This window comes from Nitrosovibrio sp. Nv17 (genome assembly GCF_900119085.1).
Taxonomy (GTDB): Bacteria; Pseudomonadota; Gammaproteobacteria; order Burkholderiales; family Nitrosomonadaceae; genus Nitrosospira.
This window is the reverse complement of sequence record NZ_FPIQ01000005.1, coordinates 1-90,519: the sequence shown is the minus strand read 5'-3', so window position 1 is coordinate 90,519 and position 90,519 is coordinate 1. Positions and strand designations below refer to the sequence as shown.

Below are 90,519 nucleotides of genomic sequence, written 5' to 3'. Positions count from 1 at the left end.
CTGCGGGCTTCTTCTCGGCTGCGGCCTTGGTCGCGGCAGGTTTCTTGGTGGCGGTGATGGATTTTTTCTCGGCCGGCTTCTTGGCCGCTACTTCTTTCTTGACGGATGCTACCTTTTTGGCAGACGCATTTTTCGTGGCTGCCTCCTTCTTTTCGGTCGATTTCTTTGCTGCGGTTTTTTTGGTAGTTGCCATTTCAACCTCCAGATGAAAGTTACAGGGGATTACCACTCACTACGCTTACTACACCTGCTGCTTACTGCACAGTGACGGATCAACGGATAAATGAGCCGCAATTGCCTGATCAGGCGGAAGTTCATCGTGTGCAGCATGGCTTTTGGCACTGCTTGCATGATGATCCGGAATGTGCCGGATCCAGGCCGATACAGCCTATCCCGAAGCGCTGGCGTTGATCCGACCTATGGCAACGGTAAGCGCAGTCTTGCTGAAGGAATCTCATCGATGGATGAAAAAGCACGAGGTGCAAGAATATCCGCTCTAGTCCCAGCTCAGCGTGCCGCCGGTCTGGTACTCGGTCACGCGAGTTTCGAAGAAATTCTTTTCCTTTTTCAGGTCCATCATCTCCGACATCCATGGAAAGGGATTGCTGGCCCCCGGAAAAAGTGCATCCAGACCGATCTGCTGGCAGCGGCGATTCGCGATGTAGCGCAGATATTCCTTGAACATCGGCGCATTCATGCCCAGCACCCCGCGTGGCATGGTGTCCTCGGCATAGCGGTACTCCAGTTCCACGGCTTTCTGCATCAGTGCGGAGATCTCGTTGCGGAACTCCCGGGTCCACAGATGCGGATTCTCCATCTTGATCTGGTTGATGACGTCGATGCCGAAGTTGCAGTGCATGGACTCGTCCCGCAGGATGTACTGGTATTGTTCCGCAGCACCCGTCATCTTGTTCTGCCTTCCCAGCGCCAGGATCTGCGTGAACCCCACATAGAAGAACAACCCCTCCATGATGCAGGCAAATACGATCAGGCTCTTCAGCAATTGTTGATCCGTTTCTGGCATTCCGGTCCGGAATTCCGGATTGGTCAGCGTATCGATGAACGGGATCAGGAATTCATCCTTTTCGCGTATGGATGCCACCTCATGGTAGGCGTTGAAGATCTCTCCTTCGTCGAGTCCGAGGGATTCGACGATATACTGGTAGGCATGCGTGTGGATCGCTTCCTCGAAGGCCTGGCGCAGCAGGTACTGGCGGCATTCCGGATTGGTGATGTGGCGATAGGTACCCAGCACGATGTTGTTGGCCGCCAGGGAATCGGCGGTGACGAAAAAACCGAGATTGCGCTTGACCAGGCGGCGCTCGTCCTCGGTCAGTCCATCCGGATCCTTCCACAGGGCGATGTCCCGGCTCATGTTGATTTCCTGCGGCATCCAGTGGTTGGCGCAGGCGGCAAGGTATTTTTCCCACGCCCATTTGTACTTGAACGGCACCAGCTGGTTGACGTCGGCCTTGCAATTGATGATGCGCTTGTCCTCGACCGACAGGCGGCGATTGGCGTTGTCATCGGCAGGACGTGTTGCCTCGATGGAGGGATGGATAGGTCTGACGTTTTCCAGGGGGGCGGAGACATGCCCTCCCGGCCTGGATGCACCATCGGCCACTCCATTCATCTGTGGCAACCCCGACCGCATCGTTTCATCCTCAAATGTCAGCATCCTCGTCTCCTTTGGTTTCCGTGGTCTTGCAAACTCCCCGCTATTGGCATGATTCGCACCCGGGATCGTCGATGGCGCAGCTCGCCGTGGCCATACCGCCTTCCGTGGGCACCGCATTCAGGGTGCCGGCTTCGACCGTCGATTTCTCTGCCGAGGTCGCGCCCAGCGAACGCAGGTAATAAGTGGTTTTCAGGCCGCGCAGCCAGGCCAGCTTGTAGGTCTCGTCCAGTTTCTTGCCCGAGACGCCCGCCATGTAGAGATTGAGCGATTGCGCCTGGTCTATCCATTTCTGCCGTCTCGATGCCGCCTCGATCAGCCATTTCGGGTCGACCTCGAAGGCGGTGGCGTAGAGCCGGCGAATGTCGGCCGGCACCCGGTCTATCCTGCTCAAGGCGCCGTCGAAGTACTTGAGATCGGAGATCATGACCTCGTCCCAGAGTCCCAGCTTCTTCAGGTCGTTCACCAGATGTTCGCCGGCCATGGTGAACTCGCCCGACAGATTCGACTTGACGTAGAGATTCTGGAAGGTCGGCTCGATGCTCGCGGATACGCCGATGATGTTGGAAATGGTGGCGGTGGGAGCGATCGCGAGGCAGTTGGAATTGCGCATCCCGTATTTCTTGATGCGCTTGCGCAGCGCATCCCATTCCAGCGTGGTGCTGGTATCCACCTCGACGTATCCTCCGCGCTCTTCGTGCAGCAGCGAGAGCGTATCCTGCGGCAGGATGCCGCGATCCCACAGGCTACCCCGATAGGACGCGTAGCGGCCACGCTCCTCGGCCAGTTCGGTGGATGCCCAGTAGGCGTGGTAGGCGACCGCTTCCATGGCGCGGTCGGCGAACTCCACCGCTTCCTGCGAGGCGTAGGGGATGCGCAACGTATGCAGGCAATCCTGGAAGCCCATGATTCCCAATCCTACCGGACGATGCCTGAGGTTGGCGTTGCGCGCCTTGGCAACGGCATAGAAATTTATGTCGATGACATTGTCCAGCATGCGCATGGCGGTGCTGATGGTGCGCTTGAGCTTCTCGCTGTCGAGTCTGCCTTCGCTGATGTGGGCCGTAAGGTTGACCGAGCCCAGGTTGCATACGGCGATCTCCTGATCACTGGTGTTCAGGGTGATCTCCGTGCACAGATTGGAACTGTGCACGATACCGGCATGATTCTGCGGCGAGCGGATGTTGCAGGGATCCTTGAAGGTGATCCACGGATGACCGGTCTCGAACAGCATGCTGAGCATCTTGCGCCATAGCTGCTGCGCGGGGATCTTCTTGTGCAGGCTCAACTCGCCGCGTGCCACCTTTTCTTCGTAGCCCAGGTAGGCCTGCTCGAACTGGCTGCCGAATTTCTCGTGCAGGTCGGGCGTGTCGGCAGGCGAGAAAAGCGTCCACTTGCCTTCCTCCATGACGCGCTTCATGAACAGATCCGGTACCCAGACGGCGGTATTCATGTCGTGGGTGCGGCGGCGGTCGTCGCCGGTATTCTTGCGCAGCTCCAGGAATTCCTCGATGTCCAGGTGCCAGGACTCCAGGTAGGAGCATACCGCTCCCTTGCGCTTGCCGCCCTGATTCACCGCCACGGCGGTATCCGACACCACCTTGAGGAACGGCACCACGCCCTGCGACTTGCCGTTGGTACCCTTGATCCGCGATCCCATCGCCCGTACCGGCGTCCAGTCGTTGCCGAGCCCACCGGCATACTTGGCAAGCAGGGCGTTCTCCTTGATCGCCTCGTAGATGCCCTCCAGATCGTCGGACACCGTGGTGAGGTAGCAGGAGGACAGCTGTGAACGTCGGGTGCCCGAGTTGAACAGGGTCGGAGTGGAGCTCATGAAATCGAAGTTCGAGAGTACGTGGTAGAACTCCACGGCACGCGCCTCGCGATCGATCTCGTTGAGTGCGAGACCCATCGCCACGCGCATGAAGAATGCCTGGGGCAGCTCGATGCGCCGATCCTGCACATGCAGGAAATAGCGGTCGTACAGGGTCTGCAGGCCAAGATAGCCGAACTTGAGATCGCGCTCGGCGTCCAGTGCCTGGGCCAGCCGCGGCAGGTCGAATTGCGCCAGGCGTTCGTCCAGCAGCTCGGCTTCGATCCCGCGCCTGATGAACTCGGGGAAATAGCGGGTGTAGCGGCCTGCCATGTCCTGCTGGGTGACTTCCTCCTCCAGCACCTCGAAGCGGATGGAGTGCAGCAGCAGGCGTGCGGTGACGTAGCTGTATGCCGGTTCCTTCTCGATCAGCGCCCGGGCCGAAAGGATGACGGATTTCCTGACCTCCTCCACCGGGACACCGTCGTACAGATCCTTCAGGGTGGCCTGGAGGATCAGTGCGGGATCCACGGCCTCGCCCAGGTGCGCGCAGGCGGATTCGATCAGCGCCAGCAACTGCGACGTGTCGAGTGCAACCCTGCGACCATCCGTCACGACGTGCAGCGTGGCGGCCGGTGTTTCCACCACCGCCATCTCCCGCTGCTGCGCGCGCTTGCGCGCGCGATCCTCGCGATACAGCACATAGGCGCGCGCCACGTCGTGCTGGCCGGAGCGCATCAGCGCCAGTTCCACCTGATCCTGGATATCCTCGATATGCAGGGTGCCGCCCGCGGGCTGGCGGCGCACCAGGGAATCCACCACATCGCCCGTCAGGCGCGCCACCACTTCGCGGATCCGGGCGGATGCCACGCCATGGCCGCCGTTGACGGCAATGAATGCTTTCGTCATGGCTATGGAAATTTTCCCCGGCTCGAATGCAACTACGGAACCGTTGCGGCGAATGACCCTGTACTGGGCATAGCGGGTGTTCGATGCGGGAGAAGCCGGGGAAAGGTCATATCCGGGCACCGTCGAGGGGGGTGCGTTGCCTGTCACGAGTTGCATGCTGGATTCTCCTCATCGATATGGGAAGCGTGTATTTCCCATGGGTTGATGCCGGATGCCGTGGCGACTCCTGGCCATTGACCACTACATCTAGTATTCTTGATCGGCACAGCTAACTATCGCTAGTGCGTTTCGCCATAGTGCAGTATTTTTTTGCGCATGTCAAAGGGACTCGTGCATGTCGGGAAAATCGTATCGAAGAAGATGCGCAGCTGGTGCGGCGACGTGCCACACTCGCGCCGGATCAGTCGGGCTGGGACAGTCGCTGCGCCCGTCGGGCCATTTCCAGGGCCTCGCGGACCTGCTCCGGTTTATGCGTACGTAATCCTTCCGCCAGGGCGCGCGAAGCATCCCTGCGGCGCTCCGCGTAGTGGCGCAGCACTTCTGCCGCGGCGGCCGAAGGCAGGGCGGGATCCTGAGGCAGATTGGAAAGCTGCTCGAAACTCTCCTCATAGCGATCACCGATCGCCGTATCGATGCGCCCGGCAAGTTCGTCGAAGGAGACGTCGCCGCGCCTGCCTGCCTCGAGGATATCCTGCCACGCCTGGCTGATCGCCCTGTCGTCGCGCAGGAATTCCCCGATCTCCCTGCGTGTCAGCACCTCTTCGCTCCATCGATAGGGGCGCGAAGGAATGTGGCCGGCCAGAAGAGCGATCGCCAGTGCGAATGCGCTCATTGCCAGCAGGCGGCTGCGGAGGGATATCGCACCGGTTCCGCCCATCGGGCGGGCGAGCACGATGCCGCCCAGCAGCCCGGTCAGGAAGCCGCCGATGTGGGCGGCATTGTCGATGCCGGTAATCAGGAAACCGAGCATCAGGGTGATCGCGGTGAAGCCCGCCGCTCCCCAGAAGAACCAACGGAATTCGCCGGGATCCAGGCCGTCGCGTTCGCGCCAGAGGAATGTCAACAGGGCGCCGTACAGGCCGAAGATGGCGCCCGAGGCGCCGCCGGACACGGCCAGCCCCTGGTGGGCGACAAGCGAAAGCAGATTGCCTGCCAGTCCCCCGGCAAAATAGATGCCGGCAAAACGGACATGGCCGTACATGCGTTCGACCAGTTGTCCCCCATCCCACAGCGCCCAGAGATTCAGGGTCAGGTGCACGGCGCCGAAATGGAGGAACATCGCGCTGCCAAGTCGCCACCATTCGCCGTCCTGGGTGGCCGGGCCGAAGTTTGCTCCCCAGGCCAGCTGCACGCTGTTGGGAGAATGCCACAGGCCCGCACCGCTGGCGAGCATCGCCGCGAAGACCAATAGATTGGCGCCGATCAGAAATTTCGTCAGCGGTACCCGAGGCGTGCGTGCGTGCAGGAGATCGTGGAGGGACAGCATGGATCCGTGGATTCGTTTCCCTGGAGCCGTTATTATGCACGAGACCCCGAATCGTTCATCCGGATTCGATACGCGCCGATGCAGTCTGGCCGTTCACGAATGAACCTTGCCGCCGGGGATCGCTCTATTGGGTGGTAAGGTGTTTCTCACGCGCTCCCCGTTGCCTGAATATTTCTCATGCATACCTGACCGGCCGCCCATGACGAGACCGATACTGCCATGTCTCTGCCTGTTGCTGGTCGCAGCTCTGCTGCATGCTGCGCCTGCGGCGGCGCAGGCGCGCATCCAGCTGCAGCCGACGGGGCTGACCCCGGACGAACTGGCCGTCATCGTCAATGACGACGACCCGCTGTCGCAGCAGGTCGCAGACTACTACCGGAAGGCGCGGCGGATTCCGGAGGCCAACATGATCCATCTGCGTTTCCCTCCCGGCCGCCACACGCTGACGAGGGACGAGTTTCGGCAGCTGAAGACCCGCATCGATCAGGCCACCCCAGCCCGCGTCCAGGCGTACGCGGTAGCCTGGACCGACCCCTACCGGGTGGATTGCATGTCCCTGACGTCGGCGCTTGCCTTCGGTTTCGACGAGAGTCACTGTGCGGCCGACTGCGGCCCCACCGCCCTCAGCCCTTATTTCAATTCCACCAGTCTCCAGCCTGCCCGCGACTTCAACATGCGTCCCGCGATGATGCTGGCGGGTATCCGTTTCGAGGACGTCAAGGCACTCATCGACCGGGGCGTCGCCGCGGACCAGAGCTTCCCGCAGGGCCGCGCCTACCTTGCCGTCACCTCCGACAAGGCACGCAGCGTGCGGGCAACCCTGTATGAACAGACCGCAAAGGACCTGGAAGGGGTCTTTCCCATCGACATCGTCGAAACCGACGCCATCGCCGATCGCCGCGACGTTCTGTTCTACTTCACGGGACTGGTGCGTGTGCCGCAACTCGATACCCTGACATTCCTGCCGGGTGCGCTGGCGGATCATCTCACCTCGGCCGGCGGCCAGCTGACCGATTCGAGCCAGATGAGCAGCCTGCGCTGGCTGGAAGCAGGCGCCACTGCAAGCTACGGCACCGTCGTGGAGCCCTGCAACCATCCGCAGAAATTTCCGGTTCCAGGTGTTGCCATGTACCACTATGCACTGGGGGCGAGCGCTATCGAAGCCTACTGGAAGAGCGTTGCCTGGCCGGGAGCGGGTGTATTCGTGGGTGAGCCCCTGGCGCGGCCGTTTGCGCCCGGCGTGCGCGAGGTGGGTCCCGGGCAATTCGAATTGCGCCTGTTCTCGCCGCGCGAGCGGTTTCTGGACATCGAGCACTCCCGCTCGGCGGCCGGGCCGTTCAAGCCCATTTCACGGCACCCGGCGCTGCGCCGCGGTGCCAATGCGGTGCGCTTCAGCGTCGCCCGCAACGAAGGCTATCTCAGGATACGGTGGTAGGGCAGCCGTCCTGGCGGGGCGCACGTGCCTCAAACTGCAAACTGGTGGGGCGGCCCATTTCAACATCGTTATAATAGCGGGCGAAAGCCAGCCCCGACATCCCCCAGGTTTCATGCCATGAGTTCCCACGTGCAGCAATCACAACCCGATTTCAAGGCCCATTTCATCCAGTTGCTGCGTCCTGTCGTGGAAGCCCTGCTGCCGCAGGGCGGCGGCGTGAGCATCGAATTCGCGCGTCCCCGGCAGGTGGATCACGGCGACTATTCCTGCAATCTTGCGATGCAGCTGGCCGGGCCGCTGCGTCGGCGTCCGCGCGACATTGCAGGTGCGCTCCTCGAGGCGTTGGCGGTTTCGCCCCATCTGGAAAAAGTGGAGATCGCAGGGGCCGGTTTCATCAACCTGTTCCTCAGGAGGGCCGTCAAGCAGCAGTTTCCACGCTACGTGCTGGAGGCCGGCAGGAGCTTTGGCCGGAGCGGCAACGGGTCGGGCAGGTGCGTGCAGGTGGAATTCGTGTCGGCCAATCCTACCGGCCCGCTGCATGTGGGCCACGGGCGTGGCGCCGCCTTTGGCGCCAGTCTGGCGAACGTGCTTGCCGCCGCCGGCTTTTCGGTTGCGCGCGAATACTATGTCAACGACGCGGGGCGGCAGATGGATATCCTGACGCTTTCCACGTGGCTGCGCTACCTGGAACTGCACCAGCTCCTGCCGCGCTTCCCCGCTGGTGCCTATCAGGGCGAATACGTGCGCGACATGGCGCGGCGGATCGGCGAGGTGCATGGGAATCGCTATCTGCATCGGCCCGACTCGCTGTTTGCGGGCATGCCTGCCGAGGTGGACATCGACGCCGAACTCGACCACCTGATTGCGGGCGCCCGCAGCTTGCTGGGCCAGGGTTACGCGCACATCCACGATTTCGTGCTGGCGGAACAGCTGGAAGATTGCCGCAACGACCTGTCGGAATTCGGGGTGGTGTTCGACGCCTGGTTTTCCGAACAGTCGCTGTTTGACAGCGGTGCGGTGGTGCGGGCGGTGGACCTGCTGGATCAGCGGGATTGCCTATACCACCGCGACGGGGCGAGGTGGTTTCGCTCGACGCGCTTCGGCGACGAGAAGGACAGGGTGGTGCAGCGGGAGAACGGGCAATTCACCTACTTTGCTTCCGACATCGCCTACCACCTGCACAAGTTCGAGCGCGGTTTCGAGCGTGTGATCGACGTATGGGGTGCGGATCACCACGGCTACATCGCGCGTGTGAAAAGCGCACTGCAGGCGCTGTCGCTGGATCCGGAGAAACTGGAGATCGCCCTGGTGCAGTTCGCGGTGCTGTACCGCGACGGCCAGAAGGCATCCATGTCCACCCGTGCGGGAGAATTCGTGACGCTGCGGGCATTGCGCGAAGAGGTGGGCAACGACGCCGCGAGATTCTTCTATGTGCTGCGCAAAAGCGACCAGCACCTGGATTTCGACCTGGATCTGGCCAAGTCGCAGAGCAACGACAATCCGGTCTACTACATCCAGTATGCCCACGCCAGGATCTGCAGCGTGCTGGAGCAGTGGGGTGGACATCAGGAGACGCTCGCCGCTGCCGACACCTCCCTGCTGTCGAGTCCAGCAGAGCTGTGTCTGCTGCAAAGGCTGATCGACTATCCCGAAACGGTGGAGGCTGCTGCGGGTGAACGTGCACCTCATCTCATCGCCTTCTATCTCAAGGATCTGGCCGGGGCGTTTCACAGTTACTATAATGCAACCCGGTTCCTGGTGCCGGAGGTGCCGCTGCGGTTGGCCAGGCTGGGCCTGATCGCGGCGGTGAGACAAGTACTCGGCAATGGCCTGGAGCTGCTGGGCGTGAGCGCGCCGGAGAGGATGTAGAGAAAAGAGTAGGAGAGTGCCGGAGCGCAGACCCTTGCGGATTCGACGTATCAGATTGCCATGAGCCGAGACTACAAAACCCGCCCTGCTTCGCCTTCCCGTGTCATGGGGAATCGTCTCGTGCTGGGACTCTTCATAGGTTACGCACTGGGGCTGCTGAGCGCGATGGGCATGTGGATGATGCTCAGCAGTGCGCCGAGCCCGTTCATCCCGCAGGAGCGGTCGGGCACCGGAGCGGAAACTGCCGCCGATCCGGTCCAGAAAAACGCTTCGGCTTCCGGTATCGAGGGTGGAAGCGACGTACGGCGGGACAGGCCTCGTTTCGAATTCTACAAGATGCTGCCGGATGCTGAGGAACAACTCCCCGTGGGACAGGAATTCAGGCAGGCGGGCCGGCAGCCGTCGTCGGACGACCGCTATTTTCTCCAGGCCGGGTCGTTCCAGAGCAGCGACGAAGCGGACAATCTGAAGGCCAAGCTGGCGATGCTGGGCGTGGAGGCATCGGTACAATCTGCCGATCTGTCGGAAAAGGGTGTCTGGCACCGGGTACGCGTCGGACCCTTCACTTCGATGGATGACATCGATCGAGTACGTGCTTCGCTGCAGCAGAACGGGGTACAGAGCAGTCTCATGAAAGCGCATGATAGTGCGCCGTAGCGCGGCGCATGACCTTGACTTCGGGAGGAATGATGGATTCGATGCGTTCATTGCTGGCAGTGATGATTCTGATCGGAGGGATGGGCCTGGCCGGGAGCGGGCAGGCTGAACTCGTGGAGGGTCGCGACTACGTGCTCCTGTCCCATCCTCAGCCGATCGAGAGCGGAAGCGACGTCGAGGTGCTCGAATTCTTCTGGTACGGGTGCGGGAGTTGCTATGCCCTGCATCCTCAGCTCAGCGCCTGGCTGGCGGGCGCTCCCAAGGGTGTCAGTTTTCGCTATGTTCCTGCCGTCCTTCGCCCCAACTGGGCGCCTGCCGCGAAGGCGTTCTATGCGCTGGAGGCGCTCGGGGTCAGGAGTGCACTGCACGACAAGGTCTACGATGCAATCCACATCGGCAAGGTGGATTCGACCAGCGACGCGGCGCTGTTCGATTGGGCGGCCCGCCAGGGAATCGATCGCAACAAGTTCATCGAAGCCTACAACTCCTTCTCCGTTCAGGCCCAACAGGTGCCGCGATCCGAACGCATGGCTGCGAAATACGGCATTTCCGGCGTGCCCACGCTGGTGGTGGATGGAAAGTATATGACCAGCGGCAGAATGGGGAGCACCCCGGCCAACACCATCCGGATATTGAACGAACTGATCGACAAGGCGCGTAGGGAAAGGACAGGCAAATAGCACGGCACGCATATCGGTGCGGGCTCACCCGGAACCGCCGGCTGGGGGCCTGGTGGCGGAGGGCGGTGTCAGCGTCTCACATTGGCGCGTTTCTCGATAATCTGTCCCTTGCCCGGACAGCGCGCAAGTCTCGATAACTGCCGCCGTTCCCGCTTCCTCCTCCATCACTCGCGATGCCGGTGCGATCCACCGGGATCATGCCCCGCCCATGGACTCTTCCTTTCCGTCAAGGCATGCGCGGATGGCATTGGTTCGGGCCTGCACGATCTCTGTTCGGATGGCATCGGACAGTCGTGCAGGATCGATATCGGACCGCGCCGTTCTTTCCGCAAGGGCGCCTGCCTTCACGCTCCTGGCCGCGTCGAAGGCCGCGCGCAGCCGCCCGGCCTGGGGATAGGGCCTGCCGGCATAGCCGGGGCGGCCGTGAAAGTCGGATGCACAAGCCTGCAGGAATGCCTCGAAGCGTTCAGGCTTGCGATAGGCGTCCACATTCTGCAGCATGGCGGCAATGGTGGCCGGGCGCAGTTCCGCCGCACGGTGGACATCGCCGTGGTAGCGCGCCACCAGCAGCGCCAGATCGCGTACGTCATGCGGGACTCTGATACGGTCGCACAGGCCCTTTGTCAGCTTCACGCTGCGGGCCTCATGGCCGACATGGCGTGGCCACTCCTGCGGGGGAGTGGCCGCCTTGCCCAGGTCATGAGTCAGCGCTGCGAAACGCACGGGCAGTGGATAGTCCATGGACGCGGCGTAGTCGACGACCATCATGACATGTGCGCCTGTATCGATCTCGGGGTGGTGCTGGGCGGGCTGGGGTACGCCGAACAATGCATCCACTTCGGGCAGGACGCGTGCCAGTGCACCGCATTCGCGCAGCGCCTGGAACATGCGCGACGGTTGGCGTTCCATCAGGCCGCGTGCGAATTCCTGCCAGACGCGTTCCGGCACCAGCGCATCCACCTCGCCGTTGTCCACCATCGCGCGCATCAGCGCAAGCGTCTCCGGCGCAGTGTCAAAACCGAAGCGTGCGGCGAAACGGGCGATTCTCAGCACCCGCACCGGATCTTCCACGAATGCGGGGCTGACATGACGCAGCAGGCCAGCCTCGAGGTCGGCCACGCCACCGAAGGGATCGATGATGCTGCCATCTTCATCCCTGGCGATGGCGTTGATGGTGAGGTCGCGCCGCGCCAGATCTTCTTCCAGCGTAACCGTGGGGGAGGTGTGTATCTCGAATCCGCGGTAGCCGCACGATACCTTGCGCTCGGTGCGCGCCAGCGCATACTGCTCCTGGCTTTGGGGATGCAGGAAGACGGGGAAGTCCCTGCCCACCGGCCGGTAGCCGAGCCTGACCATATCCTCCGGCGTGGCGCCCACGACGACGTGGTCCCGATCCGTCGCGGGCAATCCCAGAAGCTCATCGCGCACCGAGCCGCCGACCAGATAGGTTTTCACGAACGTCTATGGAAAGAAGAAGGGTTCACCTGTCCGCCCGGTGCCTGTCGCGGCGTTCGCGCGGCATGGGAGCCGGTACGTACGACGGTGCGACCGCCTCCAGGGAGGTGGCTCGACGCTTCCATACCGTCCCGAAGGGATCGCAGCCCGGATCGCATACACTGTCCACCTCCATCGATGCATGGCTGTCCCGGTTCAGGATGCTGCCGGGCAGGCATTCCATGATCATGGCCTGGAGACGGGAGAGGCCGTCGTTGAGCCCGATGATGAGCGGCTTGCTGCCGGTCAGCCGCGCCGCATACTCGACCAGTTGTCGCAGGGTGTAACGATGCGGGCCGCACAGGTCGTAGCGCTGGTGATAGGTCGAGGGGTCATCCAGGCTGGACGCAAAGGCGTGCGCGACGTCTTCCACGAACACCGGCTGGAATCGCGAGTCGGGCGAGGCGAGCGGCAGCACGGGCAATCGCCGCGCCAGGCGAGCGAATAGGCTGAGTGACGAATCCCCGGGGCCGAATATGACCGATGGCCGGAAGAGTGTGGTGGCCAGGCCGGATTCCGTCACGATCCGCTCTCCTTCGCCCTTGGAGCGCAGGTACTCGCTCCGGCGGTCGCGACCTGCGTGCAGCGCGCTCATGTGGAGCAGCCGCGTGACGCCATTGCGCCTGCAGGCCGCCACGATGCGGCGCGGCAGTTCCACGTGCACGCGCTTGAAGTCGCCGTGCAGAATGCCTGCGAGATTGATCACCGCGTCCATGCCGCGGCACAGTCGGTCGAGCGTGTCATCGTTGTGCACGTCCGCTTCCACGACGTCCACGGTAGGCAGCACGAGCAGTTCCTTGACCCGCTCGCGGCGCCGGGTGGGAATGCGAATCCGGATCTCGCGTGCCGTCAACTGGTTCGCGATGTGCCTGCCCACGAATCCGCTGCCGCCGACCATGCATATGCGCTCAATCTTCATCCGTCTGATCCGTTGGGCGGAGGGTGCCATCCGACCTGGGCGCAACGATTCCCAGGCGCTGCGTCAGCGTGCGTACCTGATGGCCGAAGGTGCTGGCGTAGTACATGGAATTGCTCATCACCTTCTTCACGTAGTCGCGAGTCTCGTTGAAGGGGATCGTCTCTGCGTAGACGGCCCCCTCCAGGGCGCGGGCGTCGCGCCATTGCCGGGCGCGTCCCGGACCCGCGTTGTAGGCCGCGGAAGCCAGCAGCGGCTGGTCGTCGAACATTGTCAGTACGTGGCGGAGGTAGTACGTACCCAGTGCCAGGTTGGTGTTGATGTCGGTGACCAGTCCCTTGTGGTATTTTTTCATGCCCATTTTCTTTGCCACCCATTTCGCGGTGGCCGGCATCAGCTGCATCAATCCCATGGCGCCCGCGCTGGATCGGGCGTCGCTGATGAACCGGCTTTCCTGCCGGATGAGTCCATAGACCCAGGCTTCGTCGAGTTCCTGCTGCTTCAGGATGTCGCGCACGGCTTCCCTGTGTGGCGCGAGGAAGCGCAAGGTGAAGTCGTGCTGCAGCCGGGTCCTGTCGGCGGTGTGGATGGCGCGGTCGTAGAGTCCGTTGCGCCGTGCGATCTCGGCGGCGGCAAGGAGGTGGCGGTCGTCGAGGTCGCGTATCGCCCAGGCCCACTCCCGTCCGGCTTCCGTGCGCAAGTTCAGGCGATACAGGACGAGCGCGCGCTGGATTCCCGGCGATCGCTGCATGTCCGCGATCTCGTCTGCGGTTGCCTTGTAGGATTCCGCAAGTGCGCTCATCCCCACACCCAGTTCCTCCTCCGCCAACTGCCCATAGAAATTGTGTTCGGTGCTGAGCGGGGCAAGCAGGGCATTCGCCTCCGCCATCCGGTTTCGGGTCTTGAGCGCGCGTGCCTTCCAGTAGCGCCATGTTCCCGTTTCCTGCTCCGCGGGCGACATGGCCTCGATGGTCTCGAGCACCAGCGCCCAGTCTCCCGTACGCAGCGCAGCGCGCACCTTCCAGCCGAGCTGCGCATCCGACAGCACGACCGGCATGCGGCTGACGTTCCCCGCTTCCCTGAACCATTCCAGCGCGCGCGGATTGAGCCTGCGAGCCGCCTGGTCCGCCAGCTGTGCCAGAAAATAAGCCTGGTCCGCCTCGCTGAATCGTCCACGTATCTTGTGCCAGTAGGTATGCGCCTGGTCGGGGCCGCTGCGCGCCAGCCGCTGCATGGCAAAAAGCGCGATTTCCCGGTCGGCACGGGTCGCGATGGTGCCGCGATGCTTCTCCAGATAGCGAAGGGGATTGTCCGTGGCCGCTTTCAGACGGTCTGTATCGAGCGCCTGATCGTTCGGCAGGTATCCATTGACCTGTTTCGCCACGCTGGCATTGCCGGCCTCCAGCGCCAGCCGCAATCGCGCCCAGACGTCTTCCGCCTGCAGCACGTTCGCACTTGCCAGGATCTCGAAGACGGGTGTGCAATTCGCTGGCAGTTCCTTGCCATTGAACCACAGCGGCCGGGCCGCGTCGAATGCACTGTCGTCGTGGATGCTGAGACGTTGCTGCAGGGCATAGCAGGTGAGCTCGACATCACCGTTCACCAGCTCCGGGTAGACTTCGGCAAACAGGCCCCATTGCTGCGCCTTGCCCAATGCCTTGAGCCACTCGCCGAGCAGGCGCTCGCCCAGCGGGCCCTCCCGGTAGCGGCGGAGAAACGCCCGGATGTCTTGCGCTTCCCCCAGCGCCGCCGCCGCATCCAGCCGCGGCCGCAACTGGTAGTAGGCGGCGTAAGGCTCCAGCACGTGTCCCTGCAGCCGCTGGGCGTAGTGCGACACCCGGGTGGCGTCGCCTATCTGGAATGCCTGCCGCATGGCCAGGAAATCGTCGTCGGGTCCAGCCATGAGCGGGCCAGCGCAAACGGCAAGAAACATTCCTGTCAATTGTGCCGACCAGGGGAAAAACCGTCGCATGATCTGCTATACCTGAAACATCCCATGAAAGAAACCGGGGAGTGCCGTACCGTCCACCTTCTTTGACATCCGATTTTGGAGAATAGCACACCATGCCGTACATCAGCCTCAACCCCGCCACCAGCAAGACCCTCAAAACGTTCACCAGCTGGGACAGTCATCATCTTGCGTCGGTTCTGGAGCAGGCGCACGATGCCTGGACGCTCGCCGTGCACACCCCATTCGCCGCACGAGCCGTCTGCATGCGGCAAGCTGTCGCCCTCCTGCGTGAGCGGGTCGACGGCTATGCTCGTCTGATGGCCCTCGAAATGGGGAAACCGCTGCGCGAAGGACGCGCCGAAGTGGAAAAGTGCGCGCTCGCCTGCGAATACTACGCGGCCCATGCGGAGGATTTCATGCAAGCGGAACCGGTGCCGACCGATGCGGGCAGAAGCTACGTCTCCTACGAGCCGATCGGCATCGTCCTGGGCGTCATGCCCTGGAATTTCCCGTTCTTCCAGGTCATCCGCTTCGCTGCACCTGCATTGATGGCCGGCAACGCCTGCGTCCTCAAGCATGCCTCCAGCGTTCCGCAATGCGCGCTGGCGCTGGAGCAGTTGTTCCTCGACGCGGGCTTCCCCCCGTTTCTGTTTTCCACGCTCATGATCGAATCCTGCGATGTGGTCGACGTCATCGCCAGCCACCACGTGTGCGCGGTGACGCTCACGGGCTCGGAGGCCGCCGGGCGCGAGATCGCCGCGCATGCGGGCCAGCACCTGAAGAAGTGCGTGCTGGAACTCGGCGGATCCGACGCCTTCATCGTGCTGGCGGATGCGGATCTGGAGCAGGCGGCGAGCGTGGCGGTGAGGTCGAGATTCCAGAATTGCGGCCAGTCCTGCATTGCCGCCAAGCGCATCATTCCCGTGGCGGAGATCGCCGATGCCTTCCTGTCCCTGCTCGTCGAGAAAACCCGGGAGCGCAGGGTGGGCGATCCGCTGGATGAGTCCACCCAGATGGGTCCCATGGCACGCCTAGACTTGCGGGAGACGCTGCACGAGCAGGTGGCCGATTCGATTGCGCAGGGTGCCCGGCCGGTTCTCGGTTGCGCGCCGCAGGCGGGAGAGGGTGCGTTCTATCCGCCTTCGATACTGGATGGGGTGACCTCGAAGACCCGGGCGTACCACGAGGAACTGTTCGGTCCGGTGGCGGCGGTGATACGCGCCGAGGACGAGGAAGATGCCATCCGTATCGCCAACGATACCCGTTTCGGGCTGGGTTCCAGCGTATGGAGCCGGGATGCAGCGCATGCGGAAGCCATCGCTCGGCGGATTCAGGCGGGCTGCACCTTCATCAACGGCATGGTGCGGTCGGATCCGCGCCTACCCTTCGGCGGGGTCAAGGCATCCGGTTTCGGGCGCGAGCTGTCGCACCACGGCATCCGCGAGTTCGCCAACATCAAGACGGTCTGGATACGGTAGTTCGGCGGATATCCTTCCGACTTCCGTCCTACACCACGCCCTGGCCGATCATCGCATCCGCCACCTTGACGAAGCCGGCCACGTTTGCGCCGTCGACGTAGCTGATGCTGCCATCCTTGCGCCGCCCGTACGTCAGGCAGGAGCGGTGGATCGCCTGCATGATCTCGAGCAGACGGGCGTCCACCTCTTCGCGTGGCCAGGAGAGGCGCATCGCGTTCTGGCTCATCTCCAGCCCGGAGGTCGCCACGCCGCCGGCATTGCTGGCCTTGCCCGGAGCGAACAGCACCTTGCCGTGCTCGAAGCGCTTCACGGCTTCCGCCGTGCAGGGCATGTTGGCGCCCTCGGCCACACAGATCACGCCATTCCCGATGAGCGTCGCCGCGTCGTTCTCGTCGAGCTCGTTCTGGGTGGCGCACGGCAGCGCCACGTCCACCGGCACGTGCCAGGGGCGCTTTCCGGGTACGAAGAGGGCCTGCGTGCGCTCGGCATAGCTGCTGATGCGGGCGTAGCGCAGATTCTTGCATTCCTTCAGCTCATTCAGTTTTTCGATGGTGAACCCATCCTCGTCGATCACCGTGCCGCTGGAGTCGGATACGGTCACGACCTTGGCGCCGAGCGCCAGCGCTTTTTCCACGGCGAACTGCGCGACGTTTCCCGAGCCCGACACCGAGACCCGCAGGCCTTCGAGCGAACGTCCGGACTGCTTGAGCATTTCCTCGGCGAAGTACACGGTGCCGTAGCCGGTGGCTTCAGGCCGTATCAAGGAACCGCCGAAGCTCAGGCCCTTGCCGGTGAAGACGCAGTCGGAGCGGTTCGACAGCTTCTTCATCATGCCCGCCATGAAACCGACCTCCCGTCCGCCGACGCCGATGTCGCCGGCCGGCACGTCGACGTCGGAGCCCACGTGCCGGAACAGTTCGCTCATGTACGCCTGGCAGAAGCGCATGATCTCTCCCTGGCTGCGATCCTTCGGGTCGAAGTTGGAACCGCCCTTGCCGCCGCCCATCGGCAGGGTGGTCAGCGCGTTCTTGAACGTCTGCTCGAATGCCAGGAACTTGAGGATGGAGAGGTTCACGGAGGGATGGAAACGGGTGCCGCCCTTGTAGGGGCCGATGGAGGAGCTGTGCTGGATGCGGTAGCCGCGGTTGACGTTCACCTCTCCCTTGTCGTCCACCCAGGCGACCCGAAAGATGATGATGCGCTCCGGCTCGATCAGCCGATCCAGGAGACCGTGCTCGGCATAGCGGGGATGCTCGGAGATGAAAGGCCACAGGCTCTCCATGACCTCGGCGACCGCCTGCAGGTATTCCGGCTGTCCCGGATTGTGCTCGGCTATGTGGGCACAGAATTCTTGAAGGCCCCGGTATTTCATTGCGATTCCCCCTTTCGATTCCTGTATGTGACAACCCGTCCCGCACGTCGCTGCGGCAGAGTGCATCCACCCTGCCGGATCGTCCGCCAGCGCCGTGCGGCATCACGTATTTTTTCACTCATGCTCGTCATCTTTCTTGTCGTCGTTGCGTTTTTGCGGCCGGGTCCACCACACGATCAGAATCAGTAGCGACAGCGCTACGCCGGCTTCCAGCAGGAGTATCCACATGGGGTTCAGCATGATGTATATTTACCAATTGCAACTTTAACCAATATCCGGTGAAAAACCAATTCATTCTCGCGGTTTTCCTCGCGGGAGCGCTGTTGCTTGACGCCTGTACCATCAGGCCTGTCACCGCGCCGGCCGTGCCGGAAAAGGCGGCGCTTCCCACGCTGCCGCAGGCCCCCGTGGTGACGCTCAAGCCGGTCGACTGGAATGCCCTCACAGGCTGGGCGGACGACGATATTCCCCAGGCAATGGATGCATTCCTGCGCAGCTGCATCGCTCTGAAGAAGCAGCCGCTGTGGCAGGAAATCTGTGCCCAGGCGGATCTGATGCGTGGGCGGGACGGCGTTGCCCTGCGCCGGTTTTTCGAAAGCCGTTTCGTGCCGCACCAGGTGCTGAACGCCGACGGCAGCAGCGACGGTCTGATCACCGGCTACTACGAGCCTCTGCTGAAGGGCAGCCGCACGCCGTCCAAGCGTTTCCGCTTCCCGTTGTACGCCACGCCCGATGAACTGCTGGTGATCGACCTGGGAGAGGTGTATCCGGAACTCAAGAACATGCGGCTGCGCGGGCGCCTGCAGGGGCGCAGGGTGGTGCCCTACTACAGCCGTGCCGAGATCGAACGCGATCCTGCCTCGCTGCAGGGCAAGGAACTGCTGTGGGTGGATGACGAGATCGATCTCTTCTTCCTGCAGATCCAGGGATCGGGCCGGGTGCAGCTCGAAAACGGCGAGGTCGTGCGGGTGGGGTACTCCGACCAGAACGGGCATCCCTACAAGTCGGTGGGACGGTTGCTGGTGGAGCGCGGGGATTTGCCCCTGGAAAAGGCTTCCATGCAGGGAATTCGCGCCTGGGGGCGCAGGCATCCCCAGAGGCTGAACCAATTGTTGCAGCAGAACGCGAGCTTCGTGTTCTTCCGCGAGTTGCCGGCCGGGGTGCCGAGCCCGCTGGGCTCGCTCGGCGTGCCCCTGACCGCGGGCAGGAGCCTGGCCGTCGATCCGCGGGCGATTCCCCAGGGAGCGCCGGTATTCCTCGCCACGACCTGGCCGAACACCGACAGGCAGCTTCGCAGACTGATGGTGGCACAGGATACCGGCGGCGCGATCAAGGGAAACGTGCGTGCCGACTTCTTCTGGGGTTTCGGTCCGCAGGCGGGGGAGCAGGCGGGCAAGATGAGGCAGGCGGGCAGGATGTGGGTACTGTTGCCCGCGGGGCACGCTCCCGAAGCTCCCGCGATACCCTGATCCGGCCGACCTGGCTGGATGGTGCTATCGCGGGGCGGTGCCCTGGTTCAGCTTCTTTTCGATGGCATCCGCGGGCATCATGCCCGAGACGATCGAGCCGTCGGCGAAAATCAGGGTAGGCGTACCGTTGATATCGTGCCGTCTGCCGGTCTCGATCAGCCCATCCAGGGGAGTGGGACAGCTCTTTCCCGGGGGAGCGACGTCCCGCAGCATGAAATCGTTCCATGCGCCGAGGGGATCCGGCGAGCACCAAATCGCCGTGGCGGTGGGTAGCGAGCCGTTCAGGATCGGGTAGAGCAGGGTATAGATGGTGACATCGGTGATTTTGGCCAGCTCCTTCTCCAGTCCTTTGCAATAGGGGCAGTTGGGATCGGAGAACACGGCCAGCCTGCGCGCGCCGTTGCCCTTGACCGCCTTGATCGCATGCTCCAGCGGCAGCGAGTCCAGGCTGATGCGCCGCGCATCCTTGATCTGCTGCAGGCGCTCGCTGGTGAGACTGGTCCGTGTTCGCGGATCGACCACATGACCGAAGAAGAGATGGGTCGCCTTCACGTCCGTGTACAGCAGTTCGCTTCCGATTACCACCTCGTACAGCCCGAGATAGGGCGTCTTCTTCACGCTCTCGATCTTCTCGTTGGGGAAATGGACGGCCAGCGCCTTCTTCAGGGCGGCCTCGTCGGCGGACGCGGGGGCGGCAAGCAGGCTCAAGAGCATGACCGGGAGGAAGGAAACCGGGAGGGGCGGGAGATTCATCGGCAGCAGCTCCAGTTGGTTGGGGTATGATTCAGTTCAATGCGTGCCGCATCAGCTGATTCTTCAGCAACGGCAGGCGGTTGGTGATTTCCAGGCCAAGGTTGCGCCAGCGCATCAGCGTTGGATGGGGGCTGCCGAACAGCCGATGCAGTCCGTCGGTGGCCAGTTCCGTCGCCAGGATATCTTCCTTGCGTGCCCGCTCGTAGCGGCCCAGCAGGAGCGGGTCGCCGCAGTCCAGCTCGGGGCCACGCCCAAGCAGGGTTACGGCCAGTTCGCGCGCATCCCGCAGCCCCAGGTTAACGCCCTGCCCGGCAAGCGGATGAATCCCGTGGGCGGCGTCGCCGACGAGGGCGATGCGCGACTGTACCAGCTTCTTCGCGTGCACGAAGCGCAGCGGAAAAGCGGCGGGTTGCGTCACCAACTGCAGAGCGCCGAGCGCGTGCCCGCTGGCCTGCATGACCCGGTCGCACAACTCCGCTCCCGGGACGGCGAGCAGCGTCCGCGCATGCGCCTCGTCGGTGGACCACACCATCGATACCCGCGACTCCGGCAGCGGCAACAGCGCCAGCACGCCATCCCGGCGGAACCACTGGCGGGCGACGTGGCGGTGGGAGTTCTGGGCACTGAAGTTTGCGACCACTCCCATCTGTCCATAGGCCCGCTGTTCGGTATCGATGCCCGCCTGCTCGCGCACCCACGAATGGATGCCGTCCGCACCCACGATCAGTGCAGCCTGCAGCACGCTGCCGTCCGCCAGCCGCAACTCCGCCCGCGACTCGTCCCAGGCGATCGAGGCGCACTCGGCCGGGCAGAACGTCCTGACCGGCCGAGTGCGCCGTTTGAGCATACGCCAGGCGGCAGCCTGGAGGCGGCCGTTTTCCACGATCCAGGCCAGTTCGGGCAGTCCGGCGTCGTAGGCGCTGAAGTCGAGGCACGCTGCATCGTCGTCGCCGAAGATGGCCATCTCATGCACGGGAGTGAGGCGATTCGCAGCCAGTGCCGGCCATATGCCGACATCCTGCAGGAAAGCGGCGCTGCCCGGGCTTACGGCGTAGATCCGGCTGTCCCAGGCGTCGTCGGGAGGGAGAGGGGCGGGGGTACGCGCCTCCACCAGCGCCACGCCGAGGCCGCCGTTCCGGAGCGCCAGGGCCAGACCGGCTCCGACGAGGCCGCCGCCTATGATCACGACGTCGAATTTCATGAGAAGCATTATACAGGCTGCCGATCGGTGGGCGCCGCCGGCGACGTCCGCCGGTTATCCCGAAGAAGCTGCACGCGAAACTTCTCCCGAGCGTCGCAGTCTCACGAAAACAGGCACCCGGATCGAGTGCAAACCCTTGTAAACCTTGACAGAGCACGTATCGAGGGGGCAAAATGCCATCCCCTCGGCGTCTGCCCGCATGTGGCGAATTAGCTCAGTGGTTAGAGCAGCGGAATCATAATCCGTTGGTCCCCAGTTCGAATCTGGGATTCGCTACCAACAAAACAACGATTTACTTCGGTTTTCTTGCCGATTCATTTCCGCAATTATCTTGCGCTTGGCCGTCCGCCGCCTGATCTCTTCCACCATGCTCATGGTACCTTCTTCATGGAGCAACACCTGAGCCCTGACTCCACGGCATTTCGTGGGAAGCCTGAGCAATGAATTAACACAGACCAGAATCTCCTGTCCTGTGCAGTAGGAAATTCCCGGTTTGGCCACTCCGGTGGGAGTCGATTTGCCGATAACATCGTTATCGCCGCCTTTTTCCGCATGCTGCAGGACTGAATAAACCGGATTACCCGTCGTACGGACTACCAGCGGCCCGACCAGAACGATCGCCAATGAAATAATGCCGCTTTATCCTTGGAACCGGTTGGCGCGTCTATTCAATTCAAATAATTTGCTTCTTTTTCCAGGGAGATCCAAATGCTCAGAAAATTTGCAGTGAGTGTTTTCATGGCCACGACTGCCGTCGGTGCCTCCGCTACCACCTACACCAACGTGCCGCTTGGCGCGAACACGGGTCTGCCGTTTGCCTACTTCGGTAACGCCGCCAACCCGAGCGGCGACTCGCCCAAGGTAGGCCAGGTGTTTTCCCTGGCGTCGGATGCCATCCTGTCATCCTTCAGCTTCTATGCGCTCGGCAACACGACGGCGTCCTTCCAGCTGAATGTGGCAAAGTGGAACCCCGACACGAACGCCCAGAACCAGGCGGTCAATACGGTCGGGGACAATCTTCTGTCCACGGTCTTTACGGCAGTCGACACCTTCAACTCGGCCGGCAACTATACCGCCATCGCGTTCGACAACCTGGGCCTGAGCCTGAATGCCGACACCAAGTACATCGCCTACCTGACCAGCATCGACCCGACCCTGACCCATCTTCAGCTGTCGCGCACCCAGACGGCGCAGGATGCCTCCGGCTTCGGCATCGGCCACGCCTACTTCAGCACCATTCCCGGCCAGGACTGGCAGTTCCCGTTCAACGGGAATGGTTTCCTCAGCCTGCAATATACCGCGGTCACTGCGCCGGTGCCCGAACCCGAGACTTACGCCATGTTGCTGGCTGGTCTCGGTCTGATGGGCTTCATGGCGCGTCATAGAAAGCAAGCATCCTGAAAACCTGAATCGGTTCGACTTCGATCCACCGGCCAACACTGGCGGGTTGAAGTCGGCATGGCGACGATACCCAAGCCATTTCTCGATTGACCTTCCGATAATTCCCTTCCCTCATCCGGAGGAGGATTACAATATCGGCATGGCCCTCGCGATCGCGGTTGCGGCCGGTTGCAGGGTATCGCCTCTCCGGGCGGACGGATGCGGCGCGTACAACGCAGGAGCGCGCGACACAGGTCGATCGTGGCTCCCTTACCAGAACGCATGCGTTGCGGTGACCTGCAGTCGGCTTCCTGCAATTGGCGAGAGCCTGTCGTGTTCGGGCAGGGCGCGAGCCTGCCCGATGGCAACCACAACCGGAAGGATCCTGCTTCATGGCGTCCGTCGAAGATCTTGAATCGGAAGAGCAGTTGGCGAATGCCATCCTGGGTGATGTCCGCTTTTCCGCCTACGTCGACGAGCGTGTCGACTATACGACCGTGGATGCGGGGGACGGCATGCAGATGCGCGTCCTGACGAGCGCCGGCCTGAGGGCCATCGGCCGGCGCATCCTGGACAGCGAGGAATTCAAAGCTGTATTCGCCAGGGCAGGCGGGGCGAGGAAGGCGATCTGCGACGAATTCGCATTCTGCCGCAAGCTGGAGGAACTCGGCCGGTTCGAAACTGCAAAGATGCTGTTCGAGTTCCTCAAGGGCAGCATGCTGGCCAGCGGCGTTGCCGTGGTGCTGCTCGACCCGAGCTTCCTTCTGCCGGTATGCGCACTGCTCAGTTTCTATGTGCTGGTCGACCTGTGCGGCTGCAAGCCTCCGGACGACCGCAAGCTCTGGTAGGGCTTTCCCCGGGGGAGTTGCCGCGACGATTGCATCCGTTCGGCATAGGGTGGTGCCGGGAGGGGGAATCGAACCCCCATGACCTCGCGGTCGCGGGATTTTGAGTCCCGTGCGTCTACCAATTCCGCCATCCCGGCCATGCCCCTGCAGGAGGGGCATTATTACTGAAAAGGAGAGGCGCGGCAACTCGGGCGGGCGGCCTCCGGGCGCGCCGGTATAATATGCGCGATGAGAGTCCAGGACTTCGATTTCGCGCTGCCTCCCGAATTGATCGCGCAGTTTCCCGCGGTCCGGCGGGGGGACAGCCGCCTGCTGCATCTGACGGGTGCGAGCGGTGCGCTGCGGGACGCGACGTTCGCCGACCTGCCCCGATTCATGCGCACCGGCGATGTGATGGTGCTGAACGATACGCGCGTCATCAAGGCGCGTCTGTCCGGGGTGAAGGACAGCGGCGGCAGGGTGGAGGTGATGGTGGAGCGGGTGCTGGACGCGCATCGGGTGCTGGCGGTCATCCGCGCCAGTCATGCGCCGCTGCCGGGATCGGGGCTTCGGCTCGCAGGGGTGCTGGAGGCGACGGTACTGGCGCGCGAAGCGGACCTCTATACTCTGCGCTTCGATTGCGCGGAAACGGTGGCGGAACTGCTGGAGCGCCACGGCAGCGTGCCCCTGCCGCCGTACATCTCCCGCCCGGCGGCGCAAGCCGACGAAAGTCGGTACCAGACGGTTTTCGCGCGGCACGCCGGCGCCGTGGCGGCGCCCACCGCCGGCCTGCACTTCGACGAGGCCATGCTGGAAGCGCTGGCGCGCATGGGTGTGGTGGTGGCCTACGTGACGCTGCATGTGGGATTGGGCACCTTCCAGCCGGTGCGGGTGGAGCGCCTCGCCGAGCACAGGATGCACCGGGAGTCCTTTCACGTCCCAGAGGAGACGGTGGCGGCCATCCAGCGCGCGCGCGCGTCCGGCGGTCGCGTGCTGGCGGTGGGGACGACCTCGCTGCGGGCGCTGGAGGCGGCCGCGGCGGCGGGCGGGGGCGAGCTGCGGCCGGGCCACGGCGATACCGATCTTTTCATCGCGCCCGGCTACCGCCTGCAGGTGGCGGAGCGCCTGCTCACCAACTTCCATCTGCCGCGCTCGACCCTGCTGATGCTGGTATCCGCCTTCGCCGGGATGGAAAACATCCGCCGCGCCTATCGGCATGCGATCGAGGCGCGCTACCGCTTCTTCAGCTATGGCGACGCCATGCTGATCGAAGGGCGGACGTGAGGCGGTGCCCGCAGTGAGGTTCCAGCTGCACCGCGTGGACGGGCTGGCGCGCCGCGCCACCCTGACGCTGGCGCATGGTGCCGTGGAAACCCCCGCCTTCATGCCGGTGGGGACCTACGGTGCGGTGAAGGGGGTGTCGCCCGCCGAACTGGCGCAGGCCGGTGCGCGCATCGTGCTTGGAAACACGTTCCATCTGTGGCTGCGCCCCGGTCTCGAGACGATCGCGGCGCACGGCGGGCTCCATGGGTTCATGGGCTGGCAGGGGCCCTTGCTGACCGATTCGGGAGGATTCCAGGTGTTCAGCCTGGGGGCGCTGCGCAGGATTTCGGAAGAGGGCGTCCGGTTCCGTTCCCCGGTGAACGGGGACGCGTGCATGCTGACGCCGGAAGAATCGATGCGCATCCAGCGCGTGCTCGGCTCGGACGTCGCCATGGTGTTCGACGAGTGTACGCCGTATCCGGCGGACGAGCGTGCCGCCGGGGCATCCATGGAGCTGAGCCTGCGCTGGGCGGAGCGCTCGAGGCGGGCGCACGACGACGATGGCGGCAATCCGAACGCGCTGTTCGGCATCGTCCAGGGCGGCATGCACGAAACCCTGCGCGAACGCTCCCTGGCCGGCCTGCAGGCCATCGGCTTCGACGGCTATGCCATCGGCGGACTGTCGGTGGGGGAGCCGAAGCACGACATGCGCCGTATCCTTCGGCATATCGCGCCGCGGCTCCCTGCCGCGCAGCCGCGCTACCTGATGGGCGTGGGCACGCCGGCGGACATTGTCGAGGCGGTGGCGCAGGGGGTGGACATGTTCGATTGCGTGCTGCCGACGCGCAATGCGCGCAACGGCTGGCTCTATACCCGCGATGGCGTGATCCGGCTGCGCAACAGCCGCTACCGCCACGACACGGCACCGCCGGATCGCCGCTGCGGCTGCTACACCTGTCGCCATTTCAGCCGCGCCTACCTGCACCATCTGCAGCGGATCGACGAGATGCTCGGTGCGAGGCTCAACACCCTGCACAACCTGCATTACTATCAGGAGCTCATGGAAGAGATCCGGGACGCCATCGCAGCGGGAATGTTCGAGGCATATGCGCGGGAATTTCAAGCCCGCGCCGCGCCGTGCTAAGATCCCCCCTTTTCGATCATTGCCATCGCCGGAGGGAATGCCATGCTGATCAGTGAAGCCCTAGCCCAGGCTGCCCCCCCCGCCGCTCCCGGTGGGGCGGATTTCCTCAGCCTGCTGCCGCTGATCGCCATCTTCGCCGTCTTTTACCTGCTGTTGATCCGCCCCCAGACGAAGCGCGCCAAGGAGTTGAAGCTGATGATCGACGCGCTGCAGAAGGGCGACGAGGTGGCCACCTCCGGAGGACAGCTGGGGCGCGTGCACAAGGTCAGCGGCAACTACATCATTCTCCAGATCGCCGAGAACGTGCAGGTGGTCGTGCAGAAGTCCTCCATCCAGACCCTGCTGCCAAAGGGGACGTTGAACAGCATCGAAAAGGACTGACCGGATTCCGGCAAGGCGCGGCACCGACGGCGCGGCACGCGTTTTTCGCTTTTCCACTTTTCCCGTATCCATTTCACCATGAACCGCTATCCTCTCTGGAAGTATCTGATCGTCGCGGTCGCGGTGCTGCTCGGGCTGCTCTATACCTTGCCGAATTTCTACGGCGAATCGCCCGCCGTGCAGGTCTCCCCGCTGCGCACCGCCGCCAAGGCTGATACTGCGCTGCTGCAACGGGTCGAGGATACCTTGCGGAAGAGTGGACTCAACAATACCGGCCTTTTCCTGGAGACGGGCGGGGTCAAGGTGCGCTTCGCCGATACCGACAGCCAGATCAAGGCCAAGGATGCGTTGCAGTCGGAACTGGGCAACGGCTACATGGTGGCGCTGAACCTGCTGCCGAATTCGCCCCAGTGGCTTTCCACCGTCGGCGCGTTGCCGATGTACCTGGGGCTCGACCTGCGCGGCGGCGTCCACTTCCTGCTGCAGGTGGACATGCACGGCGCTCTCTCGAAGGCGCTCGACCGTTTCGCCGCGGACATCCGCAGCACCCTGCGCGAGCAGAAGGTCCAGTACATCGGCCTGGACAAGGACGCCGCGCTCATTACCGTGAAGTTCCGCGACGCCCAGTTGCGGGCCCGGGCCGCGGATGAGATCAGGAAAGCCTACGCCGATCTCGACCTGCGCGAACGCAGCGTGAGGGATGAGTTCCATCTGACGGCCACCCTCAGGCCGGAGGCACAGAAGCGCATCCAGGACACCGCGGTGCAGCAGAACATCACCACCCTGCGCAACCGCGTCAACGAACTGGGCGTGGCCGAGCCGATCATCCAGCAGGCCGGCGCGGATCGCGTGGTGGTGCAGTTGCCCGGGGTGCAGGATACCGCCAAGGCCAAGGACATCCTGGGGCGCACTGCGACGCTGGAGGTGCGCATGGTGGATGACGAGCGCGACCTCGCCGCCGCTTTGAACGGCCGCGTGCCGTTCGGTACCGAGCTCTACAACGAACGGGGCGGCGGCCCGCTGCTGGTGAAGAAGCAGGTGGTGCTGACGGGGGATCGCATCAACGACGCGCAGCCCGGCTTCGACAGCAACAACCAGCCGGCGGTGCATCTCAACCTGGACAGCAACGGCGCGCGCATCTTCAAGCAGCTCACGCGCGACAACGTCGGCCGGCGCATGGCCATTCTGCTGGTCGAGAAGAACCAGACCGAAGTCATCACGGCGCCGGTGATCCGGGAGGAGATCGGCGGCGGACGAGTCCAGATCAGCGGCCGCATGAGCAGCGAGGAAGCGCGCGATGTGGCCCTGCTGCTGCGTGCGGGGGCGCTGGCGGCGCCCATGGACATCATCGAGGAGCGCACGGTAGGCCCCAGCCTGGGCGCGGACAACATCGCGCGCGGCTTCAATTCCACCCTCTTCGGATTCCTGGGCATCGCCCTGTTCATGATGGTCTACTACATGCTGTTCGGCGTCATCTCCGTCATCGCGCTGGGCGTGAACCTGCTGCTCCTGATCGGCCTGCTCTCCATCCTGCAGGCGACCCTGACCCTGCCGGGGATGGCCGCGATCGCGCTGACCATCGGCATGGCGATCGACGCCAATGTGCTGATCAACGAGCGCATCCGCGACGAACTGCGCAATGGCATGTCGCCGCAGGCCGCGATCAATGCCGGCTACGAGCGCGCGTTCGGCACGATCGTTGATTCGAACATCACCACCCTGATCGCCGGCATCGCCCTGTTCGCCTTTGGAACCGGGCCCATCAAGGGATTCGCCGTGGTGCTGTGCCTGGGGATCCTGACCTCGATCTTCAGCGCGGTGATGGTTTCACGCAGCGTGGTCAACCTGACCTACGGCAGGCGCCGCAAATTGGATGGCGTTTCCATCGGGCAGGTGTGGAAGCCTGCAAGCGATGGCCGCTGAGGCCGATGCGCAGCAAGCGCATGAAAAAAAGATGAGTTGATCGGGAGACCGGAGCCGGATGGAATTCTTCAGGATCAAGCGCGACATTCCCTTCATGAGCTGGGGAAAGTACACCACCGCCATCTCGTTGGTGACGTTTCTTGTGGCGGTGTTCTTCCTGATCACCCGAGGCCTGAACCTGGGCGTGGACTTCACCGGAGGCACGGTGATGGAGGTGGGATATACCCAGTCGGTGGACGTCGACCGCGTGCGGGGCGTCCTCGTCGGGCTCGGGATGCCGGACGTCAGCGTGCAGAATTTCGGCACGTCGCGGGATGTGCTGATCCGGCTGCCCGCGAGGCCGGACATATCCAGCGCGCAACTGTCCGAAACGGTGATCGAGGCCCTGCGCCGGGATGATCCGGCAGCGGAGATGCGCCGGGTGGAGTTCGTCGGTCCGCAGGTGGGCAAGGAACTGGTCGAGAATGGCGCCCTGGCGCTGATGATCGTGTGCTTCGGCATCGTGGCCTACCTGGCGGTGCGGTTCGAGTGGAAGTTCGGCGTTTCGGGCATCGTCGCCAACCTGCACGACGTGGTGATCATCCTGGGCTTCTTCGCTTTTTTCCAGTGGGAATTCTCCCTGACCGTACTGGCCGCCATCCTGGCGGTACTGGGCTATTCGGTCAACGAGTCGGTGGTGGTGTTCGACCGGATACGGGAGAATTTTCGCAAGATGCGCAAGGCACCGGTCACGCAGGTCATCGACAATGCGATCACCCGCACCATGTCACGCACCATCATCACCCATGGCAGCACCGAAATGGTGGTAATATCCATGCTGCTGTTCGGCGGCGAGGCGCTGCACTATTTCGCCCTGGCGCTCGCCATCGGGATCCTGTTCGGCATCTACTCCTCGGTCCTGGTGGCAAGTCCGCTGCTCATGCTGCTGGGAGTCTCGCGCGAGGACATCGTCAAGCCCGAAAAGAAGAAGGACGAGACGGAAGCGCTCCCCTGATGCAGCAGTCCCGGTAGTCCGGGCTCCGGGCCGTACGTCATCCGTGTCGCATCCCTGCCTGGTACGTGTGTTTTGGAACTTCTCGCCACCCTCGTCGATATCGTCCTGCATCTGGATCAGCACCTCATCTGGCTGGTGCAGAACTATGGAAACTGGGTTTACCTCATCCTGTTCCTGATCGTCTTCTGCGAAACGGGACTGGTGGTGATGCCCTTCCTGCCAGGGGATTCGCTGCTGTTCGTGGCCGGTGCGATCGCGGCGAGCGGCGCCATGGAGGTGCAGTGGCTGGCGGCCCTGCTCATGCTGGCTGCATTCTGCGGCGACAACACGAACTACTGGATCGGACGTTATTTCGGCCCGCGAATCTTCAGTCGCGCGGAATCGCGCCTGCTGAACCGTGCTCACCTGGAGAAGACCCACCGGTTCTATGAAAAGCACGGCGGCAAGACCATCATCTTTGCGCGCTTCCTGCCGATCGTGCGCACCTTCGCCCCCTTCGTCGCCGGCGTCGGCCGCATGGCCTATCCGCGTTTCGTGGCGTACAGCGCCTTCGGCGGGGTTTTCTGGATCAGCTTCTTCGTGTTCGGCGGCTATTTCTTCGGCAACGTGCCGGTAGTGAAGAACAACCTGACCTTCTTCATTCTGGGGATCGTCGTCGTCTCCGTCCTGCCCGCCATCGTCCAGTTCGTCCGCAGCCGTCTCGGTGGCAGCGGGCAGGATGCCTGAGGAGGGCCCCGGGTCTAATTCTTCCTTTCGACCTTCGCCGCTTCCCATCCTTGCAGATGGGTGCAGACAATGTCCGCCAGCACCTGTATCCAGTCATGGCGCTCATTCAGGCAGGGGATGGGATGGTACGCTTGGCCGCCTGCGCGGAGGAAGATATCCCGGCCTTCCATGGCGATTTCCTCCAGGGTCTCGAGACAGTCGGAAACGAAGCCGGGACAGACCACGTCCACGCGCCGCACGCCCTGCCGTCCCAGCTGCTCCAGCGTGGCGGCGGTGTAGGGCGTCAGCCACTCCGCACGCCCGAAGCGTGACTGGAAGGAGATCAGGTAGTCGTCCTCTCCGAGTTCCAGCGCCCGGGCCAGCAGGCAGCCCGTGATCCGGCAGTCTTCGGGATAGGGATCGCCCTTGTCCACCGCGGCACGGGGAATTCCATGAAAGCTGATCAGCAGCTTGTCGGGCCGGCCGCTCTCGGCCCAGTGGTCGCGCACGTTTTGCGCCAGTGCCGCGATGTAGCCCGGATGATCGGGGTAGTGCCTCACCGTGCGCAGGGCCGGAACGTCGCGCAGTCCGCCCAGATATCCAAAGACGGCATCGAAGATCGCGGCGGTGCTGCTGGCGGCATACTGGGGGTAGAGCGGCACAACCAGGATGCGGTCGCAGCCCTGCCGCAGCATGCTTTCCAGGATCTGCGCGATGGACGGGCTCCCAATGCTCATGGCATATTCTATGATCGGCGGGAAAGGCGTGCGTGCGGCCATGGCGTCGCGCAGCAGCCGGGTCTGGCGCTCGGTGTGCACCTTCAGGGGAGAGCCCTCCGGCATCCAGATCTGGGCGTACTTCTCCGCCGATTTTGCGGGGCGCGTGGGAAGGATGGCGCCATTCAGGATCGGCCACCATATCCACGACGGAATCTCCACGACGCGCGGGTTGCTCAGGAACTGCCTGAGGTAGGGCCGAAGTGCCTGGGCGGTAGGCGCTTCCGGTGTGCCGAGGTTGACCAGCAGCACGCCCGTCCCGCTCTCGGCATCCCGTACGCCCTGCGGATGGGCGGATCCGGCCTGCTGGTTCAATCCGCGTCTGCTAGGGCCTGCTAACACTTGTTTCGTGGTCGCGTTGCTACGCGAAAAAGCGCGACGGCAAGGCGCAAAGCGCAGGGCATAGCCGGCCTATGGCCAAGCTTTGCAACGCTGCACCCGTGCTTTTTCGTGCGCAACCCGGAGGGACGGGACGGAATTTCACCCGGCCCATCGTTACTCGTCGCTTGCAGAGCTTACTCTGCTGCACGGCTCGCGCCTCGTTCCAACTGAAATTCGTCACCGTCGCGAGCATGAAATGAGTGTTAACAGGCCCTAGTGGTGCGACAATGCACTGGAAAGCAGCCGGGCGGTGGCATCCACGATGGGAATGACGCGTTCGTAGGCCATGCGCGTGGGTCCGACCACACCCACGGTGCCCACGACCTTTCCATCCACCTCGTAGGGCGCGGTCACCACGCTGCACTCATCCAGCGTCAGCACGCCGGATTCGTCGCCGATGAAGATCTGCACGCCCTCCGCCTTGCGGCTGAATTCCAGCAGTTGCAGCAGCACGGTCTTGCGCTCGAACAAATCGAACAGCTTCTTCAGGCTCGTCATGTTGCCGGAGAGATCCTGCACATCCAGCAGGCGGCGCTCGCCCGCCACGACCAGCGCCTCGCTGTTTTCCTGGGCTGCCTCGCTGCCCAGCGCGATGGCTGCAGCCATGAGATGGGCCATGTCGTGGCGCAACTGCTTCAGTTCGCTCTGGATGCGCACGCGGATTTCATCGAAGGTGCATCCGGCATAGTTCTGGTTGATGAAGTTGGCGGCCTCGACCAGTTCCGCCTGGCTGTAGGGCCTGTCGGCCAGCAGCACGCGGTTCTGGACGTCGTCGTCCGGGGTGACGAGGATGAGCAGGATGCGCTTTTCCGACAAGGCCAGGAATTCAATGTAGCGGAAGACGCCGCTGCTGCGCTTGGGTGTCACCACCATTCCGGCGAAGCGGGTCAGTTCCGACAGCAACTGCGAGGCGGAGTTGATCAGCCGCGACGGGTGGTCCGGGTGCAACTGGTCCTCGAGCTGGCTGATCTCGATGACGTCGAGGGGTTTGACCACCAGCAGGGTATCGACGAAGAAGCGGTAGCCGCGATGGGTCGGCACCCGCCCGGCGGAAGTATGGGGGCTGGCGACGAAACCCATTTCCTCCAGGTCGGCCATCACGTTGCGTATCGTGGCAGGGCTGAGGTCGAGGCCCGAAAACCTGGAGAGCGCGCGTGATCCTACCGGCTGGCCATCGCTGATGTACCGTTCGACCAGCGTCTTGAGCAGAATTTTTTCTCTTTGGTTGAGCATGTTGTCGTCAACTTGGGCCATGCCGTGCAATCCGGCAGGGTGCGCATCCCAGGTCCCGTCATCCGGGGATCGGCCGATCATCGAATTTACGGGCATTCTACACCAGGATACGGTTTGCAGCAGTGGGCAGTGAGCCGTGCACATCCACCGTCCTTCGCGACCGGTGCCCTGCAATACTGTTCGACACGAAACCGGTGAAACTGTTCCGGGGCATCCCCGGAACAGGAGCGGCAGGGAATGCTTTGTCAGCACACGCACGATGTGGTTTAATCCGGAAATGCTGCTACATGAGGTATCCGTTACGCTTCCGGCGCACGGCCGGTTTCGACAGGAACGGCTTCCAGGCTCTCCATTTCAAGTGTAGTCATGAGTTTTCCGTTCAAGACGGTCGCGGTAATCGGCAAGCACAAGAATCCGGACATCGCCGTTCCCTTGTTCCATCTGGGACAGTATCTGAAGAGTCGGGGTGTTGAAGTCCTGCTGGAATCCCTGACTGCCGCCAGCATCTCGACAAAGCCCCATGCCGTCGCGACACTGGAGGAGATCGGCGCCCGCGCGGATCTTGCCATCGTGCTGGGAGGGGACGGCACCATGCTCAACATCGCGCGCAAGCTTGCTCCCTTTGATGTACCGCTGGTCGGCATCAATCAGGGCAGGCTGGGATTCCTGACCGATCTCTCGATCGATTCCATGACCGAGGCGCTCGGCCCCATGCTGGATGGCGGCTATGTCGCGGAACGGCGCATGCTGCTGCACGTCGAAGTCGCGCGAAACTCTGTCGGCATATTCGATTCCCTGGCCCTGAACGACGTGGCGGTGAACCGGGGGGTCAGCGGCAACATGATCGAACTCGAAGTGCGCATCGACGGCGAGTACGTCTATTCGCTGCGCGCCGATGGCCTGATCGTCGCCACGCCTACGGGCTCCACCGCCTATGCGTTGTCGGCCGGCGGCCCGATCCTGCATCCCGGGCTCGACCTGGTCGCCCTGGTGCCGGTGAGCCCGCACACGCTCAGCAACCGCTCCATCGTGGTGGAGCCGGGCGCCGTCGTCGAGATCCTCATGCACCATACCCCGGTGGCGCGCGTGCATGCCGACAGCCATTTTCACTTCGACCTGCAGGCACATGACAAAGTCATGGTGCGCCGCTCTCCATACGAGGCGACGCTGCTGCACGCCGCCGACCACAGCTATTATCGCATGCTGCGCGAGAAGCTAGGCTGGAGCGGCTTGCCGAGAAAACCGGCATGAATCGTCCGCCATGCTGAGATTCCTGTCCATACGGGATTTCGTGATCGTGGATTGCATGGAGCTGGAGTTCGCTCCCGGTTTCACTGCATTGACCGGCGAGACCGGCGCCGGAAAATCGATCCTGATCGATGCGCTGTCCCTGGTCCTGGGGGAACGGGGTGACACCGGAGAAGTGCGCGAGGGCTGCGATCGCGCCGAAATCAGCGCGGAGTTCGACATCGGCGCGCTGCCGGAAGCGGGAGAGTGGCTGCGCTGCAACGGGTTCGAAGGCGAGGGCGACGAGGGCGACACGTGTCTGATGCGGCGGGTCATGGATCGCGGCGGGCGCTCGCGCGGCTTCATCAACGGCCGGCCGGCCACCGTGCAGCAGTTGCGCGCGGCGGGCGAACTGCTGGTGGACATCCATGGCCAACATGCCCATCAATCCCTGCTGCGCGGCGATGCGCAGCGCGAACTGGTGGACGCCTTCTCGGGCAGCGGTGATCTGTCACGAAGCACCGGCGACGCCTATCGCCGCTGGTCGGCGGCCCGGCAGCGGCGCCTGGATTGGGAGCGCAACCGGACGGCATCCGCGCAGGAGCGAGAGCAGCTGGAGTGGCAGCGGGATGAACTCGCCGCGCTGCATTTCTCCCTTGAGGAATGGCTGGCGCTACAAACCGACCACGAACGCCAGACGCATGCCGGCAGCCTGCTGGAAGGCGCACAGATGGCGCTCGACCTCTTGTCCGAAGGAGAGCAGGCCGCCCTCGCGCAGGTAGCGTCCGTCGTTTCGCGCCTGAGTGGCCTGCAGGAGCGGGACGCCGCCCTGGAGCCCATACTGGATCTGCTGGAATCGGCGCGCATCCAGCTGCAGGAAAGCGTATACGAACTGGAGCGCTATCCGCAGCGGCTCGATTTCGACCCGCAAACCCTGCAGCACATGGAGGAACGATTGTCCGCGGTCCATGCCGTTGCCAGGAAATACCGCATTGCGCCCGCGGAATTGGCGGATCTGCTGGCGGCGACATCCGCGCAGCTGGCGCAGCTGGGGTCGGAGGGCGACGGTACGGCCCTGGCGCAGGAAGAGGCACAGGCCCATCAACACTACCTCGCCCTGGCGGGCAGGCTGAGCGAGGCGAGAAAGACGGCGGCCACGGCGCTTGGCCACAAGGTGACCGCCGCGATGCAGGATCTGGCCATGGCGGGCGGAGAGTTTGCCGTGGCCCTCGTTCCGCTGGAGCAGGCAGGAGCGAACGGCATGGAGCAAGTCGAATTCCAGGTCTCGGCCCACCGGGGACTGCCACTGCGGCCCCTGGCAAAGGTCGCTTCCGGGGGCGAACTGTCGAGGATCAGCCTGGCGATCCAGGTCGTCACCAGCAAGCTCGGATCCGTGCCCACCCTCGTATTCGACGAGGTGGACGCCGGCATCGGCGGCCGCGTGGCGGAGATGGTGGGCGGGCTGCTGAAGCGCCTGGGGGTCGAGCGCCAGGTCATGTGCGTCACCCATCTGGCGCAGGTCGCGGCGGCGGGCGACAACCAGTGGCGGGTTGCCAAGTCGGTCGATCCCGGCGCAGCGGTATCGAGCCATGTCACCGTGCTCGGCGAACAGGAGCGGGTCGAGGAAATCGCCCGCATGCTGGGCGGCGAACGGATCACGGAGATCACGCGCAGGCACGCGGCCGAGATGCTGCGTAGCGCGCAGGCGGCTCTCACGCCGCCTTCCTAGGCACAGGCATCCTTCCGATCATCCACCGGGAGCGGCAGGCGTCGGCTTCCGGCAGGGCGGGTACCGTCACGCCTGCTTCCTCCACCTGATCATTCCAGGGCAAACCGGCATGCCGCCTTTCCGGCAGTCCGCATACCGGCGTTACTCCATGTGTCTCCAGGATATTCCTCATGGATCAGGTCCGGCGTCATCTATATGACATGTGACCCGACTACCATCCGATAGCGGTACGCCCAAAAAACCAAAACTCACAAATCATCGACCATCGAAAGGGAGGAGTCATGAAGCACGCCATGTCATCGTTGCCGCGCATCGCCGCAGCGGTATTGTTCACCGCGACGACCGTCGCCACGCTTCCGCTCCATGCGGCCCCGCTCACGGTCAACGGCACGACGTTCGAGTTGCAGGGGCTGGTGGGTGTCGGCCGGCTACCGGCCAATCTTGTGGACGAGCACGGCGAGACCTTCGGCTCGGTCTCCGGATTGTTCGCGGACACCTCCGCCTGGACGCGGTCCGGCGACACGTACTCCGGCATCTTCTATACCACGCCCGATCGTGGATACAACGCCGTCGGGACGATCGACTACACCGCGCGGCTGAACCAGCTGGCGGTGAGCTTCACCCCGGCGCCCGTGGGCGCCAGCGGCCTCCCGCAGAATCAGATCCAGCTCACGCTCACCCAGGCCACCAAGCTCTACGAGGCATTGCCCGGGGGCGGAAAGCTGGACATCAGCGGCCTCGATCCAGTGCCCGGTGGGCTCGCGGCCGGCGGGGCAAGGGCCGCGACCGGGCTTCTGCCCGAGCTCCCGCAGGCGTACAACGGCAAGCTTGCACTCGATGCCGAAGGCGTGGTCAAGCTGTCCGACGGTTCGCGCCTGATCAGCGACGAGTACGGGCCGTCAATCTATCGTTTCTCCGCGGACGGCCAGTTCCTCGGCGCGCTGCCGGTGGCGGAATCGGTACGGCCGATCCGCAACGGCGTCACGGACTACAGCTCCAACAACCCCGCCGCCGGCCAGCCCGCGCCGGTCCCGGCCAATCCGTCGTTCGGCCGGCAGAACAACCAGGGCTTCGAGGGCCTTTCCATCTCGCCGGACGGCAAGACACTTTTCGTGGGGCTGCAGAGCGCCACCCGCCAGGACGGCGGGACTGGCGGAACCGCTGCCACACGGGACAATACCCGCCTGTTCACCTATGACCTGAGCAATCCCGACGACATCACCCTGACCGGTGAATACGTGGTTCAGCTTCCCAAGTTCACCCAGAACGGGCAGACGCTGGTCGCCGCGCAAAGCGAGATTCATGCGCTGTCGGATTCCCAGTTGCTGATTCTTCCCCGCGACAGCAACGGCTTCGCTGTCGGTACGGAGCAATCCTTCCTGCGCCGCGTGGACGTGATCGACATCAGCGATGCCACCAACATCCTCGGCCAGAGCTACGAAGGCACGGTTGCTCCAGGCGGGGTGCTCGACCCGCAAATCATTCCGGCGCTGTACGCGCCGTTCCTGGACGTCAACGACAACAGCCAGTTGAACCGCTTCGGACTGGCGAACGGCAATATTCCGGGGTTCGACAACCTGTCGGAGAAATGGGAAGGGCTGGCGCTGGTTTCGGCGCTTGATCCCGAGCATCCGAACGACTACTTCCTCATCATTGCCAACGATAACGATTTCATGACTACCCAGGGCTTCCAGGCCGGCGAAGCCTACGATGCCGGCGTCGACATCGATACGACGTTCCTCGCCTACCGCGTCACTATTTCGCCCGTGCCGGAACCGTCGGCCGCGCTGATGATGCTGGCCGGCCTGGCCGGTATCCTGGGTGCGCTGCGTACCCGCCGCCGGGGCGGTTCGACTCATCCGGCTCTTTCGTCGGGATATTCCGGCGCCGCATAACACGTATCGCGCGGTGCGCCAGGCTCCAGGGAGGCATTCCTGGAGCGGATACGGATATCCCGGGCGTTTAGGCGTGGGTGTGAGTCATTCACTGTCCTATCGCGGCGGCGGGCCCCCGGCGGCCGTGTCTACACCGGGGTGCGCATGGGCAATTCCCGCGGACCATTGGTCCATCCAGTAAGTGGTGGCATAGCAATATCAAGTCCAACCGGAATATCGAACCGCAAGCGACGTCGATACCGCATCTCGCCGCTACCAAGCTGGCGTGGAACCCCCAGCGATTTCCAGCGCGGGCATCATACGGCTCGCGGCCCGGAAGGCGGCTATTCCGCCAGGGCCAGGAATTCCGCCCGTTGCGCGGCGTTCGTCTTCAGGTCCCCGAGCATTGCGGAGGTGACCGTTTCCTCGCCCGCGACGGCGATGCCGCGGGATTCCATGCACATGTGGCGACACCGGATGATGACACCTACAGCCTTGGGCTGCAGGTGTTCGAGGAGGGATTGGGCGATCTGCTGCGTGAGGCGCTCCTGCACCTGGAGCCGTGCGGCGAAGCAGTTGACCAGCCGCGTCAGCTTCGACAGCCCGACGATGTGGCCGTTGGGGAGATAGCCGATGGTCGCATGGCCGAAGAAGGGCGCGAGATGGTGCTCGCAGTGGGAATATACCGGTATCTGCCTGACCACGATCAGTTCGTCGTAGCATTCCCCGCCATCGGAGAAGGTCTTGAGGATCGTGGCCGGATCCTGCCTGTAGCCGCGCGTCCAGTGCGCCCAGGCACGCATGACTCGGGAAGGCGTTTCGGACAGGCCCTGGCGTTCAGGATCCTCGCCGATCGATCGCAGCAATTTCTTCCAGTCTTCCGTGCCGAATTCCGAGTGAGGGGGAGCAGTCATCGTGGCGCTACCTCTGTCTGTTTGCCAGGTTATAGAAATGCATGCAGGCCGGGCGATCGAACGGGATGAGGCGTTTTCGTCCTGAAATCCGTCATTTCCGCGAAATTCGGAATAGGAAAGTGGCAAGCGGATTTCTTGAATCGGTCGGATGGATATATCGCGACCCGGCGGGGACCGGATGCGCCGGACACCGGGGGCAAGCACGAGCAGGCTGGCGTACGGCAGGGAAAGGGTCGGGGAGACATCAGCTTCCTTTCATGGGCGGTGTGCGCCATGCACATCCTTTTTTCATCATAACACACGGTACCCCCGCCATGTCGGCCCCCTGGGGGCTGGCTCCGTCTCCGCTTCTTGAGGGGGCATCGGTTGCGTGCGAAAATACCGGTCCTTCCCTCGGGCGGCTTCGAGCCGGACGCGCATGAGAATCGCCACCTGGAATGTCAATTCCCTGAAAGTCCGGCTGCCGCAGGTGCTGGACTGGCTTGCGGCGCATCAGCCGGATGTACTGTGCCTGCAGGAAACGAAGCTGCAGGATGACCATTTTCCCCTTGCGGCAATCTCGGAGGCGGGATATCACGCGATCTACGCCGGCCAGAAGACCTACAATGGCGTCGCCTTGCTCGGCAGGCAGCCCGGTACGGGCGTGATCGCAGGCATGCCCGGATTCGACGATCCCCAGAAGCGCGTATTGTCGGCAGTGTATGGAGATGTGCGGATCGTCTGCGCCTATGTTCCCAATGGGGAGCACATCGAGTCCGAGAAATACCAGTACAAGCTCAGGTGGCTGGATGCCTTCCACGAATGGGTGGCCGGACTCTTGGACGATTGCGGCAGATTGGCGCTGCTGGGCGACTTCAATATCGCGCCGGAAGCGCGTGACGTATACGATCCTGCGGCGTGGGAAGGGCAGGTGCTGTTCAGTGAGCCTGAGCGCGCGGCATTTGGCTCTATGCTGGGGCTGGGGTTGCAGGATGGCTTTCGCCTGTTCGACCAGCCGGAGAAATCCTATACGTGGTGGGACTATCGCATGATGGCTTTCCGCCGCAACATGGGCCTGCGCATCGACCATATCCTGTTGAGCGGCGATCTCGCAAAGCTTTGCACCGCCTGCGCCATCGACAAGGCGGCGCGCCGGCTGGAGCGGCCTTCCGACCATGCGCCGGTGCTGGCGGAGCTGGCGATGGAGCCCCAGGGTACGTGCATCGCCTTACTGCCGCAGAGGACGGGCGATTCAGGTGATCGTATAGGAAGGGGTGATGAGCCCCATGGACAGGGCGCGTGAGATGGCCTGCTGGCGGTTGACGACGCCCATTTTCTGGGCCGCGTTCTGGAGATGGAAGGTCACCGTGCGTTCCGAGATGTTCACGATATTGGCGATTTCCCAACCTGTCTTGCCTTCCGCCGCCCACAGCAGGCACTCCCTTTCCCGTTCCGTCAGGCTGACCTGCCTGAGGGGAAGCGGCCCCCGGCTGAGAACAAGGCGTTGCACGGCTTCGTGCAGGTAACAGGTCAGCAGCTGGCCCTGCCCCATCATTGCCATGATGTCATTCTGGGCCTCACGGGATTCGCGCGAGGTGGCAAGGCTCAGCATCGCGGTTTCGCCGTGCCCGCCGTGAACGGCGAAGCTGGCGCCGGTAACCAGGCCGCAATCCCTGGCCTCGTTTCTTACCTTGATTTCCTTGTGCCCCTTGAAGAGCTCGTTTTTCCAGATGATGGGAATGGTGCTGCGGATGCAGTGCCGTACGGTCGGGTCGATATTGACGTAGCCCTCGTCATCGTAGCGTTTGCGCCACTCCTCCGGATAACAGCTCAGAATGAATCGGTAGGGCCGGGTGAGCGAGGTGTTGACCTGCACTCCATACAGGAAGTGCTCGAACCCCATCTGGTTGGCGATGGTTGTGGTGTTGGCGTGCAGCTCTTCGACAGTCTGGCAGTTCAGCAGCGATTCGAACAGGCTGATATCAGTCATGATGACTCCCTCTCATGATTTCTCATGATTATTCTGCCTGCCCTGGGAATCCGTCGAAACTGTTGCCGGTCAGGGCAATTTGTCAAAATATGCTTATATCACAGTGGCTTGCTGCATCGATTCTCGGGTGTACCCAGGCTCTACCCATTTATCATGCGTGGATTCTCTCGAACCTGAGACACAACTATACATCCAGCGCATACGGATTGGATAGCGCAAAATAGCTATTTACCAATAAAAATGAGAATGATAGCAAGGATTTATCCATTTGTCAGTTACTGCTTTACAAGACTGCTGGATTAGCTCCTTCCCAGGACAAGAGTATACTCTGGCTATCTTTTTTGATGGTAATCTATCTGGGCAGGTAGCTGGAAAAGGGTTTGATCCTGTGCCAGAACTTTTTCCAGTCCCGGTGCGTCAGGACAAAACGCCCCGCACCGCGGGTACCGATGTCCGTGAGCGTGAGCCGGGCGAGCTTCCCCTGTCGCGACAGGAGGCGCAGGGGCTCAAACCAGTCCCGTTCCAACGCCTTCATCTCTTCACGCCAGCCGTAGGCATCGCCGTAGCGCGATTTTCGGTACAGCGCATCGAGGAGCACCAGATGGCTGCCTGATGTGGCCGAACGGTGCCACAGTTCCGCCGTCGCCGGCAGCGGTGCGTGATCGATGCGGGCTGTCCGCGCCAGGGAGCGGGCAAGAACGTCATCGCTCCAGACATGGGTATAGGCACTGGTTGCGGGCCGCGGTAAGGTTCCGCCTCCCCAGAACCAGACGCCGTTGACCGCCGGCTCCCCGCGCCTCTCGCGGGATTGATTGAGCGGATGATCGTGTAGCAGCATCTGAATTTCATTGAGCAGCGTTCGCCACTGTCGGCTGGCCGTGCCGGACGGCAGCCGGGCGGCCATGTTCTGATTGATGGCTTCGCTCAGCAGATGCGTGCTTGCCGGCGGCATCGCCGTGGCGTTCAGGTACCAGCGATCGGGCTGCAACGGCAGCAGTTCGATGGGCCGGTCGTCCTCCCCGAAATGCTGGTTGAGAAAATCCGTGAGCTGCTGCGCTTCTTCCGCGGAGATCTGGAACACATGGCTATCGGCCAGCAGGATCTGATTCTGCTCGATACGCAGGTGTATCGGATCGGCCCGGATCCATCGGTCGTCTCCGGCCGCAATGCTTTCCGCACTGTCGATTTCCAGCGTGAGAGGAGCAACCGGCCAGTCTTCCTGCCGTTCGACATGGAAGGTGCGGCACAGCCATGGTTCGATCGGCTGCGCAGCTTCCTCGATGCGGGCGCTCTTGGCCAGCAGGCCCGCCAGGTTGGGCAGCGGCAGGTCATCGTAGATCGCATCCAGGGACGGATCCGGCCAGAACAGGGACGGGGCGAGCAGGTGCAGTTCCAATCGGCCTGTCATCGATCCGGGTCAGCGTGGGAACGGGGGCGCGCACGCAAGGGCGTGCCTGCCGTGCGCTGCAGGAGATGCGGTTTCGCGCGATCGCCTATCCGCCGGCCACTGTCATCCGGTCGATCAGCAGCGAGCCGCATTGCTTGGATCCGCGTATGATGATGTCGTTTCCCGCCGCGGCGATGCCGAGAAACATGTCCGCGAGGTTGCCGGCGATGGTGATTTCCTCGACCGCATGGCGGATCTCCCCGTCTTCCACCCAATAACCGGCCGCGCCGCGGGAATAGTCGCCGGTTACGGCATTCACGCCCTGGCCGAGCAATTCGGTCACCAGCAGACCCTTGCCCATCGTCTGGAGCAGGGCGGAGAACTCCAGGGCGGTGCCATTGTCGAGGATCAGGTTGTGGTTGCCCCCGGCATTGCCGGTGGTGCGCAGCCCCAGCTTGCGGGCGGAATAGCTGCCGAGGAAATAGTCCTGGACCACGCCGTTCTCCACCAGCTTCCGTTCCCGGGTGGCGACGCCTTCATCGTCGAAAGCCGTGCTTGCCAGTCCTTTCCGCAGATGAGGTGCTTCCCGGAGCTGCACGCTGCGGGGAAATACCTGCTTGCCGATGCTGTCCAGCAGGAAGGACGATTTCCGGTAGAGGTTTCCGCCGCTTACCGCGCTGACGAAATGCCCGATCAGGCTGGCGGCAACCGGCGCCTCGAACAGCACCGGTACCTCGCAGGTGGCGATCTTGCGCGCCCCCAGGCGCGCAATGCTGCGCTGCCCGGCCTTCCTGCCTATGCTTTCGGCCTGTTCCAGTTCGCTGGCGTCGCGCACCGTGCTGTACCAGTAGTCGCGTTGCATGGCGTTGTCCTGGCCGGCGATGACCGCGCAACTGATGCTGTGGCGGGAAGAGGGGTACCCGCCCATGAAGCCGAGACTGTTGGCGTAGACGAACTGCGATTCGTTCAGCGAGACGCTCGCGCCTTCCGAATTGATGATGCGCTTGTCGACTGCGAATGCTGCGACCTCACAACTGTGGGCGAGATCGATGGCCCGTTCCACCGGCAGCTCCCATGGAAAGAACAGGTCGAGATCGGGCAGTTCCCGGGCCAGCAGGTCGGCGTCGGCCAGGCCGGAGCATTCATCGGTGGCAGTATGGCCGGCAATGGAGAGGGCGGCCGCCACCGTATCGCTCACGGCTTGGGGCGAGAAATCCGAGGTGCTCGCGTGGCCGCGCTTGTGACCAAGATAGACGGTTACCGACAAACCCTTGTCCCGGTTGTATTCTATGGTTTCCACTTCGCCTCGCCGCACCGTGACGGTCTGGCCGAAGCCATCCGAAACGTCCGTCTCGCAGGCCGTGGCGCCCGCCTTTCTGGCATGGTTCAGCACGTCGCGGGCGATATTCTGGAGCGCGACGAAAGGATAGGAGAAATTCGTTGAAGATTTCGTATGGTCGTTCATGACTATGAGAGTGGCGGGACGGGAATGGGGCTGGCGGCGTATCAGATCGTGAATCAGGCAGCGGGCATATATAGCTGAACATTGGGTGCGACATGATAGCAGCTTTCAACGGTCATGCAGCACGCGCCTCCTGATCTGGACGCGTCATCGGCGTGTGCGGCTGATACAATCGGGTGTCCCGTGTCCGGTTTCCCGGCATCCCATGCCGCTTTCGATACCTGAACGGCCATGCCTCATGGTGACTGAATCCCTTGGATTTTACCAGCAACTCATGGAAACGAGGCTCGATGAGCATATTTTCGAGGTATTTTCAGGCCGCGCGTGGCAGATATGACGAATGATCCAAAGACGGATGTGCGGCCCAGCAAGACCCGCCGCAAGCAGGCCATGCATGCGTTGCAGGATATCGGAGAGCGATTGGTGCAGATCGATCATGGGCGGCTGCGTGAGTTGTGTCTGCCGGAGAGGCTCACCGAGGCGATACTGGAAGCCGGGCGGATGCATCAGCATGGCGCCCGCCGCCGGCAGATGCAGTATATCGGCAGGCTGATGCGCGACGTCGACGCCGCGCCCATCCTGGAAAAGCTGGAGCGGTGGAGCGGCACCGGTCGGCGGGAGACCGCCCGCCTGCATCTGCTGGAACGCTGGCGCGCCCGCCTGCTCGAGGACGAAGGGGCGCTTTCCGAGCTGGTGCGGATCTGCCCGGGCGCCGACGTGCGACAGCTGCACCTGCTGCTGCGCAATACGCGCAGGGAAGCCCTTGCGGGCGGGCCGCCGAAAAGCTTTCGCGCGCTGTTTCAGGCGTTGCGTGACACCATTCCGGAATCGCCGCGGCAGGCGGATACGACGGATGAGGACAATGGATCGTCCAGGCCGCTAGAATTTGACGCCGGTGCCGACTAGCTCCGATGAAACGATCTGGTACACGAACTCGGCTGGCTCCAGGCTATCCTGTATATGTCCGGACACGTCGGCCTGCGGATACATGAAGAACGGCAGCTCACCCAGTGGGGTGTCCTTTGCCAGGGTGATGTCCTGGCCGTGGTTGAATGCCACCCAGTTCATTTCCCACGTGCCGAACAGTTTTTCGCGCAGCGCCGCGACGCGCGGATGGGTGACGGGCAGATCCTCGTCCAGCGCCAGCTGGCGGACGTCCGCCGGATTCACCGGCACCCAGCCAAGGCCTGCGAGGTAGAACTCGGGTCGGCAGTGCTGTGCGGTGGATACATCCCCCGAGCGTCCGAGCGGTTTGTGCGTCGCGGACTCGTCGATGCGTATTCCATAGTTGTCACGGGCGGGAATGCCCGCGGCTCGCGCCAACCCTACGAACAAGGCGTTGATGTCGGCACACTTGCCGCCCAGGTTGCCGGATTCCAGCATCGATTTGACGTCGCCTCGACCGCAGCCGCGGATGCCCGAATCGTAGGAAGCATTCTCCACCACCCAGTCATATATCGCCCGCGCTTTCTTCAGGGACGTGTCGGCTCGGCTTTCCTGCAGGATTGAGAGGGCGGTCTTGCGCACGATGCCATCCAGCGGGATATGGCGGGTGGTGCGCAGGTAGTGCTTCACTTCCGATGGAATGGCGGCTGCATTGCGTTCGGAGTAGGTATCCAGCTCGACGATGCGGTCGGTCGTCTTGACCACGCTGCTCACCACGACGTTGCGGGGCCCGCTGCTGCGCCATTCCGCGTAGAACATGGGGGCGGTCGTTCCCGGAATGCTCTCGAACCGGGCGATGCTCGCATTGCCGCTCCATACGCTGCCCTGGGAGAACTGGTGGGGCGTATCGTTGGTATCGGGCAGCGGCAGCCACAGGCGCGCTTTTTTTCCCTTGTCGGGCAGGTGGATCTTGTAGGTCAGGCGGTAGCTGTGCGTTTTGGGCCGGAAGACCTGCTGGGCGGATACGATCGATGGAATCGGATATAATGAGGCGGCCATTCCGCCCAATCCCGCGAGCCTGATGAAATCCCTGCGCTTCATGATCTTCTCCCCATTATTCTGATATAACGGATGATTCAAGGCGCGAATCTAATCCTGCCCCTGGCTTAAGTCAACCCATGTTCCCGGGTACCTGACCCGAATCCGCTGCGCATGCCCTTCCCGTCCCCTGAACCGCTTCCCTGCGTCGAACTCGAAACCGGTGCCAAGTCCGCGTGTGCAGTCATCTGGATGCACGGCCTGGGTGCAGACGGCAACGATTTCGTTCCCATCGTGAACAGGCTCGCGCTTCCTCGGGGGATGTCCATCCGCTTCGTTTTTCCCCATGCGCCCATGAGGCCGGTGAGCATCAATCGGGGCCTCGTGATGCGAGCGTGGCACGACTATGATGTTGGCGAATCGGGCTCCGGGATTCGCGTGGAGCCGGGGAGCCTGGGCGAGTCGCAACAGGCGGTCGAGGCGCTGATCGGCCGCGAAAGGCAGCGTGGAATCGAACCGGGGAAAATCGTCCTGGCAGGTTTTTCCCAAGGAGGGGCCCTGGCCTTGCATGTCGGTTTGCACTATCCCGAACCCCTGGCGGGCATCCTGGCGCTGTCGTGCTACCTGCCCGTCGCACCTCTGGCATCCACCTGGGTGTCACGGCCGGATGATGCCGGCGTGCCGATCTTCATGGCGCACGGAACCCTGGATAATGTGGTGCCTCTCACGGCAGGCCGGGCTGCCCGGCAGGGCCTGCTCGAATCGGGTCGTACCGTGGAGTGGCACGAATACCCCATGGCGCATTCCGTGTGCGAGGATGAAATATCCGATATCGGAAGCTGGCTGGTGCGCGTCCTGGCGTAGCGCCGGCGTGCGGAGGCGGTGCCGGAGGGCATCGGGTGCCTCGGGCGTCCCAGGCTCATCCGCCGGAAGAGCATGATCTTAACAAATTCTTGATTTCCGCCTGACGCAATATTTACATGACACCCATTACCATGGGCGCTGCAAGGGTAGGGTGATGGTGCCAAGTCCAAATATAAAACGGAGGAGATCGAGATGCATATTCCCATTCGGCACTCGGAGCCGGAGCCGGTGCCGGCGGGCCCCCAATTCGCTTCGGGCCATATGGATCCGGGTCGCGCGATGCCGCGGATCGTGCATGTCGACGACGATCCCGATATTCGGGATGCGGTCAGGCGCATCCTGAAGAGCAACAGATACGAGGTCGACAGCTACCAGACGATGCGTGACTTCCTGGAGTCGCTCAAGGATCAGCGCAATTTCCCCTCCCTGGCGATACTCGACGTGATGGTTGAAACCATGGATGCGGGGCTGGAGGCTTTCGTCGAGATTCGAAGGCGCCTGCCCCGCCTTCACATGATATTCATGACTTCTCTGGGGGAAGAGATTCGCCCATATTTTACAGGCCTGTCGGATGAATGGATCCTGATCGTGGAAAAACCGGTCGAGCCGGTCAGCCTCCTGTCGATCATACGCAGCCGCCTGGAAAATACGGATAGTCCAGGCATCTAGCCGGGGACCGAGGTCATGGCGCTCGCCGAATTCTCCTGGAGTACATCGGAGAATCGCCCTGCGCTTCCCCGGATCGGGATCACCAGCACCAAGCTGAGCGATGAAGTCCTGATCAACAATGCCCGCTGGTTCATCGTGTTCCGGTGGGGCGTGATCGGAGTTCTCATCCTGTTCCAGCTCGCGGCGATCATCATTCCCGACAAGCTGACCGAAGCGGGCGTCATTCCCCAGCAAGGATGGTCGTTCGTCATCACCCTGGTCCTCTGCATGGTGAATGCATCATGCATCTACGCGCTGGATTTCTGTCCTCGATCCAGATACAACTCGCCGTCGATCAATATCTGGATTCAGATCATCGTCGATCTTGTATGCCTATCCGTGGTGGTGCACTTCGTCGGCAGCATCGCGACGCCTGCGCCGTTCTTCTACGTGCTGCACATCGCCCTGTCATGCATTTTCTTCTCGGCGGCGGAAAGCCTGATCGTGACGCTCCTCGTCTGCTGCCTGTACGCGGCCATTCTCTTCATAGAAACACCCCTGCTTTTTCTCGTTCCGCAGTCGGTGTCGATCGGGGTCGGCACGCTTGCCGCCCATCCCCATAAAATCGACATCCTCTTGTGGATGTTTACCCTGGACGTTCTGTTCGTCGTCGTCTGGTATGTGGTTTCGCGGCTCGCGATCGTCGTGCGCACGCGCGAGCATCAGCTTCTGGAGGCTTACGAACAGATCAGTCGGGCCCAGATGGAGAAGGACCGCTATGCAGTGCTGATGACGCACCAGCTCAAGGCCCCGCTGGACGCCATCCGAAGCAAGATCAATATCATGAAAGGCGGATACTGCGGCGAGATCTCCACCGACATGGAAGACGTTCTGCTGAAAATCGATCACCGCGCCTCCGGTATGGCAAGCCTGATCCTGGATGTTCTCAAGCTCGAGCGATTGAGGGCGGCGGTCAGGAGCGGGTATGCGCGCGAGCACGTGAGTATCGAGGCCACCATTCGCAAGTGTACCGACAAGCTCATGCCCATTGCCCATTCCAGGAATATCGGAATCAAGGTCAAGATCGAAGACTTTATCGCGGAAGGGCTGCGGAGCCAGCTCGAGATACTGTTCGAAAACGTCATCGCCAACGCGATCGCCTATTCCTACGATGGAGGAACGATAGAGATCGCATCCATTCTCGACGATGTGCCATCCTCAGCCGTGGTGGCAGTCACCGATCATGGAATCGGAATCGGCGAGAAGGATTTGCCGCATATTTTCGACGAGTACTTCTACGCACCCAGGGCCGCGCTCCATAATCGGACTTCCAGCGGGATCGGGCTGTCCATCGTGAAGACGGTGGCGGAAAACAACAGATTACGCCTGCGGGTGAGCAGCGTCACCGGCAATGGAACCGTCTTTTCCATTATCTTCCAGGATGTGACCTATCCTTCTCCTCCGCAGCAGGGCATATCGAAGCCCGACGGGGACATGCCGGCGGCGCCGGCGGATGCGATGGCGCAGTCGCCGGAATCATCCGGGTAAGCGGTGAAGTGGAGGGCGAAAGCCCATTTTTTGGACCGCGCGCAGCCGCCCGGGTGCAAGCCGCTCCACGTCACGATTCGAAATCCGGCGGTAGTTTTTTCCTCGCGGCTTTCAGCCGCCCGTGTTGCATTTTTTCATCCAGCATTTTGGCCTGCGAGCTGGGGGTAGGCCGCGTGGGTTTTCTCGGACGAGGTATCCGGGCTGCACGGTCGACCAACTCGTACAGCCGTTGCAGGGCGTCCTCGCGGTTCTTTTCCTGGCTGCGATAGCGCTGCGCCTTGATGACGACGACGCCTTCCCGGGTGATGCGCTGATCGCCCAGTTTCAGCAGCCGTTCCTTATGCGGTTCCGGCAGGGAGGAGGCGCCGATGTCGAAACGCAGATGGATGGCACTGGAAACCTTGTTGACGTGCTGCCCGCCGGCGCCCTGCGCCCGAATTGCGCTGATCTGGATTTCATCTTCGGAAATAAGGATGTCCATTTGACGTCCGTGGGTATCATGATGACGGAGCGGGCCGGTTTCCGCCGTCGTTGCGCTGGAGCAGGAAGGGGCGTGGGGAAAAACCGAAATCGCGGGTCGCGTCGGCATGGTCGAAACATAGATCGACGTTCATCCGCGTCGCCATCTCCGTCGACAGGTGCCGCTGCCCGGGAAGCATCCGGGCCAGCCGGATGCCTCCATGGAACAGCCATACCGGTATCCTGATGAAATGTGCCTGCCGGCCTGGCGTCGCGGCTATTCTCTCCACCATTGCGCGGTATTCCAGGGTTTCTCCGCCGCTCAGATTATAGGCCCTGCAAAACGTGGCGGGGTGGTCAAGCGCCTGGAGGCAGGCCTGTGCAAGGTCGTCAGCGTGCACCGGCTGGCGCAGGCCGCGAGCCTTGCCCAGCAGCGGGAAGAAACCGTAGCGCCGGATGAAGCGGCGGATCATCGCGACATTGCCGTCGTGTACGCCATCATAGACCAGGGTGGGACGAAACACCGTCCAGCGTATCTCCAGATCGTGGCTCGTGCGGGCTATGGTCTCTTCCGCAAGACCCAGGCGCGCCGCCAGCTGGCGCTCGCTTCCATCGGCCGATGCGGTCTTGCTGAACAGGCTGGTCGAACCGAAGCCGATGATCCGCACGATTTTGCGGGATCCAAGGATGGGCAGGAGCGGAGGCAGCAGCCAGAGCGGGGCCAGGTGGATGAGTATTCGGGCATCCACCTGCGGCAGCTGGCCGGGATCGGCGATGTCTGCCACATGCCAGGTCGCCCCGGCTTCCGGCATGTCTGAGCGGGTACGGGGCTGGCGACTGATGGCGTGTACCTCATAACCGGCTTGCGCCAGCCGGGGCAGAAGAAAGCGCCCAATGACGCTGGTTGCCCCGGTAACCGCGATCCCGCGAGGCGCTGCTGGCTCAGGCATGCGTTTTCTCTGGCCCGAGCGCCCGGCCGACCCGATGGATGGCATGGCGGATCGCCACGGCGATGAAGCGCAGCCAGACGCCCGATGCCACGAGCCACATCAGCGCACCGGGATAGCGGCACCGGAAGAATTTGCGGTAGTAGCGCACCATTCCCTTGTGCTTGTGCCATTCGACGAACAGAGGACGGGATTGGCTGCATGCTCCCTTGTGGTGCGTTACCGGTGCGTCCGGTACGAAAAGTATTTTCCATCCCTGCTGCCGGAAACGCATGCACCAGTCGGAATCCTCGCAGTGCAGGAAATAGCCTTCATCCCATGGGCCGACGTCACGGATCGCTGCTCGCCGCACCAGCATGAGGGCGCCGGAAATCGCCTCCACCTCGGCGGGACGATCCGGCAGGGCCTGCCGGTGCAAATGGAAATCGAAGAACAGGCGGGGCCAGTATCGGGCAAGACGGTACAGCCCGAAGGCGCGGACGAACGACCGCCACGGAGTCGGCACTGCGCGACGCCCGCCAGCCTGCTCGGTGCCATCCGGATTGAGCAGCAGCCCACCCGCCATGCCGGCGTCCGGGCTCGATTCCAGCACCTGGAGCAGGCGGGAAAGGGTGCCCGCAGCCACGATACAGTCCGGATTGAGGAACAGCACATACGCGCCCGTCGTCTGCTGGATACCGATGTTGCAGGCGGCGGCGAATCCCAGGTTGCCCGGATTGCGGATGATGCCGAGCTTGGGCTCTCCGGGAAAGCGCCGCATGCAGAATTCCAGGCTGGTATCGGAGGAGGCGTTGTCCACGACCCGTACCTCGTCCGCCTCCGTCAGCACCGAATCGATGGCTGTCGCCAGGAAATGCCCGGCGTTGAAGTTGACGATGACGACCGAGACCATGTTTTGCCAATCAGGAGTGGAAGCGGTTGTCCAGCCGGTAGGGGTGCCGCCTGTATCCGTCTCCGGAAGGTTCATGCTGCCTCGACCAGGGATTGAAACGGCGGTCTAGGCCGCGCCCGCCTGCTCACCTGGACCTCCAGGTTCTTGATTCCCGGCGGAACCGGTGGCCTGCAGCGCTGCATTCATCCCGCCGCCGCCACTCTTTGCGATACAATGTATCCCGTATCATATAGCGAAAAAAGCCATCGCGGCTGCAATCCCGATGATCCTCCCCCGCCTGGACGAGCGAATGAAAGCGGAGGAACCGAGAACCTCGCGTCGATGGGCTCTCCGTCCCGGATACAGTGCGAGTGTTCCTGACCTGTGTTTTATCCGGCAAGCAACCGCTTCCGCGACCTCTCAAGCAACGGCCGCAGGTAGAGATCGTCCTTGTCGCGTGGCGCCGGTTGCATCTCAGCGTCTCGACCGTCGCCATGCCTGAAACCCGCTATTCCTTGCCGTAGGCCAGACATGGAATGGTGGCCGATCTACCTGCTGCTCGGAGCCGTCGTCGGCTTCTTCGCGGGCCTGCTGGGCATAGGCGGCGGCCTGATCCTGGTGCCGGTGCTTACCTTCGTCTTCAGTGCCCGGCATTTCCCGCCCGACCGCATCCTGCACCTGGCCCTGGGCACCACCATGGCAGCCATCATCTTCAGCGCCGCCTCCAGTCTGCGCACGCACCACGCCCACGGGGCGGTGAACTGGCAGGTGGTGAGATTCATCACGCCGGGCATCATTCTGGGAACGCTGGTGGGGGCGACCCTGGCGGGCATGCTTTCCACCCGCTTCCTGAGCGTCGTCTTCGTCGCATTCATCTACTATGCCGCCGCCCAGATGCTGCTGAGATTCTCTCCCCGGCCCTCGCGCACGCTGCCCGGCCGGGCGGGGATGTTCGGGGTAGGGGGAGTGATCGGCCTGGTTTCCAGTTTTGTCGCCATCGGCGGGGGGCTGCTCACGGTGCCCTTCCTGTCGTACTGCAACGTGCGGCTGCAACATGCCATCGGCACCGCCGCCGCCGTGGGGTTTTCGATCGCGGTGGCGGGGGCCGTGGGCTATATTGCCAACGGCATGGCGCAGCCGGTGCCGCTGCCGCCGTACAGTCTGGGATACGTCTATCTGCCGGCGCTGGGGTGGATCGTGCTGGCCAGCATGTTGACCGCTCCGCTGGGGGCGAGGATGACTCATGTCATCCCGACGGCCGTGCTCAAGCGGATTTTCGCGGGATTGCTCTTCCTTCTGGGGACGAAGATGCTGGCCGGGTTGTTCTAGGGGCTCACGTGTTGCGCCGGCTATATCGACAACCGGCGCAGCGCATCCTCGTATTTCTTCGCGGTCTTCGCCAGGACGTCGGGCGGAAGGGCAGGGGCTGGGGCCTGCTTGTCCCAGCCCTGCGCCTCGAGCCAGTCGCGCACGAACTGCTTGTCGTAGCTGGGCGGGTTGCCGCCCGGCGAGTACTGGTCCGCCGGCCAGAAGCGCGAGGAATCGGGAGTCAGTACCTCGTCGATGAGGAAGAGTCGTCCGGCCCCGTCCTGGCCGAACTCGAACTTGGTGTCGGCGATGATGATGCCCTTGGTGATGGCGTATCCGGCCGCCTCGGCGTAGAGCGCGAGTGCCTTGTCGCGCACCAGGGCCGCCAGCTCCGGCCCCAGCAGCCGCTCGGTTTCGGCGAAGGAGATGTTCCTGTCATGGGAGCCGGTCGGGGCCTTGGTGGAGGGCGTGAAGATGGGGCCGTCCGGCAGCCTCGCGGCCTGCTGCAGGCCCGCGGGGAGAGTGATGCCGCAGAGCGTGCCGGTCTCCCTGTAATCCTGCCACCCCGATCCTGCGACGTACCCGCGCACGATCGCCTCTATCGGCAGCGGCTTCAGGCGCCGGACCACGAATGCGCGGCCGGCGACCTGGTCGTGCTCGGTCTCGGCCACCACCGATTCGGGCGGGATGCCGGTGAGGTGATGAGGGACGATGGGTTCGAGCCGTGAGAACCAGAAGCCGGACAGCGCCGTCAGGAGCTTGCCCTTGCCCGGGATCGGCGTGGGCAGGACGACGTCGAACGCGGAGATGCGGTCCGTCTGGACGATCAGCAGCCTGTCCTCGTCCACGGCGTAGATGTCGCGGACCTTGCCGCGATGCAGCAGGGGCAGGCTGCGCAGGCTCGTTTCGTAGAGTGTGCTCGGGTTCATTGCGGTGTGCGGCCATTATACCGCGTCGAGGCCATGTGGCTCCAGGCCGGGATGGGTGTCCAGTTCCCGCTTGATTTCCAGCGCGAGCGAAAGCGCAGCGGCGGCCGTTTCCGCCAGCACGGTGTAGTGACCCATCTTCCGGCCCGGGCGCGCTACGCGCTTGCCGTACAGGTGCAGCTTCACGCCGGGATGGCGCAGCAGGCCCTTCCAGTCGGGTTCGCCCTGCCGCCACAGGTCGCCCAGCAGGTTCACCATGACGGCCGCGCCGCACATGGCGGTGCCGCCGAGCGGCAGGCCGCACAGCACCCGCAGTTGCTGCTCGAACTGCGAGGTGACACAGGCGTCCAGGGTATAGTGGCCGCTGTTGTGGGGACGGGGCGCAATTTCGTTGACCAGCAGGCGGCCGCCAGAACCATCGCCCGCCAGCACGAAGAATTCCACGCACAGCACCCCGCGGTAGTCGAGCCGTTCGGCGATGCCGATCGCCGTGTCGCGTGCCTGCCGGGCAATCGCGGGTGCGACGCCGGCAGGTACGATACTGACATCCAGGATCCCGTCGCGGTGCCGGTTCTCGGAGACGGGGAACGTCGCTACGCTGCCATCGAACCCCCGCGCCACGATGACCGAAATTTCGGTCTGGAGCGAAAGCCGCTGCTCCAGCACGCAGGGCACGTGGCCGAAGTGATCGAAGGCGCATTCCAGCGCCGCCATGTCGCCGACGGGTGCCTGGCCCCTGCCGTCGTAACCCAGGCGGCTGACCTTGAGCAGGCCGGGGAACAGTTCGGGGTGCGTGCGTGCGACTCTCTCCAGGTCGCCGGCATCCCGGATGGATGCGTGCGGTACGCTGCCGAAGCCGTTGTCGGTGATGAACCCCTTTTCCAGGATGCGGTCCTGGGCGATGGCGACGCTGCCCGCTTCGGGGCTGACCGTCATGCCAAGTTTTGCCAGGGTGCGCAGCGTCTCGGCGGGAACATTCTCGAATTCGGTAGTGACGCCCGCACAGGTCGATGCCAGCTCGCGCAGTGCAGCGGCATCCAGGTAGCCGGCGTGCAGATGCCGCTCCGCGATGCCGCTCGATGGGCTGTCGCCGTCCGGGTCCAGTACGGTGACGCGGTATCCCATGCGCTGCGCCGCTGCCGTGAACATGCGCCCGAGCTGGCCGCCGCCAAGCAGGCCCAGCGTCGCCCCCGGCAGAATGCTCATGTCCTGGGGAGCGTCGCAGCCTGGACCGTCGCCGCCTGGGCAGCGCGAAACTCGGTGAGCCGCATGGCCAGCCCGATGTCCGCGGTCGCCAGCAGGGCGACGGCAAACAGGCCCGCGTTGGCGGCGCCCGCTTCCCCGATGGCGAAGGTGGCGACCGGCACCCCCCTTGGCATCTGCACGATGGAAAGCAGCGAGTCCATGCCCATGAGCGAGCGGGAGGGGACCGGCACGCCCAGCACCGGCAGGACGGTCTTCGCGGCGATCATGCCGGGCAGGTGCGCGGCACCGCCGGCGCCGGCGATGATGCAGCGGAGTCCGCGTGCGGCTGCGGCAGCGGCGTACTCGAACATGCGGTCCGGGGTGCGATGGGCGGAAACCACTTCGGTTTCATGGGGCACGCCGAAGTCCGCGAGGATGGCAACGGCATGTTTCATCACCTCCCAGTCGCTGTGGCTGCCCATGACGACTCCCACCCGCGGCGTTGCCGCGCCGACGGGATCGCGCGTGGCGAGCGCACCGGCCGTGTCAGTCACGCAGGCGCCCGTCCTTGGTTTCGAGGTTCGCCAGATCCTCCAGGTCCTCCACGTACGGATAACGCACGTGGCCGAAGCGGATCACCAGCACCGCTGCTGCCAGCAGCACGATCGAGGCGGACACGCCCAGCAGGCGGATGTTGTCCATCTCCTTGACATCCACGATCACGTAGCGCGCCAGGGCCACCATCGCGATGTAGAGAGGAAAGCGCACCGGCAGCTTCCCCGATTCGACGTACAGCCCCACCATGGTGAGGATTTCCAGGTAGAGGAACATCAGCAGCAGGTCGGCCAGCGTTACCCGTGCATTGTTGATCATCAGCATCGTCTCCTGGTAGCCGGCGTAGATCGTCGCCAGGGCGATGACGATCAGCCCGATGCTTTCGAAGAATTGCAGGATGCGGCGCGAGTGGTTGAGGGTGGCTGATTGCAGCATGATGCTCCGCTGGAGAGGATCTAGACCAGGATATGACAATACTACCGTTTCCGCATGACAATTCCAACGCCGATTTGCAGCGCGGAAGCCCCCCGCCCTGGCCGGCTCCGCCGCTTCCGCGCAACATCCCGCCCGTCACGGCAGGATCATGCTTTCAGCGTGGCCAGGAAAGCTGCATCGACCCATCCGCCTTTCGGGAAACTTCCTGCCAGCCCGGTGCACGGCTGCTGCGGTTCACCCAGGTGCGACAGGACTGCGGCGGCACCGGTGAAATCCTGGAAGCGGGTGTAGGCGTTGACCGTGATCACGGTGTCCAGCCCCGCGGCCAACGCGGAGCGGATGCCGTTCTCGGAGTCCTCCAGGGCGATGCACTGCCGGGCGGGGAGAGCCAGCCGTTCAAGCACCCAGTGATAGATGTCCGGTTCGGGCTTTTTCCCGGCGACGATGTCGCCCGCGCCGATCACGTCGAACCAGCCGGGCGAGTCCGGTCCCAAGGTCGATTCCAACAGGGATGTCACGTTCTCCGGCGTGGTGGTGGTGGCGATGGCGATACGGATGCCGGCTTCCCGCAGTTCGCGGATCAGGCGCGCGACACCGGGGCGCAGCGGGATGTCGCCGCGAGCCAGCATGGCGACGTAGTGCCGCGTCTTGGCCTTGTGCAGTGCGGCGATCCAGTCGTTCAGCCCGGGTCGGTCCAGTTCACCAGGCACATGTTTTTCTATATAGTGGCGGATCCGTTCCTTGCCACCGGTGACGGCCAGCAGTTCTCCATATAGCTCCACGCCCCACTCCCAGTCGAGACCGGATTCCACGAATGCGGCGTTGAAGGCGGGGCGGTGGCCGTCGCGCTCGGTGTCGGCCAGGGTGCCGTCCACGTCGAACAGGACCGCACGCAGGGAGGTATCCTCACGGGATGTCATGGGCATGTTCCTCGTCGGCCTGGAATGATGGCGTTTCACCGGTGCCGTGGGGTGTCCAAGACGCCCGCTGCAGGCGGTCGGCGACCGCCAGCCAAGCGGGATCGGCGGGCGGAATCTCCGCCAGCAGGCAATCGAAGCCTTCTCGATCCAGTCGGTGCAGGGTTGCGTACAGGCGGCTGCCGTAGGCGGCAGCATCGTCGGGCATGGGTTGACGCAGGATGTTCTTTTCACCGGCGAGGTCGATCCCCTGGTCCGACCAGGTCAGCACCGCGACACGCAGTCCCTGCCGGGCCAGCTCCACCACCCGCCGCCGCAGGGAAGCGGCGGGCAGGCATTCCAGGGGTGTCGCGGGCGCGTAATGGGTGGCGAGCGTGCCTGGTACGCGCGTCATCCGGTGGGGGTTCTCGGCGATGGCGACCCGTCCGTCCAGAGCCTGTTCCAATGCCGTCACCGGGACGCCGCCCGGGCGCAGTACCACGGCAGTATCTTCGCTGAAGCCGACGATGGTGCTCTCCAGGCCGATCCGGCAGGCGCCGCCGTCCAGCACCTGGTCCACGGCATTGCCCAGTTCATCGTGTACGTGCGCCGCCGTGGTGGGGCTCAGCCGCCCGAAGCGGTTGGCGGACGGGGCGACCAGCGCGCCACCGGGCCCCAGTGCCGCCAGCAGCGCGAGGGCGACGGGATGGCTCGGCACCCGCAGGCCGACGGTGTCCTGCCCGCCGGTGACGCTGTCGGGCACGTGGCGACTGCGGGGCAGAATGAGCGTCAGGGGGCCGGGCCAGAAGTGTTGGGCCAGCCGCCGGGCGGGCTCCGGCACCTCTCGCGCCCAGCGCGCCAGGCGGGATGCATCCGCGACGTGGACGATGAGGGGATGGTCCGTCGGCCGGCCCTTGATCTCGAATACTCGCCGGATTGCGGCGGCACGGGAAATCTCCGCGCCCAGTCCGTAGACGGTCTCGGTGGGGAACGCCACCACGCCGCCGGCCTTCAGCCGTGCGACGGCCGCGGCGAGACTGCCGGAATCCACGGAGGGCGTCACTGGCGCACCATGCGTGCCGACAGGGCGGCGTGGTCGGAGATGCGGGACCAGGGATGTCCGCGGTGCACCTGGGTATGCTCCACGTGGAAACCGCGCACGTAGATGCGATCGAGGCGGAGCAGGGGGAGGGCGGAGGGGAAGCTGCGCGCGACACGGCCGTTCAGGGATTCGAAGGCTTCGCTCAGGTGCAGCCGCCGCGCCAGTTGCCGGTTCGCCATTTCGCGCCAGTCGTTGAAGTCCCCGGCGATGATCAGCGGCACGTGCGGCGGGATCGTGTCCTCGATGTGCCGGCCGAGCGCCTTCAGTTGCTGCGCCTGCCCGCGCTTGAACAGGCCCAGGTGCACGCATATGCAGTGCAGGTGCTCCCGCCAGCCCGGGATGCCGATCTCGCAGTGCAGCATGCCGCGGCTCTCGAAGCGATGGGCGGAAACATCCATGTTGTCCCAGCGCACGATCGGGTAGCGGCTCAGGATGGCGTTGCCATGGTGCCCCTCGTCGTATACCGCGTTCTTTCCATAGGCGAAGTCCGACCACACCGAGTCGGCCAGGAATTCGTGCTGCGGTCCGCTCGGCCAGTCCTCGAAGCGGGCCGCATGCGCGGTGTGCTGGCCCACCACCTCCTGCAGGAAGATGATGTCCGCACCGAGGGCACGCAGGTTGTCGCGCAACTGGTGTACCGTCATGTGCCGCTGGAAGTGCGAGAGGCCTTTATGAATGTTGTAGGTGGCGATGTGCAGCGTGTCGGGCATGTAGGCGCGTGGATGTCGGCGAGAAGATGGGGTCGGCTGCGTCGCCGTGTCGCGCGGTCAGGAGGCAGCCAGCATGCGCTGCAAGGCGCGCTTCGCCAGCTCCGCCTCGGCCGGCGGCACCCGGATCGGATTCACGACCCGCCCCGCGACGAGGTTCTCGAGGGTCCAGGCGAGATGCTGCGGGTCGATGCGGGCCATGGTCGAGCACATGCAGATGGTCGGCGCCATGAACTGCACGATCTTGTCCTCGGGCGCGAATTCCTCGGCGATGCGGCCGACCAGATTGAGCTCCGTGCCCACCAGCCAGCGGGTGCCCGGTTTCGCCTCGCGGATGGTGTTGATGATGTATTCGGTGGAGCCGACGTAGTCGGAATTCCTGCACACGTCGAAGTTGCACTCCGGGTGCGAGATCACGATCCCGTCGGGATACTGGCTGCGAAAGCGCGCAATGTGCTGCGGCTGGAACATCTGGTGGACGGAGCAGTGCCCCTTCCACAGGAGTATCCGGGCCTTCTCGATCTGTTCGGGGGTCAGCCCGCCCATGGGCTCGTCGAAGTCCCATACCGGCATTTCGTCCGGGGAAATTCCCAGTTGGTGGCCGCTCCAGCGGCCCAGGTGCTGGTCGGGGAAGAACAGCACTTTCTCGCGCCGGGCGAACGACCACTCCAGGATCTTCGTGGCGTTGCTGGAGGTGCACACGATCCCGCCGTGCTCCCCGCAGAAGGCCTTCAGGTCTGCGGCGGAATTGATGTAGGTCACGGGCGTGACGGCCGTGTCGGGGTCGAGGATCTCCCTCAACTCGTGCCATGCCCGTTCCACCTTGAAGAGGCTCGCCATGTCCGCCATCGAGCAGCCGGCGGCCAGATCCGGCAGGATGGAGATCTGCTCCGGCCGGGACAGGATGTCGGCCACTTCGGCCATGAAGTGCACGCCGCAGAATACCAGATAGTCCGCGTCCGTCGCGGACGCCATGCGCGAGAGCTTCAGTGAGTCTCCGGTGAGGTTGGCGTGCCTGTAGACGTCGGCGCGCTGATAGTGGTGTGCGAGGATCACGGCGCGTCCCCCCAGTGCGGCCTTGGCCTCGACGATGCGTCGCGCGCAGTCCTCATCCTGCAGCGTGTCGTAGCGCTCGAAAGCGATGGCTTCTTGTGCTCCCATGTCCGATTCCCTCCGGAATGCGTGGAACCTCACAGACCCCTATAGACTCGCCCGGCGGACGGCGGTTCTGGCCGCGCTGCCGGAACCCGCTATTATTCCACGTCCGCGCGCCCCGAGGCCAGCCTTTCGATGGCCTCGGCGTTGCTGGGAGAGAACACCTTCGCCGCGGCCTCCCGCCATGGCAGCCATGCGTGGCCGAGATGCTCTCGTGCCGCCACCGAGACGGGCAGCGGCGCCGGCACTCGCAGTGCGAACACGTGCTCGGTATTGCGGGTCACGCCGGGCGCGTAGCGCCAGCGCCATTCCTCGTAGATGTCGTACTCGTACTGGAGGTTGCAGCGCACGAGGCGATGGCGCGTCGCGTCCAGCCCGGTCTCCTCCGCCACTTCACGGATCGCGGTCTGCCGCAGGGTTTCCCCCGGATTCCGGCTGCCGGTCACGGACTGCCAGTAGCCGGGGTGGTCCGCCCGCTCCAGCAACAGCACCTGCATGGCGGGGGTGTGGATCACGACCAGGACTGAGACCGGGATCTTGTACATGCCCGGGCGGAGCGGTGCTGATGCGTCCATGCCGGCCTTTCTTCCGGTCAGCCGCCCGGCGTCTCCGCGCGCCTCAGCCGGATGTGCAGCTCGCGCAGCTGCCGTTCATCCACCGCTCCGGGAGCCTGGGTCAGCAGGCACTGGGCGCGCTGGGTCTTGGGGAAGGCGATCACGTCGCGGATCGACTCCTCGCCCGCCATCATGGTCACGATGCGATCCAGGCCGAAGGCGATGCCGCCGTGCGGCGGGGCACCGTATTGGAGCGCCTCCAACAGGAACCCGAATTTTTCCCGCGCCTCGTCGGCGCCGATATCCAGGGCGCGGAACACCTTCGACTGCACGTCCCGGCGGTGGATGCGCACCGAGCCGCCGCCGATCTCGCTGCCGTTCAGCACCATGTCATAGGCCTTGGACAGGGCGCTGCCCGGATCGGTCTCCAGCAGATCCTCGTGGCCGTCGGCGGGCGAGGTGAAGGGGTGGTGCAGGGCTTTCCAGCGGCACGCCTCGTCGTCGTGCTCGAACATGGGGAAGTCGACCACCCACAGGGGCCGCCACCCATCCCGTGCCAGCCCGCGGTCGTGCCCGATGCGGGTGCGCAGCGCGCCCAGCGCCTCGTTCACCACGCGGGCCTTGTCGGCACCGAAAAATATGATGTCGCCATCCTCCGCGCCGGTGCGCGCCAGGATGGCCTCGATAGCCGCCGGCGGCAGGAACTTCAGGATCGGGGACTGCAGACCCTCGACGCCCTGCGCCAAGGCGTTGACCTTGACATAAGCCAGTCCCCGGGCGCCGTAGATCGCCACGAAGGCGGTGTAGTCGTCGATCTCCTTGCGCGTCAGTCCGCCGCCGCCCGGCACCCGCAGCGCCGCCACGCGTCCCCCCGGCCCCTGCGCCGCCTCGCGGAAAACCTTGAACTCTACCTCCCCCATGACGTCGGTGAGTTCGGTCAGCACCAGCGGCACCCGCAGGTCGGGCTTGTCGGAGCCGTAGCGCAGCATGGCATCGGCGTAGGTCAGGCGCGGGAACGGGTCGGGCAGTTCGACGCCCATGACGCGCCGGAACAGGTTGCGCGCCAGATCTTCCATCAGCGCCATGATTTCGCCCTCGTCCATGAACGAGGTCTCGATGTCGACCTGGGTGAATTCCGGCTGGCGGTCGGCGCGCAGATCCTCGTCGCGGAAGCAACGGGTGATCTGGTAGTAGCGGTCGAAGCCCGCCACCATCAGCAGCTGCTTGAACAGCTGCGGAGATTGCGGCAGCGCGAAGAAATGGCCGGCATTGACGCGCGAGGGCACGAGGTAGTCGCGCGCACCCTCCGGCGTGGACCGGGTCAGCATCGGCGTCTCGACGTCGATGAAGCCGTGCTCGTCGAGGAACAGCCGCACCGCCATGGCAGCCCTGTGACGCAGGCGCAGGTTGGCCTGCATCCGTGGGCGCCGCAGGTCGAGGTAGCGGTGTTCGAGACGTACGGCCTCGCTCAGGTTCTCGTCGTCCATCAGAAAGGGTGGCGTCAGCGAGGCGTTGAGGATGTCGAGCGCGTGCACCAGGATCTCGACCGCGCCGCTCACCAGGCCGGGGTTGGCGGTACCCTCGGGGCGGCGGCGCACCTTTCCCGAGACCTTCAGCACGAATTCGTTGCGGATCGTTTCCGCGATCCGGAAGGCTGCCGCGTTGTCGGGGTCGCATACCACCTGCACCAGGCCCTCGCGGTCGCGCAGGTCGACGAAGATGACGCCACCATGGTCGCGGCGGCGGTGCACCCAGCCGTAGAGGATGACTTCCTGGTCCAGGTACTGGGTGTCGATGAGCCCGCAATAGTTGGTGCGCATGAGGTGTCCGGCGGATGGAGGGATGGTGCGGCTCAGTCGTCCGCGGGCGTGCCGGCGGGACTGCTGTTGCCGTGCAGCAGGGCAGCCTGCTGCGGGGGTGTGGGGTACTGGGAGGGCGCAGGGTGCTTCTTGCCGTTGTCGGGAGCCACCACGCCCATGGAGATGATGTACTTGAGCGCTGCATCCACGCTCATGTCCAGTTCGATCACCTCGCTTTTCGGCATCATCAGGAAGAATCCGGACGTGGGGTTGGGCGTGGTGGGCACGTACACGCTCACGTACTCTCCTGTCAGATGGTTCGTCACGTCGCCGCCCGGATATCCGGTCATGAAGGCGATCGTCCATGAGCCCTTGCGCGGATACTGCACCAGCAATGCCTTGCGGAACGCCTCGCCCTGGCTGGAGAACAGGGTGTCGCTGACCTGCTTGACGCCATAGTAGATCGACTTCACCACCGGAATGCGCCACAGCACGCCTTCCCAGAACAGCACCAGTCTCTGGCCGATGATGTTGGTCGTGAGCAGTCCCGTGATGAAAACCACCAGCAGCGTGAGCATGGTTCCCACGCCCGGGATGTAGACGCCCACCACCGATTCCGGATGAAGGCTGGTGGGCAGCAGCAGCAGCGACTGATCCATGGTGGTGATCAGGAACTTCAGCGCCCAGACGGTGATGCCGAGAGGCACCCAGATCAGCAGCCCGGTGATGAAATAGCGTTTCATGGGGTCGGGAGCATCCTTGGACTCAACCGTTGGCGCAGGCGGGAGGTTCCGCGGGGGCGGCCGCCGGCGCCGGGTTCGCTTCTTGCTTCGCGGTCGGGGCGGCCTCGGTGCCAGGCCTGGATTTGGGTTTGTCGCTGTTCTTGAAATCGGTCACGTACCAGCCGCCGCCCTTGAGTTGGAAGCCTGCGGCGGAAATGAGCTTCGTATAGGCCTCGCTGCCGCAGGCGGGGCAGGATGCGAGCGGGGCATCGTCCAGTTTCTGCAGGTGTTCCTTTTCGAATCCACACGTATCGCAGCGGTATTCATAAATCGGCATGGCGGCCTCCAGAAAGGCGAAATTCAAAAAAACGGAGTCGGGATTATACCTCGACTGCTTGGTTTTGCCGGACATTGGCCTGCACGAGAGATTTCCATGGCGGGTGAGGGCGTACCTTGCAGCATCAAAAAATATACACGGGAACCCCGCACCGGGCAAAGATTTTGTCGGCAGGCCGCCAGACGGCAAAGGAGGGCGTTTCGTGTCCCCTGGCCCATGTCGCCGGCCCGATTCGTCACGTTCCGAGGCAAGTCCCGCCGCGCGGAAGGAATGTACCAAAGTCCAATTGTTTTTGTCCGGCGGATTGATACGATGCGTGAGACAGCCACGGAAAGTTCCGGAGGTTCAGTTCCCCACGGATGTCTGCATCGATGACCCTGTGCCTATTCTTCGTCCACCGATCCTTTATGAGCCATGCGAAAGAATACTGAAGTCCAGCGACGTCACAAGGCCTATCTTCGTGTCAAGAATGCCCTGCGCGACCAGCATCAGGACGACTATACCCTGATGCTCGAACGCCATGCGCAGGAACTCGATACGTTGTGGGCGAACTACAATCTCGCCGTCAAGAAACTTGCCGAGGAGCACAACCGGCTTGCCCGGTCGAACATCGTGTCCATGGGCAAGGGGCGGTCATCCGGCGCCGCTCCCGAGGACCAGGCCGTGCGTTCGGGCTGATCCGCGGTATGTCCTGCGGCGGCGGGGCGGCTCAGGTCGCGGACCTGGTCTCCAGCCACTTCTGTCTCGCCTCGCGCGCCATGCTGAAGATACGTTCGAGGGCCGGGCCATCCCCCTGCGCCAGGGTATCGCGCAGCGCCGCCAGTTCGTCCAGGTAGGCATCGATTTCCCGCAACAGCGCCTCGCGATTGGCCAGGCAGATGTCGCGCCACATTTCGGGAGAGCTGCCGGCGATGCGGGTGAAATCCCGGAATCCACTGCCGGCGAAGGGCAGGGGATCGTCCGTGCGCCCGGTGCCGGACGAGGCATGGTTCATCAGCAGGAAGGCCAGCATGTGAGGAAGGTGGCTCACTGCGGCGAGAATCCCGTCGTGCCGGGCGGCGTCCATCCGCAACACGTTCGCGCCACAGGCCTGCCATAGCTCCGCTACCCGCTCGGTCGCTTCCGGGCTGGTTTCCACGAGGGGTGTGAGTATCAGATTCTTGTTCCGATAGAGGTCGGCACCGGCCGATTCGACCCCGCTCGACTCGGCACCCGCGATCGGATGGGCGGGAACGACGTTGCCCAGGTGTCCGCTCAGGTGCCGGTACGCCGCAGCCACGACATCCTGCTTGGTGCTGCCGGCGTCGGTGACGAGGGTGCCCGGTCCAAGGTGAGGGGAAATGTGCGCCATGATGCGGCTGATCTGCCCCACCGGAGTGGCGAGCAGCACCACGTCCGCGCCCTTCAGCGCCGACGGCATGTCGCTGGCGATCTCGTCGATCACGCGGCGTTCGAGGGCGCGCTGCAGGTTTTCCCGGCTGCGCCCCACACCCACCACGTAGCGCACCCTGCCCGCCCGGCGCAGCGCCAGTGCGAACGAGCCGCCGATCAGGCCGACGCCGACTATCACCAGTCTGTCGATCGGTGCGTTCGCCATGACAGGGTTTCCGTCGCCTCGCGTGCGGTGGGCGGCTTACAGGCTGCGCCCTATGATCCCCGCGATGCCCCGCAGCGACTCCACCAGCGCCGCGAATTCTTCCGGGTTCAGTGCCTGATCGGCGTCGCACCAGGCATCGCACGGGCTGGGATGCATTTCCACCAGCAGCCCGTCGGCGCCCGCCGCGATGGCGGCACGTGCCAGGGCGGGGACCATCCATGCCTTGCCGCCGGCATGGGAGGGATCGATGATCACGGGCAGGTGCGTCTCCTTCTTCAGAACCGGGACGCAGGTCACGTCCAGCACGTTGCGGTAGGCCGTCTCGAACGTGCGGATGCCGCGTTCGCAGAAGATGATGTTGTGGTTGCCGCCGGCCGCGATGTATTCCGCCGCCATCAGCCATTCGGATACTGTCGCGGCCATGCCGCGCTTGAGTATCACCGGCTTGTCGATCCGGCCCACCTCCTTCAGCAGCTCGAAGTTCTGCATGCTGCGGGTGCCGATCTGGATCACGTCCACGTCGTACTTGAGGAAGACCTCGAGCATGCGCGCGTCCATCAGCTCGGTGACGATGCGCAGCCCGTGCTTGTCCGCCGCCTTGCGGAACATGTCCAGTCCGTCCACGCCATTGCCCTGGAAGGTGTAGGGGCTGGTGCGCGGCTTGAAGGCGCCGCCGCGCATCAGGCGGCAGCCGGCCGCGGCAACGTGCTGCGCGGACAGATCCATTTGCTGCTGGGTCTCGACCGAGCATGGGCCGCCGATGATCTGTATCCGGTTGCCGCCTATCGGCACGCCCCCCACGTCGATCACGGTGTCGCGCCGGTGGGAATCGCGCGACACGATCTTGTACTGCTTCACGATGTGCAGGGAGTATTCCACGCCGTCCATGGGATCGAACATGTCCGGACTGAGCTTGCGCTCGTCGCCGATCGCGCCGATCACGGTGCGCTCCGTGCCGCGTGAGACGTTTGCGGTCAGGCCGAAGCCCTCTATCTTGGTGACTACCGCCCCGATCTGCGCATCGGTGGCGCCATTTCCCATGATGATGATCATGCCGCTTCTCCGAGTGCTGTGTTGAGTGATTCGAGGAATCTCTGATTCTCAGATGCCAGCCCCACCGTGACCCGCAGGTGGTCGGGCATGTCATAGATGCCGATGGGGCGGACGATGACACCCTGCCGCAGGAGGCTTTCGTGGATTGCCCGGCTGGTACCCGAGGGAAGGCGGACGCTCAGGAAGTTGCCGTAGGAAGGAATGTACTCGATGCCGAGCTGGCGCAGCCCCATCGTGAGCTGCAGCATGCCCGCCTGGTTGAGCGCGTAGGTGCGCCTGACGAAGGCCGTGTCATCCAGCGCCGCCGCCGCGCCTGCCAGAGCGATGCTGTTGACGTTGAACGGCTGGCGCACGCGGTTCATCAGGTTGGCCACGTCCGTATGAGCCAGCCCGAAGCCGACGCGTATGCCGGCCATGCCGTATGCCTTGGAAAATGTGCGGGTGACGAGCAGGTTGGGAAAACGCTGCAGCCAGGCGATGCTGTCACTTCGGGCCGTAGCCGGGAGATATTCATTGTAGGCCTCATCCAGCACCACCAGCACGTCGGGGGAAATGTGCTGCAGGAAACGCAGCAGCAGGGGGGGTGTCAGCAGCGTGCCCGTGGGATTGTTGGGATTGGCGATGAAAACGATGCGCGTTTCCGGCGTGACAGCCTCCAGCATGCCGTCGAGATCGTGGCCGTATTCGATCGCGGGAACCTTGATGCCGGTAGCCCCGACCGCCTGGATCACCAGCGGGTAGACCGCGAAGGCGTGCTGCGAATAGATCGCATCAGCGCCCGGCTTGAGGAATACCCGCGCGGCCAGTTCCAAGACATCGTTGGAGCCGTTGCCCAGCACGATCTGCCCGCTCGTCACGCCGTAGCGCCGCGACAGCGCTGCCTTCAACTCGAAACCATTGCCATCGGGGTAGAGCGCAGTCTCCCCCAGCGCGCGAGTCATCGCTTCCAGGGCCAACGGACTCGTGCCCAGGGGATTTTCGTTGGAGGCGAGCTTGATGATGGAGCCGGAATCCACGCCCATTTCCCGTGCCAGCTCGGAAATGGGCTTGCCGGGCTGGTAGGGGTGGATCGCGCGGATGTATTCGGGGGCGAGATCGCTCAGGTTCATGAGGTCATGTTCCGCACTGGGCAGCAGGGTCGGGGTGTGGGTCGGGGACGGTAGAGGAGCCAGGTCCATGTCAAGGCGACGTGATGCGGCGGCGCTATCCGGTCGGGTAGGAGCCGAGTATCTTGAGGGATGCGGCTTTTTCCCGGAGTGCCTTCAGTGCGCCGGCGACGGCAGGGTCCTGCCGGTGGCCTTCGATGTCCACGAAGAACACATATTCCCAAAGGCTGGCACGGGAAGGACGGGACTCCAGGCGAGTCATGCTCACGCCGTGGGTGGCAAGGGGCGCCAGCAACTCGTGTATCGCGCCGGGCCGGTTCCGGGCGGACATGACCAGGGAGGTCTTGTCTCGCCCCGAGGCGGCCACCTCGTGCGCGCCGATGACCAGGAAGCGGGTGGTATTGTTGGGGTCGTCCTCGATGTTTTCGGCGCAGAGGGTCAATCCGCATATTTCCCCCGCCTTCTGGCCGGCCACCGCCGCCGCCTCGGGATCGGCGGCGGCCAGCCGCGTCGCATCCGCATTGCTCGCCGCGTGGATGCGAGCCGTATGCGCCAGGTGCGCCAGATTGGCATTCAGCCATTCGTGGCACTGGGAGAACGACTGGGGGTGAGAATAGATCTTCCGGATGCGCGTCAGATCGGTCTGCAGGGCGAACAGGTGCTGGTGGATCGGCAGCTTGATTTCCCCGCAGACCTTCAGCGGCGTGTGCAGCAGCAGATCCAGCGATCTGCCGACCGCACCCTCCGTGGAATTCTCCACCGGCACGACACCGTAGCCGGCCATGCCCGATTCTACCCTGCGAAACACCTCGTCGATCGAATCGCAGGCCAGGGCCGTCACCGCGCTGCCAAAGCGCTTCAATACCGCCTCTTCCGAGAAGGTTCCCGGAGGGCCGAGGAAGGCCACCGTCAGGGGTTCCTCCAGTGAGCGGCACAGCGACATGATCTCGGTGAACAGCCGGGCGACGTGTTCGTCGGCCAGCGGGCCGGGATTCAGTTCGCACAGGCGTGCCAGCACCTGGGCCTCGCGCTCGGGGCGATAGGCCATGCCGTGCTTGAGCCGACCGATTTCCCGTGCAAGTCCGGCGCGGCGGCTGACCAGCGCCAGCAGTTCGCTGTCGATGGTATCGATTTCGTCCCGCAGCTGCTTGAGTGGGTCGTTCATCGTTGCGCCGTGCGTGAGTCCGATAACTCCGGCCGTGACGCCACTAGTCGGCCAGAACGGGGAGGTAGCGCACCATCAGCACTCCCTCGATGGCGGCGATCTCCTCGATCGTCCGCCGGGGCACGGGACTGTCCACGTCGACCAGGGTGTAGGCCATCTCCCCGCGCGACTTGTTGCCCATGTTGTGGATGTTGAGACCCGTCTGCGCCATGCGGGTGGAAATCTGTCCCACCATGTTGGGGACGTTCGAGTTCGCCACCGCCAGGCGGTAGGGGGATCCGCGCTCCATCGTGATGTTGGGAAAATTGACTGCATTGGTGATGTTGCCGTCCTCCAGATAGTCGATCACCTGCGTCACCACCATCACGGCGCAGTTTTCCTCGGCCTCGAGCGTGGAGGCACCCAGGTGCGGCAGCGTGATGACGGCGGGGTGGCCCTGGAATCTCTCGCTGGGGAAGTCGCATACGTAGTACTTGATCTTTCCGGAGCCGATGCCCTCGAGCACGGCTTCCTCGTCGATGATGCCGTCGCGAGAGAAGTTCAGCAGGATCGTGCCCGGCCGCATGTGATCCACGATCCTTCGGTCGATGAGACCCCGCGTCGTGTCCAGCAGCGGCACGTGCAGAGTGAGGAAATCGCTGTGACGCAGCAGGTCCTCGATGCTCTGCGCGCGCCTTACTTCCGACGACAGGTTCCAGGCGGCGTCCACCGTGATGTCCGGATCGTAGCCCATCACCTTCATGCCCAGCCGCAGCGCCGCGTCTGCGACCAGCCGCCCGATCGCGCCCAGGCCGACGATGCCCAGCGTGCGTCCCGGCAGCTCGATGCCGGCGAACTGCTTTTTGCCCCCCTCCGCCAGCCGGTGCAGAGCGGCGTTGTCGCCCTGCAGGCGCTCGGTGAAATGGATTGCCGGAATCAAGTTGCGCGACGCGATCAGCAATCCCGCCAGTACCAGCTCCTTGACCGCGTTGGCATTTGCGCCCGGAGCGTTGAACACCGGCACGCCGCGCAGGTTCATGGCTCCAACCGGAACGTTGTTGGTGCCGGCGCCGGCTCGTCCGATAGCCTTCACGGTTGGAGGGATATCCATCTGCAGCATGTTGTGCGAGCGCACCAGGATCGCGTCGGGAGCGGCAACGTCCCCGCCCACCACGTAGTGGCTGCCGGGAAAGCGCTGCAGCCCGAGCGGCGAGATCGCGTTGAGCGTCAGTATCCGGAAAATCTTGTGCGCGCGTTCAGGCATGCCGATCCGCGAATTCCCGCATGAACGTCGTCAGGGCTGCCACTCCTGCCAGAGGCATGGCATTGTAGATCGATGCACGCATGCCTCCCACGGAGCGGTGGCCCTTGAGCTGGATCAGGCCTTCCGACTTCGCTTGGGCAAGAAACAGCTCGTCCAGCCCGGGGTTTTTCAGCGTGAAGGGCACGTTCATGCGCGAACGATCCGGGGAAGCCACCGGGCACTGGTAGAAGTCGGTCGAATCGAGCAGGTCGTACAGCAGCTTCGCCTTGGCGATATTGATGCGCTCCATCGCGGCCAGCCCGCCCTGTCTCTTGATCCAGGCCAGCACCAGCCCGGCGATGTACATGGGATAGGTGGGCGGCGTGTTGTACATGGAGTCGTTGCCTGCGTGGACGGCGTAGTCGAACATGGTGGGCGTGCCCGGGAGGGTCGTGCCCAGCAGGTCCTCGCGCACGACGACCACCGTCAGTCCGGCGGGGCCGAAGTTCTTCTGCGCGCCGGCGTAGATGAGCCCGAAGCGCGTGATGTCCAGCGGGCGCGACAGGAATGTCGAGGAGATGTCCGCGACCAGGGGGACGTTCCTGCCCAGGTGCGACACGTCGGGGATCCAGTGGAATTCCACGCCGCCGATCGTTTCGTTTGGCGTGTAGTGCAGGTAGGCGATTTCCGGATCGATGCGCCAGGCATCCTGGGGCGGGATGTACGTGAATTTCGCATCCTCGGATGAGGCCACCACGTCCACGGTTCCATAGCGCCCGGCCTCCCTGATGGCTTTTTTCGACCACTCGCCGGTGTTGACGTAGCCGGCCTTCTCCCGGCCGCGCAGCAGGTTCATCGGCACCATGGCGAACTGGCTGGAAGCGCCGCCGGAGAGGAAGAGCACCTTGTAGCTGCCGGGAATGCCGATCAACTCCCGCAAGTCCGCTTCCAGTTCCGCGGCGATGGAGATGAATTCCTTGCCGCGATGACTCATCTCCATGACCGACATGCCGCTGCCATGCCAGTCCAGCATCTCGTCGCGCGCTTGCTGCAGGACTTCCGCTGGCAGTACCGCGGGGCCCGCACTGAAATTATAGATGGGATTCATATCTCCATTCCCCGGGAAATCTGCGCGTGGCCGTCAAGACTGGCCCACGTCCGTTTCCTAGACGGGCGATCCATTGCCGTCATCGGTTTCCACAACTTTCTCCAGGCCGGCCAGCCTTTCCCCGGCGTCGAGGTTGATCAGCGTGACTCCCTGGGTGGCACGGCTCATTTCCCGGACTTCCCGGACACGGGTGCGGATCAGCACCCCGCCGGTCGTGATCAGCATGATCTCGTCGTCCTGCTTCACCAGCTTGGCTGCCACCACCTTGCCGTTGCGCTGGCTGGTCTTGATCGCAATCATACCTTGGGTACCGCGGCCGTGGCGGGTATATTCGCCGATCGGCGTGCGCTTGCCGTAACCGTTCTCGGTCGCAGTCAAGACCGCCTCTTCCTCATCTGCGGCGACCAGCAGGGAGATGACCTTCTGCCCCTTGCCGAGCTTCATGCCCCGCACCCCGCGGGCGCCGCGCCCCATCGCGCGCACGTCGTTCTCGTCGAAGCGCACCGCCTTGCCGCCATCCGAGAACAGCATGACGTCATGCCTGCCCTCGGTCAGCCCGACGCCGATCAGGTAGTCGGCGTCGTCCAGCCCGATGGCGATGATGCCGCTGGCGCGGGGGCGGGAGAATTCCGACAGCGGCGTCTTCTTCACCGTGCCGAAGGCCGTGGCCATGAAGATATAACGGTTCTCGTCGAACTCCTTGACCGGCAGGATGGCGTTGATCTTCTCGCCCTCCTCGAGCTGCACCAGGTTGACGATGGGCTTGCCGCGCGACGTCCGCCCGCCCTGCGGCACGGCGTACACCTTGATCCAGTAGACCCGGCCCCGGCTGGAGAAGCACAGGATGTAGTCGTGCGTATTGGCGATGAAGAGATTGTCGATGAAATCGTCTTCCTTGGTGCCGGTTGCCTGCTTGCCGCGTCCTCCGCGCTTCTGCGCGCGATAATCGTCGAGCGGCTGGGATTTGATGTAGCCGTTGTGCGACAGCGTCACCACCATGTCGGCAGGCGCGATCAAATCCTCCATGTTCAGATCCTGCGTATCCACCACGATCTCGCTGCGGCGGCCGTCGCCGAACTGCTGCCTGATCGCGGCAAGTTCCTCGGCGATGAGCGTCGTGATGCGTCCCGGCTTGGCGAGGATGTCGAGGAAGTCGGCGATCCTGTCCATCACCTCCTTGTATTCGTTGACGATCTTGTCCTGCTCCAGTCCGGTCAGGCGCTGCAGGCGCAGTTCCAGTATGGCCTGCGCCTGGGCGTCCGAGAGCCGGTAACCACCCGCGGCCAGGCCCAATTCGGGCGCCAGCCCGTCGGGACGGAATGCGGCCGTGTCGACCGTGGCGCGCGCCAGCATCTCCTCCACCACGGTGGAGCGCCAGAGCCGGGACATCAATGCTTCCTTGGCCATCGCCGGCGTGGGCGCGGCCTTGATCAGGGCGATGATCTCATCCACGTTGGAGAGTGCAACCGCCAGTCCTTCCAGCAAGTGGCCACGCTCGCGCGCCTTCTTCAGTTCGAACACGGTGCGGCGCGTCACCACCTCGCGACGATGGCGCAGGAACGCGTCCAGCATCTGCCTCAGGTTCAGCAGCCTCGGCTGCCCATCCAGCAGGGCCACCATGTTCATGCCGAACGTATCCTGCATCTGTGTTTCCTTGTACAGGTTGTTCAGCACCACCTCCGCCACCTCTCCCCGGCGCAGCTCGATGACGACGCGCATGCCGGACTTGTCCGATTCGTCGCGCAGGTCGGAGATGCCCTCGATCTTCTTGTCGCGTACCAGTTCGCCGATACGTACCAGCAGATTGGCCTTGTTGACCTGGTAGGGCAGTTCGTCGATGACGATGCTCTGGCGGCTGCCCTTGTCCATGTCCTCGAAGTGGGTACGCGCGCGCATGACGATCCGGCCGCGCCCGGTGCGATAGCCTTCCTTGACGCCGGTGACACCATAGATGATGCCCGCCGTAGGAAAATCGGGCGCCGGGACGAGCGCGATCAGTTCCTCGAGGGAGGTTTCGGGGTTTTTCAGCAGGGCAAGGCAGGCTTCCACCACCTCGTTCAGGTTGTGGGGCGGGATGTTGGTCGCCATGCCGACCGCGATGCCGGAAGAGCCATTGATGAGCAGATTGGGGATTTTCGCTGGCAGGATCAGGGGCTCCGTTTCCGAGCCGTCATAGTTCGGGCCGTAATCCACCGTCTCCTTGTCCAGATCCGCCAGCAGCTCATGGGCGATGCGCGACATCCGGATTTCCGTGTAACGCATCGCAGCAGCGTTGTCGCCATCCACGGAGCCGAAGTTGCCCTGGCCGTCGACCAGCATGTAGCGTAGCGAAAAGTGCTGCGCCATGCGCACGATCGTGTCATACACCGCGGTGTCGCCGTGGGGGTGGTACTTGCCGATGACGTCGCCGACGATGCGAGCGGATTTCTTGTAGGGGCGGTTCCAGTCGTTGGAGAGCTCGTGCATCGCGAACAGTACCCGGCGGTGCACCGGCTTCAAGCCGTCGCGCACGTCCGGCAGCGCCCGGCCCACGATCACGCTCATGGCGTAGTCGAGGTAGGAGCGCCGCATTTCCTCTTCGAGGCTGATCGGCAGGGTTTCTTTCGCGAATGAATCCATCAATGTTTTTATATTTAAAACAGTTGGTTACAATGTGAACCCCGCCCTGGACACAATCTTGGGCACGGAGAGATGCGGCTCGAAGACGCAAACCGCGCATAAACGGATGATTTTAGCATGCCGGCGAGGGTGAGGCCACCGGGATGTTCGGATATTCATGCCGTCTGCAACAACATGATTTGACAAGGGCCGATATATAACTAGATAATTAAACGGTGTACGGTGCGTGTGCGACGATGTGCCATTGTCAAGTCGATGGCTTTTTGCTTTCATGAACAGGGGCAGTTTGATTTTGAATGGAAGTTTTTCTGAAAAAGGGGCGATAGCATGGAAAATATGGTAGCGAAAAAACTCTTGCTGGGCGCGGTTGTTCTGCCGATGCTGTTCACGGGAACGGCGATGGCGCAGGAACAGCCCGAGGCTTACGCAAGTGACGGCCGTGGCTCGGTGGCCAGGGATTCCTCCGGCGATTGTTGGCGTACGGGCTACTGGACCCCCGCCTTGGCAATCTATGAGTGCGATCCCGATTTGTTCCCGAAGGCCGAGAAAAAGGCTGAAGCACCCGCTCCGGCGCCCGCACCTGTTCCGGCACCCGTGACGGAGCCGGAGAAGGTATCCCTCTCGGCAGACGAATTGTTCGACTTCGACAAGGCCGTGCTGAAGCCCGGCGGCAAGCAGGCCCTGGATGACCTCGTAGGCAAGCTGGAAGGCATCAAGTACGACACCATCGTCGCCATCGGCTACGCCGACCGCATAGGCTCCGACGAGTACAACAAGAAGCTCTCCCTGCGCCGTGCCGAAGCCGTCAAGGCCTATCTGGTGAAGGAGAAGGGTATTTCTGCCGACAAGATCTTCACCGACGGCAAGGGCGAAGCCAATCCCGTCACCGGCGATACCTGCAAGGGCACCCGTGCTACCAAGGCGCTGATCGAATGCCTGCAGCCCGACCGCAGGGTGGAAGTGGAAGTGGCCGGCACGCGGGAAACCACGACGGTACGGTAATCGAAAGCACGCAACAAGAAAAAACCCTGCCGTCGCGCAGGGTTTTTTTTCGCTGATCCTGGTCGTGATGGTTCGATCAGGCGAACGCTTTCATCCATGACTCCTGAAGCTGTCGATACCCTGCTCGAGGCGCGTTGGGTGATCCCGGTGGAGCCTCCGGGTGCTGTGCTGCACGATCATGCGCTTGCGATCGACGGCGGGAGGATCCGGGCAGTGCTGCCGACCGCCGAGGCATGCTTGCGGTACGCTCCGCGCGAGCGCGTGGCTCTCGATCGTCATGCGTTGATCCCCGGCCTCGTCAACCTCCACACCCATGCGGCGATGTCGCTGATGCGGGGAATGTCCGATGACCTGCCGCTCATGGAGTGGCTGCGCGGGCACGTCTGGCCTGTCGAGGCGCGGCATGTCGATGCGGGGTTCGTCTTCGACGGCACGCGCCTGGCCTGCGCGGAGATGCTGCGCGGCGGCATCACCTGCTTCAACGACATGTACTTCTTTCCGGAGGCGGCGGTGCGCGGAATCCTGGCTTCCGGCCTGCGCGCCGCCGTGGGCATGCTCGCCATCGATCTTCCCAGTGCCTATGCCAGCGATCCCGAGGACTATCTGACCAAGGGCCTCGCACTTCGGGACGACTACAGGCACCATCCGCTGCTGTCCTTCTGTTTCGCGCCCCATGCGCCCTATACCGTCGGCGACCGGGTCTTCACCCGTATCCTGACCTACGCCGAGCAGCTCGGCCTGCCCATCCACCTGCACCTGCACGAGACCGCGGAGGAGATCGCGGAGAGCCTCAGGACGACGGGCCTGCGCCCGATGAAGCGTCTGCACGGACTGGGCCTGCTGAGCCCCGGTCTGATCGCGGTGCACATGGTCCACCTCGAGGCGGAGGAGATCGCGCTGGCGGCGCGCCAGGGGTGCTCCGTGGCGCATTGCCCGACCTCCAACCTCAAGCTCGCCAGCGGGTTCGCGCCGGTCGCCGCGCTGCTGGAGGAGGGGGTCAACGTCGGCCTGGGAACGGACGGGGCCGCCAGCAACAACCGGCTCGACCTGTTCGCGGAGATGCGCCTGGCCGCGTTGCTGGCGAAGGGTCGCAGCGGCAAAGCATCTGCCCTGCCTGCGAGCCAGGCGCTGCAGATGGCGACCCTCAACGGCGCCCGGGCACTGGGCCTGGATGCGGACATCGGCTCCCTTGTCGCGGGCAAGGCGGCGGATATCGTCGCAGTGGATTTCTCCGGCCTCGAGCTCGCGCCCTGCTACGACCCGATATCCCACCTGGTATACGCCGCGGGACGCGAGCACGTGAGCCATGTATGGGTAAATGGTAAAATGCTGCTGGATGACGGGAAGCTGACCGCCCTGGACGAGCGGGAATTGCTCGCCAGGGCGGCATTCTGGCGTGCGCGCCTGGCGAGCGGAGGAAAGGATGATTAGGGAAGCGGGGGACCGAAACGTCAATGCCGATCCGCTGGAACTGGAGAAATTCAGCCAGCTGGCTCACCGCTGGTGGGACCCCAACAGCGAATTCAAGCCGCTGCACGAGATCAACCCGTTGCGGCTGGGCTACATCGACCGGCTCGCCGGCCTGGAGGGCAGGACGGTGCTGGACGTGGGCTGCGGCGGCGGCATCCTTTCGGAAAGCATGGCAGGGTGCGGGGCGCAGGTCACGGGCATCGACCTGGGCGACAAGCCCCTGAAGGTGGCGAAGCTGCACCTGCTGGAAACCGGGCGGAAAGTGGAGTATCGCAAGGTGGCCGTGGAGGACCTCGCCCGTGAACAGCCGCATCGCTATGACATCGTCACCTGCATGGAGATGCTTGAGCACGTGCCCAGCCCGGCGAGCACCGTGCGCGCCTGTGCCGGGCTCGTCACGCCCGGCGGTTGGGTCTTCTTCTCGACCATCAACCGCAACCCGAAAGCCTACCTCTTCGCCGTGGTCGGCGCGGAGTACCTGCTGAACCTCCTGCCGCGCGGCACGCACGACTATGAGAAATTCATCAAGCCGTCCGAGCTTGCCCGCATGGTGCGCGATGCCGGCCTCGAGGTGCACGACATCGTCGGCATGAGCTACAACCCCTTCACCAAGGTCTACGCGCTGGGCTCCGATACCGACGTGAACTACATCATGGCGTGCCGCGCCTGACACGCCGGCCGCCGCGCGCATCCCGACGGCCATGCCCGTGACCAAGGCTGTTCTTTTCGACTTCGATGGCACGCTCGCCGATACCGCTCCCGATCTCGGCGGCGCGCTCAACCGGCAGCGCGCCCACCGCGGCCTGGCCCCGCTGGCGCCTGCGCTGATCCGGGCCACGGCATCGGAAGGCGCTCGCGGCCTGATCGCCCTTGGATTCGGCCTGACGCCGGGCGACGCGGGCTATGCTGCCATGCGCAGCGAGTTCCTGGATTTCTACGCCGAGCACCTGTACGACCAGACCTGCCTGTTTCCCGGCGTGGCGGAACTGCTCGACGGACTCGATGCCCGCGGGTTGCCGTGGGGCATCGTCACCAACAAGCCTGCGCGTTTCGCCCTGCCACTGCTGCGGGTGCTGGGGCTGGATATGCGTGTCGCATGCATCGTCAGCGGGGGCGACACGGTCCATTCCAAGCCGCACCCGGAACCGTTGTTGACGGCAAGCCGAAGGATGGCGGTGGCGCCCGCGGACTGCCTCTATGTGGGCGACGACCTCCGCGACGTGCAGGCCAGCCTGGCGGCCGGGATGGAGCCGGTGATCGCCCGCTACGGGTATCTTGGCAACACCGCCCCGCCCGAGACGTGGGGCGCCCGCCGCCTCATCGATCATCCCGGGGAACTGCTGGCGCATCTCTGATCGGGCTGTCGCGACGCTGCTTCATGAAAACATGTCCCGGCTTCTGGTATAGTGTCCCCCCGGAGAAGGCTGCGGAACTCTGGGAATGGAATAGGCTCTAAACAAAAGCAATACCGAACGCCGGGGGCGACCTGGCTTCGACGTGGGTTGCAAAGCAGCGCAGGGCATACCGAGGACCAGTGACCTCGTAAATCCATCTGGAAAACCATAGTCGCAAACGACGAAAGCTACGCTCTAGCCGCTTAAATCCGGCTGGACTCCGCACCGGTGGGCCTCAACGCCGGGCCTGGCGACAGGCGGCGGAGCCATTAACGAGGATCGCGCCCGGCAGGGCTACTTTGCCGGACGTTAAACGATAGGTGGCTCGCTCGTCATCAGCCTGCCGGTTGGCGGATGCCGGGTCAAATCAAACAACCTGGCTAAGTATGTAGAACTGCCTGTAGAGGACTTGCGGACGCGGGTTCAATTCCCGCCGCCTCCACCAATTGGTTGTTTCAAGACGTCTCAAGAAGTCCAGAAAGCCCGCGCCATGCGGGCTTTTTCATTGGGTTATCGTCTCCTTGTGTCCAATACCATCCTATTGCATCCAATCATTTATGGGGGTACATTACGGGGTATGTGCTGTACCCCCAAAGACCTGTACCCCCAAGCATGCCCCTGACCGATCTCTCCGTCCGCAGTTCAAAGCCTGAGGCTAAGCCGCGCAAATTGGCGGATGAGAAAGGGCTGTTCCTGTTGTTGCATCCCAATGGATCGAAATACTGGCGCTTCAAGTATCGATTCAACGGAAAGGAGAAGCTGCTTGCCTTGGGGGTATATCCGGACGTGTCTCTGGCCCAGGCGAGGGATCGTCGCGACGTCGCACGCAAGCACGTGGCAAATGGGGTCGATCCCTGTCTGCTCAAGCAGGAGACGAAGCGAGCAGGCAAGGAAGCCGCTAGCAACAGCTTCGAGGCTGTAGCCCGGGAGTGGTACGCCAAGTATTCCCCTGGTTGGGTGAAAAGCCACGGCGACAAGATCATTCGCCGCCTGGAGCGGGATATCTTCCCGTGGATAGGCAGCCGGCCCATCAGCGAAATTACGGCCCCGGCACTCCTGGCAACCCTCCGCCGCATCGAGGAGCGGGGCGCACTCGAAACGGCGCACCGTGCCCTCCAGAATTGCGGCCAGGTATTCCGCTACGCCGTCGCCACCGGCCGGGCCGAACGTGATCCTTCCGGCGACCTGCGGGGAGCGCTGCCGCCGGCAAGGGAAAAGCATCATGCCAGCATTACCGATCCGGGAATGATTGGGGGGCTACTGCGCGCCTTGGATGACTATCGGGGCTCCTTTGTTACGCGGTGCGCCCTCCAGCTCGCCCCTCTGCTTTTTGTACGGCCTGGTGAGCTGCGCCATGCCGAGTGGAGCGAGATCGATCTGGACACGGCGGAATGGAGGATCCCGGGCGAAAAGATGAAGATGCGTGCCGTACACATCGTGCCCCTCTGTACTCAGGCGGTAGCGATCCTGCGCGATCTGCAGCCACTTACCGGGCAGGGGAAGTACGTTTTCCCCGGTGTGCGGACACCCTCCCGGCCGATGTCGGAAAACACCGTAAATGCGGCGCTACGGCGGCTGGGGTACGGCACAGGTGAACTGACCGGCCACGGCTTCCGGAGCATGGCCAGCACGCTGCTCAATGAGCAGGGATGGAATCGGGATGCCATCGAGCGGCAGCTCGCCCATGCCGAGCGGGATTCGGTGCGGGCGGCGTACAACTATGCCGAGCACCTGGGGGAGCGTCGGAAGATGATGCAAGCCTGGGCGGATTACTTGGAAGGGCTGGCCCGCGGGGCAAGCATCCTGCCATTGAGGGGCAATACCGTGGCCTGACGGACTTCAGGTATATGCGGGGTGAAAAGTGTTGACGCACTTGACACCCCTGACCACAACGCAACCTTTCTAGGAGGTAAGCATCATGGCTAAGGCTGATTCTACACTTGCACTTGGCGGCGCGTCCGCGCCCGCGTACAAATCCACTGCCCCGCGTACCTACCGTCCCGGAAATAAAGGGGACGACATGTCTATCGAGTTGCCGTTTGTCCTGTTCGACAACAAGGGCGGGGAGCAACATGTTGATCATTGGCACGTTCCCCCTGATGGATGCGACGATTCCTTTGAAGAGACGCTCATAGGCCGCAGATACGCCGCGCACTATGCCCAATTTTTGAAGGACAACCCCGATAGCGTGGGCTATAGCGTTCTGCTTTCAATCGTCCAAGATATGCTTCAGAAGCAGGGGCCGAAGATGAAATACACCAGTAGGTATGTGGTTGGTTTCTTGGCTCACGTTGACGAGCTTGTATACATGGCTGCAAAGCGCATTGAAGTATTCGAGCACGCAGCGATGAGGGAGGCTAGGGATCGGGTCGTTAATTTCGAACTTGATATTTTGGAGTTCGGGGAAAAAGAGGTGGCGGCATGAACGAACTCATCAAGGTACAGGAGCGCGCCGTCGGCGGTGGGCAGGTTTAGACTGTCAACGCCCGCGACCTGCATGCGTTCCTGGAGACCGGCGACAAGTTCGTCACCTGGATCAAGGAAAGAATCCAGCAGTATGGATTCACGGAAAACGAGGACTATGTGAGTTATTCGGCAAATGCCGAAAAACCCCACGGGGGGCGTCCTTCCCTCGAATACGCCATCACCCTCGACATGGCCAAGGAACTCGCCATGGTCGAGCGCAACGAGAAGAGCAAGCGGACTTGATCGCCTGACGATCGTAGTGTTTTCAGGGCGTAAGCCTGGGGTCATTTGCATTTCGGGAATTTATGGCATCATGCTCAACCATGATGCAGAAAATCCAGGATGACCTCGGGCGCCACCTGTCGCACCATCGCGCCTTCCTTCGTCATCGGCGCGGCGCAGGAGCACAGCATGAGGGATGCCAGAATGATGGGCGCTGATCTGTTCATGCCGCGATGATACAGCAGAATTACAGTCCAGGTGACCTGGTCGTTACCCCGAGCGGCCGTATCGCGAAGGTGGGCCGATCCTGGCCGGCATCACGTACTGATCCGCGGCCACGAATCGACCTCACATACACCGATACCGGCGAGGCGGTGCGCATCGATCCGTCGCTGCTCGAGCTGCACCGGAAGGCGCCGCCACCCTGCCCTCGCAAGAATCGATGCGACGCTGTGGACTCCAGGAGGGTTATCGGCGGTGCTCCACTCAATCCGCTGCCGGCGCACAGGGCTCAGCGTGCCCGGGGTCGGGCCAGTCTAGGAGCATGGATGCTGCTGCAGGACCTGATGGATGCTGCAGGTGGTGCAGGAGCTGCGCACGCGTCACGGCCGCGCTTCCGACGCCGCGCAAGGCAGGGAGAAGCCAGTGTAAGAGTCCGGCAGGGAAGGTCAAGGCAGCAAGGGATATAGAAGGTCTGAAAATGGACGAAGATGAGATAGTGCCGGAGGAAGATCATCCCGACGTCGGGGCGATAGGAATTGACCAGAATCACCCAAATAGCATTCGGTACGGTTTTAGGAAGACATGCTCAGACGCAGATAATGGGGATGACGCCGCCATGATCCGGCAACTAGAATTTGTCAGACGGGTTATTTCTGGAATCGATATCGAAAAGGAGACATCGATTGGTCGCCTTGCACTTGCGTCCCTTAAAAAACCGGTTGAGTATCTTCTGAATGATAAGAAGGCCATGCTGGCCGCCTTCGGCGTATTCCGTGAGGCTAAACGTCCTATCGAGCAGAGAACGTATGAACGCCATATCTCAATGGCACAAGAGATGGGGAAACAGCTAGCTAAGTATGCCACTGAAACTAGGCTTGAGCGAAAAAGAGCGGAAGCAAAAGCTAAAAAGGAAGTCGGTGAACGTCTTGGGGCTCATGTAAATACCGTGGGGGCAGCATATAAAAAATATCACTATATAGCGAAGGTAGTAGAATTTTTGGAGAAAGATTGCATATCGAGAAATCGCGAATAGCTTCTATATCTCGCAACACTAACTGAATAGTTCCTGTTGCGACGTTACATTCATAAGGGTCTATTCTGTCTCCGTGTCCAACACATGCTATAGGAGGCAGCGACATGCATCTTCAAGAAAAAAACGGATTCTTACGTCTAAAACAGATCGTAGGCGATCCTAAGACAGTCCCGCCAATCCCGGCCATAATCCCCATATCAAAATCCGCATGGTGGGCCGGCGTGCGATCTCAGAAATTTCCGAAGCCTGTAAAGATTGGGCCGCGCACTACTGCTTGGCGAGCGCAGGATATTCGGGAGTTGGTCGAGCGTCTTTCATCTGATGGAAGTGCGCAATGAGGGCCGCCCAGCCACAAGAGGCGTATCCCGTCTTCTGGAACCTGGCCGAACACTCGGAATACCGGAGGCTCCAGAAGACCGACCCGGCAGCAGCACAGGCCCTTTACGATGCCAACGACGCAAAGAATAGGGAACTGGGAATCCAGGCAGCGGCGGCGGAGGAGAAAGAGCAAGCCATCATGGCTAGCTTCAGGAATATCTACGATTCGGCCCCTCCTGTGCCGCCCGACCATCCTTCTGTACGGAAGCTTGGCGTCAAGCCCTACGACGCTCGGCTGTACGATGGAAGGTGGATCGTTCCGATGAAAGACTGGGAAGGTGAGACCGTGGGCCTGCGGACAATCGATCCGAAGAGCGGAACGGAAAATCTATGCGCCTCCGACGCTTCATGGCACGGAAGCTTTACCATCCTCGGGGATCCGGTTAGCACGGAGACCATAACCATATACATCGCCTTCACGTATCAGGATGCTGCAATCATTTATCAGGCAACAGGCGATCCCGTGATGATCATCAGCGATCCCAATTCGCTGTACGCAACGACAATGATCGCAGCCCAGGAATACGGGTCTTTCAAACCACTATACCTGATCATTTGCCCGGATTCATTCAGTGGAGATGAGAATTCATGGTTGCTGCTCACCCTGGAGGTCATCCGCGTCGCGGATGATGCAAAGAGGCATAAACACGGCATACTTGCAATGCTGGACTATGTGGCGGCAGAGATAAGGTTGACATCCCTGCCCAAGGGGATGGGCTCATACGGTGAGCTTGCCAGGCGGCATGGCATGGAAGCGGTGCTTCGTTCCGTAGCCCATACTCGTCTTCCCGGTGATGCGCAGTGACCCGCGGCGATGGATGGCGTGAAGGCTGCCGGGATGTCAACGCCGACCCTCAATCCTGGACGGATTTCCGGAGGCTGATCATGTCTTGGAGAGCAGCAGCTTCCATGGCCGCAATTCCGCCTGATCGGCGGCCACCGGCCTATCCGCTTCTCACCGCCGAAGATCTGCGCGGCATGCCGGCTACCCAATACCGAGTAAAGAACGTATTGCCACGCGAAGGCATCGCGGTCGTATACGGCGCTTCGGGTTCCGGAAAATCCTTCCTAACCATGGATCTTGCCGCGGCCCTGTCCGGTCTTGAGGAATGGCATGGCCACCGGGTGGCATCCTGCGACGTCCTCTATGTGTGCCAGGAGGGTCACAACGGCCTGCCACAGCGGGTGCAGGCATACTGCGCGTACCATGGGGCCGATGCGTGCCACCGGGTCAGATACATCACGGCATCCTTCTCCTTGCTCAATGCCGGGAATATTGCCATGCTGGTTGAGTCGATCGAATCCGCAGGTATTTACGGCGGGGTGGTCATCATTGATACCCTGAGTGCCGCTTCCCCGGGTGCTGACGAGAACTCAAGCGTGGATATGGGGCGAATCCTGGCTGCGGCCGCCCGTATCCGTGAAGAGTGCCGATGCCTTGTCATTCTTGTCCATCACAGCGGCAAGGACGTGGCGCGTGGCATGCGCGGGCATAGCATGCTGTTCGCCGCTGCCGATGCCGTCATCAAGGTGACTCGCGATGAAAACCGGCGTACTTGGGAGTTGGAGAAATCGAAGGATGGCCTGGATGGCAAATCACATCCGTTCCGCCTGGCTGTCGTGGAGATCGGCATCGATGAAGACGGCGATCCGGTAACCTCGTGCGTGGTGGAACCGGAAGAGCGTGCTGCCGATGTCGTGAAGCGGACGAAAATTCCGAGGGGTGGAAACCAGAAGATCGTCTATGAGGTCGCTGGAGAACTGCTGCGCGATTCCAGAGAGCACGGTAAAGGGGGGGCGCCGGCAGAGCGGCCATGCATCCAGTTCGATGCGCTGATCGAATCGTGCATAGGCCGCCTACCAGTTGATCCAAAACGAACGCAGGAGCGAGGACAGGAAGCGATTATCGGTTTGGTGAATCGGGGTGCCTTGAAATTGCGGGACGGCTGGATATGGGTTACATAAAACGCACGAATAAACCTCTTCCTTTTTCCCGAAATTTCCCGAAATCGTTCCCGAACTTCATTTTTCCAGTTTTCAAAGTGGGAATTTTCTTCATTTTTTGCCCCTTTTTCCTGTTTTTTCTTTCCCGAATTTCCCGAAATTTCCCGAAGTGGGATTTTCCGGGAACGAATTCTTCCCGGACTTCCCGCCCCCCCTTTATAAAGGGGGAAGGGATTCCGGATTCGCCGGGAAAAGAGAGGGGCAGACTAGAATCTCGTCCATTCATGCCAGCAATAGAAATTAACCCCGTTCGATCGATTGATCCATTACTCCGGATAGCGCCATGGGTGGAATAGGCAGCGGCTGGTTCGGCCGCCGAGGGTCGAAGCTGATGGCGGAGGATTTTCCCTCAGTCGACATACGGAAGCTCGCGCATGAGTATCGGCTGACGGATGGGTTCATTCTTGCAGGCAATGTTCTGGTCGATCTGGAGTGGGTTGCGTGCCACTATGGCGGGAAACGCCCTTACTTCAAATGCCCGCGGTGCGAAGGGCGCCGCTTGATCCTCTATCGCCTGCCATCGGGAATGGAGCGCAAACCCGGCTACGGCTGCAAGAAGTGCCTCAATATGGGCAACCGGTCGGAGAATGAGGGAAGGGTAGACCTGGCCCGGCGGCGACTCAGGAAATTGCATGAGCGAGCGAGCTATGACGATACCAGACGGGATGGCAAGCCCAAGTGGATGCGCTGGCCCACCTGGCGGCGTCTGTCGGCCCAGATGGGAGAGGCTGCCATGGAAGTGTTCGATTGGGACGAAAAGATGATGCATCTTCTGCGCAAAGTGAAGGAGCCTCCTCGGTGCCGCAAGGGCGCAAGGCAGCGATCCACAAAATGAATTGAAGAGTTATCCCTATCCCCGGAATTTTTCGGAAAATCCAGAATTTTTGGAGAGGGAGGATAATGAGATTTCTTGCGCGCGCGTCGGGTGGTGGCGGGGTGGGGGTGCTGGGCCCGACGGGCCGAGGTGTGGCGAGAGGGAAGAACGGACGAGGTTGGGGGATGCGCCTCCAGAGCGCCGATCGGACGACTGCTCGGCATCGAGGAAGGGACGAATCTGGTTCGGGAGGGGTGCCGAATGCCGGCACTAACCGCAGAGTTGTTACTACTTCTCCTGCTACTTCTGCTACTCTATGGCTGGACCGCGCGCGAAACGTTTCGGACGTTTTAGCGGGGGACTCCGGAGCTGGTTTCGGGGGTGCATCTGGCGTTGCGCGGGTCTTGCATAGTCTTCAGTACCCGACATGCGGTATTGCACCACTTCCATGATGTGGGCACTGCTAATGCCATCAGACGGCGTTTGGGATTCTTGGCCTGGGCAGGTGCGCCGAGGAATGACGCAAGTCTATCGAACGTACTCAGCAAACCCTGCCCTACTCCAGATCGAAGCCGAGGCGATGACAAATCATAGAGGACTATGGGCCGATCCCGACCCGGTACCGCCGTGGAAATTGCGGAGGGAATAACGGCTAAGCTTAAAGCTTTCTGTTTGTTTGCCGTTATAGGATAGTTGTCGAGTTAATTTACACATGAAAGTAGGCAATTTCTAGATCCCTGATTAAATAATCTATATTGATCAGGCACGGAACTTGCTTCTAAGTGGAAAATTGCATTATTTAGAAAATGTCGAGTTTTCACAAAAGAAAAGGGTTACTTAATAAAATTGCGAAAGCAAGGTCATCATCCGTTATTTCGTATATTACCGGGGATCGAAGGCAACTTGAAACTCAGATTTCGCCAGAAGTAATAGATATCTTTGTAGAACACCTTGATGACATCGGGCCCACAAAGAGAATTTCATTAGTACTCTATACCCTAGGAGGGAATACTGCGGCAGCTTGGAGACTGATAAATTTATTGCATACGTTCTGCGATGAATTGGAGGTGATTATCCCATCTAAAGCTTTAAGTGCCGGAACGCTAATTTCTTTAGGCGCTACCAAAATAATAATGACTAAACAAGCAGCATTGGGCCCGATAGATCCGAGTATAAATCACCCATTAAATCCACTAATTCCTGGATCACAAGCTCGTTCGCCTGTAAGTGTAGAGGCCGTTCGAGGCTATCTTGATGCCGCAAAGGAATTAGGTATAGATAATGGGGAAAGTGCAACAAAATTACTTGTAGACCTGTCAAATAAAGTCCATCCTTTAGTTCTTGGGGAAATATTCCGCTCACAATCACAAATTAGATTCTTAGCTAAGAAGCTATTGAAAAAACAAGTAAAGGATGAAAAGAAGATAGATGCAATCATAGATTTTCTATGTGCTGAATCTGGTAGCCATGATTACACAATTAATAGACGTGAGGCTCGTGAACTCGGTTTAAACATAGAAAATCCTTCTGATAGTTTTTATAGCATCTTAAGAGAACTGCATCTCAGTTACGTAAATGAATTCAAGCTTCTTGAGCCCTTTGATCCATGGAATCTTTTTCCTTCAGAGCATTTGACAGTAGATTACAGACTACCAAGGGCAGCCATAGAAAGCTGTAAAACGGGCTCTCATCAGTATATTTCAGAAGGAACTTTGAGCAAGAATCCTGCAGGGCAGGAAACTCCAGATCCAAACCGCGTAGTAAACGACCGTAGAAATTTTGAAGGTTGGAGGAAAATATAATGGAATACTTTAGGCTATCCACAGATGCCAGTAATATTTACCGACCGAGTACGTCTGCAGAGCGATCAGAATTTTATGAAACTAGTGTAATTGGAAATCTGGCGGATATTTTACGATCAGATACTTATGTTAGCGAGGATCTAATCAAGCAAGCCATGGCAGTGGCACCCCCTCACATATTTAGCGAAAAATAGCTGTTATTACATCACATTCCTAAAACCCGCCGGGGCGGGTTTTTGTTGTCCCCTTCCCTACTGCTTCCGAAACGCCTGCTTCGCCACCCAGAACGCCCGGCTGGATCTATCGTACCGGCTCACCATTTGCCTGCCATTACTGCACCTGCACTGGCTGACCGCTCTGCAGCGTCCAGGCCTGACCGTTGGCGAACCGCGTCACCACGCCTTCCTTGAGTCTCGTGCGCGCCTCGGGAGGCAGTCCGCCTCCGGCTGTTGCTGGCCGTGCCGGCACGGCTCCGGGTGCCTTCTTCGGTGTGAACCGCGCGGACGAAAACATGCCGGCAGAATCCTCGAATCCGGCCGGGGCCATTTCCGCAATCGCAGCCTGTAGGGCTGCAACCGGGTTGCGATAGAACTCCGAATCCGGATTAACCGATAGGTCTGTCGCTCGACTGAGGATCCCAATGCGTGCATTGGAATCGATGTTTTCCAGCTTCGTCCCAGCGGCGGCCTCCAGTTCAGTGTCCAAATATTCCCTTTCTCCGCTCGACAAGCTGTAAAACTTCCGCCCACTGTTCTGCTGATCGGACTTCGGAGCGAATGGGCCGACCTTTCGTTTCTCATCATCGAATAGCGCCGCTGCAATGGCGCGCACCTCGTCCGCTTTGTGTTTGTCGGCAGCCGCTTGGCGCTCACCGATTTTCGCGGTTCCCAGCGGAGTCGTATGGGTCGTACCAAGCCTGTTGGTACTGTACTGGATACCATCGCTCATGCCGTATCGCGGCTTGCCGGCGATGGCGAACAGGGCGTCCCCGATCTCGTCCGCAGAAACGTCGCCTGCCAGGATGCACGGCAACTGCGCATTCCCCTGGAGGATGCGTTGCGCCTGCGCGAAAACCTGAGGGTTCGGCTCTTTGCTGGCGCCGAAATGCTGCGACAGCAAGCCACCAATCTGTGCCGCCGACATCTGGTCGTCCGAATAGCGCATGGCCGGAGACGGGCCAAGGTCGGCGTCGAAGTCCTGCGGCCGCAGCGCCTTGATGCCTTGGTAGATCTGAGCCGGCAGGCCGGATGCATCCTGTGCGTAGCGATCCAACGCCTCAGGCGAGCGCATTGCGTGGCGCTGTCTATTCAGATCTGTCTCGGACTCCAGTTTGCCGATCTGCGCGTCTCGAACCGCATCCAGGGACTGCTGATTCGCCTGCATGCGCGCCATGGTATGGTCGTCGATGCGTGCACGAGCGTTCATCATCCCGGCGTTGAAGATGCCGTCCGCGATGCTTTTCAGCCCCGCGCCAATGTTGGCGTTCGTGTAGGCGTACGGATTCGGGTACGAAGGCATGGCAGTCTCCTATCCGACACTCATATTGATGGGGGTAGCGATTCCCTTGGCGGCCTTGGTGCCCGAGATTCCCCCCAGCCCCTTGCTCATCAGGTGGTATGACCCAATGGCCCCGGCGATGCCGCCCAGGCCGTCCAGCAGATTGGCCGCGGAATTGGCGCCTGCGCCCGCAAGGTGCGACGCATCCATCTCACCGCCGAACAGACCAGTAGACCGCGCCGATTCGTTGTTGAGCATGCCGACGCGCTCACCCAGGCGATTGAGCCCGATGTTGTTGTCCAGCCGCTGGCGGCTCAGCGCCGAGACGCCGGCAAGGTTCTTGGCATAGTCCTGCCCCTTGCGCAGTGCGCCGACGAGCTGCTGGTTCATCGAATCCTTGATGACCTGCGGCGCGGTGCTGCCCGCAAGGTATTCGGTCGCGGGGTTCACGGTCGGCTGCAGGTACTGCTGGATCGAGTCCGCGATGCTGGTGCGCCGCTCGTCCTGCTTCTCGCGCTCGAATTCGGGCAGCGCCTGCTGCATCTCGGCATCCCTGCGCTTGTCGATGTCGCGCTGGCGCGCGGCTTCTGCCATGCGCGCGGCGCTCTGCTTCTTCTTGATGCTGTTCTGCGCGCTCATCGACATGGCCGTACCGCCGGCCGATGCCAGCATGGAAGCGACCGCCGCTGCGATCAGAAATTCGGGCCCCATCTCTCCTCTCCTTTATCTGATTACAACAGATTCCACGCTACCATATGCGATGCCTTAAACCAATCCATATGGGGAGGCATGGCATGGCTACCAGAATAGTTTTCTCGGGAAAGGCGTGAGCGTAAAAACGCAGGGATCAGTGGTGATTCTCCCCTTCAGCAAATCTATCAGGGGGTATATTTAGGGGTATAAATTAATTTATTAAACCTTGAATCATTGTATTATGGCGTTCTTTGGCTATTATTCGAGTGACGCCGCCCCACCAATTGGTTGTTTCAAGACGTCTCAAGAAGTCCAGAAAGCCCGCGCCATGCGGGCTTTTTCATTGGTTTATCGTCTCCTCGCGTTCAATACCGTCCTGTTGCATCCGATCATTTTCGTCGACATATAGCGTGCGGAGGAGTTCTTGCTGATGAGCGAGCAACGTGCTATAGTGCCTTCGTGCATTAGTAATGCACCAATGTTATTGATGATCATGACTTATTCGAGGCATAGATCAATGCATACACTCGCCGGCAAGTCCAGCGTCAAGGTCATTGGCGCCAATGGACAGATTTCACTGGGCAAGGAATTTGCCGGACGGCAGGTTCTGGTCGAGGAACGGGAACCCGGCGTGTGGCTCGTCCGCACGGCCCAAGTGATCCCCGACAACGAACGCTGGTTGCACCAACCCAAGGCGCGAGCGGATCTGGATCGTGCCTTGGACTGGTCGCAACGCCACCCTGCCCAGGCATCCGATCCCGAAACGGTTCTGAAGGGGCTGGAAGATGGCGGACGCCCCAGACGATAGAAATGTTCAGCTTGATCTGAACAACCCGGTTTTCCAGGAGAACTGGCTCAGTCTGGACAAACCCGAACGCAGCCGCGTCACCGACACCCTCAAGAAGCTGCGTCAGATCACTTGGTACCAGGTCTACCGGGATCAGGGTCTGAAGTGGGAGAAGGTTACCAGCATCGATCCACCCAAGGGCATCGACGCAATCTATACGCTGCGCATCACGTCGTCACGGCGGGTCACCGCGTACCGCGATGGTAACTTCATGCGCCTGCTCGCCATCGCGCCCGATCACGATGCCGCCTACGGCAAGAAATAGCCCCGCGCTCATTGCCGAAAGGCGTGCATGGATTCGACCTTGGCGAAACAGTTCTCGCATTGGCCAGGAACAAGCTCGTCCTCTCGCCGAAAAGCATGCCGGAGCACTACACGCTTCATCCCGGACCCCATTCGAAAGTTATCGAGGTTCATAAGATCGCGCCGCGCGGACGCACCATCCGAGTACCTGACGTTCTTCTCGATCACAACACGAACGGCTATTGGCCAGTCGTTGACGTAGCCATCAATGGGGCTATCAAGACGGAGACCGAATTCCAAAGATTTGCAGAATCATCCGATTGAGTCCGCGCACGACTCCGCCATTTCACCAATTGAATATTTCAAAGACGTCTCAAGAAGTCCGGAAAGCCCGCGCCATGCGGGCTTTTTGTTGCCTGCCGCACAAGGGTGTGGGATTTCCCACAGATTCCGGTGGCCAATCTTCCTAGCATTGGAATACCAATGGCGAGTGCCGTTGGTTCGGTAGTATTTTCTTCGACAACTAGTGCCTGCCCCTGGTGGTTGACAACTATCAGGGGGTTTTTTGCGTTCAATGGACGGGTCCGGGCCGCCCTGACTCTGGAGCCGCGCGTTGAGGCAGGGAAGCGGATTATTGGTGTCGATTACCCCGAATGGATTATACTGTTGACCATGAAAACAGACGTATCGAATGGGTAAAATGTAACAATATTCATTTAAGTTCAAATATATAAAGCTTGTTTCCGAGTCGAGAATGAGCACAAGAGGGAGCGACTGGATATCCGTCGTCGAGGCCGGGTATGACCTGGGAGGCAGCGACTCCCAATGGCTCGGTCAACTCATCGATCGCATCGCGCCCCTTCTCGGCCGCGGTACTCACGTCCTCGGCTGGACTTTCCGCTGCACCCCCACCACTTTCGCCCTCGGCAGTTTCTCCGAGGGTACGCCCAAGGCGCTGACCTACGTCGCCCGCATGTCCCACGCGCTGGCGACGGAAAAATCCCTCGACCTGACCTATCGCACCGGCGTGGTCGTCGCCACGGCGAGCGAACTCGTGTTTCCCCGCTTTCCCGACATGCACAGGATGTTCAGAAGCCTGCTGAAAGGGAGAATGCGGGATCTGCTGGTCATCAATTGCCTGTCGGGAACAGGCAGCGGCATTTCCATCGGGGCCCTGCTCAAGGAAACCTCGAAAGCGACGGAGCAGGAGCGTCGGCGATGGCCCCGGATTGTGGCCCACGTGGGGGCAGGCGTCAGGCTGCGGCAGATGGTTGCCGGGCTTTCCCTGGATTCGGCGAGCGTCGAGGCCGTATTCGATGCGGGCGGAAGCGTGCACGACGCCCGGGGGCCGGCCCGGGACGTCGACGCCAGGGAAAACCTCCGGGAGATAGTGCGGCGCATCGAGCGTGCACGCGCGCATTCCGGCCGCGAGAACGTCGACGAGGCCCTGGGAAACTGGGAAGGCCTGGTGAGCGGCCGTTGGTCCATGGTCGACCACTTCGATACGGACCAGCGCCGTTTCGTCGTCGCGGTAAGGAACGACCCCGTGCACCCCGATCCAAGGGGCCTGACGCCGCGCGAACGGCAGGTGGCCGAATACGTCGGCCTGGGGTATTCGTCGAAACAGATCGCCTACACCCTCGGCCTTTCCGAAACGGCGATCACCAACTGCACCGCGCGAACCCAGGACAAGCTCGGGCTGGGCTCCCGGGCCGAGCTTGTCGTCTTCTTCGCTCCCACCGGGGTAAGGCGCAAGCTCGCCGAAGTCACCCTGGCCGGGGAGCGGTTCCTCATAGGTGCATCGCCGCTCATCGATACCCGACGCCTGGCAGGTCTCTCGGAGACCGAACGCGATGTCCTCGGCCTCCTGATCGCGGGATCGACCAATGCCGATATCGCGCAACGGCGCGGAACCAGCGAAAACACCGTCGCCAACCAGGTGCAGTCGATCTTTCGCAAGCTGGTGGTACGTTCCCGGGGCGAACTGGTGGCCCGGCTCCAGAAGGGGACGGGGAACGGACAGCGGGAAATTGGCACTCTTCCTGATGTGTGAAATTGACTATTTATCATCCCGTGAATCCTCGACAAAATCTCCCAAAAAACAGGCTGCCAGGAATTTTATGGCCCTCTTCTGGGTGAGCGCCCAATAGAGATCCCGATATGGAAGCGGCAAATATTCCCGTGGACCCTCCCTCATCCCCGCCCATCCGCGTTTTGCTGATCGACAGCCACCAGATCGTCCTGTGGGGGCTGGAGAAACTGATCGGCGGCGAGTTTCCGCGCATGGAGGTGGCCGGCCTGGCGGACAACGGCGCGGATGCGCTGAAGCTGGCACGGGAGAGCCGGCCCGACGTCGTCCTGCTGGATCTCTGCCTCGGCAAGGCTTCCAGCATCCAGCTGATTCCCGGGCTGCTGAAGACGGCGGGCCTCCACGTGATCGTCTTCGTCGGTGCATCCCACGACCGGGACGCCGTCGACGAGGCAGTCTTCCATGGGGCGCGGGGCGTGGTGTACAAGGAGCAGCCGACAGCGACCATTCTCAAGGCGATCCAGAAGGTTCACGAGGGCGAGCTGTGGCTGCCGCGCAAGACGATGGGACGCGTCGTGACCAGCTTCGTGCAGGCGGAGCCGGCGTTTGCCGATCCCGTCACCGAGCGGATCGTTGCGCTGACGCGCAAGGAAGGCGCGATCGTGGCGGCGTTCGCGAGCGAGGCGGGCGCCTCGAACAAGAGGATTGCGCACACGCTGGGGATCAGCGAGCAGACGCTGCGCAACCACCTGACCTCGATTTTCGGCAAGCTTGGCATCCGCAACCGCTTCGACCTCTTCATGTTCGCCCAGCTCCACCATCACCGGCTCGACATCGCGCCTGCCCGTTCCCGCCCCGTCCATCC

General features: G+C 62.5%; 83 protein-coding genes, 2 tRNA genes, 1 other RNA gene and 2 pseudogenes. 43 read left to right on the top strand and 45 right to left on the bottom strand.

Going from position 1 to position 90,519, the window contains the following annotated elements; all coding sequences use genetic code 11:
• The 4 genes and pseudogenes from BT108_RS04605 to BT108_RS04590 all read right to left on the bottom strand — a co-directional run.
• Positions 1-193: pseudogene (locus tag BT108_RS04605) on the bottom strand (histone); the annotation flags it as partial.
• 303 nt (positions 194-496) lie between these two features.
• On the bottom strand, positions 497-1,678 hold the full coding sequence (locus BT108_RS04600; protein ID WP_072293371.1) for a ribonucleotide-diphosphate reductase subunit beta: 1,182 nt from the start codon (positions 1,676-1,678) through the stop codon (positions 497-499).
• A gap of 40 nt (positions 1,679-1,718) precedes the next feature.
• Positions 1,719-4,553: a ribonucleoside-diphosphate reductase subunit alpha gene (locus BT108_RS04595; RefSeq protein WP_083566212.1), complete on the bottom strand. Its 2,835-nt coding sequence runs from the start codon at positions 4,551-4,553 to the stop codon at positions 1,719-1,721.
• A 244-nt stretch (positions 4,554-4,797) separates the two neighbouring features.
• Positions 4,798-5,883 (bottom strand): rhomboid family intramembrane serine protease, encoded by a 1,086-nt coding sequence (locus tag BT108_RS04590; protein WP_072293370.1) that lies wholly within the window; start codon positions 5,881-5,883, stop codon positions 4,798-4,800.
• A gap of 199 nt (positions 5,884-6,082) precedes the next feature.
• Between BT108_RS04590 and BT108_RS04585 the strand changes: the two genes are divergently transcribed.
• The 4 genes from BT108_RS04585 (at position 6,083) to BT108_RS04570 (ending at position 10,524) form a co-directional block, all read left to right on the top strand.
• Positions 6,083-7,318: a TIGR03790 family protein gene (locus BT108_RS04585; protein ID WP_072293369.1), complete on the top strand. Its 1,236-nt coding sequence runs from the start codon at positions 6,083-6,085 to the stop codon at positions 7,316-7,318.
• Positions 7,319-7,435: 117 nt separating this feature from the next.
• Positions 7,436-9,187 (top strand): arginine--tRNA ligase, encoded by a 1,752-nt coding sequence (gene argS, locus BT108_RS04580; protein WP_072293368.1) that lies wholly within the window; start codon positions 7,436-7,438, stop codon positions 9,185-9,187.
• 60 nt (positions 9,188-9,247) lie between these two features.
• Positions 9,248-9,844: an SPOR domain-containing protein gene (locus BT108_RS04575; protein ID WP_072293367.1), complete on the top strand. Its 597-nt coding sequence runs from the start codon at positions 9,248-9,250 to the stop codon at positions 9,842-9,844.
• Positions 9,845-9,885: 41 nt separating this feature from the next.
• Complete coding sequence (locus BT108_RS04570) at positions 9,886-10,524, top strand: thiol:disulfide interchange protein DsbA/DsbL (RefSeq protein ID WP_255369618.1); 639 nt, start codon at positions 9,886-9,888, stop codon at positions 10,522-10,524.
• Positions 10,525-10,719: 195 nt separating this feature from the next.
• Here BT108_RS04570 and BT108_RS04565 read toward each other — a convergent pair whose 3' ends face one another.
• The 3 genes from BT108_RS04565 to BT108_RS04555 are packed head-to-tail and all read right to left on the bottom strand — an operon-like array spanning position 10,720 to position 14,837.
• Positions 10,720-11,979: a multifunctional CCA addition/repair protein gene (locus tag BT108_RS04565; protein WP_072293366.1), complete on the bottom strand. Its 1,260-nt coding sequence runs from the start codon at positions 11,977-11,979 to the stop codon at positions 10,720-10,722.
• 25 nt (positions 11,980-12,004) lie between these two features.
• Positions 12,005-12,937 carry a complex I NDUFA9 subunit family protein gene (locus tag BT108_RS04560; RefSeq protein WP_072293365.1) on the bottom strand — a complete coding sequence of 311 codons (933 nt, stop codon included), beginning with the start codon at positions 12,935-12,937 and terminating at the stop codon, positions 12,005-12,007.
• A complete protein-coding gene (locus BT108_RS04555; protein ID WP_255369617.1) occupies positions 12,927-14,837 on the bottom strand; it encodes a lytic transglycosylase domain-containing protein in 1,911 nt (636 codons plus the stop codon). The genes BT108_RS04560 and BT108_RS04555 overlap by 11 nt, the downstream gene beginning before the upstream one ends.
• Positions 14,838-14,998: 161 nt before the next feature.
• Here BT108_RS04555 and BT108_RS04550 point away from each other — a divergent pair, with 161 nt between their 5' ends.
• Positions 14,999-16,363: an NAD-dependent succinate-semialdehyde dehydrogenase gene (locus tag BT108_RS04550; RefSeq protein WP_072293363.1), complete on the top strand. Its 1,365-nt coding sequence runs from the start codon at positions 14,999-15,001 to the stop codon at positions 16,361-16,363.
• A gap of 28 nt (positions 16,364-16,391) precedes the next feature.
• Here the strand turns inward: BT108_RS04550 and gdhA are convergent, their stop codons facing one another.
• Positions 16,392-17,735, bottom strand: a complete 1,344-nt coding sequence (gene gdhA, locus BT108_RS04545) for an NADP-specific glutamate dehydrogenase (protein ID WP_072293362.1) — start codon at positions 17,733-17,735, stop codon at positions 16,392-16,394.
• A 114-nt stretch (positions 17,736-17,849) separates the two neighbouring features.
• Positions 17,850-17,975 carry a hypothetical protein gene (locus BT108_RS14120; protein WP_255369616.1) on the bottom strand — a complete coding sequence of 42 codons (126 nt, stop codon included), beginning with the start codon at positions 17,973-17,975 and terminating at the stop codon, positions 17,850-17,852.
• A gap of 38 nt (positions 17,976-18,013) precedes the next feature.
• Here BT108_RS14120 and BT108_RS04540 point away from each other — a divergent pair, with 38 nt between their 5' ends.
• A complete protein-coding gene (locus tag BT108_RS04540; protein WP_072293361.1) occupies positions 18,014-19,204 on the top strand; it encodes a murein transglycosylase A in 1,191 nt (396 codons plus the stop codon).
• Positions 19,205-19,228: 24 nt separating this feature from the next.
• Here the strand turns inward: BT108_RS04540 and BT108_RS04535 are convergent, their stop codons facing one another.
• Together BT108_RS04535 and BT108_RS04530 are read right to left on the bottom strand one after the other, a co-directional pair.
• Positions 19,229-19,957: a DsbC family protein gene (locus tag BT108_RS04535; RefSeq protein ID WP_072293360.1), complete on the bottom strand. Its 729-nt coding sequence runs from the start codon at positions 19,955-19,957 to the stop codon at positions 19,229-19,231.
• Between the two features lie 31 nt (positions 19,958-19,988).
• The gene (locus BT108_RS04530; RefSeq protein WP_369816922.1) at positions 19,989-21,167 is read right to left on the bottom strand and encodes a UbiH/UbiF family hydroxylase; all 1,179 of its coding nucleotides are present in this window, start codon (positions 21,165-21,167) and stop codon (positions 19,989-19,991) included.
• A 194-nt stretch (positions 21,168-21,361) separates the two neighbouring features.
• Between BT108_RS04530 and BT108_RS04525 the strand changes: the two genes are divergently transcribed.
• Positions 21,362-21,437: transfer RNA gene (locus tag BT108_RS04525), tRNA-Met, on the top strand.
• On the opposite strand, the gene BT108_RS13485 is transcribed toward BT108_RS04525, so the two are convergent.
• Positions 21,432-21,782 carry a hypothetical protein gene (locus BT108_RS13485; protein ID WP_143142396.1) on the bottom strand — a complete coding sequence of 117 codons (351 nt, stop codon included), beginning with the start codon at positions 21,780-21,782 and terminating at the stop codon, positions 21,432-21,434. The two genes, BT108_RS04525 and BT108_RS13485, sit on opposite strands and share 6 nt — an antisense overlap.
• 114 nt (positions 21,783-21,896) lie before the next feature.
• Here BT108_RS13485 and BT108_RS04520 point away from each other — a divergent pair, with 114 nt between their 5' ends.
• Both BT108_RS04520 and BT108_RS04515 read left to right on the top strand, forming a co-directional pair.
• Complete coding sequence (locus BT108_RS04520; protein WP_255369615.1) at positions 21,897-22,559, top strand: PEP-CTERM sorting domain-containing protein; 663 nt, start codon at positions 21,897-21,899, stop codon at positions 22,557-22,559.
• Positions 22,560-22,930: 371 nt separating this feature from the next.
• On the top strand, positions 22,931-23,386 hold the full coding sequence (locus tag BT108_RS04515) for a hypothetical protein (protein WP_072293357.1): 456 nt from the start codon (positions 22,931-22,933) through the stop codon (positions 23,384-23,386).
• 50 nt (positions 23,387-23,436) lie between these two features.
• On the opposite strand, the gene BT108_RS04510 is transcribed toward BT108_RS04515, so the two are convergent.
• Positions 23,437-23,523: transfer RNA gene (locus tag BT108_RS04510), tRNA-Leu, on the bottom strand.
• Between the two features lie 91 nt (positions 23,524-23,614).
• Between BT108_RS04510 and queA the strand changes: the two genes are divergently transcribed.
• The 6 genes from queA (at position 23,615) to BT108_RS04480 (ending at position 29,796) form a co-directional block, all read left to right on the top strand.
• A complete protein-coding gene (queA, locus tag BT108_RS04505; RefSeq protein WP_072293356.1) occupies positions 23,615-24,649 on the top strand; it encodes a tRNA preQ1(34) S-adenosylmethionine ribosyltransferase-isomerase QueA in 1,035 nt (344 codons plus the stop codon).
• 13 nt (positions 24,650-24,662) lie between these two features.
• Positions 24,663-25,772, top strand: a complete 1,110-nt coding sequence (tgt, locus tag BT108_RS04500; RefSeq protein WP_072293355.1) for a tRNA guanosine(34) transglycosylase Tgt — start codon at positions 24,663-24,665, stop codon at positions 25,770-25,772.
• Positions 25,773-25,814: 42 nt separating this feature from the next.
• On the top strand, positions 25,815-26,153 hold the full coding sequence (gene yajC / locus BT108_RS04495; RefSeq protein WP_072293354.1) for a preprotein translocase subunit YajC: 339 nt from the start codon (positions 25,815-25,817) through the stop codon (positions 26,151-26,153).
• A 78-nt stretch (positions 26,154-26,231) separates the two neighbouring features.
• Positions 26,232-28,076, top strand: coding sequence for a protein translocase subunit SecD (gene secD, locus BT108_RS04490; RefSeq protein WP_072293353.1), 1,845 nt, complete (start codon positions 26,232-26,234; stop codon positions 28,074-28,076).
• Between the two features lie 58 nt (positions 28,077-28,134).
• Positions 28,135-29,070: a protein translocase subunit SecF gene (secF, locus tag BT108_RS04485; protein ID WP_072293352.1), complete on the top strand. Its 936-nt coding sequence runs from the start codon at positions 28,135-28,137 to the stop codon at positions 29,068-29,070.
• Between the two features lie 72 nt (positions 29,071-29,142).
• Positions 29,143-29,796: a DedA family protein gene (locus tag BT108_RS04480; protein WP_072293351.1), complete on the top strand. Its 654-nt coding sequence runs from the start codon at positions 29,143-29,145 to the stop codon at positions 29,794-29,796.
• 14 nt (positions 29,797-29,810) lie between these two features.
• Here BT108_RS04480 and hemH read toward each other — a convergent pair whose 3' ends face one another.
• Positions 29,811-30,866, bottom strand: coding sequence for a ferrochelatase (hemH, locus tag BT108_RS04475; protein ID WP_072293350.1), 1,056 nt, complete (start codon positions 30,864-30,866; stop codon positions 29,811-29,813).
• 279 nt (positions 30,867-31,145) lie between these two features.
• On the bottom strand, positions 31,146-32,165 hold the full coding sequence (gene hrcA, locus BT108_RS04470) for a heat-inducible transcriptional repressor HrcA (protein ID WP_072293427.1): 1,020 nt from the start codon (positions 32,163-32,165) through the stop codon (positions 31,146-31,148).
• A 366-nt stretch (positions 32,166-32,531) separates the two neighbouring features.
• On the opposite strand from hrcA, the gene BT108_RS04465 reads away from it, so the two are divergent.
• From BT108_RS04465 to BT108_RS04455, 3 genes are all read left to right on the top strand, one after another.
• Positions 32,532-33,416: an NAD kinase gene (locus BT108_RS04465; protein ID WP_072293349.1), complete on the top strand. Its 885-nt coding sequence runs from the start codon at positions 32,532-32,534 to the stop codon at positions 33,414-33,416.
• Positions 33,417-33,426: 10 nt separating this feature from the next.
• A complete protein-coding gene (recN, locus tag BT108_RS04460; protein ID WP_072293348.1) occupies positions 33,427-35,121 on the top strand; it encodes a DNA repair protein RecN in 1,695 nt (564 codons plus the stop codon).
• A gap of 281 nt (positions 35,122-35,402) precedes the next feature.
• Positions 35,403-37,016, top strand: coding sequence for an esterase-like activity of phytase family protein (locus BT108_RS04455; RefSeq protein WP_083566210.1), 1,614 nt, complete (start codon positions 35,403-35,405; stop codon positions 37,014-37,016).
• A gap of 323 nt (positions 37,017-37,339) precedes the next feature.
• Here the strand turns inward: BT108_RS04455 and folE are convergent, their stop codons facing one another.
• A complete protein-coding gene (gene folE / locus BT108_RS04450; RefSeq protein WP_072293346.1) occupies positions 37,340-37,909 on the bottom strand; it encodes a GTP cyclohydrolase I FolE in 570 nt (189 codons plus the stop codon).
• Between the two features lie 418 nt (positions 37,910-38,327).
• On the opposite strand from folE, the gene xth reads away from it, so the two are divergent.
• On the top strand, positions 38,328-39,191 hold the full coding sequence (gene xth, locus BT108_RS04445) for an exodeoxyribonuclease III (protein ID WP_083566208.1): 864 nt from the start codon (positions 38,328-38,330) through the stop codon (positions 39,189-39,191).
• Here xth and BT108_RS04440 read toward each other — a convergent pair.
• The 3 genes from BT108_RS04440 to pmbA form a co-directional block, all read right to left on the bottom strand.
• Positions 39,141-39,878: a LuxR family transcriptional regulator gene (locus BT108_RS04440; protein WP_072293345.1), complete on the bottom strand. Its 738-nt coding sequence runs from the start codon at positions 39,876-39,878 to the stop codon at positions 39,141-39,143. The genes xth and BT108_RS04440 overlap by 51 nt on opposite strands.
• A gap of 352 nt (positions 39,879-40,230) precedes the next feature.
• Positions 40,231-41,286, bottom strand: coding sequence for a phosphoglycerate mutase (locus tag BT108_RS04435; protein ID WP_143142395.1), 1,056 nt, complete (start codon positions 41,284-41,286; stop codon positions 40,231-40,233).
• An 85-nt stretch (positions 41,287-41,371) separates the two neighbouring features.
• Positions 41,372-42,730 (bottom strand): metalloprotease PmbA, encoded by a 1,359-nt coding sequence (gene pmbA, locus BT108_RS04430; protein WP_072293343.1) that lies wholly within the window; start codon positions 42,728-42,730, stop codon positions 41,372-41,374.
• 330 nt (positions 42,731-43,060) lie between these two features.
• Here pmbA and yjgA point away from each other — a divergent pair, with 330 nt between their 5' ends.
• Positions 43,061-43,633, top strand: a complete 573-nt coding sequence (yjgA, locus tag BT108_RS04425; RefSeq protein ID WP_072293342.1) for a ribosome biogenesis factor YjgA — start codon at positions 43,061-43,063, stop codon at positions 43,631-43,633.
• Here yjgA and BT108_RS04420 read toward each other — a convergent pair.
• Positions 43,607-44,713, bottom strand: a complete 1,107-nt coding sequence (locus BT108_RS04420; protein ID WP_072293426.1) for a transglutaminase-like domain-containing protein — start codon at positions 44,711-44,713, stop codon at positions 43,607-43,609. The genes yjgA and BT108_RS04420 overlap by 27 nt on opposite strands.
• Before the next feature lie 111 nt (positions 44,714-44,824).
• Between BT108_RS04420 and BT108_RS04415 the strand changes: the two genes are divergently transcribed.
• The 3 genes from BT108_RS04415 (at position 44,825) to BT108_RS04405 (ending at position 47,710) form a co-directional block, all read left to right on the top strand.
• Entirely contained in the window at positions 44,825-45,514 is a 690-nt protein-coding gene (locus BT108_RS04415; protein ID WP_072293341.1) for an alpha/beta hydrolase, read from the top strand.
• A gap of 192 nt (positions 45,515-45,706) precedes the next feature.
• Positions 45,707-46,183 (top strand): response regulator transcription factor, encoded by a 477-nt coding sequence (locus BT108_RS04410; protein ID WP_072293340.1) that lies wholly within the window; start codon positions 45,707-45,709, stop codon positions 46,181-46,183.
• A 15-nt stretch (positions 46,184-46,198) separates the two neighbouring features.
• Positions 46,199-47,710 (top strand): sensor histidine kinase, encoded by a 1,512-nt coding sequence (locus BT108_RS04405; RefSeq protein ID WP_083566207.1) that lies wholly within the window; start codon positions 46,199-46,201, stop codon positions 47,708-47,710.
• A 70-nt stretch (positions 47,711-47,780) separates the two neighbouring features.
• Here BT108_RS04405 and arfB read toward each other — a convergent pair whose 3' ends face one another.
• From arfB to BT108_RS04390, 3 genes are read right to left on the bottom strand one after another with little or no spacing between them, the layout of a single operon-like run.
• Entirely contained in the window at positions 47,781-48,191 is a 411-nt protein-coding gene (gene arfB, locus BT108_RS04400) for an alternative ribosome rescue aminoacyl-tRNA hydrolase ArfB (protein WP_072293339.1), read from the bottom strand.
• Between the two features lie 16 nt (positions 48,192-48,207).
• On the bottom strand, positions 48,208-49,119 hold the full coding sequence (locus BT108_RS04395) for an SDR family oxidoreductase (RefSeq protein WP_072293338.1): 912 nt from the start codon (positions 49,117-49,119) through the stop codon (positions 48,208-48,210).
• Positions 49,112-50,083, bottom strand: a complete 972-nt coding sequence (locus tag BT108_RS04390) for a glycosyltransferase family 2 protein (protein WP_255369614.1) — start codon at positions 50,081-50,083, stop codon at positions 49,112-49,114. The genes BT108_RS04395 and BT108_RS04390 overlap by 8 nt, the downstream gene beginning before the upstream one ends.
• A gap of 435 nt (positions 50,084-50,518) precedes the next feature.
• Between BT108_RS04390 and BT108_RS04385 the strand changes: the two genes are divergently transcribed.
• On the top strand, positions 50,519-51,316 hold the full coding sequence (locus BT108_RS04385; RefSeq protein ID WP_072293336.1) for a sulfite exporter TauE/SafE family protein: 798 nt from the start codon (positions 50,519-50,521) through the stop codon (positions 51,314-51,316).
• 20 nt (positions 51,317-51,336) lie between these two features.
• On the opposite strand, the gene BT108_RS04380 is transcribed toward BT108_RS04385, so the two are convergent.
• The 12 genes from BT108_RS04380 to BT108_RS04325 form a co-directional block, all read right to left on the bottom strand.
• Complete coding sequence (locus tag BT108_RS04380; RefSeq protein WP_072293335.1) at positions 51,337-52,224, bottom strand: phosphoribosylaminoimidazolesuccinocarboxamide synthase; 888 nt, start codon at positions 52,222-52,224, stop codon at positions 51,337-51,339.
• Between the two features lie 15 nt (positions 52,225-52,239).
• Complete coding sequence (locus tag BT108_RS04375; RefSeq protein WP_072293334.1) at positions 52,240-53,427, bottom strand: 5-(carboxyamino)imidazole ribonucleotide synthase; 1,188 nt, start codon at positions 53,425-53,427, stop codon at positions 52,240-52,242.
• A complete protein-coding gene (purE, locus tag BT108_RS04370) occupies positions 53,424-53,960 on the bottom strand; it encodes a 5-(carboxyamino)imidazole ribonucleotide mutase (RefSeq protein ID WP_255369613.1) in 537 nt (178 codons plus the stop codon). The genes BT108_RS04375 and purE overlap by 4 nt, the downstream gene beginning before the upstream one ends.
• On the bottom strand, positions 53,953-54,396 hold the full coding sequence (locus BT108_RS04365; protein WP_072293333.1) for a phosphate-starvation-inducible protein PsiE: 444 nt from the start codon (positions 54,394-54,396) through the stop codon (positions 53,953-53,955). The genes purE and BT108_RS04365 overlap by 8 nt, the downstream gene beginning before the upstream one ends.
• A gap of 146 nt (positions 54,397-54,542) precedes the next feature.
• Entirely contained in the window at positions 54,543-55,316 is a 774-nt protein-coding gene (locus BT108_RS04360; RefSeq protein WP_072293332.1) for an HAD family hydrolase, read from the bottom strand.
• Positions 55,303-56,355 (bottom strand): L-threonylcarbamoyladenylate synthase, encoded by a 1,053-nt coding sequence (locus tag BT108_RS04355; RefSeq protein WP_072293331.1) that lies wholly within the window; start codon positions 56,353-56,355, stop codon positions 55,303-55,305. The genes BT108_RS04360 and BT108_RS04355 overlap by 14 nt, the downstream gene beginning before the upstream one ends.
• Entirely contained in the window at positions 56,352-57,104 is a 753-nt protein-coding gene (locus BT108_RS13940; protein ID WP_072293330.1) for an endonuclease/exonuclease/phosphatase family protein, read from the bottom strand. Before BT108_RS13940 ends, BT108_RS04355 begins: the two co-directional genes overlap by 4 nt.
• Positions 57,105-57,161: 57 nt before the next feature.
• A complete protein-coding gene (nadA, locus tag BT108_RS04345; protein WP_072293329.1) occupies positions 57,162-58,262 on the bottom strand; it encodes a quinolinate synthase NadA in 1,101 nt (366 codons plus the stop codon).
• A gap of 92 nt (positions 58,263-58,354) precedes the next feature.
• Positions 58,355-58,831 carry a dihydroneopterin triphosphate diphosphatase gene (nudB, locus tag BT108_RS04340; RefSeq protein WP_255369612.1) on the bottom strand — a complete coding sequence of 159 codons (477 nt, stop codon included), beginning with the start codon at positions 58,829-58,831 and terminating at the stop codon, positions 58,355-58,357.
• 17 nt (positions 58,832-58,848) lie between these two features.
• Positions 58,849-60,630: an aspartate--tRNA ligase gene (gene aspS, locus BT108_RS04335; protein WP_072293328.1), complete on the bottom strand. Its 1,782-nt coding sequence runs from the start codon at positions 60,628-60,630 to the stop codon at positions 58,849-58,851.
• A 32-nt stretch (positions 60,631-60,662) separates the two neighbouring features.
• Positions 60,663-61,352 carry a DUF502 domain-containing protein gene (locus BT108_RS04330; RefSeq protein WP_072293327.1) on the bottom strand — a complete coding sequence of 230 codons (690 nt, stop codon included), beginning with the start codon at positions 61,350-61,352 and terminating at the stop codon, positions 60,663-60,665.
• Between the two features lie 22 nt (positions 61,353-61,374).
• Entirely contained in the window at positions 61,375-61,668 is a 294-nt protein-coding gene (locus BT108_RS04325) for an FmdB family zinc ribbon protein (RefSeq protein ID WP_072293423.1), read from the bottom strand.
• 414 nt (positions 61,669-62,082) lie between these two features.
• Between BT108_RS04325 and BT108_RS04320 the strand changes: the two genes are divergently transcribed.
• Positions 62,083-62,346 carry a hypothetical protein gene (locus BT108_RS04320; protein ID WP_072293326.1) on the top strand — a complete coding sequence of 88 codons (264 nt, stop codon included), beginning with the start codon at positions 62,083-62,085 and terminating at the stop codon, positions 62,344-62,346.
• Between the two features lie 31 nt (positions 62,347-62,377).
• Here the strand turns inward: BT108_RS04320 and BT108_RS04315 are convergent, their stop codons facing one another.
• From BT108_RS04315 to gyrA, 7 genes are all read right to left on the bottom strand, one after another.
• Positions 62,378-63,265 carry a prephenate dehydrogenase gene (locus BT108_RS04315; RefSeq protein ID WP_072293325.1) on the bottom strand — a complete coding sequence of 296 codons (888 nt, stop codon included), beginning with the start codon at positions 63,263-63,265 and terminating at the stop codon, positions 62,378-62,380.
• Between the two features lie 36 nt (positions 63,266-63,301).
• Positions 63,302-64,318 (bottom strand): 3-deoxy-7-phosphoheptulonate synthase, encoded by a 1,017-nt coding sequence (gene aroF / locus BT108_RS04310; RefSeq protein ID WP_072293324.1) that lies wholly within the window; start codon positions 64,316-64,318, stop codon positions 63,302-63,304.
• On the bottom strand, positions 64,315-65,427 hold the full coding sequence (gene hisC, locus BT108_RS04305) for a histidinol-phosphate transaminase (RefSeq protein ID WP_072293323.1): 1,113 nt from the start codon (positions 65,425-65,427) through the stop codon (positions 64,315-64,317). The genes aroF and hisC overlap by 4 nt, the downstream gene beginning before the upstream one ends.
• Positions 65,428-65,521: 94 nt before the next feature.
• The gene (gene pheA / locus BT108_RS04300; protein WP_072293322.1) at positions 65,522-66,589 is read right to left on the bottom strand and encodes a prephenate dehydratase; all 1,068 of its coding nucleotides are present in this window, start codon (positions 66,587-66,589) and stop codon (positions 65,522-65,524) included.
• 43 nt (positions 66,590-66,632) lie between these two features.
• Positions 66,633-67,832, bottom strand: a complete 1,200-nt coding sequence (locus BT108_RS04295; protein ID WP_072293321.1) for a phosphoglycerate dehydrogenase — start codon at positions 67,830-67,832, stop codon at positions 66,633-66,635.
• On the bottom strand, positions 67,825-68,919 hold the full coding sequence (gene serC / locus BT108_RS04290; protein WP_072293320.1) for a 3-phosphoserine/phosphohydroxythreonine transaminase: 1,095 nt from the start codon (positions 68,917-68,919) through the stop codon (positions 67,825-67,827). The genes BT108_RS04295 and serC overlap by 8 nt, the downstream gene beginning before the upstream one ends.
• 57 nt (positions 68,920-68,976) lie before the next feature.
• A complete protein-coding gene (gene gyrA, locus BT108_RS04285) occupies positions 68,977-71,538 on the bottom strand; it encodes a DNA gyrase subunit A (RefSeq protein ID WP_072293319.1) in 2,562 nt (853 codons plus the stop codon).
• A gap of 327 nt (positions 71,539-71,865) precedes the next feature.
• Here gyrA and BT108_RS04280 point away from each other — a divergent pair, with 327 nt between their 5' ends.
• The 8 genes and pseudogenes from BT108_RS04280 to BT108_RS04245 form a co-directional block, all read left to right on the top strand.
• Complete coding sequence (locus BT108_RS04280) at positions 71,866-72,540, top strand: OmpA family protein (protein ID WP_072293318.1); 675 nt, start codon at positions 71,866-71,868, stop codon at positions 72,538-72,540.
• A 96-nt stretch (positions 72,541-72,636) separates the two neighbouring features.
• A complete protein-coding gene (locus tag BT108_RS04275) occupies positions 72,637-73,971 on the top strand; it encodes a TRZ/ATZ family hydrolase (RefSeq protein WP_072293317.1) in 1,335 nt (444 codons plus the stop codon).
• Positions 73,964-74,680, top strand: a complete 717-nt coding sequence (gene ubiG, locus BT108_RS04270; RefSeq protein ID WP_072293316.1) for a bifunctional 2-polyprenyl-6-hydroxyphenol methylase/3-demethylubiquinol 3-O-methyltransferase UbiG — start codon at positions 73,964-73,966, stop codon at positions 74,678-74,680. Before BT108_RS04275 ends, ubiG begins: the two co-directional genes overlap by 8 nt.
• A gap of 37 nt (positions 74,681-74,717) precedes the next feature.
• Positions 74,718-75,365 (top strand): HAD family hydrolase, encoded by a 648-nt coding sequence (locus BT108_RS04265; RefSeq protein ID WP_218184815.1) that lies wholly within the window; start codon positions 74,718-74,720, stop codon positions 75,363-75,365.
• A 122-nt stretch (positions 75,366-75,487) separates the two neighbouring features.
• Positions 75,488-75,849: a transfer-messenger RNA gene (gene ssrA / locus BT108_RS04260) on the top strand.
• Positions 75,850-76,016: 167 nt separating this feature from the next.
• Positions 76,017-77,237, top strand: coding sequence for a tyrosine-type recombinase/integrase (locus tag BT108_RS04255; RefSeq protein WP_072293314.1), 1,221 nt, complete (start codon positions 76,017-76,019; stop codon positions 77,235-77,237).
• 85 nt (positions 77,238-77,322) lie between these two features.
• A complete protein-coding gene (locus tag BT108_RS04250) occupies positions 77,323-77,829 on the top strand; it encodes a hypothetical protein (RefSeq protein WP_143142394.1) in 507 nt (168 codons plus the stop codon).
• 65 nt (positions 77,830-77,894) lie between these two features.
• Positions 77,895-78,113: pseudogene (locus tag BT108_RS04245) on the top strand (antA/AntB antirepressor family protein); the annotation flags it as partial.
• Between the two features lie 74 nt (positions 78,114-78,187).
• On the opposite strand, the gene BT108_RS14115 reads toward BT108_RS04245, so the two are convergent.
• Positions 78,188-78,319, bottom strand: coding sequence for a hypothetical protein (locus BT108_RS14115; RefSeq protein WP_255369611.1), 132 nt, complete (start codon positions 78,317-78,319; stop codon positions 78,188-78,190).
• A gap of 317 nt (positions 78,320-78,636) precedes the next feature.
• Here BT108_RS14115 and BT108_RS04240 point away from each other — a divergent pair, with 317 nt between their 5' ends.
• From BT108_RS04240 to BT108_RS04210, 6 genes are all read left to right on the top strand, one after another.
• The gene (locus tag BT108_RS04240; RefSeq protein WP_143142393.1) at positions 78,637-79,347 is read left to right on the top strand and encodes a hypothetical protein; all 711 of its coding nucleotides are present in this window, start codon (positions 78,637-78,639) and stop codon (positions 79,345-79,347) included.
• A gap of 104 nt (positions 79,348-79,451) precedes the next feature.
• Positions 79,452-79,685 (top strand): helix-turn-helix transcriptional regulator, encoded by a 234-nt coding sequence (locus tag BT108_RS04235; RefSeq protein ID WP_072293311.1) that lies wholly within the window; start codon positions 79,452-79,454, stop codon positions 79,683-79,685.
• The gene (locus BT108_RS04230) at positions 79,682-80,530 is read left to right on the top strand and encodes a hypothetical protein (protein WP_072293310.1); all 849 of its coding nucleotides are present in this window, start codon (positions 79,682-79,684) and stop codon (positions 80,528-80,530) included. Before BT108_RS04235 ends, BT108_RS04230 begins: the two co-directional genes overlap by 4 nt.
• 104 nt (positions 80,531-80,634) lie before the next feature.
• Positions 80,635-81,690, top strand: coding sequence for an AAA family ATPase (locus tag BT108_RS04225; RefSeq protein WP_072293309.1), 1,056 nt, complete (start codon positions 80,635-80,637; stop codon positions 81,688-81,690).
• 322 nt (positions 81,691-82,012) lie between these two features.
• Positions 82,013-82,564, top strand: coding sequence for a hypothetical protein (locus tag BT108_RS04220; RefSeq protein ID WP_072293308.1), 552 nt, complete (start codon positions 82,013-82,015; stop codon positions 82,562-82,564).
• Between the two features lie 785 nt (positions 82,565-83,349).
• Positions 83,350-84,345: an SDH family Clp fold serine proteinase gene (locus BT108_RS04210; protein ID WP_072293306.1), complete on the top strand. Its 996-nt coding sequence runs from the start codon at positions 83,350-83,352 to the stop codon at positions 84,343-84,345.
• A 330-nt stretch (positions 84,346-84,675) separates the two neighbouring features.
• On the opposite strand, the gene BT108_RS04205 is transcribed toward BT108_RS04210, so the two are convergent.
• Together BT108_RS04205 and BT108_RS04200 are read right to left on the bottom strand one after the other, a co-directional pair.
• Complete coding sequence (locus BT108_RS04205; RefSeq protein ID WP_072293305.1) at positions 84,676-85,863, bottom strand: hypothetical protein; 1,188 nt, start codon at positions 85,861-85,863, stop codon at positions 84,676-84,678.
• A 9-nt stretch (positions 85,864-85,872) separates the two neighbouring features.
• Positions 85,873-86,553 (bottom strand): hypothetical protein, encoded by a 681-nt coding sequence (locus BT108_RS04200; protein WP_072293304.1) that lies wholly within the window; start codon positions 86,551-86,553, stop codon positions 85,873-85,875.
• A 499-nt stretch (positions 86,554-87,052) separates the two neighbouring features.
• On the opposite strand from BT108_RS04200, the gene BT108_RS04195 reads away from it, so the two are divergent.
• The 4 genes from BT108_RS04195 to BT108_RS04175 all read left to right on the top strand — a co-directional run.
• On the top strand, positions 87,053-87,343 hold the full coding sequence (locus BT108_RS04195; protein ID WP_072293303.1) for a hypothetical protein: 291 nt from the start codon (positions 87,053-87,055) through the stop codon (positions 87,341-87,343).
• Positions 87,321-87,647 (top strand): hypothetical protein, encoded by a 327-nt coding sequence (locus BT108_RS04190; protein WP_072293302.1) that lies wholly within the window; start codon positions 87,321-87,323, stop codon positions 87,645-87,647. The genes BT108_RS04195 and BT108_RS04190 overlap by 23 nt, the downstream gene beginning before the upstream one ends.
• Before the next feature lie 732 nt (positions 87,648-88,379).
• Positions 88,380-89,678, top strand: a complete 1,299-nt coding sequence (locus tag BT108_RS04180) for a helix-turn-helix transcriptional regulator (protein ID WP_072293300.1) — start codon at positions 88,380-88,382, stop codon at positions 89,676-89,678.
• A 128-nt stretch (positions 89,679-89,806) separates the two neighbouring features.
• Positions 89,807-90,519: response regulator (locus BT108_RS04175; protein WP_177257255.1), on the top strand; the 713-nt coding region annotated here is incomplete at its 3' end.

Bases quoted from the DNA above. Each gene is read 5' to 3' on its own strand.
- BT108_RS04600 (WP_072293371.1), bottom strand. From the start codon at position 1,678: ATGCTGACATTTGAGGATGAAACGATGCGGTCGGGGTTGCCACAGATG.
- BT108_RS04595 (WP_083566212.1), bottom strand. From the start codon at position 4,553: ATGCAACTCGTGACAGGCAACGCACCCCCCTCGACGGTGCCCGGATAT.
- BT108_RS04590 (WP_072293370.1), bottom strand. From the start codon at position 5,883: ATGCTGTCCCTCCACGATCTCCTGCACGCACGCACGCCTCGGGTACCG.
- BT108_RS04585 (WP_072293369.1), top strand. From the start codon at position 6,083: ATGACGAGACCGATACTGCCATGTCTCTGCCTGTTGCTGGTCGCAGCT.
- argS (WP_072293368.1), top strand. From the start codon at position 7,436: ATGAGTTCCCACGTGCAGCAATCACAACCCGATTTCAAGGCCCATTTC.
- BT108_RS04575 (WP_072293367.1), top strand. From the start codon at position 9,248: ATGAGCCGAGACTACAAAACCCGCCCTGCTTCGCCTTCCCGTGTCATG.
- BT108_RS04570 (WP_255369618.1), top strand. From the start codon at position 9,886: ATGCGTTCATTGCTGGCAGTGATGATTCTGATCGGAGGGATGGGCCTG.
- BT108_RS04560 (WP_072293365.1), bottom strand. From the start codon at position 12,937: ATGAAGATTGAGCGCATATGCATGGTCGGCGGCAGCGGATTCGTGGGC.
- BT108_RS04555 (WP_255369617.1), bottom strand. From the start codon at position 14,837: ATGGCTGGACCCGACGACGATTTCCTGGCCATGCGGCAGGCATTCCAG.
- BT108_RS04550 (WP_072293363.1), top strand. From the start codon at position 14,999: ATGCCGTACATCAGCCTCAACCCCGCCACCAGCAAGACCCTCAAAACG.
- gdhA (WP_072293362.1), bottom strand. From the start codon at position 17,735: ATGAAATACCGGGGCCTTCAAGAATTCTGTGCCCACATAGCCGAGCAC.
- BT108_RS14120 (WP_255369616.1), bottom strand. From the start codon at position 17,975: ATGCTGAACCCCATGTGGATACTCCTGCTGGAAGCCGGCGTAGCGCTG.
- BT108_RS04535 (WP_072293360.1), bottom strand. From the start codon at position 19,957: ATGAATCTCCCGCCCCTCCCGGTTTCCTTCCTCCCGGTCATGCTCTTG.
- BT108_RS04530 (WP_369816922.1), bottom strand. From the start codon at position 21,167: ATGCTTCTCATGAAATTCGACGTCGTGATCATAGGCGGCGGCCTCGTC.
- BT108_RS04520 (WP_255369615.1), top strand. From the start codon at position 21,897: ATGGCCACGACTGCCGTCGGTGCCTCCGCTACCACCTACACCAACGTG.
- BT108_RS04515 (WP_072293357.1), top strand. From the start codon at position 22,931: ATGGCGTCCGTCGAAGATCTTGAATCGGAAGAGCAGTTGGCGAATGCC.
- queA (WP_072293356.1), top strand. From the start codon at position 23,615: ATGAGAGTCCAGGACTTCGATTTCGCGCTGCCTCCCGAATTGATCGCG.
- yajC (WP_072293354.1), top strand. From the start codon at position 25,815: ATGCTGATCAGTGAAGCCCTAGCCCAGGCTGCCCCCCCCGCCGCTCCC.
- secD (WP_072293353.1), top strand. From the start codon at position 26,232: ATGAACCGCTATCCTCTCTGGAAGTATCTGATCGTCGCGGTCGCGGTG.
- secF (WP_072293352.1), top strand. From the start codon at position 28,135: ATGGAATTCTTCAGGATCAAGCGCGACATTCCCTTCATGAGCTGGGGA.
- hrcA (WP_072293427.1), bottom strand. From the start codon at position 32,165: ATGCTCAACCAAAGAGAAAAAATTCTGCTCAAGACGCTGGTCGAACGG.
- BT108_RS04465 (WP_072293349.1), top strand. From the start codon at position 32,532: ATGAGTTTTCCGTTCAAGACGGTCGCGGTAATCGGCAAGCACAAGAAT.
- recN (WP_072293348.1), top strand. From the start codon at position 33,427: ATGCTGAGATTCCTGTCCATACGGGATTTCGTGATCGTGGATTGCATG.
- BT108_RS04455 (WP_083566210.1), top strand. From the start codon at position 35,403: ATGAAGCACGCCATGTCATCGTTGCCGCGCATCGCCGCAGCGGTATTG.
- folE (WP_072293346.1), bottom strand. From the start codon at position 37,909: ATGACTGCTCCCCCTCACTCGGAATTCGGCACGGAAGACTGGAAGAAA.
- xth (WP_083566208.1), top strand. From the start codon at position 38,328: ATGAGAATCGCCACCTGGAATGTCAATTCCCTGAAAGTCCGGCTGCCG.
- BT108_RS04440 (WP_072293345.1), bottom strand. From the start codon at position 39,878: ATGACTGATATCAGCCTGTTCGAATCGCTGCTGAACTGCCAGACTGTC.
- BT108_RS04435 (WP_143142395.1), bottom strand. From the start codon at position 41,286: ATGACAGGCCGATTGGAACTGCACCTGCTCGCCCCGTCCCTGTTCTGG.
- pmbA (WP_072293343.1), bottom strand. From the start codon at position 42,730: ATGAACGACCATACGAAATCTTCAACGAATTTCTCCTATCCTTTCGTC.
- yjgA (WP_072293342.1), top strand. From the start codon at position 43,061: ATGACGAATGATCCAAAGACGGATGTGCGGCCCAGCAAGACCCGCCGC.
- BT108_RS04420 (WP_072293426.1), bottom strand. From the start codon at position 44,713: ATGAAGCGCAGGGATTTCATCAGGCTCGCGGGATTGGGCGGAATGGCC.
- BT108_RS04415 (WP_072293341.1), top strand. From the start codon at position 44,825: ATGCCCTTCCCGTCCCCTGAACCGCTTCCCTGCGTCGAACTCGAAACC.
- BT108_RS04410 (WP_072293340.1), top strand. From the start codon at position 45,707: ATGCATATTCCCATTCGGCACTCGGAGCCGGAGCCGGTGCCGGCGGGC.
- BT108_RS04405 (WP_083566207.1), top strand. From the start codon at position 46,199: ATGGCGCTCGCCGAATTCTCCTGGAGTACATCGGAGAATCGCCCTGCG.
- arfB (WP_072293339.1), bottom strand. From the start codon at position 48,191: ATGGACATCCTTATTTCCGAAGATGAAATCCAGATCAGCGCAATTCGG.
- BT108_RS04395 (WP_072293338.1), bottom strand. From the start codon at position 49,119: ATGCCTGAGCCAGCAGCGCCTCGCGGGATCGCGGTTACCGGGGCAACC.
- BT108_RS04390 (WP_255369614.1), bottom strand. From the start codon at position 50,083: ATGAACCTTCCGGAGACGGATACAGGCGGCACCCCTACCGGCTGGACA.
- BT108_RS04385 (WP_072293336.1), top strand. From the start codon at position 50,519: ATGGAATGGTGGCCGATCTACCTGCTGCTCGGAGCCGTCGTCGGCTTC.
- BT108_RS04380 (WP_072293335.1), bottom strand. From the start codon at position 52,224: ATGAACCCGAGCACACTCTACGAAACGAGCCTGCGCAGCCTGCCCCTG.
- BT108_RS04375 (WP_072293334.1), bottom strand. From the start codon at position 53,427: ATGAGCATTCTGCCGGGGGCGACGCTGGGCCTGCTTGGCGGCGGCCAG.
- BT108_RS04365 (WP_072293333.1), bottom strand. From the start codon at position 54,396: ATGCTGCAATCAGCCACCCTCAACCACTCGCGCCGCATCCTGCAATTC.
- BT108_RS04360 (WP_072293332.1), bottom strand. From the start codon at position 55,316: ATGACATCCCGTGAGGATACCTCCCTGCGTGCGGTCCTGTTCGACGTG.
- BT108_RS13940 (WP_072293330.1), bottom strand. From the start codon at position 57,104: ATGCCCGACACGCTGCACATCGCCACCTACAACATTCATAAAGGCCTC.
- nadA (WP_072293329.1), bottom strand. From the start codon at position 58,262: ATGGGAGCACAAGAAGCCATCGCTTTCGAGCGCTACGACACGCTGCAG.
- nudB (WP_255369612.1), bottom strand. From the start codon at position 58,831: ATGGACGCATCAGCACCGCTCCGCCCGGGCATGTACAAGATCCCGGTC.
- aspS (WP_072293328.1), bottom strand. From the start codon at position 60,630: ATGCGCACCAACTATTGCGGGCTCATCGACACCCAGTACCTGGACCAG.
- BT108_RS04330 (WP_072293327.1), bottom strand. From the start codon at position 61,352: ATGAAACGCTATTTCATCACCGGGCTGCTGATCTGGGTGCCTCTCGGC.
- BT108_RS04325 (WP_072293423.1), bottom strand. From the start codon at position 61,668: ATGCCGATTTATGAATACCGCTGCGATACGTGTGGATTCGAAAAGGAA.
- BT108_RS04320 (WP_072293326.1), top strand. From the start codon at position 62,083: ATGCGAAAGAATACTGAAGTCCAGCGACGTCACAAGGCCTATCTTCGT.
- BT108_RS04315 (WP_072293325.1), bottom strand. From the start codon at position 63,265: ATGGCGAACGCACCGATCGACAGACTGGTGATAGTCGGCGTCGGCCTG.
- aroF (WP_072293324.1), bottom strand. From the start codon at position 64,318: ATGATCATCATCATGGGAAATGGCGCCACCGATGCGCAGATCGGGGCG.
- hisC (WP_072293323.1), bottom strand. From the start codon at position 65,427: ATGAACCTGAGCGATCTCGCCCCCGAATACATCCGCGCGATCCACCCC.
- pheA (WP_072293322.1), bottom strand. From the start codon at position 66,589: ATGAACGACCCACTCAAGCAGCTGCGGGACGAAATCGATACCATCGAC.
- BT108_RS04295 (WP_072293321.1), bottom strand. From the start codon at position 67,832: ATGCCTGAACGCGCGCACAAGATTTTCCGGATACTGACGCTCAACGCG.
- serC (WP_072293320.1), bottom strand. From the start codon at position 68,919: ATGAATCCCATCTATAATTTCAGTGCGGGCCCCGCGGTACTGCCAGCG.
- gyrA (WP_072293319.1), bottom strand. From the start codon at position 71,538: ATGGATTCATTCGCGAAAGAAACCCTGCCGATCAGCCTCGAAGAGGAA.
- BT108_RS04280 (WP_072293318.1), top strand. From the start codon at position 71,866: ATGGAAAATATGGTAGCGAAAAAACTCTTGCTGGGCGCGGTTGTTCTG.
- BT108_RS04275 (WP_072293317.1), top strand. From the start codon at position 72,637: ATGACTCCTGAAGCTGTCGATACCCTGCTCGAGGCGCGTTGGGTGATC.
- ubiG (WP_072293316.1), top strand. From the start codon at position 73,964: ATGATTAGGGAAGCGGGGGACCGAAACGTCAATGCCGATCCGCTGGAA.
- BT108_RS04255 (WP_072293314.1), top strand. From the start codon at position 76,017: ATGCCCCTGACCGATCTCTCCGTCCGCAGTTCAAAGCCTGAGGCTAAG.
- BT108_RS04250 (WP_143142394.1), top strand. From the start codon at position 77,323: ATGGCTAAGGCTGATTCTACACTTGCACTTGGCGGCGCGTCCGCGCCC.
- BT108_RS14115 (WP_255369611.1), bottom strand. From the start codon at position 78,319: ATGAACAGATCAGCGCCCATCATTCTGGCATCCCTCATGCTGTGCTCC.
- BT108_RS04240 (WP_143142393.1), top strand. From the start codon at position 78,637: ATGGATGCTGCTGCAGGACCTGATGGATGCTGCAGGTGGTGCAGGAGC.
- BT108_RS04235 (WP_072293311.1), top strand. From the start codon at position 79,452: ATGCATCTTCAAGAAAAAAACGGATTCTTACGTCTAAAACAGATCGTA.
- BT108_RS04230 (WP_072293310.1), top strand. From the start codon at position 79,682: ATGAGGGCCGCCCAGCCACAAGAGGCGTATCCCGTCTTCTGGAACCTG.
- BT108_RS04225 (WP_072293309.1), top strand. From the start codon at position 80,635: ATGGCCGCAATTCCGCCTGATCGGCGGCCACCGGCCTATCCGCTTCTC.
- BT108_RS04220 (WP_072293308.1), top strand. From the start codon at position 82,013: ATGGGTGGAATAGGCAGCGGCTGGTTCGGCCGCCGAGGGTCGAAGCTG.
- BT108_RS04210 (WP_072293306.1), top strand. From the start codon at position 83,350: ATGTCGAGTTTTCACAAAAGAAAAGGGTTACTTAATAAAATTGCGAAA.
- BT108_RS04205 (WP_072293305.1), bottom strand. From the start codon at position 85,863: ATGCCTTCGTACCCGAATCCGTACGCCTACACGAACGCCAACATTGGC.
- BT108_RS04200 (WP_072293304.1), bottom strand. From the start codon at position 86,553: ATGGGGCCCGAATTTCTGATCGCAGCGGCGGTCGCTTCCATGCTGGCA.
- BT108_RS04195 (WP_072293303.1), top strand. From the start codon at position 87,053: ATGCATACACTCGCCGGCAAGTCCAGCGTCAAGGTCATTGGCGCCAAT.
- BT108_RS04190 (WP_072293302.1), top strand. From the start codon at position 87,321: ATGGCGGACGCCCCAGACGATAGAAATGTTCAGCTTGATCTGAACAAC.
- BT108_RS04180 (WP_072293300.1), top strand. From the start codon at position 88,380: ATGAGCACAAGAGGGAGCGACTGGATATCCGTCGTCGAGGCCGGGTAT.